This window comes from Reticulibacter mediterranei (genome assembly GCF_016587455.1).
On record NZ_BNJK01000002.1, the window covers coordinates 115190 to 230532 of the forward strand.

Here is a 115343-nt window from a genome sequence, read left to right on the forward strand (position 1 = left end):
TGCCGGTCAAGGACGCGCTGGACCAGCTCGTACAGCAGCTTAACCCTATCCTGGCAGCGAATAAGTAAGTACTTGCTGGCCTGCTGCATGCACACTGGACTGTAAGGAGTAATCAGCAAATGCAACTGACTACAGAGAGACCAACAACTCCTGTGGAGAAGCGCAAGACTTCACAGCGACGATCGAGCATGCAGGCGAGGCGCGAAGAGCGGAGATTTTACCTGTTCATCCTGCCCTGGCTCCTGGGCTTCATTCTGTTTGGCGGAGGGCCGATCATCGCATCGGCTCTCCTCAGCTTCACCGATTGGTCGCTACTCTCCACCCCCCATTGGATCGGGCTGGATAACTACAAGCAACTGATCAGCGATCCGCTCTTCTATACCTCCCTCAAAAATACGCTCTACTACGGCCTGGGCAGCGTCCTCCTGGGGATCGTGACTTCGTTTTTGCTTGCCCTGTTGCTCAATCAGAAGGTGCGGGGCCTCTCGTTTTTCCGCACGATCTTCTATCTGCCCTCGGTTGTTTCCGGCATCGCAACCGCTCTGCTCTGGGTTAACATCTACCATCCCGACTTCGGGCTGATCAACTACGCGCTGAGCCTGTTCGGTATTCAGGGTCCGGGCTGGCTGACTTCGGAGAACTGGGTCATCCCCGCGCTGATCATTATGAGCGCATGGAGCGCGGGTAGCACAATGATTATCTACCTGGCCGGACTGCAAAACATCCCCAGCCACCTGTACGAAGCAGCATCCATCGATGGTGCCAACTGGTGGTTCAAATTCTGGCACGTGACGATCCCAATGATGTCGTCGGTGATCTTCTTCAATATGATTACTGGCTTCATCGCCTCGCTGCAAGCCTTTGTTTTGATTCTGGTGATGACCAATGTAAATGGCAGCAGCGGCGGCCCGAACAACGCCTCGCTTGTCTACGGCCTCTACATTTACCGGCAAGCCTTCCAATACTTCAGCATGGGCTATGCATCCGCGCTGGCCTGGGTGCTGTTCCTGGTGATTATGCTGATCACCTTCGTCCAACTGCGTCTCGCAAAGCATTGGGTGTATTACGAAGGCGAAACAAAGGGTAGATAGGATAAAACGATGAAAATGAGCATATCCAGCCGCTCAGCGCTGGCAGGCGAAGAGAAACAACCGATGCGCCTGTCCCAACTGCTCCATAAAATTCTGGTCTACGTGCTCCTGATCGGGGGCGCGATCATCTTTTTACTGCCGTTTCTGTGGATGCTGACGACCTCCCTGAAACCTGCAAAGGAGGTCTTCACCTTCCCGCCGCAATTCCTGCCAACCACGTTTGAGTGGCACAACTATCTCGATGGCTGGCTGGCGCTGCCATTCACCACGTTTCTGATCAATACGAGCATCATTACGATAGCAAACGTAGTAGGCAACCTGATCTCGTGTACATTGCCCGCCTACGCCTTTGCACGTCTTCAGGCGCGTGGGCGCAATTTCATGTTCGTTCTCATGCTGGCAACAATGATGATCCCAGCTGAGGTAACGCTGGTGCCGACGTTCCTGTTGTTTAGCAAGATTGGCTTCGTCAACACGTTCTGGCCGCTGATTCTCCCGGCCTGGCTCGGCTATCCCTTCTCGATCTTTCTGCTGCGCCAGTTCTTTATGGGCATTCCGCGTGAACTGGACGATGCGGCGCGTATCGAGGGCGCAACAGATCTGCAAATCCTGACCAGGATTATCCTGCCGCTCTCCAAGCCAGCGCTCGCCACAGTTGCGATTGTCGCTTTCGTTGGCAACTGGAACAACCTGCTGGCCCCGCTGATCTATCTGCGCTCGAACGACAAGCTGACGCTTGCGCTCGGCCTCAAGCTGTTCGACGGGCAATATATCACATTTTTCAACCAGCTCATGGCTGTCTCGATTCTGACAATTCTACCAATAGTTGTCACCTTCTTTTTCACACAAAAATACTTTATTCGTGGTGTTACGTTAACGGGGGCAGATCGTTAGAATCAAGGTATATACTGTAGCGACAACCCTTACGGTTGCCATTCCCTGTAGCGACAATCCCTTGTGTTGCCGGGGGTAATGCCTGTTATCCATATGTTACCTGCGACAACCGCAGGGGGATTGTCGCTACAGGGAGGAAAGGTCGCTTGTTCATCTAGTAGAGAGAGAGAAACCTGATGCGCCGCTATGGGCAAATCATCAAAGTGAGACCTGATCGTATTGAAGATTACGAACGCATTCATGCCGCTGTCTGGCCCGATGTACTCGCCACCATCCACGCCTGCAATATGCGCAATTACTCTATTTTTCGTTATGGCACCTGGCTCTTTGCCTATTTTGAATATATCGGCAACGACTTTGCGGCTGATATGAAAAAGATGGCAGCCGATCCGCAGACGCAGGAATGGTGGAAGCATACCGATCCTATGCAGGAACCAGTTGAGGATCGCGGCGAGGGCGAATGGTGGGCAACAATGAAAGAAGTGTTTCATACATATTGACCAATTGATGAACGCCCGTTTCATATTCGCACAATAATTGATTCCTCCCCACCCGTAGCGACAAGGGGAGGTTAGGGGGTCTTGGCGGGGGCCTTGCGCTTGTCGCCCTCGCCACGTGGGGAAGGCGACAAGCGCAAGGCCCCCACATCCGCTCCCCGTCACCCCTTGTCGCTACGGGTGGGGAGGAAGGTGACATAGTAATAGTAGAAAGGGATACATAAATACATGAAGCCTCTAGAAGCAAAAAATGCGATTCGGCAGGGGATAGCGACCGGACCCTTTGCGGCGAGCTGGGATTCGCTCAAAGGCTACACGGTTCCTGAGTGGTATCAGGATGCGAAGTTTGGCATCTTTATTCATTGGGGTGTCTATGCGGTTCCGGCCTTTGGCAACGAATGGTATCCGCGCAACATGTATGTGCAGGGCACGCCGGAATTTCAACATCATGTCGAAACATACGGGCCACATACGCAATTTGGCTATAAAGACTTTATTCCGCTCTTTACGGCTGAAAAGTTCGATCCCGATCACTGGGCCAACCTGTTCAGACGTGCAGGAGCAGAGTTTGTGGTTCCGGTGGCCGAGCATCACGATGGCTTTGCACTCTACGATTGCGGCTTTTCAGGGTGGAACGCGGTACAGAAGGGGCCGAAGCGCGATATCATCGGTGAGCTTGCCGAGGCGGTGAGACGACAGTGGCTGGTCTTCGGACTGTCCAGCCATCGCGCCGAACACTGGTGGTTCTTCAATGGCGGCATGGCCTATGACTCCGATGTACAGGATACACAGTATGCGGGCCTCTATGGTCCGGCACAGCCCGAGACGCTGCCCCCCAATGAAGAGTTTCTCGATGACTGGTTGGCGCGCACCTGCGAACTGGTGGACAAATATCAGCCGCAACTGATCTGGTTCGACTGGTGGATCGAGCAGCCCATCTTCCGCTCGTATTTGCAGCAATTCGCCGCCTATTACTATAACCAGGGCGCGCAGTGGCAGCGTGGCGTGGCGATCAACTATAAACACAATGCGTTTCCTGAAGAGGCGGCGGTATTCGATATCGAGCGTGGGCAGTTGTCCGATCTGCGTCCCCGCTTCTGGCAGACCGATACGGCGGTGGCGAAAAACTCATGGGGCTACACCAGTAATCAGGAGTATAAAACCGTGACCTCGATTATCGGCGATCTGGTGGATATCGTCAGCAAAAATGGGGCGCTGCTCCTCAACATCGGTCCTCGCCCCGACGGAACCATTCCCGAACAGGAAGAGGAGATGCTGCTGGAGATCGGGCGCTGGCTCAACGTCAATGGCGAGGCGATCTACGGTACGCGCCCCTGGAAAATCTTTGGTGAGGGACCAACGCGCATCGAGACCGGCAGCTTCACCGATACCAAACGCTCAGCCTTTACGGGACAGGATATCCGCTTCACCACGCGCAAGGAGACGCTCTATGCAACCGTGCTGGCATGGCCCGAAGATGGCAACGTCACGATCAAAGCGCTGGCATCTGACGGCAACCTGTTTGGGCGACAGATCGGGAAAGTTGAGTTGCTGGGGCATACGGAAGAGTTGCGCTGGCGACAGGAGAGCGCTGGGCTCGCCATCGAAATGCCTGCTCAAAGTCCATGTGAGCACGCTTTTGTCTTGAAAATTTCACCTGCAACGTGATATGATGCAACATTAACAGAAACAAAACGAACCTGATCCGTCGTAGTCGCGCGATTTATCGCGCAGTGGCGGGATTGCGCGATAAATCGCGCGACTACGACGGATCAAGGCAAATTACACCAAATGGGGAGGATTGGATGGACGCAATTATTCTGGAGGAGCCGGGTCAGCTACGGCGGGTCCAGAGAGAAAATATCGTTGCCCCACCCGGTCCGGGTGAGGCGCTCATCCGCATTCGGCAGGTGGGCGTATGCGGCACCGATTTTCATGCATTTCGCGGAGAGCAACCCTTTTTTAGCTATCCGCGCATACTTGGGCACGAGTTGGGCGTTGATATCGTGGCATTGGGAGCAGGGGTGCAGGATCTAGCGGTTGGCAATCACTGCGCCGTCGAGCCATATTTCAATTGTGGACACTGTCCAGCCTGTCGTCGTGGCAAGCCAAATTGCTGTCTCAACCTCAAGGTCTTTGGCGTGCATATCGATGGTGGCATGCGCGAATATGCCACAGTGCCAGCCGCCAAGCTGCACCCATCGGATAAGCTTACCAACGAGCAACTCGCGCTTGTCGAGCCGCTCTCGATTGGTGCGCACGCCGTCGCGAGGGCACAACTGGTGCAGGGTGAGCAGGTGCTCGTGCTGGGTGCCGGTCCCATCGGGCTGGCGGTTACTCAGTTCGCGCTGCTGGACGGAGCAAACGTTACCGTGATGGATATCAGTGAGCAACGGCTGGCCTTCTGTCAGCGCATGTACCCGACGATCACCTGCCTCAACAATAACGGCGATGGGCTGTCCGAGTTGCAGGCGCGAGTCGGCGACGATCTGCCCACAGCGGTCTTCGATGCAACGGGCAACCCACACTCAATGATGGCGGCCTTCAACTACGTCGCCTTTGGGGGACGGCTGATCTTCGTGGGCCTGTTCCAGGGCGATGTGACCTTTCATGATCCCGAATTTCACCGCCGCGAACTGACGCTTTTGAGCAGTCGCAACTCGACCGGGGCCGATTTCCGTCGCATCATCAATTATCTGGAAACCAACCAGATTCGCCTGACACCCTGGATCACGCATCGCACCACCGCCGACGCGCTCGTCGATGTCTTTCCATCGTGGCTGGAACGCGACAGCGGGGTCATTAAGGCGGTGATTTCGCTATAAATCGAGAAATCCGAGGAGAAAAGATGTTGGGCTACCCGTAGCGACAAGGAGCGGCTGGGGGTCTTGGCGGGGGCCTTGCGCTTGTCGCCCTCCCCAGGAGCGAGAGCGACAAGCGCAAGGCCCCCGCAACCTCTCCACACCTCCCCTTGTCGCTACGGGTGGACCCAACATGCTCTGCACCCACAGATGTTCCCCCCCTTCAATTGCCGGATGCACCCATGATCTCACACAAGTTGAAATGTTAAGATTCACTACTCAGACCCGATCCCTTCCATGCTTGTCTGCTGTGCATAGTTCGCGAGCTTTTGTGCATACTGGCTCACCGCAACACGTAATTCATGAGGGCGATGGATAACAAATGGTATGCCCAGACCGGCAAGTTTCTGCGCTACCCAGGACAAATCATCGACTTCGGCGCGTACGAGAACCCCACCGCTCTTCTCCTCAAAAAATACCCGTGCTAGACTCAGAGACCGTTGAGCCTCCGGGAGCGTTGTCTTCAACCATACTTCAGTTTGCCACTCATTGGGAATAGAGGTCAGCGCCCGCTTCACAGCTTCCCGTATATCAAAGTGGGCCGGGGGAGAAAACGTTTCATCTGCTATTTCGACCTTTACAATACGATCCAGGCGAAAGAGTCGCTGTCCCTGACGCAATTGACAGTAGCCAAGCGTATACCAGATCCCATTGCGTGAGACAACACCATACGGATCGAATCCGCGCTTGGTGACTTCACCATGCTGAGAGCGATAATGCAGTTGCACTCGCCGACCGGCCTGGAATGCCGAGCTAAGCGCTGTCACGGCAAACAATGATGGTGGGATGCGAAATGCATCATCATCAAAGAGAACTGTCTGCTCTACCGCCTGGACCTGGGTACGAGTGGCTTCAGGCAGTACCCGCATCACTTTCGCGAGGACACCCTCAAACGCTGCTGAAGCCTGCGCAAACCCCTGCGCTTTCGCTATCAACAGCGCGAGTGTGAGTGCAAGAGACTCGTCCTCAGTGAATATCAGCGGGGGAAGTTTGTAGCCAGGCCGCAGCCAATAGGCTCCATTGCGGCCTCGTTTTGCTTCGACTGGAATGCCCAGATCACCAAGCATCTCGATATAATCGCGCAGGGTGCGAATATTGACCTCAAGCCGTTGAGCCAGTTCCGCGCCCGTCATGCGTCCATGCGACTGCAAGAGTTCGAGGACGGTAAGCACGCGGGCAGTTGGGCGATATACCACTTTTCTTTCTCCTCCAGCAAATTCTTTTAATTGAGGGTCAATTTTACCATCTTTTGGGGAGTAAACTACACCTATCAAGACGTTGCACACAGATGCATTGAGAAGAAAAGGAAACTTGTATGAGTGTCACACCATTTACAATCAACATCACGCAGGACACGCTGACGGACTTGCAGGAACGTCTGGCTCGCACACGTTGGACAGACGAAGTAGCGGAAGCGGAATGGGAGTACGGAACGAATCTGGCCTACCTGAAGGAATTCATAGACTACTGGCAGCACCATTTTGACTGGCGAACGCAAGAGCGTGCCCTCAACGCGTTTTCCCATTTTCACGCGCAGGTGGATAGCTTCAAGCTCCATTTCATCCATGAGCGGGGGAAGGGCGACCATCCGTTGCCACTCGTCCTCCTGCATGGCTGGCCTTCGTCTTTCTGGCAAATGCTCCCGATCATTCCGCTCCTCACCGATCCAGCACGTTACGGAGGAGATGCGGCCGATTCCTTTGATGTGATCGTGCCTTCGCTACCCGGCTATGGCTTCTCAGATCGACCCAGCAAAAAGGGCATGGGCCTGGGGCGCATGGCAGACCTTCTGGCGAAACTGCTGACAGAGGAATTGGGCTACGAGCGCTTTGCCGTGCGGGCAAGCGACCTGGGTGCCGGTGTCGCACAACAACTCGCCTTGACGCATGCACAGCAGTTGCTCGGTCTTCATCAGAGCGGAGCCAATACCTTTATAGGACACATCCCCGACGACTTAACCCAGGCAGAGCAGGAGTTTGTGGCGAACGCTCAACGCTGGAACCAGCAGGAAATGGCGTATGCGATGCAGCACACCACGAAACCACAAACGCTGGCCTATGGCCTGAACGACTCTCCGGCAGGGCTGGCAGCATGGATTGTCGAGAAGTTCCGGGCGTGGAGCGACTGCGATGGCGATATCGAGAAGCGGTTCAGCAAGGATGACCTGCTGACCAATCTGACCATCTATTGGGCGACTCAGACCATTAATTCCTCGATCCGCCTCTATTGTGAGATTGTACGCAATCCGGGAAGCTGGGGGCGTGTCGAGGTGCCGACAGCCATGTTGATGACTCCCAAAGACAAGTTTCCAACGCCTCGCGAGTGGATGGAGCGGTCTTACAATGTGCAGCGCTGGACGGAGATTTCTTCCGGGGCACATTTCCTGGAGATAGAAGAGCCAGAGCGGGTCGCTGAGGATCTACGCGCCTTCTTCCGCCCCTTCCGACAGGCTCTTAAATAATGGTTTTGACAATTTCATTAAGGGATCTCACCAGTTGTCGTAATGGAGCGATTTGAGGTGGTATACTCAAGCAGAGATAGAATGCTGCCGAACTGCCACAGAAGCCTGCGCACAAGAATGAAAGGAAGCGAGAAAGGAACCATATGGAAAATACTTCCAGCATCGTCCTGCGAGAGGTACTGATGAGTGACCTTCCCATTTTCTTCGACCAGCAATTGGACCCGGAAGCCAACTGGATGGCCGCCTTCACGAGGAAAGATCCGGCAGATAGGGATGCTTTTCTAGCACACTGGACAAAGATTTTGGAGGACGAAACTACCACCAATCAGACCATTCTCTTCAATGGAAGTGTGGCTGGCTCAGTCTCAAGCTATGTTGATGAAGATGAGCACCTGGAGGTCACTTACTGGATTGGAAAGCCCTATTGGGGCAAAGGCATTGCGACCTGTGCACTCTCAGCCTTTCTAGAACACAGCAAGGTACGTCCTCTGTACGCCCGTGCCGCTAAAGACAACATCGGCTCTCTGCGCGTCCTGGAAAAATGCGGATTCACGAGAATCGGCGAAGACAGCGGATTTTCCGAGGCGCGTGGGGAGGAAGTGGAAGAATTCCTTCTGCGCCTGGATTAAAGGTAGGAAACGGCTTTTCCTGCTCTTCTACAAGGTTCCTATCAATTGAGCATCGACAGGAACCTTGTAGAGTGCGATAAAGCAGTGATTATCCTTTGAGGCCGCTTTGTTTGTAGCCTTCAACGATGTAGCGTTGCAGGATAAAGAAGATAATCACCAGTGGCAGGATTGCCAGGGCCGTACCAATGAATAGCTCGTGCAGATTGAGCACCTGAGCGTTGAGGAAGTTGGAAAGCACCACCTGAACCGTCCAGGCCGTCGCATCCTGACCAATGACCAGCGGCCAGAGGAAGGCGTTCCAGCTGGCGATAAAGGTGATGACGCTCAACGCCGAAATAATGCCCCACGAGTTCGGCACCACCACGCGCCAGAAGATGCCCCAGTAGCCCAGGCCATCCACGCGTCCCGCCTCCTCCAGTTCCCGGGGGAAGCTGAGGAAGAACTGACGGAACAGGAAGGTGGTAAAGCCACTGAACATGCCCGGCACCACCAGACCTTGCAGCGTACTCACCCAGCCCAGAAACGAGACGATCACGTAGACCGGCACGAAAATCACCGCGAAGGGGATCATCAGCGTGAGCAGAATGGCGAAAAACACCACATTGGACCAGCGATATGGGATGCGAGCCAGGCCATAGCCAGCCAGCGCCGAAATCAGAATTTGTCCCGCCGTCTGCAAGAGGGCGATAATAAACGAGTTTTCCAGACCGGAGAGGAACGGCACCTCAGAATCATTGAACAGTTCCGAGATATTCTCGAAATGGAGCGCGCTGGGGAAGAACGTCCAGTTGGGAGAAGTAATCTCCTGCTCGCTCGCCAGACCGTTTCTCAGGATCAGATAGAACGGAATGAGAAAAAGGATCGCTAGAAAGATCAGCAGTATGTAGCGCAGAACCTCTTTCACGATCTTGCCGGGAGAGATTTCGCTCCCCCTCGTTCTGGGCTGCTCAGCCCGTGCGCTTCGAGAAGCCAGTGTTTCCATAACATCAACCCTTTTTATCCGCAATTGCAGGTATGCAACTTGACAATCATAGCATTAATCAGCGCGACCAAAGCCCAGGAAGCGGCCCTGAATCAGCGTAAAGACCACGATAATGAGCGTCAGGATGATAGCTCCCGCGCTACCATAACCATAGTTCTGATCGGTCAACGCCACGTTAAACAGGTAGATCAGCGGCGTACGGGCCAGAATCTCGTTACCACCAGTCATAATGTTTTTAAATTCGTCAAATGCCTGGAACGCGGCAATAATGTTGAGCAGCAACACCGAGATGGAAGCGTTGCGAAGCAGCGGGAACGTGATGTTGCGGAAGGTCTGCCAGCCTTTTTTCGCGCCATCAACCATCGCAGCTTCATAGAGTTCGCGCGGGATATCTTGTAGGCCAGCGATAAAGATAATCATGTACGTGCCAAGCTGGAGCCAGAGGCGCACCGTAACCAGCACCACCCAGTACCAGGGAGGGTTGGGCGTCGAGATCCAGGCAATCGGATCGGCATGAAAAAGAGCATCGCGCAAGTTGTTTGCCAGACCGTACGATGAGCCGTTGAAGATGCTCATTTTCCAGATAATTGAGGCCAGCACATACGAACAGGCAGTCGGCAAAAAGAAGACTGAGCGGAAAAAGCCCTGCGCATATTTCGCGCTATTGACCAGCAGCGCCAGCCCTAGAGCAGCAGCAAAGGTTGTGGGCACAATAAACAGTGCGAAGAGGGTGAAGGTCAGCAGCGCCTTAATAAATCCTGTATCGGTCAGCATGGCCTTATAGTTATCAAAGCCAACAAAACCAGTAGGAATGACGACAGAACGCGCAGTGGAGAAACTGAGTATAACGCTCCAGATAATGGGAATATAGAAGAATACGATCAAGCCAAGAATCAATGGCCCGACAAATCCCCAAAAGACTAACGTTGTCTTCAACGCATGTTGTTGTTGTATTTGACGTGTACTCTTCTGTTTATCACGGCGCGAAGTCTGCAACTCGGCGGCGGAGGGAGTGCTTAAAGACTTCATAGGCGTTTGTGGCGCGTAATCCTCCTCGGTTCGGCAGGGGATGCGCCATCTCCTTTCTCAGCATGTTTGTTGGATAGATAGATAGATAATGAATTGTAACATTTTCGGGAGTCGCCCCTCATTTCGTAGTCGCGCGATTTATCGTGCTCGGCCCGCCTCTCGCCCATGTTGAGGGCCACCTGCGCGATAAATCGCGCGACTACGAAATGGGGAGAGCGGAAAAAGAACTGTCATAGTTTCCCTCTACGTAGCGCGAGTTGCCCGTTATTTCATTTGATACTTGCGACAATCACCAGGATGTGCCGCCATGCGCGGAGGAGAGGAATAGAGGGATAAGAGCGGTTGACGGAGCATTTGCTCTATCAACCGCGTCCTTACGTCAGATGATCTACAACGATTAGCTATGTAGTTTTTGTAGCTCAGCTGAACACTTTTCAGCAGCCGTATTCAAGATGGAAAGGGCATTGCCACCACTCTTGATGATGGTGCTGGCTGCATCTTTATAGGCAGTATTCATCGAGGCATCCCAGTAGGGTGGGATAGCGTGACCGTATTTGTTCAGGTAATCGACCGCCTTAGCAGCCTCGCCGCTCTTGAGTTTGTCAGTGGAGGCAGCGGTGCTGTTGCGTGGTGGGACGTGGAAGCCATAGCCGACGTTCCAGTCTTTCTGAACCTCTGCATTCGTCACCCAGAGAGACTTGACGTACTCTTTGGCGGCATCCTTGTTTTTGCTCTTGGCCGAGACCATCTCCGCCCAACCGCCGTTGACGGTAGCCGGAGTGCCCTTCGCGTCAAGAGCCGGGAAGGGGAAGATACCGAAGTCGTCGCCCAGCGCCTTTGTGATGCCAGGCATGGCCCAGAGGCCACAGAACTGCATGGCGGCCAGCCCTTGTGTGAAGGCGGAAGGGTCCCACCAGTAGGTCGGGGCATCGGGCAGCACGCCGCCAGAGGTGTTGAGTTCATGCAGTTTCATGAACGCCTGAGCCGTGCGGTCGTTGTTGAAGGTAACTTTGGTGTTATCCGAGCTGAGCAGATCGCTGCCGGCACTCCAGAGCGCGATGTAGCTGAGCGAATCTACGCCACCGTCAGTGCCAACATAAATGCCCTTCATTTTGCCGGTTGACAGCTTTTTGGCCGCCGCGATCAACTCATCAACGTTGGTTGGTATCTGCAAACCAGCTTTCTGGAACAGGCTCTTGCGGTAATACACGAAGGTCGGGTCGTTGAGCATCTTGATACCATAGGTCTTGCCATCAACGACGAACGCTGCGAGCGAGGCCGGGGTGAAATCGCTCTTGACATCGGCGAACAGATCGTCGAGCGGCTCAACCGCACCAGCTTTGATCAGGTCAACACCAATGCCGGATAATTCAAATACGTCGGGTGGATTGGAACCGAGCAAAGCTGCATGAACCTTGTTGCCGTAATCGTCGCCGGTTCCTGGCACCCAGCTCACTTTGACGTTGGCTTTGGTGTAATCTTTGGCGTATTTGAGAACGGCCTCATGCGTGCCTGTCTCACCGTACTGATGATACCACTGCTGAAGGGTTGGAAGATTGCTGTTGCCGCTGGTACTGCCGCCGCTGGTGCTGCTACCAGTCCCTGCGCAGGCTGCCAGGAAAGAACCGCCGAGTGCCATCGCCCCGGTAGATTGAAGGAAACGTCGTCGTGACAGTGGAGTTGGGAAGATATGGTCCTGAGCCATGTTCTATTCTCCTTGTTGTGTGGTACCTCTCAGTACCGTATTTGCTCTACCTGTTGTAGTAGAAGCTAAATCAGCGCGAAAAAGTGTCATAACCCTTTACTGGCAAAACACCCCTGGCAAGAGACAATGCAGTCATCCTCTTTACTTCATTGTATTGTCCGGTCCTGCTTCTCTTACCGTGAACTGCTGACAGAAACCCCTCGATGCACAATGAGATGTAACAACGCCATCCCCCTCATTCGTAGTCGCACGATAAATCGCGCCGGTGGCCCCTCTATATGCATTCAGGCCGAGCGCGATAAATCGCGCGACTACGACGTGAGAGGTTTTTCTCATCAAACATTCAATCTCAGGGTTGAGAGTAGAAAGTAATCGCTACCAGTCAAATCGGCAATACGCCTTACTCCACCACTCACCATATAGAAGATCGAAAATAGTTAATATAAAAATACCACCGCCAGATAGACCACCCGTTGGTGAGGGGTAAAAATTTCCTTACCGCGATGGTAAGGTTCTGTTGGTGTGCTTTTCCTCTCTACTTGTCAAACACAAGCATACCATGTATACTAACTATTGTCAATGATAAAAGTATGTTTGATGGAGCGGATCAGCGTTTTCTTTTTCGCTGTAATTTGTACGTTATTTGGAGCGCGAATCTCTCACTCTTTATTTGCTCGTTCATAAGTTGTCTTTATTTGCTTGCCCACTCGCCCGAAGAGAGGTAGTGCGCATACAGGTCATCGCTGCCAGTGACCAGTGCCGGCGCTCCTTAGCAGTGCCAAAGCTCCATCTTGTTGAGGATAACATGATGCGCCAGACTGTACAGCCAATGGACCGCAAGATGATGCGAGAACTGAATCAAAACATGCTGCTCAACTTGATTCGTTTGCACGCGCCAATCTCCCGCACGCAATTGAAAAAATTGTCCGGTTTAAGCCTCGGGACCATTGTTGGCATTACCTCGGCCTTAATTGAGCAAGAACTGGTGATTGAAACGGGAGTTGCCGAATCTACGGGGGGTCGTAAGCCGGGCCTGCTGGAGGTCTATCCCGAAGGTGGCTATGTGGTGGGGATCGATCTGCGCGAGCATGAGGTGCTGGGCGCAATACTCAATTTGCACGGAAACATCATCTACTGTGACTCCTGGCCTGCACAACTGCGCAACAACGCTGCACACGCCGTCAATATTCTGGCCCACGGGACCGATGCATTTATTGCGCGCTCACAAATTCCTCGCTCCAAATTACTTGGCCTCGGCTGCGGCATCTCCGGTCCCGTCAACGCTCAAACCGGGGTCAACGTCGATAGCTGGATCTTAAACTGGCATAACGTCGAGCTTGCCCGCCCTCTCAGCGAACACCTGCATATGCCAGTTTTCACCGATAATGCTGTCAACTGTCTGGCATGTTATAAAAAGCTCTATGGCAATGGTCAGAAATATCGCAATTTTCTGCTGGTGACGCTGGGGCGCGGCCTGGGACTGGCAACGGTGATTCGCGACGATCCTTTTCGCGGTGCGCAGGGGATTGGGGCCGAATTTGGACACATCCCTTTCTATTTTGAGGATGGCCGCCTCTGTGAATGTGGCAACTATGGTTGTCTCGAAGCATATGTCTCGGACCACGGCATTCTCGCCACCTACCGCTCTCTCGCCCCCGATGCACCAGAGCTGCCTATCCAGAATCTGGTCAAGCTGGCTCAGGAGGGGGATAAGGTGGCTCTGCAAGCGTTAGAGCGGACAGGAACCTATCTGGGCGCGGGGCTGGCTACGCTGGTCAACCTCTTCAATCCCGAATGTCTGATTATCGAAGGCAGCCGCGATTGGGGCGACCTCTTCTTGCACACGATGAAAAGCTCGCTGCAAGAACATATTTTTTCACAGATAGGCCGTGATCTGGAGCTAATCGTTGAGTCCAATGCCGATCTGTTTAACTGGGCGCGTGGTGCCGGATGTCTGGTGTTGCGCGATTTCTTTTCTTCGCCAATTCGCCTGAATAGCATGGGGCCACAGGAGACCGTACGCGCCCGTTCTTCTTGATTTAACACTGTTATGGCTTGTATCCACAGAATGTGACCGCGTGGGTCATGGCGCGAAACGTTTCAAAGTTCATCTCAAGCATGGTCTGTTGATACAGGGCGTCGGCCTCTTCCTGAGATATCAGACCCATTTTGATCAGAAACGCTTTGTTCAGATAGAAGCCGATCTCGTAGTTGCGGTAGAAATCCATCCAGACTTCGGTGCCAGACGAGAACTCAACGACGTGCGCTTTCAGTTGCACTTGCTGAAAACCAGCCTTGCGCATCAGGCCGGGCAACATATGGGTCAGGCCAAACGAACGCCCATCGATGGAGAAGCCATACCCGGCCCGTTTACAAGCCTGTAAGCCGAGCGAGGTCATACGCTCAAACGCCGGGCTATTGGTGATGCCCATATCGTGCGGCTCCGTCAGACGCAGAATGCCGCCGGGCCGCAGGATGCGCGCACATTCGACGATCAACGGCTCCCAGCGTGCGCCGGGGATGGCGACGGCGAGGGTGCGAGCGTTAACGAGATCGAACGAGGCGTCGTCAAAGTCGAGATCATCATTGATACTCATCACGCGAAAAGAGGCATTGAGCCGCTTCTGCGTGCGCGCCCTCGCTTTTGCATAATTGACCATGATCTTGCTAATATCGACGCCCATGACATCTACTTCAGGACGCTCAAAGGCGGCATCGAGAACCCAGCCACCGGGACCACAGGCCAGATCGAGTATATCGTGCAGGCCTGCGATATCCTGCTCCGACAGCCCGGCGAACACTCCACCCATCTCGCGCGTAGACATGCGATCCAGATCAATCAAGCGTGCCATCTCTTCGGGACTTTCGGGGTCGAGCGAATAGGTGTTTTTCCTTTGCGCGTCGTTTTCCATTGCTGATTTTTTCCCATCAATACCATCATTAAAATATCGGCAATACATGCATTTTTTATCTTGTTCTTACTATACGCTGAGAAATGATGGGATGCAAGCTAATAGCAGTAATTTCTTCGCGTTAACACATCTATTCGTGAGGAAACCTCTCTGAACATGTATCGGACACACGGGTTCTGACGTGTAAGAAGGGGAGATTTTTGTTATGGGCAGGACGCTATGTAGTCTTTTCAAGGGAGGCTATTGATGAAGTGCCAAGAGCGATTGGAGCAGTACCTAAGTGATAACCACGTCATGTATCAGGTTCAGCACCACCCGCAAGCCTCTACCGCCCAGAGCATTGCAGAGTGTGAGCACATTTCCGGCAACAAAGTCGCGAAAAGTGTGATTGTTCTTGCCGATAAGCGGCCCGTTATACTGGTTCTTCCGGCAAGCTATCGCGTAGATCTTGACAAAGTACGAACGTACCTCGGTACACAGGATGTGCGCCTGGCTCACGAGGAGGAGTTTCGCAATTCTTTCCCGGATTGTGAGGTCGGTGCCATGCCACCCTTTGGCAACCTGTACAAGCTGCCCCTCTATGTTGACCGTAGTCTGACAAAAGAGGAGACCATTGTGTTTCCGGCTGGAACGCATACAGAGACTATGAGCCTTAAATATGCAGACTTCGAGCGTGTGGCGCAGCCCTCTCTCGCTGACTTTGCGCTCCGGCCGACTCTTGCTTAGCGCTGGCGTGTATGGCGTCGTCGAGGATGTGCCTACAGGTGGCCCGCATCCACACCGGTGGGATCTGAAAGGGCAGGGGGGGTAGAAGGCTCTCCGCCACCCGTAGCGACAAGGAGGGGCAGGGTTGGGGATGTGGGGGCCTTGCGCTTGTCGCTGGTGGGGTCTCACGCGGGAACCGGGAAGCAGACCAACGATGTGGCGAGGGCGACAAGCGCAAGGCCCCCACATCCCCAACCCTGCCCCTCCTTGTCGCTACGAGAAACCCAACATCCTCTACACCCACAGCCATTCCCCCTTTCATTTGCTGGATACACCAGACTACCACGCCTCCATTTTTCTTTGTGTCTCTCAATGCCTCACCTAGCACATTTAAACGTTTATCTTGTCCAATAGGCAACCAGAGTTCGGAAAAACCTCCGGCTTGCGCCCATAGGACATCATCCAGGCTAAAATCGTTGGCAAGTCCGGCAATGCTGTCCTTCATATTTCTTGCTATTTCAATTGCAGAATCAATGGCTTGAAGAAAAGGTTTCTCCTGCCCCCTGTCGGCGCACACAGTCGAGAGATTCACATAGTAGATTCCTCGCGTTGCCCGCGATGATGATCTCATAAATACTTCTGCCCCAGGATAGATGGTGTTGGCGAATAGCCAGATGTCTGCTCCCTTTGAGTACAAAGGTCATTTCTCTTCAGCCTGGAAAATCAATTCGCCAATACCATCTAGCCTGGGCCTACCTCTAGAGCAAGTGGAAATGCCTATGCTCGCATACTTGCACCGCCATCGAGGTCGAACGTCATACCAGTCATGTACTTACCCTCCGGGGCTGCCAGGAACACGCACAGACTGCCACAATGCAATTCGGGATCACCTAAATCACCAAGTGGAATGGTATCCATGAGCTTCTGAGCGCTATCTGGGAATTGTTTCCGGTAGAGCCTGAATGTTTCCGTCCACATAGCAGGGTTCAATACATTGACGGTGATTCCGAAGGGACCCCATTCGTGAGCCGCGATACGGGTCAGACCGCGAATTGCCTCCTTATTCGAGCCATACGCCCCGGTTTTCACCAACCCCAGGATGCCAGCAGAAGAGGTCATGTTGATGACTGTGCCATGTGTCTGCTTCAGGTAAGGCAGGCATGCCGCCATACAGCGCCAGGTGGCGAAGACTCCAGATTGGTACGAGGCCTGGAAATCCTCTTCCGTGAGTTCTTCCAGAAGAATAAAGGCATCGTTTGTTTTCATGATCGCCTGCTCCTCATATTCAGGCATGGCATGAGTGAGCGGATGAAAACAGGAAGCAGAAACCAGGGAGGGAGCAATGAAATTGTCATTCAATTCATGGCATCCGCTTTCGTTGGAGTTGTGGAATGGTGGATCAAGAATAATATGCCTCATTCTCCCCAATATATGGCACAACATTTACAGGACATTTTTGAAGAACAGCAACTTTTCAGCCCAGAAATGGCGCAAGCTCAACGGCTCTCATATACGTACTCCCCTCGTGATCAAATATCGCCCCGCTAGTATCAGGCAATGTCGATGATCGCACACCCGTCCCTCAACTCATGAGGGACTGCTGCGCTGCACCGGCAAAACAAAAGCCAGGAGAGGAATCAGGATCGAGGCGAGGGCCAGAGGCAGAAAGGCAATGGCCGGGATATGCAAGCGGTCCCAGAGCCAGCCGCCGATAAAGGGGCCAATGAAAGAGATGGTATAGCCCAGGGCTAGCATTGTGCCGGTCCAGGCCGCGACCTGCTCCCGCTTCGCCAGTAGCGCGGGCAGAGCGATGCCCAGCGTGAAAGTGAGAATACTGGCACCTCCCAGCACGGCAGCCCAGAGCGGTTGCAGCGTGGGCGGCGTCCAGAGCAGGCCACCAAGCGCGATCAGACAGAAAAGGCCAGCAAACACAAACGGAACGCGCCGCCCGACCAGCCTGTCAGCAAAGACCGTGAGTACCAACGTCGTTGGGAGTTGGGCCGCGTTGAGAAAACCAAGCGCAATCGGCGTCATCACGGGAGCATGAATGGCCTGATTATAGGAAGGAATCCAGGTGTTTGTGCCAAAATAGATGAGCTGGGCGCAACCCGTTAACAATCCCAGCGCCCAGAGCGTAAGACGGGTCGATCCAGGCTTCTGCGTAGCAAGTGATGACTCTTGAGTGGGGCCGCTGGCGGCTGGTGTGCTACTCACAACAGCGCGGGAAGACGGCGCGAACCAGAGCCAGAGAACCAGGGTCAACACAGTGGGAACGCTCCAGAAGAGAAAGCTGCTGGGCCACGCTCCCTGGCCCAGCCAGGCGATCAACGGCAGGGTCAGGACCGCGCCCAACGTCTCGCCGATTACCAGCCCATCAGTGTAGAGGGCGGTGGCAAAACCGATGCGCTTCGGGAACCACCGGCGCGTGAGGGTTGGGATCGCCGTTTGTGAAAATGTGCTGCCCAGGCTCAACAGCGCCGTGAAGATGTATAGCGGCAAAATGGCGAGCCAGACCGCACGCAAGATGGTTCCCAGCGTCAACAACGCCAGACCACACGCTACCATGAAACGCTCCCCAAAGCGTTCGATCATCTTTCCGGCAGGAAAGGAAGCTACCGCCATCACCAGTGTTGGCAACGAGGTAATCAGGCCGGTTTCGGTGTAAGAAAGATGCAGGTCGCGGCTGAGCAAAGGGAGAATCGGCGGCACTCCCAACATCGCCGTGCGCAGGTTGATGCCGACAAGGAGAATCAGGCCCAATAACAGGATGCCAGATGTCGTTTTGCTTGTATTCTCTTTTTCTTGCAGATGCTCCATACATCTCCCTTTTCAATGCTTCAAGTGTGGATATCGTAAAAACAGGAAGTATCGATATTCACGACGAGCGCCTGAAAAGAGTTTCAGCTGAGCCGCTATTCCCCTATCTCGACCACTTCGTCGATGTTATATTCTATCACGCGCTCAGCCCCAGCGAAGGCGGCGCGATGCTTTTCATCCCAATGGATGCGCGCTTTTCCTGTGAGTTGAAGCGTGCCGCCACGCTCGAAATCCAGAAAGAGCAGTCCGGCGCGCGGGTTGACGCTGAGATTGCCGAGCGTCTGAAACATGCGATTGCCCGAATAATCGGGAAAGAGCAACCGCGTCTCATCTTCCACGCGCACAAAACCAGATGGACCACCGCGATGCGAGGCGTCCGCTCCCCCATCAACGTGATAACTGGCGATGAAAAACGTATCGGCAGACTCGATCCATCGTCGCTGTCCCTCCGTCAGCAGGCCTGCACGCTTCGCTTGAGCGATCCTTTGTTTGAATGGCTCATGCTCCGCGTGAATGTATTTATGGCAGTTGGAAAAGACCTGATCGGTATGCACGATGATACTCCCCTGCCCCATTTCCATAGATCCATTGATACGTATACGTCTACGCGTGGCAAACTCGACGGCGATCAGACCAATGGTTGCGCCTTCGTGGATATTTTCGGCTAGCGGGTCGCCTGGAGCGGGAGTTGCATGGATCTCAACGATCTGTTCATCCGGGACGGCGAGAAAACCGGGTTCGCCAGTAAGCAGCGAGGCCCAGACGTTCCCATCTGCATCAATTGTGCTTGCGATCACCATCTGTTGATTGCGCAGAAAGTTCTGCGCAATCGGTGGGATCGTGGGACGAAGCATTTTACTGATGCGGGAGGCTTCGATCTGCACGCCCGCCTGAGCCTGCACCGCCAACTCTCCTTCATGGTAGGATGTCATCATAACGCCCTCACGTCCTTTCCTGGTATAGAGATAATGAAATGTAACAACCAAAATCGGGAATGTCTTTCGTAGTGGAGCGATGTATCGCGTTGGGCCGCCTGTCGAGCCGTTCCACCAACGCGATACATCGCTCCACTACGAAAGACTACCAGACTTGTTCGTAAGAATTCATAATTTAAAAAAAGCCACAGGCGGACGCTCCAGGAGTGGGTGCGGCCTGTCCGCTCAGGCCAGTAGGTGTATAGATTTCGAGACGAATACCGTCCGGGTCTTCAAAGAAGATGCCACCCGATTCTGATCCCTCGCGGTGAGCCACTACACCATCATAGAGAAAGTGGACATCAAGCTGACGCAACCGCACCTCAAATGCGCGCACATCCTCGACGCTCTGCACCTGAAACGAGAGATGATGCAGGCCGGGCCGCCGTGTGTCGAAGCGGCCCTCGCTCTGCTCCCAGAGGGTCAACACAAGGCGCTCGCCATCGGCCAGATGAACAGAGCGGCGACCCGGCTCATAGGATTCGCGCGCCACCGAGAAGCCGAACAGCGCCCGATAAAACGCTGCCGACCGCTCGACATTGCTCACATTCAAGCCAATATGACCGGTCTGAACCGCCGGAGTTGTTACCGTAGACATTGGTGCATTCCTCCATATAATCATAGAATATCCATAGCTAAACATCATTTGCAGTGGATATTGGGAGTATACTCGAAAAAAATATCCTTGTCAAGATGCCAATAGTAGTGGATAATAGAGAAAATGAACACAATCGAACGATGGGGAGACAAGCTATGCAGGAAAGAGAACTGGAAAAGAAGCAGCAGGAGGACGAGCGCTTCCGCTTCAGAGGAGGCGTACTTGCGCTTGATCTTGTGAACACCGAAAAGCTCAAGCGAGGAAAGCCATTTGAGGCGCTGGTGACGCCGCAGGATGTTGCGCAATGGTGGCAGGCAGCTTGTGAGCATCATCCACAGTGGCAGCGAGAGGTACAGGGAAGCGACGAAGCAATCGATGCAAACGACACAAAATTGCTTGATGCGCTCAAAACCTTGCGGGCAGCGCTGCGCCGGATATTCACAGCGCTGGTGGAGAACACAGCGCCGCGCCAGGAAGATATCGATGTGCTGAATAACGTGCTACGTACGGGCCACTGGTTTACGCAGCTCAGTCCAGAGGGGGATTTGTTGCCAGTTTATCAGACGGAGGAGGCGCACAGCCGGATATTGCTCTCCTGCGCGCTCTCTGCCCTGCATCTGATCCGCGAGGGTGAGCACTCACGGCTACATCGCTGCGAAAGCGACCGCTGTATCCTGTTTTTCTACGACACCACAAGAAGCGCCACCCGCCGCTGGTGCAGTACAAGCTGTATGGATCGGGCGCGTTCGCTGCAACGCTATCGTCAAGCGAAACAGGCAGCACACGCCCATGATTAATAGCTTCATAAATGATGTCGTAACCGGGAGGATCACCTTCCTCAATTATGAAAATTTATATCGGTGCATCCAGCAAACTGAGGAGAAAGAAGGTTCCCTTCCATCCGTAGCGACAAGGGGTGGTGTCGGGGGTTGCGGGGGCCTTGCGCTTGTCGCCGTTGGGGTTACGCGGGAACCAGGAAACAGACCAACGACGTGGCGAGGGCGACAAGCGCAAGGCCCCCGCAACCCCCGACACCACCCCTTTGTCGCTACGGAAGACCCAACATCCTCCGTGCCCACAGCCGTTCTCCCCTCCATTTGCCGGATGCACCAATAATTGCGCAACCAACATATCATCTATTAAAATGGCGGATACAATGGCAATGGTGAAGAAAGGCTGTCTACATAAGCGCTCGCCTCGGACGCAGCGCGCAGATTGCCTCCTCGCGGTCCCAGAGAATCATGAAACATCTGCACGACCTGTGCCCTCGTTTCTTCTGCCCAATCGTCCCGAACAACCACGTTATGAACATCGTAAATCACATCTTGCACGACCCGCTCCCAGAGATAATAAGCAACGAGGCTCCAATCTATCACTGTATCTTTGTACCCTTGAAAAAATGCCTCTGCGTGCGGCTTTCTGAGAAAGATGAAATCGCGTTCCTTTGGGGCCAGCATCACTTCATCCCAGTCAATCACAAACACATGGCCGGAAGGGGCACGAATCAGATTTCTTGCATGCAGGTCGGCATGGCAGATGGCATAGGGAAAGGTTCGCGACTGCAATATCTTTGCCAGTTGTTCCAGTGTAGCCAGGCCATTGTGAATTGTTGGCTGATGTTCCAGCCAGGAGGAATGAAGAGCGCGCAGTGAGGCGCTTGCACTGCTCAGGTCAGGCAGACGTTGTACTTCAAAGATCTGTATCCATTGAGCATACTCGGTTGGATCAAAGCGTTCTTTTCGCAGGGACTCAAAGCCGAAGGTGGGCAGCCTGACCTGATGAATTCGCCGGAAGATGCTGCCTACCTCTTGCCACTGGGCAGCGGTCATCCCTGTTAAGCTGCTCTCTCCATTGATCCAGGGGTAAAGCAGCACCCTCCAATTTCCAATCTGCGTCCACAAAGCGCCGCTGCTCGTAGGAACGGGAGCCACGATGGAGGTGATCCCTTGATCTCGTAGATATGCCGGAACAAGATAACTCGGCTCGTAGAGCAAGCGCGATGTCACTTTGAGCAAATACTCACTGCCCTGTGTACTCCCCACACGATACACTCCGGCATCGTAATCATGCCCCAGAGGAAGAAACTCAAGAACAACAGGGATGAGATCATACTGATCCTGTAAACAGGCTCGCAGACGTTCCTCGTCGATGCCAGGTAGCTCACGCATCGCTCTCCTCCGATCACAAATATAGTTGACACGTTCTGCAAGGAGTATACCAGAAAAGCATTTCCCAATGACGTCCTTGACATTTTCGCCCATTGTAAGTATAGTTATGACAACGGTTGTAACAAAGTTTGTTACAGAGCAGATAGTCGAGAACATCTGCGGAAGCGAGAAGATCACGATGAGTGCCAATAGTCGTTTAACATTAGCCACACATGCGCTAACGTTGATGGCCTCGCCCAGGTATCGGGACAATTTCATCACGTCGGAGCGCATCGCCAATAGCGTGAACACCAATCCGGTCATTCTGCGTGGGCTACTGGGTTTGCTGGAGAAACAACATCTGGTCAGCGTCCAGCGCGGCAGCAACGCGGGCTGGAAGCTTGCGCGCAACCCGGAGGAGATCACGCTTCTGGATGTCTATCATGCGGTCAAGCCTGGCTCGCTCTTTGCGATGCATCACACACCGCCCAATCCCGAATGCAACATCGGCTGCGGCATCGGTTCCGCGCTTGAGGATGTCTATGCGAATATCCAGCACACGCTGGAACAGGAGCTTGCAGGCACAACAATTGCCGATATCTTGCGCGGCACTTATGCCGCCACAGCGGAACGGCGACAACAGACTTGCAAAGAACAACTCATCAATCAATAACCAGAGCAATGATGCTTATCGCACCTTCAAAAAGGAGTCGTATGGTCTTTTTATTTGTATATGGCTGTAACAAAAATTATTACAATGCTATATCTTACCCAAATAAAACAGGTTGTGCTCTTTTTTTATCACGGATGTAACAAAAATTATTACAGCGAAGGGACTATCATGACAGAAACGGAACAAACTCTTTCACCAACAAAGATCGATTCGCGGATTTTGTTGCTGGCATTGAGCATGTTTGCGCTGGGGACGGATGCATTTGTGGTGGCCGGGGTCTTGCCTGTAATCGCACATGAGATGGGAGTTACTGAAAGTCTGGCGGGGCAGTTGGTGACGGCCTTCTCGCTTACATATGGAATTGGCGCGCCGGTGCTGGCGGCAATGACGGGACGCTGGGCGCGCAATACGGTGTTGCTGGCTGCGCTCGGAGCCTTCTGTCTCTTCAATATAGGCTCAGCCATTGCGCCCGACTATCCAACGCTGCTTCTGACGCGCATACTGGTTGGCTGTTCGGCGGCGGTATTTGGTCCACTGGCCTATGTGGTTGGAGCATCGCTGGCACCAGCTGAGAAGCGGGGGCAGGCGCTCGCGCAGGTTGCCAGCGGGCTAACCATTGCTACGGTTCTTGGTTCGCCGCTGGGCACCTGGGTTGGTGAGCATTTCGGCTGGCGTCTCTCGTTCGGATTGGTAGCGCTGCTTGGCGGGATCGCATTTGTGATGCTTTTGCTCTTCAAGCTGCCAAAAGCTGCACCCACACCTGTACTCTCGTTGGGAACGCGTCTGGCTCCGATCAGAGAGCCGCGCCTGGTGCTGGCCTTCCTTCCGGCGCTCTTCTGGAACCTGGGCGTCTTTGTCGTCTATACCTACATCGCGCTGCTGCTGCGGCACAACCTGAACATTACCGATGTGAGCCTTTTCCTGCTCGTCTATGGCCTGGGGCCGATGCTGGGCAACTGGATCTGCGGCATTGTCATTGATCGTGTTGGCTCGACGCGACCGATCTTCTTCTTCCTTGCTGCCCTGCTGATCGTCGAACCGTTGCTGATGCTAACCACCAATTCTGTTCCGGGAGCATTTGCCACGCTCTTCATCTGGGGTCTGTGCATCCCGATGCTCTTTACGCCACAGCAACATCGCCTGCTGCAACTGGCACCGGAGCATGCGAACGTGATTCTGGCGCTCAATAACTCTACCTTCTATCTGGGCATAGCCGGTGGTGCTGCGCTGGGTGGTCTGACGCTACGAACCGTCGCCATCACGCAACTTGGTTGGATAGGAGCTGCCTGTATCCTGCTCGCGCTGGTTCTCTTCGCCTTCAGCGTCCGCCTGAGCAAGCGCACAGACCAGCAGGCAGAACCGATGCAAGAAAGCATGCAAAGGGAAGAGGTGATGATCGTTCCCGAATAAAATGATTAAACTCTGACATATGATAGTTTTTCACATTTTAAAATAGAAATCTCTCATGATATCGTAGTTGCGTGATTTATCGCGCTGGTGCCACTTTTGTATTGTGGACCGAGCGCGATAAATCACGCAACTACGACAACTTAGGGAACATCGCCATAAATTGTTAATATCTATCATAGCATGTATCTCGACATTTCCGCTGCCCTCTCTTGACTTCTTCCTCTCATTTCTGTAGAGTATAGGAAAATGAGGTGTCAGGAGATCAAAAGGCATGGCATCACCCACGAGTCGAGTAGGGCAACAATTCGGCAATTACCGCCTGGAGCGCCTGCTGGGGCGTGGTGGCTTTGCCGAGGTCTATCTGGGACGCCATCAGCGCCTTGCACGAGAAGCCGCGATCAAAGTGCTGCATACCTATCTCTCTGACAGAGAGGTCGAAGAATTTCAGCGGGAAGCGCAGATCATCGCAGCGCTCGACCATCCCCACATTGTACGCATCCTCGACTTTGACGTACAACAGGGTGTACCTTTCCTGGTTATGGATTATCTGCCCAACGGCACCTTGCGCCAGCGCCATCCCAAGGGAGAGCGCGTCCCCTTGCCCACCGTCGTCTCCTATGTTGCCCAGGTCGCCTCAGCGCTGCAATACGCCCATGAGCAGCGCCTCATCCACCGCGATATCAAACCGGAAAACATGTTAGTGGGACGGCGCAACGAGATCGTGCTGAGTGATTTCGGCATCGCCGCCATTGCTCACAGCACCTCCTCCATGACTGAGCAGGTGTCAGCAGGAACGGCCCCCTACATGGCCCCGGAGCAGATTCAGGCGCAGGCGCGAGCTGCCAGCGATCAATATGCTCTCGCTATCGTCGCCTATGAATGGCTCGGTGGAGAGCGTCCCTTTGAAGGCACCTCCATTGAGATTTTTGCCAAGCACCTGATGATCCCACCTCCCTCCTTACGCCAGAAGGCTCCCTCGCTTCCAGTCGAGGTGGAACAGGTAATTCTCACCGCTCTGGAGAAAGATCCTGGTCAGCGTTTTCGGCAGATTCAGGCGTTCGCCAGAGCATTGACAGATGCCAGCCAGAGGGGACAGCAACCCAACCATGTTCTTTTGCAGGCTTCACCCTCTCTTCCCGTTGCAGCTCCATTGCCGCCATCAGCGTCAAATACTCCTGTAGCACCCCCATCGCAAAAGACAGTAGCAGAGCAACCATTGCCACCTGCTGCCCCTGCCTCTCACGCCTCCGTCACTACGCCACAGACCGCCATCACAGCTTCAACTGATTTCTTACCGCCTCCCGCAAAAACGCCTGCGCGCCAGCTTTCCCGGCGAACCGTCCTCATCGGTCTTGGTGTAGGAACAGGAGGGCTAGCCGGTGCGGGTGTACTGTGGTGGATGAATAGACCCCGCAGTTCGGATACGACAGGCACAGCCAGTACGCCAGCACAACCCGCGCCACTCTATACGTATGGTGGGCATACTATAGACAGTATCAATATAGTAGCATGGTCCCCGGATGGTAAGCGCATCGCTTCAGGTGCCCCTGATTCCGATGACACCGTTCAGGTCTGGGATGCCTCCAACGGTGCCCATCCCTTCATCTATCATGGACATACTGGAGCAATCATTACAGTAGCATGGTCCCCAGACAGCAAGCGCATCGCCTCTGGCGGTGGTTTGTCTGATAGGACCGTCCACGTCTGGGATGCCGCCAATGCCGCTCATCCCTTCATCTATCGTGGACATGTTCAACAAATCAATGCGGTGGCATGGTCGCCTGATGGACAACACATCGCTTCGGCTGCTGGCACCGCTCTTGACAAACCTCCCGATAAGACCGTCCACGTCTGGGATGCCGCCAATGGTGGTCACGTCTTCACTTATCAGGGGCATACGAGCTATGTCAATACAGTAGCATGGTCCCCGGACGGTAAGCGCATCGCTTCAGGGGGTAGTGATAGCACCGTCCACGTCTGGGATGCCGCCAACGGTGGTCACGTCTTCATTTATCATGAACATACGAGCCATGTGATAAAAGTGGCGTGGTCCCCAGACGGTAAGCGCATCGCCTCGGCCAGTTGGGATAACACCATCCAGGTCTGGAACGCCGCCAATGGAGGCATTGTCCTCGTCTATACCAGACATACGGGCTATATCAACGCGATGGCATGGTCCCCTGATGGGAAATACATCGCATCTGGAGGCGACGATAATACAATTCATATCTGGAATGCCACCACTGGAACTCCTGTCCTCAGCTATCAGGGACATACTAGAAGAGTTCAGGGAATAGCGTGGTCGCCGGATAGCAAGCGCATCGTCTCGTGCGGCGATGATAAATGGGTGAAGGTGTGGGACGTATTTGGTGTGCTCCCAAATAGGGCAGGATGACGAATTTTTGTTGTTGGTTCATACAAATCGAATTCTCTTCTCTCTGGTCAGGTCTCATTCCTATAAAAGGGAGCGAGATCTATTTAATCGCTGTCGCCACAGAAACAGCACTGGCCGACCAAAGACCAGGAGGAACAGCGCGATCAAAACGAGCATAACAACGGGAATGAACAGAGAGAGAAGAATAGCAAGCACCACGAGGATATCTTCGCTCAGGCTCAGCACCATATTGAGCAGCCCGGCGGTGGTTATTGTAGAGACGAAGCGGGTTGCCGCTTTGGCCGCGTGACTCATAGCCGCCAGTATTCCTCCAAGCACAGCGATAATCAGCACGCCATAGCCCACAACCTGCACGTCAGCAAAGATAGAGCCGATCTGATGATAGGTGCTGACCGCGCTCATATGGATGGGGATGGTCACTGATCCGCTACTGGCAGCAGCAACCAGCGCACCAGCCAGAGGGCGTACAACAGTATGAGTCGCATCCCAGGCATGATCGACGCCGGGAATCTTATCCACGAGAAAATCGGCCAGAGTGAGGACAAGCAACGCAACGATGCACCAATCACTGGTGAGAAAGGCGAAAGACGCATTCACATGATACCAGTGCAGCCAGCGAGCGGCAACGGCAAAAGACAACAGCGGCAAATAGGCATTCAAGCCAGAGGCGAAGCCAAGACCAAGAGGCGTACCCAGCTCCATCGTATTCTCTCCGTGTCGATAGAGTAACATTTGTATATAATACGCCTCTTAGCCATTGCGAGGAGACAGTGGCCTATGCGTCATGCGGTGCGGGATAGCCCCAGACGACGCCTCCGGTTACTTGCAGCGGTATCTCTCCAGTCGGGTATGATTGCAGGAGCAGCTTCTTCGCCTCACGATCAAATTCGTCGGCGCGTTCCTGTCCCATCCGTTCGCGCGAGAAGCCGGAGCGCGAATGATACGATTCGATATAATCGTCAAGCGACTGGACAAGTGAAACGGGTGCCGTCCTGCGCTCGCCCACCTTACGAAACAGTCCGTGCCGCTCTAACTCTTCGAGCATATTATACTTGTAATCTTTGCTGTCTGTGCGGTAGCTTCTGAGTACGTCACTGAGCGACGACCAGGGATCAGGCTGAGCATCAACACTGACTACGGCGAGATAACCACCCGGCACGAGCAGTTCGCGGAAGCGCGGCATTACCACGTTCCAATCCATCCAATGCAGGCTCGCACCAGCCGTCACCAACGCATAGGGAGGATCGAGCGCAATATCCTCAACGCGACCATAGAGCCAGTGCAGGCCCGGATGCTGCCCGTTGGGCAGTTGCTTGCCCTGCTCGATCATGGCCTGCGAAAAATCGACCGCATCCACGCGCTCAACCAGTTCGACCAGGTGGCGTGCGACGTTGCCGGTTCCACTGCCGACATCGAGAACATGCTGCGACTCGCCCCGCATCAATTCCACCAGGATAGTAAAGGTTTCGGCAGGATAGGTCGGGCGCAAGTGATAACTTTTCGCAACACTCTGCTCTTTAAAAGCCTCTGCATTATGAACAGTAAAATACTCTGGTTTTTGCATTATTCGCGCTTTCTTCCCTGCATTAATGCTTCTGTATAATTGGAGCATCAGGCAAATGGAGCGTCAGCCGAAGATGGCAGGGGCGATGGCTTGTCCGCACGGGCGAGGACAAGCCATCGCCCCTGCCATCTTCGGAGGCCGTTCACCACTCCAATTGTAAGTGGTCACAATTCACAACACTGATCATAACACAGCCTCAACAGAAGCGCCAATGGAGAAGGCTGTACTATATAAAGAAGGGTACGAGTCCGCTCAACCCGTACCCTTTTGCAGCCCTCCACCAGAAACGCTAGGAGCGCGAAGAGGAACCTACAGGAACTTTCTGGCTTTCCTGTCGTATATGTTGTATTTCCTGATCGTAATTGAGCGGATAGACGGCACGCACATCAAAGCTCATCAGGTCCATATAAGGCTGAAGAAACGCCGTCAGTTCTTGCGGCGAATCGTACTCCACCATCAGGAAGCCGGAGCCGCCGCCCGCCAGATTATACCAGCCACGAATGCGCTCGGGATGATTGGCACCAGCTTCGTGCTGCTGGAAGACTCGTTTCGTCACATCCTCGCGAGTCGTGTTCGGAAACCAGGTAAAGGCACAATACCAGAGCATGTTCAATCCTCCTATCTCGTCACTTCAAATGCTGTTCTTCCATATTGTCAAAGCTTATCTCTCCGTGACACGCTCTCAATGATCTATTCGTGACACTACCCTTGCTCATGGGTTGAGCAATAAGCACGCATAAAAACATGCTATAATAGAGCATCCACTCCGTCACTAGCAACTGGCTGGGAGCTAACCGGTGTGACAGGCGAACAGATGCATGAAGAACAGGATATCATCGAGGAACACACAGAAGAAGTGCAAAAGCACCAGGGGTCTCCCCTCCTTGCATTGCTCAGCTTTTCCCTGGCCGTTCTACTTTTGCTCTATTTCTTCTCTCCCCAACTCGACAGTCTGGTCAAGATGCTGTTACTGTGCGGCGCGCTGGTTTTCGGCATGCTGGGCGTTCTTTTGCGCGAGAAACGTATCTTCGGCACGTCCGATCAAGCGCCAGAGAGCGAACTGGATGATGACCAGACTCTTGCGCTGACCGACTTCGAGCAGTTAGTGCGGGAAGCGCTCGACTCTATTCCCGCCGAGTTTCATGAGCAGATGGAGAATCTGATCGTCCAGGTTGAAAACGAACCTGATACTGCTCTCAAAGAAAAACTATATGAAAACGACACGGCAGAACATAGCTATTTGCTGGGATTGTATCAGGGCATTCCGCTCACCCAGCAGAGCTACGGTCAGGTACAACTCCCTGAGCGCATCACCATTTACCAACACAATATTGAGCGTTATTGTCAGGGCGACCCCGAACGCATCCGCGAGCAGGTGCGCAGCACCGTCCTGCATGAGGTCGCGCATCATTTCGGGATGGATCACCACGACATGCCTATCTGGGTGCGCTGAAAAGCTCTAGCCACTGCGATATTTCTGTTCAGGATAATCATCAGCGCGCTCCAACTCGGCCAGCAGACGCCGCCGAGCATATCGTTTGCGTGTGCCGCTGCTACAGCTATAGCAAGAGGGAACGCAATTTTCAGGTGTGGTGCCGCCACGAGGCAACGGAATAATATGGCTCATAACCTCAAAGGGCTTTTCCTGACAATAGGCGCATTGCCATTCAAAACGTTCTAAAATCTGCACCCAATCAACCACCGTCAGGGTCGCGTCAGCTGCCAGGGTCCGCGCGCGCTTCAATTGCGCCTTGACGCGATCAATCTCTTTCATGATAATCAGGTAGTTCTCTTCTGTTCCCGCGAGCTGTCGGATCATTTCCACTCGAAAATATCGGTGTTCGAGCGTCCACTGAGCGACATGAAATAAAACCTGCCTATCTTCTGGTGTCACGATTCCACTACTCTCATAACGAGAGAAGGTCCATCAGGACATCTCGTAGCGCCTCTGAACCGCTTTGAGAAGCTCTGATGGACCATTCTCCTATCCGTCATACACTGTTTGTTTGCTATCCGGCGCTATCCCTAATCTCCAGCGGCTGCGCTTTCTGCACTCTCTACAACTGTTTCATGCCCATCTAGCGAGACAAGCCCGGCATCGCCAACTGCCAGAGCATATTCTGGATACGCGCTGGCTCCATGCTCGTGCAGATCCAGTCCCTCAAGCTCGCCCTCTTTCGAGACGCGCAGCACACCAGCATATTTAAGAGCAAACATCAAAATCAGCGAGACAGCCAGGGTTGCCGCAACCGTCGAAGCTGAGCCAGCCAGTTGCTTCAAGAGCTGAGTGACGCCACCGCCATAGAAGAGACCGGTCACAACACTGCTCGTATCAGCACCGGTTGGGGTTGGCGCACCATATGCACCAGATGCGAACAGGCCCAGCGAGAGCGTTCCCCAGATACCGGCGACGAGGTGAACCGGAACCGCACCAATCGGATCATCGATGCGCAGATATTCCAACACATCTGCTGCCCAGATAACGACCAGGCCACCAACGATACCAATAAAGAACGCGCCAATCGGATCAACCCAGTAGCAAGGGCACGTGATGGCGACCAGACCACCTAAGAAGCCGTTGACCGTGAGGCCCAGATCCCACTTTTTCGTGCGAGCGTAGCCATAGAACAGAGCGGCCAGACCAGCCGAGCAAGCCGCCAGCGTGGTGTTGAACGAGACGCGACCAATACCCAGGGTATCCAGTGCGGAAAGCGTGCTACCAGGATTGAAGCCATACCAGCCAAACCACAGGATCAGACCACCAACAGCACCGATCACCAGATCGTGAGCGGGAGGAGGACCGCCGCCATCGCGCTTGAAGATTCGGCCCAGGCGAGGACCGAGTGCCAGCGCACCCGCCAGCGAGATCGCGCCGCCGATGCTATGTACAACCGTCGAACCTGCAAAATCATGGAAGCCCAGAGCGGCCAACCAGCCGTCCGGTCCCCAGCTCCAGTGGCCGATGATCGGATAAATGAAGCCAGTCACGCCGATACTGTAAAGGATGTCGCCCCAGAAGCCACAGCGCCCAATCATGGCACCAGACGTAATGGTCGAGGCGGTATCAGCGAAGGCATACTGGAAGAGCCAGAAGGCTAGCAGTGGAACGCCAGTACCTAAATATGTCGAGGGAAGGCCCATCAGGAAGAAGCCCTGCGTGCCGATAAACGGGGTGCCGGGTTCAAACATGAAGGCGAAGCCCCAGGCCCAGAACAGAATGCCGCAAATGCAGGTATCGGCAATACCCTCAACCAGAATGTTGACTGACTCGCGCGAACGTGCGAAGCCAGCTTCCAGCATCACAAATCCAACCTGCATACAAAATACGAGAAACGCCGCAATCAGGGTCCAGACCGTATTAATGGCGTTGATCTGCGGCATTTCAGCCGGAGTTGCCTTTGTGCCCGCATGTACTACTGTCGGGAGGATCACCCACATAATCGTGAGGACAAGCGCCAGTCCTAATAACTTCCCTCCCATGAAGAAGGCGACATTGCGCCGAATCAATGGATCGCGCATATTTGTGCGTATACGATCCCATGCGGCGCTAAGGAGCTTTAACATTAAGCAAATCCTTTCCAATGAAATATAAATCAGAACGGGTCTTTTTTGTTCGCAGGCGGATGAATAGCATAAACATGCTCAACAACGAGCAAGCGGAGGCGGCCGTGAAACGATCCATCCGATCACGATCAAGGAGGAATCTTCATTGATGCATTTCACTTATTTCTCTCTTGATGAAAAGTATAAAGCGTTATCTGGTATCATAGTAGGGGTAATCTATCACAATTTGCTTGCTTTTTTTTGTATGTTTTCACCAAAATTTATGGTTATCTTGAGCGCTTTTTGAGGAAAAATGTTTCTAATTGAGTCCTTTTTTACTCAAAAAATACTAAAATGCTCTTATTCTGTAGATTCTGTGGGCTATCTATTCGTTAAAACTGCATAAGGAAGTTCGTAGTTTCCCGATTTATCGGGAGGGGTGCCACTTTCCCCGCAGGCTGGCTGCACCTCTCCCGATAAATCGGGAAACTACGAAGCTTTTGAGCAGCTTACTGGCACTACCATCTTTCCCTCGCTGGTGGTAAATTCGATGCTGCCCTGGTAGGGACAGGAGTTCGTAATAAAGATCGATATTTGCTGTTGTTGGTAGGCCCAGAGTGAGCCACTGGTCGGGGTGATCGTGGCAGTGAGCGTCCGGCTGGCAGCGCTCCACGTCATCCTTCCAGGGGCAAGTCGCGAGGCGACGAGCACTGCTGTACAACGATAGCCGTTCGCGAACTGGCAATCTGAGCGAGCCGACAGTTGACCGGGCATCACCGCCATATGCGCCACAGCCGCCACACCTGCTGATGTGGTTGGCGTTGGATGGAGCGTTGGCGTCGCAGCAGGTGTGGACTGCGTTTGTTGTGATGTTTGCAAAAACGGAAAGCTGTGCCCTCTGGCGGAGGTAAAGGTGTACAACTCCATGAGCAAAAAACCCAGCAGCACAACGGCAACGGCGATCCCAGCAGCGCCTGCGATCCACCAGGGGAAATGTCTGCGCCTGCTCTTGCGTAGCGTTGTAGGAGCAGGAGAGAGGCCGGGGGCATGAGCAACCGTATCCTGTATATGGATATCGGGAGCGACCGGTTCCTGTGCTGGCAAGAGCACCTTTGGAGCCTCCGCGACAACCCCATTGGGCTGCACAGCCTTCGGGATCTGCTCTGTTTGTGCATTTTGCACATCATCCGAATATCCATTGTTGCCCTGTTCCATGCTAGTCTTCCTCCTGAACTCATGACAATGATTTACGGCAGCAACCTCTGTTGTAGTCAAGCGATTTATCGCGGGGAGTTTGTTGTACGATTCCTCCCGCGATAAATCGCTTGACTACAACAAGAGAGATTTTGTCAATAATCACCGTCAGGCACGCTATTACATATGTAATACGGCGCGCATTGAAGAATGGAAACAGTTGGTCCGCTCAGGAGGAAAACGCCCGTCTCTTCTGCATTTGCTGCAACTTTTCGGTGCGACCGAACGACTATATACATAGGAACGAGCGAGTATCTATCGCCACCACACGCACAAGAAAACATCCCCCGGGAAGGAACGACTTATGGACACAAGACAAAGGAAGTCCTCTCTCTTGCTCTGCTGCTTGCTACCTCTGTTGCTTCTGGCCGCCTGCGGCTCTACAGGTCAGGCCAGCACATCCGCAGCATCAACGCCATCGCCCACGATAGCTCAAACAACTCCGACGCCATCAGCTACCGAGGCCACGGGTTGCCCGACGAATGATCAGGGTCGCCCGGCATCGATGCCGGGCCTGGCTTTTTTCGCGCCCGGCAAGCCCCAGGCCGTCTATTTCACCAATTCAGGCTCTCCACAAGCGCCGACAAGCGCCACTCTGAAGCGCTACAATGTCCAGACAAAAGCGACCGAAACGATTATTAGCCTGCCCGCAACCTGGATCTATGATGCCCAACTCTCAAGGGATGGACTCTGGATTCTGCTTAATGCGAGCGTGCAGAATCGTTCCGCGCTGCAACTGGTACGCATCGACGGTCAGCATCTCCAGACGCTCTATTGCACTCCGGCAGGCGCAAACGTGCAGAGTCTCCCTTTTGCTGGCACAACCTCGACCCAGTGGTCGCCCGATCAGCAATACATCACGTTTGTTAGCGGTCTGGATCAGGGAACGCCGTCTGTTTTCCTCCTCACACTCAAAAGCGGCAGGCTCGATACACTGCTGCAAGGCAGCTCCTCAAGCGAGGTCGCCTATCTGCCGCGCACCTGGCAGGACGATACACATATTATCCTCACCAGCATGCATCCCCATAGTGATGCGCCGCCAGCCGACCTCTACCTGCTTGATATCAAAAATGGCACAGAGCAATCAGAGCAGAAATTGCAGCGCATTCTCACGACCAACGAGCTATGCTGGGACTTTGATAGCAGTTCTGACGCCAGCCAGTTGTTCGTCAACCACTGTCAGCAACAGGGCAGCGCTCCCGGCTCCGGGCGCATCGATCTGTTCTCTCCCATCGGCAGCAATCATCCGAAAACGATTTTCAGTAGCACACAGCTCGCCATTTCGCATATACGCACTATCACGTATGGAAAGACGGACGCCCTGCTCTTTTCAGCCTACAATACCATCGTTGGAGTCAGCACGGAGCATAGCCAGGACGGTTTGTGGCTCGTACGCACGGATGGGAGCCAGTTGCGCCGCCTCACTTCCTATCCCTACATCAACCTGAACGCCTTTGGGCAATATCCCTGGTCCAACGTATCGCGCGATGGGCAATACTACGCGGTCGCGCCCAATAGCAGTCCCGCCGGGCGCAGCGTCATGGTCGGCTCGCTCAATGGCGGTCCCCTGACGCAAGTTGCCATTCAGAGCAGCGATATTGCAGAGGTCTTTCTCGTAGGGTGGACCGCGATGTAGGAAAAAAGAAAAGATGCATATAACAGGCGCTATATGCATCTTTTTTGTTATTCAGGGGTTAGAACTGATAATCGGTATGGATGCGACCATCTTCACTCAGAAGCAAGAAGACTGTGCCGGTTCCCGCAACCTCGCCACCGCCAGCGGGGACCATCTCCCAATCCAGCTTGATGGCTCCATGATGTTCCTTCACCTCGCCAGCGCGTCTGAAGATGTAGCCTCCGGTTTTCACAAACTGCTTATGGGCGCCGGTGACTCTCTCTTCGAGTTCATCGTAGCCGCGATACTCGCGCGAAGAAAGCAATTGCACGCCAGCTTCCACCCAAAGCTGCTCGATCAATTCGCGCCGGGTCTCGTCATCTTCTTCGTTCCAGAGCGCCATGTAGCGCTCCACAATTTCGTTACTGCTCATCATGTCCTCTCTTTCAGCAGGAGCTATTTCTTCCGCAGGAGGCGTCCAGAGCATGTTGTTGGTTTGCAGAAACGACGAAGCACGCGTAGCCTCGTCGATCTGTGACTCTCCACTGCTCAACACCTCGCTTACACCCTCGAATATACTCCCTAAAGATGGTAAAACTGACCCTGATTGAGATGACCCTGAAACAGATGCGAGAAATTGCTCCTCTTCGGAGATGGGCCGCCAGCCTTTGAACATCATTATCACGCCAGCTACGCCGAAGAACAGGCCAAAGGCCAGAAAAGCGCCGACTATAATCCAGTTGCCCACTCCCACGGAATGATCCAGCACCGCCTCCGAAGGGCTGGCAGGATTATACCAGCACGGATAAGTGCCGTTCAGTTGGAAACGATCAAGGATAGCTTGCTCCCCGCCGCGACTCGACGAAGACATTTCAGAATATTGATAGTTGTATCCAGTATAGACGCGACCATTGGCGGCATGCACCTGATACGTAAAGGACGGCCTGTATACAGTTGTTGTAGAGCTTCGACCCTTGTTGTCGGTCTGGGTACTTAGCTCGCTCTCCATATGCTTTTCAGTAATAGTACATTGTCCCTGCACGTATTTCTGCAACTGGAAAAAGCCGCTGGTCAGGAAGAGAATGCCAGAAATCAATGTAAACAGCAGGCCAAAGCCAAAAAAGGCCGCACCTATCCACGAAAGAATAGTGAAACGTCTACCTTGAAAAAATCCCGTGCTCCAAAAAATCCTCAACATGTTTTTTTCTCTTTATATATCTATTCGTTATTGATTCACCATATTCTACGTAGCGACAATCCCTTGCGGTTGTCGCGGGAATTGCCTATTATTCTGAGCCGACCGCGACAACCGCAAGGGATTGTCGCTACGTGAGATGGGATAATTTTTGCAATACACTGTTTCATAACAATCAATATAGCCACATTATAACCAACCATCGTTACAGAAACGTTACCTGCTGCTCGCTCTTATTTCTCTGAGAGCAGCATCCTGGAAGGAAATCTTGTCCCTCCATCTCTCTTTTTTCGCCTTCTCCCAGGGCTATACTTTATCTGTTCATCCCTAGTTGTTTCCAGCCCGGCCTCCACACTCTGATTGCGAGCAGAAAGGAGTTGCTCATGTCTCCTCATCGTATTGAGGGCAATAGATCAGCAAGTCGTCGTGGGGATGAACGAAGCCCATCTCCAAACGGCAACTTTGAGAATGACGGAAGGCGGCCCAACACTCCCCCCGAACAACCCCAAAGCACCTTCGAGCCTCTGCGTCCTAACCAAAGACGAGACACCCCTCCAAATCACCCCTTCGATGCTACTTTCCTTAACGGTGAGTTAGGGCAAAACGGTGAGCTAAGACAAGGCACACCTCCAAATCACCCCTTCGATGCTACTTTCCTTAACGGTGAACTGGGGCAAGTTAACGGTGATGTTACGTTCTCTCACGATGCTCAGCAGGATGTTAGTCCTGGAGGTGTTGCTCAAGGACAGGAACGTTTAACGCAACGGAGGTCTTTTGATGATGGGATCTTATCTAATATAGAGTATTATGGACAGGTTCAAGGGCGGGAACGTTTAGTGCAACAGTGGTATTTTGATGATGAGGGGAGTGTAGAACGCATAATTGTGTTTAATAATCAGCTTCCCGGACCACCAGCTGCACACGAGTGGATTTTTCATGCTTATGAAGAGTTCCCAAATATACAGCTTCATGATAATGCTAACAATACATCGTATGATTATCGTACGGATAATCATGAGCGTGTTTATCAACTACACCAACTGGTTTTTAACGGAAACTTCGAGGCTTTAATAAGGCAATACTATCCACATATTCTCGCAGATGAGCAAGACGAATCCAATCGAGATCAGATAACGACGCAACTCCATTCACTGATAAGACTTGCTGTATTGCGGCAACATGAGCAAGGGGTTTTTGAGGGTCTGATTCGTGAGCATCCGATTTTTGAGCATTTATTGGAATATCGTGTTTATCAGGTTGATGAACAGTTGTTTCGTATCACTTCTCGTAATCGTTTTGGGATAGTATTGCGGTCGCATGCTTTTAGGCATAATGGGGATGAAGTAGAGCCGGGGGATGTTTCTTGAGCATCCTGTGCAATAGATCATGCCTTTTAGGGGGAGAGAGCAATGATGGCGACGCTGATACGCGATTTTTCCCTCCATCTCCCCTCTTTCGCCTTCTCTCAAAGGCTATACTTTCCCTGGTCGTTTCCGGCCTGACTACATCCGCTCTGATTGCGAACAGAAAGGATTTGCTTATGTCTTCTCGTCGTAGCAATGGACATCGTGGGGATGAACGACGAACTAACCGTCCGAACGACCACGTTGAGGGCCACAATCCTCCTCCTCCCGAAACACCCCAATATCTCTTCGATGCCACTTTCCTTAACGGTGGACCAGGGCAAGTTAACGGTGAGCTAAGACAAGTTAACGGCGAGCCAAGACAAGGCACTTCTCCAAATCACCCCTTCGATGCTACTTTCCTTAACGGTGAACTGAGGCAAGTTAACGGTGAGCATAGGGTCCGCCTGGACGCTGGCGAAAGATTGGCTACCACTTTAACATCTGAGTATCCATCTAGTTTTTCTATTGATCATGCTAATAGGAGTGTGCATATACGCATTCATGATGAGCAGGGACGGGTGTTGTATAGCCGTACACTTAGCAATGATGAGATATTACCAAATGAACGTTTTACTATTTTTGATAGTGATCGATCGCGTTATAATGTTATAGAGTATTATGGAGCTAATAATACTCATTTCTCTCAATTACATCAAACTATTTATGCAGGCGATATTGATACTATAATGAGGAATTACGATCAAGTCATGAACGGAGAGCTTAATGACGAGGCACGTGGGAGACAGCTTAACAGCTATTTATTAGAGCGCCATGTTTATAGGATTAGTATCAATTCGTTTCGTGTCACTTCTTATGATAGTGATGGGAATGAGGAGGAGCATATTTATCGTCTTGGTAGGTGATGCATTGCAATGGAATGTTTCTTGAGCATTCTGTGCAACATATCATGCCTTCCAGGGAGAGATAGCACTGACGGCGACGTTGATCGAGCCGGTGGTTGCTACTGTGTTTATTGGGCGTTGATAAGGGCGACGTTTGGCTTCGGCGAGGCGGTTATCAGCATGCCACTTTGGACGAACCGTTCCATTCTATATCGTATGTGGCAAACTCTAGAATGGAGATGCCACGCTTGCGGCTCTCATTCCAGTTATACCAGAACAGCAACGGTTGCAAGAGAAACGGCAACGGATCACTCCAATCAAACACGACATCGCACGCGTGCAGAAAGGCGCGCAACCATGCTCGCGCCTCTGCCCAGGAGCGCAGAGAGGGCAGGCCATAGACCAGCATGGCAATCGCAATCATCGCTCGATTGGTGAGCAGAGGCCGCAGCATTTGCTCGACAGGCTCGTCGGGGGCAAGCAAGGCGCGATGCAGCGGTTGGCCCTGCCGGAAGAGATGGAGGCCGCTGGTGGCGCGTGGATTGCACTCGATGGGATAGACCTTGCCATCAGGCGTGACGATCAAGTCGAAGGCGATCTGGCCCGAAAAGCGCTCATATTGCAGGAAGCGCGTAATCCAATCATCGATGGCGACATGCTCAACGGGCGCAAAATGAATACAACTGCCCAGACCGGCCCGATAATACACAGGATAGACAGCATGGGCAAGCAACTTTCCATCGGAAACGATACTATATGAACAGAACGCCTCTCCATCAATTCGCTGTTGTGCCACCCAGGGATACTCCTGCGTGATCGGCAATTGCTCAATCTGATCTGCCACAGTATCGGCGAAAACGACTTTCGAGGCAAAACGCGAAAAGACCGGTTTTAAAACAAAAGATTCTCCATGCTCTTGCAGGAATTGATGAAGATCAGCGTTTGAGGTGAAAAGGTACGTTTGGGGAACGAGGAGGCCGTAGCAAGCGGCGCTCTGGATGAACTCCCACTTGCTATGAAGACGCGCCAGTTGCTCAAATGGGGCGCACAGCACACGACAATAAGGGCGCAGGCGCTCCAAACCTTGCGCCACAAAGAAAACCTCTTCGCAAGTAGGGATCAGCACATCGATCTTTTCGCGCTGCACAATTGCGATCAGTGCATCAATAAACGCGTCGCCCTCCACATTCGGAGCAGGCACGCGGTAATGATTCGCCACACAGCGCGAATAGCGGCAGAGATGGACCGGCATGCTTTCGGCAACAATGATGCGATGCCCATGTCTTGCAAGGTGACGAGCCAACTCTAATGTGACAAACGCCCTTCCACCCGTCAACAGCACGTTTTGACGTTCCACACTCACTATCATTCCTCTCTAGTCCTGCGCCAACCGTTGCACGCGCCGCCGCTTCGTGCCCGCTGGCAGGGGCAACAACCCCTCTTCAATTTGCACAACAGCAGGACGACAATCATACTGCGCTAGCGTTTCGTCAACGCTCTTTCTCACAGCGCTTGCGACCTCATCAAAATTGGCATCAGGGGATACCGCAAGGTGAATGCGCAATTGTCCACAACGCTGTTGTACAGCCTGATAATCAGTGATGCGTGCATCGGCAAGCAGAATCATGCGCCGGATGGTGTCGGGGAAAAAGTGACGTTTGCCGCCTGTCCGTGCTGCAAAATAGCACAGATCGTCGTTGCGGCCCTCAATAGCTGCGATGACGCGAAACGATGAGCCACAGGTGCAGGGCGCGGGTGCCAGGCGCAGAATGTCATTGAGCCGATAGCGCACAATCGGCTGGGTTGTGCGCCAGAGGTCGGTGACAATCGGCGTGACACGCTCTTCCGGCCCGTTCGCGACCGGCTCAAACTGAAGCGCGACCAGATCTTCCTGAATATGCAGCGAACCGGCTGCACAACTGACGGCTAGCAACCCCTCGGTGCATTGATAGATCTGATGGACTGAGCAGGCAAAAACCGCTTGCAACCGCCGCTGATCCTGCTCCTCCAAAACTTCGGCAATCGAGATGAGCCGCTGGAGATGGATGCCCAGGTGTGCTTGCGCCTGCTCATCTGCTAGCAATCCCAGCAACGACGGTGGACCCAGCACGATATGAGGCTGAAAGCTGTTGAGACCCTGCACCGCGTCGTTCAGGGGAGTCATCAGGTCGAAATAGCGAAACTGGATCGGGCCGCCGCCGATTTCTTCATAGAGGTTGCTGTTCGAGCGCAGAAAAAAGGCCACCCGCACCCGTGACCTGGGCAGGCGATGCAGCACACGCGCCACTATCACGCCAGCCCACGCCGCCTGCTCCTGTGGACTGACCAGAAAGAGACCGCGATGCCCGGAGGTGCCAGAGGATAAGCCAACAGTCAGCCCGGCAATATTCGAGCTGAAATCGCGGCTGTGCTCCGCTTGCAACGCCACTTCCATTGCCTCCTCTTTGCTAATTCCACGAGTGTTGAAGGTAGCGAAATGCTCCATCATCGTCTGCTTCTCGATGGTTGGCAGGTGTCGCCAATTGTGCAGATCATGGCCCGCCCAGTGCTGACGATAGAAGGGGGAATGCTGCTCCACATAGGCGAGCAGCCGTTGCGCTCGTTGCTCCTGATAGCGCTCAAGGGCCGCGCCGTGCAGATGGTGCCAGCGCCAGTTCGCCCGCACATAATGGCTCACCACCTGCGCCGCGTTAGACAGTTTCATCAGCGCCCTCCACTTCCTGAGCGAACGTTGCAGGGCAATGGCTGGGGATAATCAGGATGTCGGGCTGCTGTTGTTGAAAAGCATGCAAGCGTTGGAGCGTTGTTTGTACGGCGCGCGCATCATCGATAAAAAGGCTCGTCAGGCGCGATGGCGAGCGTTGCTCATCAATCGAGCGCTTGAGCCAGGCACCATCGGCGGCAAAGAGGATGCGTCCACGCTGTGTATGTGCCAGCAAACCCATCTGCCCGCGCGCATGGCCCGGCAAGCTGAACAGCAGCAGGGAACCGTCGTGAAAAAGGTCGTGCGTGGCCCCCAGCGCTGGCAAGCTTGTTCCTGCAAAGTCCGACAACAAGGTTGCTCGTGCGGCAAAATCGGTGGGCAACAGGGCGGGAATGAAGGCTCGTCGCAGTGCCGCCAGCCCTCGACGATCCGCAACATCTGTATAGGCGCTCTGCGTAGCAATAAACTCGGCCTCTGGAAAGTCGCGCAACCCGGCGATATGATCGGCGTGGAAATGCGAGATGAGGACGCGCTTGATATCCTGTGGTCGCAGCTGCCAGCGCTCCAGTTGCGCCGCCACGCTGAGCCGTGCATCCAGATGAAGCGGCGTTGCACGACGATAGAGCGAGAAAGGCAAATCCTGCGTCACAGCAAGCATGCGGGGCGCATAGCCGGTATCCCACAGGAGCCAGCCGTGATCGGGATGATGCAGCAAGGCCACAAGCGAGTGGCAGGCAACGCGCCGCCGTTGTCCACCGGCGATGAGATGATGCTCCCAGGTCAGGCAATAGCCAGTATCGAGCAGATAACATTGCAGTTCTGGTGGCTTGCCGCTCATGCTTCCTGCTCCTTCAATGCCGCCAATGTATGCTCGATCCCTGTTGCAACGGAGGTGGATGGAGCATAGCCGAGATCACGTTTAGCAGCTGTGATATCGTATGTCTGGGTGCGAGCGAGAATAGTGGCCGAGTAGCACGTCAACAGCGGCTCAGTCCCGGTTAGCGCCGCCCTCGCCTCCATCATTGCCGCCGCCGTCAGCGCTACAGAGAGCGGTATCTGACGCAGTTGTGTTGATAGCAGTAGCTCTTGCAAAACCTTGCGAATAACTTCCCACAACAATATGTGCTCATCGTTGGTAATGGTGTAAGTTTTGCCAATAGCAGCAGCAGTGTTAAGGGCGAGCAGCAGCGCTCTGGCGACGTTCTCGACATAGGTGAGATCGACCAGATTGCGCCCATCGCCGATCTGTGGCAAACGCCGACGACGAGCGGCAGCGATCAATTGTGGGAGCAACGTGCGATCTCCGGGTCCAAAGATAGCTTTCGGGCGCACGATAACCGTTTCCAGCTCTGAAGCTGCCGCGTTGACCAGATCCTCTCCCAGTTTCTTTGTCAGCGAATAGACGGAGACGAAGCGCCGGGGATAGGGCAGAGCCTCCGTCACGTTCCGCTGATCGGCTCCCATAAAGACGACGCTGGGCGACGAAACATAGATCAGCCGTTTGACATTATGCTCACGACAGCCCTCCACAATGGCGCGCGTTCCTTCGACGTTGATCGCGAAGAAGTCCGCACGCTTGCCCCAGGCAGCCGAGAGCGCCCCCACATGATAGACCGCATCCTTATCACGGCACGCCTGCTTGACCGCGTTTTTATCCCGCAAGTCGCATATAATAGGAACGGCTTCTTTGCGCAAAGATGGCAAAACCTGGGAGAAATCGCGCCCCATCATACTTACGGTATGCCCTGCCATCAGCAATACCCGCGTCAGGTGTTGGCCGAGAAAGCCAGTGCCACCTGTGACCAGAATCTTCATATTGCTCCCAATTGATAAGCTTTCACACATTAACATCAAGCAAATGTCGTAGTCGCGCGATTTATCGCGCAATCCCGTGCATGCGCGATAAATCGCGCGACTACGACATTTGCCATTTTATCGAATTTTAAAAAATCAGAGCCAGCGCGCCCAGTGTCAGACCCGCAGCTGTGCCAACGAGCAGCACGCGATGTCCGCGCTGGATACGTCTATCATGCACAGCCTCGGCCAGCGCCAGGGGGATAGACGCGGAGACGCAGTTGCCCCGCACCGCCAGATTATCCACGATCTGATCGCTCGTAAAGCCCAGCTTTCGGGTGAGCAGGTCGAGCGCGTGACGGCTGGCATGGTGCGGGATCACAGCGTCGATCTGGTCGCGCTTCCAGGGCAGGCTGGCGAAGAAGCGCTCAAGAAATGGCTCAATGAGACGAGACCCCTGCTTGAAAATGGCTGGCCCCTGCATCTGGAACAGGTTCATGTCCGGGGTGGTTGCCGGATCATTGGGATGATGCAACGTACCACCGCCTCGTATCTGTGTGAGTTCGGCACCGCTACTGTAAGTCTCGAAGAGCGCATGATGCAGACAGCTCCGCTCGCCTTCAGCGCTGGGCGTGAGTACGACCGCCGCCGCTGCATCGCCGAAGAGGGCCACGCTTTCGCGCTCCGCCGGATTGAGCGAGCGCGAGGCCGGTTCGCTGCTGCACAACAGGACGCGGCGATAAGCTCCCGAAGCCACAAGATGCGCGACGGTATGCAGGGCCAGGGGAAAGCTCAGGCATGTGGCGTTGATATCGAAACACGTGCTGGCCCCATCGGGAGCCGCCAGTGCGCGCTGAATAAACGTTGCCGTACAGGGAATAGCCTGCTGCGGTGCGGAGGAGGCAAAGACAATCGCATCGAGATCGGCTGGTCGTATTCCCGCTTCGGCCAGCGCCATCTGAGCCGCTTCTGTCGCCATACTGACGCTCGTTTCGTTTGTCACATAGCGCCGCTCATGAACGCCGGTTGCCCGCGCGATCCAATCGGCAGCGATGCCAAGCCGCTCCTCAAGCTCGGCGTTGGTGACACGACGTTCGGGCAGATACCAGCCGGTGCCTGCAATTTTTACTGATAGCATTGGAGTCCTTCTCTGAAATTGACGATACTACATGATGTATGCGGTTGCCATGTCATTGTCAAATGACCAGTACTTGCATGCCTGGATACCCCATCCATATCCTATATACGTCGCGCTCTCTCCGTTTTAGACAGCATCCAATACGCCCTACCCCTTCGGGATCAAGCAGGTGAAAGATGAAGATGGAGAATTTCGAGCATTAATACACTGGATTCCAAAGGAATGTCGTTACTCATCTCAAGTATAGAAGCGACAAGAGCAAATGGGATGGGGCAAATGACCTATCTCCGCCTTTTTTCTAAATAAAGTTGAACCGGTGTAATAATGCGTCATAATTGGTAAATTTATTGTTTTTTCATAAAATGACAGGCCATCACAAAAAAAGTGCTGTTGCACTATCTATTCCTCTTTCAGCCTTCCCTTGTCTCTTCCCATTCAGTCTATTACAAAGAAATGATGAAAATTTTCCTTCAAAATCGGTAAAACCTTTCGTAGTGGAGCGATGTATCGCGCGGGTGGAACCGCCTGAGAAGCTGCTCCAACGCGATAATTGGTGCATCCGGCAAATGTTCCGGGGAGAAAGAGGTTCTCCCCCCATCCGTAGCGACAATGGGGGGAGTGGAGGGCTGTGGGGGCCTTGCGCTTGTCGCTCTCGCCTCCGAATGGTCCTCTCCCTCTGGCGGCGTGGCAAACGGCGATGAAACGGCCTGGGGAGAGCGACAAGCGCAAGGCCCCCACCAGGACCATCCAGCCACCCATTGTCGCTACGGCTGAACCCAACATTCTCTGCCCCCTCACTATTCCCCCCCAATTCCCGGATGCACCAATGATGAGATTCCCGGGTTTGAAAGGAAATTTTCATAATCGCTCCACTACGAACTACTGGAGATGAAGAGGGTTAATGGGTTGTCTCAGCAAAATATGTTATAGTGCAGTATATCATGTCTTTTAGGGGGAGTTAGCAATGACAGCGACGCTGATCGGGCTGGTGGTTGCTGTTGTATTTATCGGGGCACTGATGAGGGGAACATTTGGCTTCGGCGAAGCGGTCATCAGCATGCCGCTACTCACGCTCCTACCGATCAATCTACATACTGCAATCTCGCTGGTCGGGCTTATGGGCCTGACTGCGACGGGTCCGACGATTATTTCGGGCTGGCGTCACATCGATCATCGCACGCTGATCTGGCTTCTCGGCGCGGCGCTGCCTGGCATCCCGGTCGGACTGGCTCTTGTGACCTTCGCCCCGGCATCTCTCGTAACCAGAACGCTGGGTATCCTCCTGATACTCTACGGCGGCTACTCGCTGCTACGGCCCATGCTTGACCAGACGGCAGAGCGTGTTGGAATGACGCATCGTGGCTGGGCACTGCCATTTGGTTTCGCCTCCGGCATGCTTGGCAGCGCGTATAATATTGGTGGCATCCCCATCGTAGTGTATGGCACGTTGAGCCGCTGGAATCGGACCAGTTTCCATGGCACGCTCCAGGCGTACTTTCTGTTCGCAGACATCCTTATCGTGAGCGGACAGGGACTCGGCGGCCTGTGGACGGCCAATCTCTTCACCCTCTACGCCTTCTCCCTGCCAGCCATCATCGTCGCCACCCTGCTCGGCCTGTTCCTACACCGCCGCATCCCTACCGAAAGGTTTACACGCTATGTCTTTATAATCATTATCCTGTTCGGCCTGCTATCGCTCGTCACATCGGCTTGACGATGCTATGAATGTTGTTGAGTGACAACGCCGTCAGGAAAATGGTCGGCGACCAGGTTCAATTGAATTCCATGCTCAAGATACGCCTTAAGTCCCGAAAGCACAAACGTAAAGCCCTGAGTCGAATCAAGCGCCTGCTGAACCTGTGTATCTGCATCGCCGACAAAGCCAGCATTGGTGACACTGACAAACGTTGTGTTATCAGGACGTGCTGTAAAGGTCCATTCGACCATCGTAGGGTGATCGTAGCCAGACCATTCAACAACGATGCGCTTATTTTGCTCAACAGCTTTGACGTTCACCCGTGCCGAGGCATTGAACATTTCCCAATCCCACTGCACCTGCTTGCTCGGTTCAAGCCTGCCGCTGCCCCTGGTAAACCAGAATTTGGAGGTGATAGCGGGATCGATAAACGCCTCAAAGACTTCCGCAACGGGCCTGCGAATCAGCATCGCCGACTTCGCACATGGCCCCTTAGTGATCTGGAGATTGTTCATTGATCGTATATCCCTTTTACTTAGATAAATCAGTTGCAGCAAGCAAGCGCAACTGATTTATCCCCTGTTCACACATAAAGTGTTGCGATCTGGCCCCGCGTCTAGGATGGAGCCAGTCGCGCAATCAGCATAGCATGGGAACGGATCAAAAACTTCTCCAATCTTGCCGTCTCTGGAGATTCATATCCTAATATCGCCGAAACAGTCGGTAAAGAAAGATGATAATAGAGAATATAAAGCAGAGCGCGTCGGATCAAGCTTTCGGGCGTCTGGAGCATCTTTCCATTCTTCATTCGTGAAATTTGAAGGTGGAGAGGACGTTGGGTCTCCCGTAGCGACAAGGAGGGGTTGGGCTGGGGTAGTGGGGGCCTTGCGCTTGTCGCTCTCGCCATGCGCCCTCACGCCAGGAACCAGGAAACACGAAAACGGTGTGGCGAGAGCGACAAGCGCAAGGCCCCCACATCCACACCACGCCTCCCCTTGTCGCTACGTGGGGTAAGGAAAGACATATAGAGCAAATGGAGCCTATAAATTGCCCTCATCGTCAGGAGCACTGTGTGATGGAGCAGGAGCAGACTCTACCAACTCAGAAGCATCAACCCCAAGTGCATCAGCTAACCACCCAAATGTAATCGTTGTAATAGAGTAGAACGGATCACGATAGATGCTCCTGATGGTGTTATAAGGAACATCCGCAACCCTTGAGAGCTTCCCCATACTAAACCCTTTGTTTTTCGCTACTTCTTTGGGTACAATGAGCGTGAGTTGGACGTGGGTGAAGCCCTCATAGAGGAGAGGGAGTTACGCGAGGCCAGAATTGTTCTCCCTCCCCCTCTAGGGACGACAGAATCCAGTCAAGAAGCGCAAGAGCTACTCGCACACGCTGCTGAGTCTCTCCGCAAAAGAAGAGTTTGAGCTTTTCTTCGATATCAGCTGGCCCCTGTGACAAATCCTTCAGATGAGGCCAGATAGAGCCGTTAGGTGGAAGTGGTCTGTTATTGGCAGCCCATAACCCCTCGATAATCTGCCAGGAAACCGTTCCTGTGGCGAAGGCAGCTTTCAACAGATTGCCCTCTCTATCGGCCACACGTATTTTGAAACGAGCAGCTTCTAGCCAGGTAGCGATTTTCTCCCGCTCGGGTTCGGGGAGCAGGTAGGTTTCAAAGCGTCTTTGCGCGAGTTCTTTCAGATGTACAAGGACGCCCTGTGGATCAAAGAGGATGCGCCCATCCAGATAGGCATAGACCTCCATCGGGTTTGTTTCAAGCCTGGACTGAGCTAATGTTACATCAGCATACTCCTGTTCCACCAGAACCCCTTCGCGCAGACCTCGCTGAAACTCACGTTTAGCCCCTGGGGTGAGAATGAAACGAAGGTCGAGATCAGCTCCTGGCAAGGCATCACCCCTCGCAACGGAGCCGGTGAGCAGCACACCAATAATCTCCTCCTGCCTGGATGCCTCCTCAACAATCGCTTGCAAAAGAGCTTGATACAACACCTGATCATTTCCTTTCATCGATTTCTAGAGTAGCGACTCTTGAGGGAGCGAAACTTCCCACCATCCGTAACAACTCTTGAGGGAGTGAAGCCTCTCACCACCCGTAGCGACAAGGGGTGGTGAGGGGTTATGGTGGGGGCCTTGCGCTTGTCGCCGTTGGGAGCGATGATGGGTGCAAATAGGAAATACCGGGAAATTGGCCTGGCGAGGGCGACAAGCGCAAGGCCCCCACCATAACCCCTCAACCACCCCTTGTCGCTACGGGTGCCCCAACATCCTCTGTCCCTTATGATTCACTTTTCAATTGCCACAGCCCCAATGAATTATTTCAATCGCAAACGCGCCTCTTGCTCCTTTTCCACAGTAGGGGTGCCTCGCATGGCTCTACAGGCGACTCCGTGAGGTGGTTTGCGAGGCAGAGCACTATTTTGCCATTTTTGAAGGATTTTTCCCGCTTCTCCGTTGAGTATACCTGACTTTCTTTGCTCTTACAAGAGCCTGTAGAGCCATTTCAGCATTATAAAAGGGTTTATCGAGGCACAAAGTGGTGGTAACTCCAAGCACGTTGCCTCGATAAACCCTTCTATATTCCAGGTGGTCAACATTCCCTATTGCGCATGGAGCTTGATACACTCCCGCCAACAGCTTAGGATCAACAGACGTTACATAACGTTTTTGACGTATTCATATTTACTATGAGATAATAGTAATCCCAACGTTACATAACATAGAAACGTCTTCCATCCTCTCAGTTTCAATTGGTGGAGACTCCACAAAAACGGGTCCGGTTCACTTGGAAGAGATGCTTGTTTTGTATTAAGGAAAGGATTTTCAGATGCCAAAAAGACCTATAGAAGGAACCTCACAGCTTGAAAAAAGGAGAAAAGGGGAAGAACCTGAAACAGGATATCATAGTGACGCGACACGATTCGGCCGTCCGGCTAGCAGAGAAGGGCAAGGAAGTTCGGCAGAAAGATTTCATGATACGATTGCTCAGGAGGGGCATGAAAAAATTGTAAATTATGCCCAATATTTGGGATTAGAAGAGATTGGTCCTCATAGCACCGAAGAAGAGATACTTAAAGCGGTAAATGATTTAAGTGAAGAAAACGGTCGAGGGAAAATTAACGAGGAGGAACTTAGAAAAAAGGCAGAAAAACATAAGCTCACTCAAGAGTACGACTATCAACCCGAATCTTCCTCTGAAGGAGAACCATTTGATGATGATATCAATCATATCGTAACACTACATCTTCGTGAAATGAATGATGAGCAAAGAGCTATATATGCAGAAGGATATGAGATAGATGTAGATGAAGTGGAAGAACACTGGAATTCAAAGCATCAAAAAAGGGTAAATTATGCAGAGAGATATACAGATGATGTAACATTTGCAGATCCCCCATTAGAAGTGCTTGCTAAAGTAAATCAAAAAAGAATATGGGCATTAACAGACCTGGATGAGCTTGACGCGAAGGCAGCCGTATTCGATAGAGTAGGAGAGAGGAACTATCTTTCTGATGAGGATGACAGGGCCAGAGAGGATGCAATGCAGCAGATAATAAATAATCTTCCTCGAAGTGATACTCTTGCTCCTAGAAATAGCACTACCTGGCGGCAAGCACAAGAAGAATACAGGCGCCAGAGAGGAATGTAGCAAATAAGCGTTTCACTTGTCTTTAAGCTCTAAAATAATCCAGGCGGCCAACATTCCTTATTGCATATGGGTGCTGGATACACTCTCGCCGTTTGATCTTTTGGTCCGATACGTACGCAACAGGTGGAACACGAACCAGAGCACCCACGCGGTGATGCCTCCAAGCGCATCACCGCGAAAGGCGTTGAAGTCGGTGAAGGTTGGCGGTTGGCCGCGAAAAAATGCCTGGATCGTCTCCTGCACCAGCGCCGCCAGCACCAGACCCGGAATATACCAGCGCAACTTCCGCAACAGTGGCACAACACCAAGTAGCAACATACCCACGATGAAAAAGAAGATCGTGTGTCCGACGAAATGATCGCGTGCATTGTGAAATACCTGACGAAATGGCACGCCAAAAGCAGGCCACGCCTCGCTCAACCAGTCAAAAGGAAACCAGAGAATCCCCAGCAACACGAGAATAGGCCAGCCATAGCGCAGGCAGAGCAGAGCATAGCGCCGCCAGTTATCTTTGGCCCTCGTATCTTTCTTCATCGCTACTCCTCATAACCTCCCTCCCCAGTCGTTGGGGCGGGAATAACTTCCAATCATCATACAGATGTTCCTCTCTCAAGTCAACATAATGCGACAAATACAACTCGGGACGCTCCTTAACTACAAGTTACTCACAGTATCAGAAGCAAATAAGATTATCGAAGCACCGCTTTTCTGCCTAAATTTCCCATAAGTATTGTAATCCCTCATCACATCCTCTATACTTTCGACAGAAGGATCATCTGTGGCACAAAACCGGTTAAAGATACATCGAAAAGTAAAAAAATCAGGAGCATATTGTATGTATTGTCATAAATGCGGTGCAAGTCTCTCCACAGGCACACCCGTCTGTTCTCACTGTGGCAGCCCAACTATCGAACAAAATAGCGAGGAAGCATTGGAAAATATTGTGACTCTCCCTTCCACTCCCAGGCCCCATGATCCTTACCATTCTAAAGCTCATACCTTCTATGGAGAACAGACAACTCAAGAGAGTTCACAAAATGTCTATGCGCCGCCACCACCGCAACAACGCCGCCGTACTCCTTCCAGCTTCTTCAAAGGTCTTTTCGCCAGCATCATCGTGTTCCTCCTGCTCAGTGGCTCGTTTGGCACCTGGCTGTACCTCGCCCATAAAACAACAACCCCATCCGTACCCCCCCCCAGTAAACCAACGACAACCCCTCAACCAACCGCGCACCCCGCCTCCCAATTCCTCCCCGGCATGTGGACACAGTGCGCCGTAGAGAACGCCACCTGCTCTTTCACCGGCACTATGACCGTTGCCTTTGGCGCGAATGGTTCCTACAAGTACGCCACCAAAACCAACGGAACCGCCTGCACCAATGATATCTTTGGTGATCCTTCATACGGCGCGAGTAAATTTTGCTATATAGAAACGCCTCCATCAACGACGAATGTATGGGTCCAATGCGCCGCCGAAAACGCCACCTGCACATTTAGTGGTACTATGACCGTTGCCTTTGGTACGAATGGTTCCTACAAGTACGCCACCAAAACCAACGGAACCGCCTGCACCAATGATATCTTTGGTGATCCTTCATACGGAAACGCCAAATTCTGCTATCTGATTTCACCACCGACCCAGGTGGCAAGCTGGACCACATGTGCCACCGAAAACGCCACCTGCTCTTTCACAGGCAAGCACGAGGTCGCCTTTGGTACTGATGGAAAATACCTCTATGGCAGTTTTACCAACGGAACCGCCTGTACCAGCAACGTCTTTGGTAATCCAACAGACGGCGGCGCGAAGACCTGTTACTACCAATAGCGCACCTGTTATCAGCGGTTGCCGCTACATGCTGGTCACACGCAATTTCCCTCTGTATTTCTCTGCTGCACCAATTATAAGTTGCACATGCTCTTTTTTATTGAAAAGCCAGTATGTCCCTCTTCATTACAACATTGGTTTATATGTGGAGGGTTTTCGCTTATAATATCCCTGGATGCCAACGTTGGAAGAGAGATGCATATGCAAGAGACAACGATTTTACGCACAAGCGATCTGGCAAAAGAGCTGGGCGTTCACGTCAATACGATCCGGCTCTATGAGGCGTCCGGGTTCCTCTCGCCGGTTCCGCGTGGAAGCAATGGCTATCGATGCTATAGCCCGATCCATCTCGAACAGGCGCGGCTCACTCATCTTGTCCTGCGCTGGCCCTATGTTGGCGACAAGCAACCGCTCATTGCTCTGGTGCAGAGCGCGGCGAATGGCGATCCGGGAATGGCAATGGAGTTCGCCTATCAATATATGGCACAAATACGCGTTGAGCGCACCTACGCGGAATCGGCGCTCGAATTCCTCGAACGCTGGGCCGCTGGACACACAATGGATATATCGTCCCACCCTATGCGTATTCGGGAAGCCGCCGCACACCTCAATGTCTCCGTCGATATGCTGCGCAACTGGGAACGCAACGGCCTGCTGACGGTCCCACGCGATCCCGCCAATGAATACCGTCTCTATGGAAGCACCGAGTTTGGACGGTTGCGCGTTATCAGAATGCTCGTGCGGTGCGGCTTCAGCCTGATGGCGATCCTGCAAATGCTCCAACAAATCGATAGCGGCAACACCAACAATCTCCGCGATGCATTGAACGTCTCACATGACACCAAATTTGTCGCCGTCATCGCTGACCGCTGGCTGACAAGCTTGCTGGAACTGGAACAGCGCACGCAACAAATAATTGCACAGATCGGGCGCATGATCGAGATGTTTTATCAGCAATAATCCACTCTCCAAACCCTCCACATATACACCAATGTTCTACAATGCAGATGTGCGCACACAAAAAGGTTTGAGTTAGCGAGTTAAGAGAGGCAATGATGAAATTGAATCATGTCAATTTGACCGTAACCGATGTTCCTGCTGCCGTGAACTTTCTCGAAAAGTACTTCGGGTTGCGCAATCCGGGCGGGGGCAATAAAGGATTTAGCGCCCTTTTTGATGATGATGGGCTGGTCCTCACACTGATGAAGGCCGGTGAAGTCGCCTATCCCAAAACATTCCATATCGGCTTCGGTCAGGAAAGCGATGAGCGCGTCAACGAGATCTATCGACGCTTGAAAGAGGATGGATTCGATGTCAAACCGCCACAACGCAGCCACGCCTGGACCTTTTATGTGCAGGCACCCGGCGGATTCACGGTTGAGATAATGTCGTAGTCGAGCGATTTATCGCGCTGGCGGCCCTCAACGTAGGTATAAGGCAGGCCAGCATGATAATTGGCGCATCACAAACCCTCCCGGGGTGAGGTCGAAAATGGCAGGGGCGATGGCTGGTCCTCACCCAGTTCCCCACATACGATGGGGCCACAGCGGGCGAGGACCAGCCATCGCCCCTGCCATTTTCGTGTGGCCCTCACCGTTTTATTTCGCAGATGCATCAACAATCACACATATAACTTGTTGCATCAATCATTGTTACCCGTTAGGCAAGATCTGTGTTTTGACGCCTTTGCCCTGGCGTACAAGGTCGAGCGCGTGTGGGAAGGAGTCAAGGGGCAGCGCTTCGGTGAGCATCAGTTGCGTGTTGATCGCACCACCGCTGACCAGATCGACCGCTTGCTGATATGAGTGCAGCACCGCCATTGAGCCGACAATCGTGATCTCGTCGTTGTAGACGCGGAAGGGCGAGAGCGCAACCGTCGCCTCGTTGGGTGCCACGCCAAAGACCATAAACTTCCCGCCGCGCTTGACTGCCTTGAACGCGCCCTCAATCGCTTTGGGAACACCAGTCGCATCGATCACGCAATCGAAACCCAACGGCTCCTCGCCCAACAACTCATCAATGTTCGCCGATGTGCTGTTAGCTCCCAGCTTCTCGGCGAGGCTCAAGCGCTGCGTGTTCAGATCCAGCACCGCCACGCGCGAAGCTCCACCGCGCAGCACCAGTTGCAGCAGCAATAGCCCCATCGTGCCCGCGCCCACAATCAACATCGTATCACCCAGCCGAGGTGCCAGCCGATGCACGCCATGCACCGCACAGGAAACAGGCTCGATCAGCGCCGCCTCGCGCAACGAGACGTGATCGGGCAACAGATATGCGTTGGCAGCTGGCACCGAAACGTATTCGGCAAACGCACCATCGACTGTATCGCCAATCGCGTTCCAATTCTGACAAAGATTGCCCTGACCATTGCGACAAAATGTACAGCGACCACAGAAAATCGAGGGATCGACCGCAACCTGGCTACCAACGGCAAACTTGCGCGGACCGCTGCCCTGCTGCATCGCGCTCCCCACCGCCACAATCTCGCCCGCAAATTCGTGGCCCGGCACAATTGGATAGGGCGTTGGCGGGAACTCGCCCTGCGCGATATGCAGATCGGTCCCACAAATGCCGCACGCTCCCACCTTGAGGATCAGATCTTCGGGTCCGGGCGTCGGATCAGAGACGCTCCCGACGCGGATCTCTCCAGGTTTATCGATAATGACAGCACGCATAGCTTCACCTCTCCTCATATATCCCGTAGTGACAACCGCAAGGAATTGTCGCGATCAATAGATGTAAAATACACATTTACCGCGACAACCGCAAGGGATTGTCTGCGACAACCGCAAGGGATTGTCGCTACTTACGGTACAACCACCGGCTTAATGTTGGTTGGATCGTTTTTCGCGGCCTGGAGCGCGGCCTCGGTCTCTTCCAGCTTATAGGTGCTGGTAACAAGTGATTTGAGGTCGATGCGCCCGGAGGCCACCATCGCAATTGCATCCTGATAGGTATTAGCATAGCGGAAAATACCGGTCAGCACGATCTCGTTATTTTGCAGGAACGACAGCGGTATCGACGCCTCCTCGCCCGGTCCCATACCCACAACCACCGCACGACCAGCAGGACGGAGCGAGCGCAGGCCATCTTTCAACGCCTGATTGTTGCCGGAACACTCGATCAGCGCATCGGCATCCAGACCAAGCGAGGTCAGCGATTCCTTAGCCACATTCACTGTGCGTGTCGCCCCCTGCTTGCGCGCAATCTCCAGGCGCTCAGGGAATACATCGGTAACAATCACTTCAGCGGCCCCCAGCGCGATTGCTACCTTCAGAGAGACGATGCCAATCGGTCCCGCGCCCGTCACCAGTACTCGGTCGCCGCCACGCAGACCAGCTTTGCGACACGCCCATAGGCCAACCGATAGCGGCTCGATCAGTGCTCCCTCTTCAAACGACATGCTATCGGACAGCGCATACGCGAAATCGTCGGGGATCGTCACATAGTTTGTGAAAGCACCGTCAATCGGAGGAGTCCCGAAGAAGCGCACGTTCTGACAGAGATTGTAGTTCCCATGACGGCACTCGCGACAGACGCGACAGGGGATGCCCGGCTCGATGGTGACGCGCTGTCCGACGCGCCCCAGGCTGACTCCCTCGCCAACGGCCACGATCACTCCTGCCGACTCATGCCCAAGAATCAACGGCTGATTAACGATAAACGAGCCGATCCGTCCGTGCTCATAGTAGTGGACATCGGAGCCACACACGCCCACCGCTTTGATCTCAACCAGCACCTCTTTTGGCCCCGGCTGAGGCTGCGAGCGCTCCTCCAACCGTATGTCGTGAGGAGCATAGAGTACTGCTGCTTGATTGCTCATAGATCTATTTCCTTTCCCAGGTATCCATCTCTTTATCCCTTATTGGTACATCTTTCTCTACCACCCATAGCGACAAGGGGAGGTGTGGAGGGGTTGCGGGGGCCTTGCGCTTGTCGCGCTCCCCAGGCCAATCTCCCGCTCTCTCCCATTGCAAAGCCCCCAACGGCGACAAGCGCAAGGCCCCCGCCAAGACCCCTCAACCTCCCCTTGTCGCTACGAGAGATCCGACCTCCGTTTGCCGGATGCACCAATAATCATGCGATGACAGCCAAATTTCTTTATTTTACCGCACCCAGCGTCAGACCTTCCACCAGCCAGCGCCGCACCGCCAGGCCAATCACCACCATCGGGAGCGCAACGATAGCGCCAATCGCCGTCAATTGCCCCCAGTCAATGCCGGTCTGCGTAATCAATTGCGAGGCCGAAAGGGGCAAAGTCTGGCTTTCTGGACCTGAGAACGTCTGTGCGAACGAGTAATCGTTCCAGGCAAAGACGAGGCAGAGAATCGCGGTTGTAGCCGTTCCAGGTGCCACCAGCGGCAGGGCAATGCGCCAGAAAATCTGGAAGTCTGAGGCTCCATCAACTCTCGCCGCCTCCTCAAGACTTTCGGGCAGATCGGCAAAGAAGGCGTTCATAATCCAGATGGCAAACGGGAGATTGAAGGTGAGATAGGCAATCACCAGTCCCGAGAGCGAATTGACCAGATGCAGGTAGCGAAAACCGATGTAGAGCGGCAGAATCACCGCCGCAATCGGAGCCATACGTGTGCTAATAATCCAGAACGCCACATGCTGCTTCCCTGGGAAGTGCGTACGTGCCAGCCCATAACCGGCCAGACAGCCCAGCCCAACGGCGATGATCGTCGAAATGCCAGCTGCCAGGATGCTATTCACAATATAGCCGCTGAAGCCGTTGCCTCCAGTAAAGACATCGATATAGTGCTGCAATGTCGGCACAAACGCGAAGGTCGGCGTAGAGGAGAAGATGGCCTCGGTTGGCTTGAGAGACGAGAGCAGCATCCAGATGATTGGAACCAGTATCCAGAGCAATACCAGTGCCAGCAGCGCATACAGGATCACCTGTCTACCCGTCGTATTCAATGCTTTGGTGCTCATCGTACTCTATCCCTCCGCTTGAGAACGCCTAAGAAAAGATTGGCCGCAATAATCGAGAAGACCAGCATGCCCAGTCCAATCGCCGCTGCATAGCCAAGATGGAAGAAGCGGAACGCCTGGTCATAGAGGCGCAGCGGAATAATCTTGGTCGCATCTGCCGGGCCGCCAGCCGTCGCAAGCCAGATCACATCAAAGTAGCGGATGGCATCCATTGCGCGAATCAGCAGCGCAACGACGACCACGCCGCCGATCAGCGGAAAGACCATATTCCACAGCCGCATCCAGTAATTGGCCCCATCGACCTTTGCCGCCTCGATAATCTCATATGGCATCGAAACCAGCCCGGCCAGCGTAATCAGCGCAATCAACGGCGTCCACTCCCAGACATCCATCAACACAACCGCGACAAATGCCGAGACTGGCTCACCTAGAACCGGCTTTGTGAAGACGCCGCTAGTCCTGAGCGCCCATGAATAGAGGCCATACGTCGGATCGAGCATGAAGCGGCCAAGCAGCCCGACGATGACCGGAGCGATGAACATAGGAATGAGGATCAGGGAGAGGGCAATATTTTTGCCAGTTGTGATCTCGTGTAGCAATAGAGCAATCGCGATACCTAACACCATCTCTACACCAACGGTTGCCACAAAATAGAGGAGGCTAAGACCCCAACTACCTCTGACATCCGGGTCGGTAAACATCTGTGCCCAGTTGCTCAAGCCAACCCAGCTAAACGAGACGCCACCCAGAAGGGATACATCGTTGAAGCTCATCCAGATGATGTAGAAAAATGGAATGAGCGAGATGGCTGCCAGCACGATCAGTGCTGGCAGCATCATCACGATCCCAAATGGTAGCGTCCAACGCCTCGCTCCTCGTGGCTGCGAGGCTGGCGAATGAACCGCCGGTGCCACTTGTTTCACGTGTTGTTTCGTCTCCATCAGGATCAAACCTTATTTGCTTTGTCGATACCTGCCTTAATGTTTTTCATAGTAACATCGGGAGCTTGATTGGCAACGAGCATCTTCGAGAGTTCGGTGAAGATGATCGTGTCGCACTGGTTCCAGGTCGGGATTTTGGGGCGCATACCAACGTTTTCCGGTTTCCACGCCTCGTTGACAGCAGTAGCGGACAGGATGTTGGGCATTGGCGATGGGTTCTGCTTCATCGCCGCCTGCACCTCTGGTAGTTCATAGACCGAAGTGCGCGTTGGGGTGCCGCCGCCGACTTTACTCTTGAGGTCCATCACCTGGGTATCGGGCGATGTGGCCCAGACGACGAAGAGCCAGGCTGCCTTCTGCAACTGGTCGGAAGCGTTCTTGTTGATGCCAATGCCGGTACCGCCATAGATGTTCGCGCTGCGGGCCGGTCCCTTTGGCAGACGGGCATAGCCCCACTTACCGCCAAACTTGCCGCCCTCGACGCTGGCCGCATACTCGTGCCATTCGGGGGCCATCGCGATCTGTCCTTCTGCCAGCGCCTTACCAACGCCATCCCAGTCCCAGCTAGTGCTGCCCGGATGTGCGATCTTGAGCAACTTCTGATAGAAGGTCGCAGCCTGAATCGCAGCGGGTTGGTCAAGCATACAGGCTCCAGGCTTGTCGGTGCCGATAGTGCCAACCGTCTGCTCGTCCTTGAAGTACTGCCCACCATAGGCCCAGAGGACGTTGGAGAAATCACACATTAGCGAGTCGTACTGTTTGGCCTGATGACCAGTGCCATAGGGCACATCGGCCTTTGCATTCTTATTGAACCAATCGGCGATCTGATAATACTGCTCCCACGTGCTGTTATCGGAGGGCGTCGGATCGAAGCCTAGATCCTTCTGCATCTGGCTCCCATACTTATCAAAGAGATCTTTACGGTAAATCCAGATCATCGTGGGGCAGTCATAGGGCAGGGCATAGAGCGCTTTGGGGTCCATGAAGCGGCCTGCGCCTTCCAGTTGCGCGGGGATAAAATCGTTAATTCCTTTGGGAACCGCTGGCAGGCTGCCGTCGTTGATAAACTGGTTGAGATCGACTAGCCCTTTGCTGAAGGGTGCCAGCACCTGATAGGGGTCGGCATAAATGACGTGGTACTGCGCATTGCCGGAGCCAAAGTCGAGCGCCACTTTCTGCACCAGAGCGCCCAACTCCATCTGCTGAATGTTAACCTTAATGCCAGTCAGATCGGTAAATGGTTTGGAGTTGGCGGCGATGGCCGAGGAGGGCGAGGTGTTTTCTGAGATGAAGTTGAGGGTTGTGCCACTAAACTGCTTCCACTTATCAGCGGTGCTGCTGCTCGATGTCGCCGAGCTTGAGCTGCCGCCACAGGCTGCCAGGAGCGATCCTGCGGTCGATGCGAAGGCCAGCGAGCCTCCCAGTTTCAGTGCATTGCGGCGCGTGATGCTTCCACTAAAGCCTGCTCTCAAATACTTCTCAAATGGATCTTGCTGACTCATGAGCGATTTTTCCTTTCTTCCTGGCATCTCTCAACAGTAGAAATGCCATACCGCGACCTCGCGGCCAGAGTGAGCGCAAAAATGGAGCGACTGCTACGTAACATTTGGTGTGAGAAGATCACAGGGTCATTTGATGAGATGAATCAGTGGATCCAACACATCGTTGTTGCGCGATAAATCGCGCAATCTCGCACATGTGCGATAAATCGCGCAACAACGATGTGTTGGTAGCTTCTACAGAAAGAGAGATATCAGAATAAATACCACGTTGCCATACGAGAGAAACCACCGAAAAATCCACTACTGATCTTTCTATCCTTTTTGCCCTCTAAATTCTTCCGGGAAACTGTACGTAAGAGGCCAGGAGGTCAACACTGTATCGCGCAGATATCGACGTCATTCAGGACTAGACTGCGTGGACACCTGACCAACCCAACCATAATCTAACACCAGAGATGTTATAATAACAGTTATATAACACATATCAAAAAAATATACAAGGGTCTAAAGCCATAAATCTGAAAATTTTCAGGGAGCAGGCCGAGCTAGCAGAAAACGAGTTAATAGACGGAAGCCGATTGAGGAGCGGACAGACAACGTAGAGCAAGCAATATGACGGGCGGGATGGATAGCTATGCAAGTGGAGCAACTTCGATAGGGATGTGGCTTTCTTTCAGCGCTTTGAGCTTTTGCTCATCGATCCCGGCATCGGTGATAATATGGTCAAACTCTTGCAGCGCGGCGAGACGATGGAGTGCGACCTTCTCCAGTTTGGTGTGATCAATGAGGAGGACACGTTTTTCAGCCGAAGCCAGCATGATACGCTTCAATTTCACGAATTCCTCTTCTGGCTGAAAAATATAGTTGCCCGAGACGGCGGCAACCGACATAAACAGGACATTGGCACGCAGAGCGGCGAGCGCCTGTTCGCAGAGCAGGCCAACAAACGCATCATATTTGGGCAGATATTCGCCTCCAGCCGACATCAGATGAATACCGCGAACCTGCGTCAATTCACGAATGGCTGCCAGACCATAGGTAATGACGGTCAAAGGCGTGACCTGGGGCAGCAGGCGAACCAGGGCAAGAACGGTAGTCGAGTCATCGAGCATGACTGCCTGGCCCGGCTCTATATGCGCCAGGGCATGTTGAGCAATGGCCTCTTTTTCCTTGACGGCCAGGGTCAGGCGATAACGCGCATCGCTTTCAAAGAGGCTCGATGGTTGCGCGGTGGCTCCTCCACGCACTTTGCGCAAAATGCCCTGCGCCTCCAACTCGTCCAGATCGCGGTGAATGGTCATGGCGCTAACATTGAAGAGATCCGCCAGTGCCTTGACGCTCACGGACGACTGCTGCAAAACATAGCTGGAGATCTGCTCTTGACGCTGCATGCGACTGGTAGAGCTTTCGACTTGAATATCCATCATATCTCAACCCCCGAATGCCGGAAATATCTTGAGTGCTATCACAGCCGCTAGTATACCATAAACGACTTGTTATTTTCACAATAATTTTGTGATAACCTCGCTAACGGGGAGTGAGGATGAAGAGACGTTATGCCACCTATGCGCTTGAGCAGTAAGGTTCCCCGAAGTCTGGTGGAAATCCCACGCGATGCGCAACGAGGAACACGACATCTCGTTTATTGTTGAGTTGGCAAGTCAATATCATCCAACGAAATAAGCCCACTTTTGAGCGCATAGATGACTGCCTGAGTACGATGCGCCAGTTGGAGCTTTGTCAGGATATTGCCTACATGCCTTTTCACCGTTTCGTCACTGACAACCAGGGCCTGGGCGATTTCCTGGTTGGTATGGCCCAGCGCAAGCTGGTGTAAGACCTCCAACTCGCGCTGGGTGAGCCGCGAGCTGTGCTTCTCAGCTTGTGCCAGTTCACCAAGAATGACACGCGCAATCTCTGGGTCAAGCAGCGATTGTCCACGTGCGGCTGCGCGGATGGCCTCCACCAGGACTTCGGGATTGGCCTCTTTGCGCACGTAGCCAATCGCTCCCGCACGCAGGGCGGCCACGACGCGAGCATCATTGGCATAGCTGGTAAGCACAACAATTCTGGTTTGGGGTGCAAGGGCACGGATCTGGCGAATAGCTTCGATCCCATCCATGCCACCGGGCATGTGTAGATCCATAATGGCAACATCGGGGAGCCAACGCTCCAGATTTTGCAGCATCTCCTCTCCGCTGGCGGCATCGCCAATCACCTCCAGATCGTCAAAGGCCCCAAGAAAACTGATCAGGCCACGGCGTACAATACTATGGTCATCGACCAGCACAATACTGATTTTCTCGGTCATCTCACTCTCCTCGCCAGATGGAAACCAACGGCTCTTTCTGCTGTTCTCCTCCTAACGCCCGTCGTTGTCGCCAGAGCGCAGCTAAATCGCAGAGCAGTACATAACATCCAATCAGGAACCCCCCAATACACAGAAAAATAACCAGGTGAACGGTGCCGGCCGATGGATGACTTGAGGCAAATTGCCCCCCAAAAATCACCGCCGCAAACACAGCAGCAAACAGTATATTCCCATGCCTGACCACTTTACGGCGCTGGTCCTTTATTTCTCGTTGCAGTTCATCGCGTGCCATTGCACGATAGATGCGGCCCTGCCTGCGATAGCACCTCCACGAAACGAAAATCAGCAAAGGGATAAATAGTATGGAAAGGGCGCTAAGGAAGACAGTAACGTATGTCCCCTCCCATCCTTGCAGACTACCTTGAAAAGAAGGCCAGGCAGAATTCAATACAATTATCCAAAGAAATACCTGTTTCTCTTCCCTTTGCTGAAGTCTGAGTCCGTCTACGTGCTCTTTTCCCAGATGTGGTAGCAGGCGCACCTTCCATGTGTGACCTTGCCACATGCCATAGGCCGCGATGAACAGACATATGACGATAGCAACAATGGGAATCTGTACGAATAAATGGCTCCCATTGCAGCTCTCAAAGAAAAGCGCAATATACAGAGCTGTTCTTCCAAGCTGAAAACTGCCCGTCACTCGTTCCATTCCCTGCTTGAGTTCCCATTCGCTCCATATTTTATCTGCAACAGGTGATTGAGGCTGTAGGAACGGAACAGTGATGTGAATGTTTGTGCCCCGGCCCACAGCGCTTTGTACTTCTATGCTGCCACCCAGCGCTGCGACTCTTTCGCGCATATTCGTGAGTCCCATACCGGCACGAGCCATCTTGGTATCAAATCCTTGCCCATCGTCAGAAACAGCCAGATGCAACGCCCTTTCACTCTGCTGGAGCGTCACAGTGACTTCTGTGGCTCGTGCATGACGAGCGATATTGGCGAAGGCTTCCTGCACCAGGCGAAAAATAGTTTCTCGTGTCCCTTCTGGTAGCAATTCATCAGGTGGAAGGTCGCCAATCGTCAGGCTCATCTCAAGCCCACTTCGGTACTTGAGGGCCTCGGCTTGCGTTCGCAGTGCATCAGCCAGCTTCGTATTCTCAAGTAGTGTAGAACCGAGCTGTTGCAACAAGGCCTGCATCTCGACCTGAGCTTCTTTGACCACCTGCTGAATATCGACGATGGCTGCCTGCGCTTTAGGAAGATCTTTACTCCAATAAACCTGCGCGGTGGCGGCACTGACACTGATACTGAACAACTGCTGCTTGATCGTGTCGTGTAGATCACGTGCAATGCGCTGCCGCTCGGTGCGGGTCGCGCTTTCACTGGCCTGCTGTAAGTACTGACGCCGCATCTCTGCCGCAGCTTGCGCTTCCTGAATATGCTTTTGCACCCGTCGATCAAGAGCAGATAAACGCGTAAAGAGCGGTGTCAGGGGCCAGGAAAATGTCGGGCAGACAGTAGCATGCCCCCGATATATATCTGTTACGGTGCGTTCAACATGATGCAAGTCATGCAAGATGTTGGCTGTCAGTAAGAGACCCAGGGCTCCACTGAGTACAATTGCTCCTATGGTGCTTATCGATGAACTGCCTCCCAGATGTGGAAGCAGCCAAACGAGAGCCAGGGCGATTGCGCTTGTCATGCCATGCGTAAGAAAGAGCTGCAATAAGATACCTGTGCGGGTCGAGCTCTTTTCTGGAAAAAATTCATTGGTGTGCCTGGACTGGTCCTCTGACAATTCGTGCTGCATCTTCCTCTCCTTATGGATTCGCCTTTTCAAGCATACCATACCACTGTTACCGAAAGACATTCCCCTTTCGGGTTATATTGCACTGCCCCATTGAGGGTCAAACAAGATGGAAGCAACGGGGGATATCACCAACAATAAATTCAGGTAAAGTAACACAGTGCGCAGGAGCAACAAGAAGCGCGCAAAAAAGTTCAGTAAATTGAATTTTTGCAACGAAGGGAAGTAATATCAATCATGCAAAGAATGGAAATAAACAAGCAAAAAATACAAACAATGAATGCTTTTCAACAGAGTCTGCTATGGGGAGCGATACTAGGAATTTTTCGCCTGATCACACTTCTTATCGGTTCCCTCATTATTATGAACTCTTTTGGCAATTTCATTTTCAGCAGCATCACTTTTACCATTACTATGGTTTTCTATGTGTTCATTGGATTGCTCGCATCACAGGAAACCGGCAGAGCAGGAACAGGAGCAATGATTGGATTTCTCACCGGGATCTTTTCCTCAATCATTGCATCGATTGGAACAATTATCCTTGCATGGACAAATGCAACTGAGATGCACCAGAGAATGCAAGATCTAGCCAACCAGCTCCACCTTAGCGGCAACGCGGCAGTTCCCCTGCTGTCGCTCCTTCTGTTCGCTGTGGTAATCCTGGGAGGGTTTATCCTCTCACCGGGATTGGGAGCACTCGCCGGAGCGATTGGGGGAGCGATTGGCAAGCGCCAAGCCAAAAACGAAGAAATCGACGAAGGAATCCCTGAGTACTACAGCGGTGGACGGAAAGATTGAACTAGCACCCACTAAGCTCCTCTGCTAAAGATACCCTCCGCAAGGGCCACAGCCAGGGTCCGAGCAGATGCCAGGAGGCTCATGCCGCCAGCAGGTTTGCTGGCGGCATGAGCGAGATAGATGTGGCATTTTACGGGCGCAACACAATGCAGGTGGTGGTTGCGTGGGCGTAGAGTTTGCCGCTGGCGTCGGTCAGGCGAGCCTCGGCGGTGGCGATACGGCCTCCCATATGAATCACTTTTCCCTCACTATACAGGGTACCGCTTTTGCTGGTCACAGGACGCACATAGTTCACCTTCAATTCGAGCGTGGTATAGCTGGTTCCAGCCGGCAACAACGTTTGCACTGCACAGCCAAGCGAGGAATCTAGCAGCGTGCAGATGATGCCTCCATGCACAGTCCCAAGCGGGTTATAGTGATATTCCGCTGGCTCTGCGGTGAAAACCACACGTCCCTCATCCGCTTCGGTAATGCGCATATCGATCAGGGCGGCAACGGGAGGTGCTGGTAATTCGCCTGCTAGCACCGCTCGCAAATATTCCATGCCACTCATCGTTTTGCTCGCCTGCAAGATGGGTGCCGGATCTTCCCAGCTAAAAGTATGTGTGCGCGTCGTCGAGGCTGTACTCATGCTCTTCTCTTTCCTTCTCTAGTGCCAGAGTTTTTCAGACTGATCGGTCTCAAAATTGGCATAGAACAAATCCCGGTTGATTGTCAATGCTCTTCCACACATTTTGCTCCCCAATCCCGCTCTTCTGTCTTTCTTTTCGCCTGCTTCTACGTGTTCAATATAGGCGTGAAGCATACTCACATCTCGCGCTTTCTCGAATATCTGCAAAACAGCGCATAGCGGGTTGAGCTTCTCGCTTGATCATAAAAAGGGGGCAACATAGTACGATGCGTAGGAGTTTAAATTATCACCTCGCGGGAGTATATCTGCTGCTTACCCTGGCGATCAGCGCGTGCAGTCTAACGCAGTCTCCCTTTGTGCGGATGGTGGATGGTGCGGGAGGGACGTTTTCGGCAGCTGCAACGACGCTAGCCTATTTCCATCAAGGGAAGCTAACCAGAGCCTATACCATTTCCAGCTTTGCCGGCTATGAGAGCCAGCTTGACGGACTCGATCAACAGTTACCGGCACAGCAAGGGGCAGACGACCAGGCGACTGTCAAACGCTTGCTTGCCCTCTACAAACCGGCAATGCAGGTAGTACAACAGCCCTGCCTGGAAAGCTCGTGCGATTGGCGCGGCCAGGTAACGACGTTGGAGCGAGCAGGCAAGGCATTTGTGGAGGTGGGCGAGGCATGAAAAAATGGCTCTCCATTGCGCTTGGTATCGTCACAGCGATCGGCGGCTTTCTCGATGCAGGCACGATTGCAACCGCTGGTGAGGCTGGAGCAAAGTTTGGGCTGGGCCTGATCTGGGCCGTCCTGGTGGCAACGGTGGCGATCATTCTGCTAGTCGAAATGGTTGGTCGCTTCACCGCCGTCTCTAAGAAAACCTATGCCGACGCCATCCGCGAGAACTTTGGCTTCAAGTTCTTCCTGCTGCCCCTGACCTGCGAGATCATCGCCGATGGCCTGCTGCTCACCGCCGAACTGGGAGGAATGGCGATTGCGCTCTCGTTGCTGACCGGCATCTCGTGGCATCTCACGTTCCCGGTGGCGGCGCTGCTGGTCTTCGCGATTGTCTGGCGCGCACCCTTCGATTGGATCGAGAATGGTCCGGCTCTGCTCGGCTTAACGACGCTGGCAATGCTGGCCGCTATTTTCGCACTCGGCGGGCCACCGCATACACTGTTGCCAACGCTCTGGCAACCGCCAATCCAGCAAGGCGAACTTGGCAGTTATCTTTACCTGACCGCCGCAACGCTGGGAGCCACCATCAGTCCCTATCTGCTCTACTTCTACTCGTCGGGCGCACGTGAAGAAGACTGGTCAGGAGCCTCTCTGCTGCTCAACAAGGTAACGGCGATTGTCGGCATGGGCTTTGGTAGTCTAGGATCGATCGCGATTATCGTGCTGAGCGCGATAGTGTTGCTGCCACTCCATATGAATGCCAACACGCTTGGCGAGATCGGTCTGCCGATGGCAAAAGCATTCGGACCCATTGGCACGGTGCTGTTCGGTGTTATCCTGTTCTCTACCTGCTTTGGCGCGGCGATGGAGGTGCTACTTGGCGTCTCGTATCTCTTCGCGCAGGGCTTTGGCTGGGAATGGAGCGAGAACAAGAAGCCAGTCGAGGCGGCACGCTTTAACCTGGTAATTCTCCTGTTCTTACTGGTAGCTATCATTATCAGTCTGTTTGGTATGGACCCGCTGCAACTGGCGCTCCTGGCCTCGACCGTCACCGCACTCATCCTGCCCGTCTCGCTCTTGCCCTTTCTCGTGCTGATGAACGATCCACAATACTTGAAAGACAAGGTCAACAGCCGCTTCAGCAATATCGCAATCATCTGCATCCTGCTGATCGCCTTCATCGTGGCACTGATCTCTTTACCGCTGGAAATTCTGACCGGAGGAGGCTAACGATCAATGGCACTTGATAAAGAACATGCATTACGAGATGATATCTTCTCTATTCGCGATATTATCGATTCACAACTTGAAACATGTGATGATATAGAAATCGGGCGCGTGGCCGATATCGAGGCTGAATGGCGCGAGGATGGTTCTCTGGTGCTTACCTCGCTCGTGAGCGGACCACAGGCGCTCATGACCCGCGTCTCGTCGCGGCTGACGCCGTTTGCGCACTGGCTCTTTCGCAACAGGTTCGACCATCGCATCCTCATCAGCGATGTCGAGCGTTTCGGCCCCACGCTCCGTTTGTGTGGCCGCGCCGACGACTATCCGGTGGGGCGCTCTGAGCGCTGGATCGCGCAATATATTCTGCGCTGGATACCGGGGAGTGGTTACAGATGAACCGAAAAACGCTCAGGATTAGCGACCTCTTGAGTTGCAAGATCGTCACAGCGGATGGCAAAGTTGTTGGGCACGTGGCCGACGTGCAGCTGACGCCTGCCCCGGAGTATCGCGTCACAGCCCTACTGTTCGGTCCACGCGCCTGGCTCCTGCGCCTCCACATGCTCAACCCCTTCAATGGCCGTCCCTCTTCAAAAGCACCCAACCGCGTGCTATGGGAGACTATTGATCGCATCGAGCCTCCCATTATCACGCTCAAACCAGGATGCCAGCCCGAAAAGCAGGGCCAGGAAATTACTTGAACCGTTTCCAGAAGAGCAATAGTACTACGGTATTCATAGAGACGAATACAGAGCTAATTCAAAGTCCAAACTCTCGCCTGTGTATACATAACTTCGGTCGCATTCTTGAAATCGACAGCCGACAGCCCAATAGGCCCCATTGTGCCATTTCCATCCTGGGCCATTACAATTTGCTGACCGTTGACAAAAACTCTCAATATATTCTTTTTCGCATAGATAGCCAGCAGATTCGTTTGATTAAAGCCTTGCTTTATAGCAGCAGTGCCATCCCTCTCTACAAGATGAACCGTCTTCTTCCCCGTATTGTCTAGATATTTTATCAGTCGGCACCTACCATATGAGCAAATTTCAATATAGTAATACATATCAGAGGAAGGCGCGATACCAATGTTCACATTCCCGCAATCGCCCTGGATAATCGTCATCTGAACTTCCAAAGCGAAATTCGTGAATGACGAAAGAAAGCTGTAACATGCATAATTGCGATTTGCTTTCTCTTCACGAACGTGCAAAGCCCCATCTTTGAATTGACAGGAGCCGCCAAAATCACTATCCATACCCGACCGCCAATACTTCTCCTGTTGCAAAGGATCAGAAATAAGCACTGTGCCACTACCTGGCAAATAAGCAGGATAGGCATTGACGGCAGCTGTGGCGGTTGCCTGCCTTGCTTGAGTAACCTGATGAGATTGGAGTACGGTTTGTTGAGCAATGTTCAATTGCACAGTTATTTCTATAACACTGGTTATGATCAGTAAAAGCAGAGCAAACGCTGATCCCAGCACCAGTGCCATATTGATTGCGCGTTCCCGCTGCGAGTTGCCCATGAGAAATTTCATTAGAGTGTCCATATTTTTATATTCTGAAAACTTACTTCGGTCGGATTCTTATCAGAAGCTGCCACCAACTCGATACTCCCCGCAGCATAGCTCCCATCCTGCACCATAGCCACCTGTTGCTGATTCACAAACAACGTAATCTGATTGCCTTGCGCTACCACTGCCATCATGTTTGTCTCGTTCGCGCCACGCTTGATAGCAATATGCTTTTGCACCGGAACCAATTGCTGAGCATTTTTCCCTATGCGATCAACATACTTGAAGAGAGAAAAGGAACCATCCAGACAGAACTGGAATTTGTAGTATTTCCTGTTGATCCTGTCGCTCCGAAAGAGGACACCACTGCAATCACCCTGGATAATCGTCGCCTCGACCTCAAAGGCAAAGTTGCTGAAAGAGAAAGCTCCAGCACAGGAATTGAATGTCATCGCCGCTGCCTCTCGAACATGATAGGCTCCGCTGATAAATTGGCAGCTACCAGATTCATACGTCTCGCTCGCCCAGAAACCAGGCTGATGCAGAGCATCGAACAATATAGGTGTCCCCTGACCCGGCAAATAGGACGGATATGCTTCTGCTCTTGCCGTCGCGGTGACAGCCTGATTGGCAACGCGCGTGGCCCGCTGCCGCGCACTGGCTGTCAGAGTTGGTGCTGCCTGGAGCGTGTTGAGCCTTATATTATCCTGGTAAGCTCCCGTACCCACAACGAAACTTAGAAGGAGCGAAAGGAGAGCTGCAACACCAAGCACGATACGTATCAGCCGTTGTTTGCTCGGAGGTGGCAATGGTTTATCCCCGGCAGGTCTATAATCAGGTGGTGGAGGTGGAATCGGCGTCGGGGAGTTCCCAGACCAGCCTGGATGCACTTTTACGCCCGGTGTGGGAACCAGCGTTTCGTCGAGAGGTGGAGGCGAGATGCGTTCTATACCTCCACTATTCGAGTTGTTGGCAGGAACAACAGGCGGCTTGTTTTCCCTCTCTCCCTGCTGCACCTGCACCGTTCGCATCATCTTCTCTTCGTCAGACAGCGGCTTATTTGCCTGTTGCACCGTCACTGTGAGCAGCACATTCCCTCTCTGCCCGCTCACAGGCTTCCTCTCGCCCTCACCCGCGAGCAAAATGAGGTGTCTATCCTGCACACCGGGCGGAATCGTCACGGTCAAGGTACGACCAGCTGGCAGCGTAATCGTGCGCGTGGAACCATGCGCGGCCTCTTCCGGGGTAATTGCCAGGCTCGCCTGCAAATCTCCAGTTGGAACGTCGAACGCTCGCTGCAATGCTTCGGCGAAAGCCAGAATAGAAGGAAATCGCTCCTGCGGCTGCTTGCTAAGGGCACGCAACAGAACAGCATCGACCTCCTGGGACAAACGGGGATTGACCTGGGAAGGCGACACCGGCTGCTCCATTAAATGCTGATACATCATCTGATGAGGCGAACCCTGAAAGGGGGGACGACCACTCAGCAACTCATAGGCCATGATTCCCAGAGCATACTGGTCGGTTGCAAAGACTGGCCGACCTTGCCATTGCTCTGGAGCCATATACGTTGGAGTGCCCCGCACCGACTGGCTCGCATCCGAAGTGGCACTACTGAGCCGCGCTATGCTGAAATCGGTCAGCAGGAGATCGGGCCGCGTCGGCGTCTCCTTGCGTTCGCGCAGCAGGAAATTCGAAGGTTTGACATCCTGATGAATAATCTGACGCTCATGAGCGTGCTGCAAAGCCTCAGCGGCTTGCTGGATCATATGGGCAACATCTTGCGGAGCCAGCAACCCCTGTTGTGATCGACTCCGCAACCACCGGGCCAACGATCCTTCGGGGCGATAGGGCATCACAAGATAGACAATTTTCATATCGCCGATCAACTGCTCGCCATAATCGAATAGCGACAAAATATGTGGGTGATCAAGCGAAACAATAGCTCTGACCTCGCGCTCGAACAGACGTGTCGCTTCGTTCAGAGCATCGCGGCTCAAGCCCTCTTCTATGCGGATAACTTTGATCGCGACCTGTCGTCTTATATACGGATCTTGTGCAAGATAGACATCCCCCATGCCTCCGCTACCAATCGGGCGCACAATATGATACCGATCTAATTGCTGCCCTGCAAGTATCATACACAACCTCACCAGATGGAAAAATACCAGAGGAAAATCGCTTCCTTATCTTACTTATAATATATAACACATTTCTCCCTCTGCACAGTTATATACTTCACAGCATGCAGCATCAAGAAGCCCTGAATATTGATGGTAGAAAGGAATAAAACCTTTCTTGTGCGGATTATGGATATTGGGGGCGTTATTTATGGGAGGGCATCGATCGCATCGAGCCTCCCATTATCACGCTCAAGTCCGGCTGCCAGCCCGAAAAACATGATCGAGAAGTACTCGAACCGTTTCCTCATGATACAGAGGTCAATAGAGAACGGATGGCAGCCATAGCTCATCAGGCTGCTCATATGGTCCCAGCGCCATCAGATTCATCACCTTGATCGTCCGGCAACCCGCATTCAGTGCCTTACGATACAGGCTGGCTTCGCTGAGAGGGCAGAGAAAGAGCGTAGGCGCTGGCAGGAGGCGACGAGCTGCTTCACCTACAAGCATAAGGATATCCTCTTCCGTTTCAGCTACCCCATGACCGAAAAAGCCAGGGATAATGTACCCGGTAATACGTCCCTCCCGCTCTCTCAATGAAGGGGTAAATCCAAAGCGAATGGCTGATGCAACCTCATTCCTACGAGTACTCTTATAGATACGAGTGGAGAGTTGCTCGATTGCAGGCAGATCAGCCTCGCTGACCGTCCTCACACTCTCTTCGGCCCTCTCCGCTGGCACAGCTTGCATCACAACTATTGCATCTTTCACCTCAAAACCCAGAGATGCATAGAGTGAGAGCGACCGCGTATTGTATGCCTCCTGCAAAAGCCGCACTCGCTCTATATGATAGCGGCGCGCATATTCGATGACATCAAGCATAAGCGCTCTTCCAATACCTCTTCCCTGAAACGCAGGGTCTACAGTAATTGGACCTACTCCAGCCACTGGGTCCATCAAAGAGAGGTGATTTGAGCCAACAACTTCTCCATCTATCAGAGCAGCCACGCTATAAAAGTCTTCACGTTGCACCAGCATGCTAGTGACCTGCCTGGCAACGACAATACTTGGAAAATCTAATGTGATACGATGCTTATCCTGTATATCCTTGAACGCCTCAAAACAAATCCTGCCCAGTTCGCTTACCTGATGCTGTTCCGCTGGCATCAAGCGCGGGGTCATCGTTTGGGTAACCATCGTTTGCTCTCCTTTCTACCATCCTTTACGAGGGTCACAAATTCATAGATTACCTTTCTTCTCCGTTAAAATGCCCTTGACTTTTCCTTCCTTCGGCTGTACTATTCTGAATAGATAATGATATGACTAAATAAGACGAAATAGTCATTTGATTGAGAGGAGAGGAAAGTTGGCAAGGCAAAGTCGGGGGGCAGGCACACGACAGGAGCGCGCACATCGCATTCTGGATGCCGCCTCAGCGTTGATTCAGCGCTGGGGCTATAACAAAACCACCATCGATGACATCGCCAGACAAGCAGGAGTTGCGAAAGGCACCATCTACCTGCACTGGAAAACCCGCGAGGAGCTTTTCTCGGCCCTGCTCACACGCGAAAAGCTGGAAATGGGCATGGAGATCAGGCGGAGCATCGAAGATGATCCCGAAGGTGCCACCTTGCGCGGCATGATAAAGCACATGGCGCTCATACTGATGAAACGGCCCCTGCTGAAAGCGATCTTCTTGCACGATATGGAGATGCTGGGCAAGCTGGCTCATGAACGCTATAGCACCGAGGCCCATCAGCAGCGGCTCAGAGGCTTTAACGCCTATCTCGAATTGTTGCGCGAACATAATCTCGTGCGTAAAGATCTCAGCTTGCAGGCTCAGGTGTATATCTTCAGCGCCATTTTTACCGGTTTCTTTTTAGCACAGCCGTTCATGGCCGAAGACTACCCCCTGTCCGATGAGGAGATAGCCGACCTGATGGCTGAAACGGTACACATGACGCTTGAACCAGATCACGAAATTTCGCCAGATTCATTGCAGGCTGCTTCAGATATGTTTCGTCGGTATCTGGATCATAGTATGGAGGCTGCACAGGAGCAATTTCAACAGGAAATAGATGGATAACGTTTCGGGTAAGGAGAACTCGCAATGAGTAAGGAACTGGATCATCCCCTTGTCATCGCCCTCGCCGATACCTCCGCCACATTGGAAGAGGTGGGAGGTAAGGGAGCATCGCTGGCGCGGCTGGCGACAGCTGGCTTGCCAGTGCCGGCAGGCTTTCACATCACCACAGACGCCTATCGTCGTTTTGTCGCCGAAAACGGGCTGCAAGAGCGCATTCTCGCCGCTGTCTCGACCGTCAACGCCGATCAGCCTGCGCAACTAGAGGCGGCAGCACAACAGATAGAGCAGCTTTTCGCCCAGGGCACTATGCCAACAGAGATAGCGGGCATGATCCGCCAGGGCTACGCAGAGCTTGGTGGAGGCGATCTGCCAGTTGCGGTCCGCTCCTCAGCAACGGCTGAGGATCTACCGGAGATGTCGTTTGCCGGTCAACAGGAGACCTACCTCAATATGCGTGGAGAGGCGATGGTCCTTGATGCCGTGAAACGCTGCTGGGCCTCGCTGTGGACCGCACGCGCGATTGGCTATCGCATGCGCCACAACATCGCGCCTGCTGACGTGAGCCTCGCTGTGGTAGTGCAGAAATTGATCCCGGCTGATGCTTCTGGTATCCTTTTTACGGCCAACCCGCTGAACGGTAATCAACACGAGGTGATGATTAATGCAGCGTGGGGGCTGGGTGAAGCGATTGTCGGCGGACAAGTCACACCTGATACGCTCGTGGTCGAGAAGGACAGCGGCTCTATCGCCAGCCAGGAGATCGCCGAGAAGAGCGTCATGACGGTCCGCACTCCCGAAGGCACGCACGAAGAGCCGGTCCCGCCTGAGAAACGCACTCAACCAGCGCTCACGACTCAACAGGCGGCAGAGCTGGCCCGGGTCGGAACGCGTATCGAGCAACTCTATGAGTGCCCGATGGATATCGAATGGGCCATCGAGGATGGACAGATCTTTGTGGTGCAGGCTCGCCCGATCACTGCACTTCCCGAACCGACCGTGCCCGCAAAAAAAGAGCTGGAGTGGAAGTTGCCGCAACCCAAAGGGCGCTACATGCGAGCAAGCGTGATGGAACTGCTGCCCGATCCGCTCTCGCCGCTCTTCGCCACGCTGGGACTTCCCGCATGGTCCAGAATCACATCAAAAGTCCTTAATGACTTCAAAGTCCCATATATTGATGATCCGCTGGTCATTATCAACGGCTACGGCTACTACGATATCACCTATACACCCGCGCTGACGATCAAGCTGCTCCTGGCCATACCACGCATCTTCGCTGGTGAACTGCCACGCCTGATGAAGAGTGCGCGGGAACGCTGGCAAAAAGAGCATGGCACATATCGCGAGATCGTCCAGCGCTGGCAAGCCGAAGATCTGGTCGCCACTTCAGCACATGATCTGCTCGTTGGCATGCGTGAGATCACCGACGAAGCCTCCCGCTATTACCTCACCATCCAGAGCGGCCTGCTGCCAGCGGCTTACATGAGCGAGTTATTCTTCACCATCGCCTATAACAAACTCATCAAGCGGCACGATGATCCATCGGCTATCACCTTCTTGCTGGGATACGATAGCACGCCGATACATGCCGAGAAAGCGCTCTACGATCTGGCTCAATGGGTACGCGAACGGCCCGAACTGGCGGCGGCACTTGAGAAAATGACAGGCAGTGAGTTTACGGCCGCCTATCAGAAAGGACAGGTGGCCGGTGTCGATGCGGAGACGTGGGAGCAGTTCAAAGAGCGGTTCGCGGCACATCTGGCAAAATACGGTCACGCCATCTATGATCTCGATTTCGCCAAAGCCGTTCCAGCAGAAGATCCTGGATCATTCCTGGAAACGCTCAAATTCTTCCTGAGCGGGCAGGCACCCAATCCCTATACGCGTCAGCAAACGACGGCTCAGGCACGCGAGCAGGCTGTGCAGAAGATCCTTGCGCAAGTGCATGGAGTGCGCTTCTCGATCTTCCGACGCCAGTTGAAGTGGGCGCAGGAGATGGCCCCGTTGCGCGAAGATGGACTCGCCGATGTGGGTCTGGGCTGGCCGATATTGCGCAAGATGGCGCGTGAAATCGGGCGGCGTCTCACCGAGGCCGATACCATTGCAAACCCGGACGATGTATTCTGGCTGACCCTGGACGAATTGCAGAACGCCACCGCCGCGTTAGATGCAGGAGAGCAACTGGAGCATCATCAGGCGGTTGTTGCCGAGCGCCATACCACCTGGAAGCGCGAACACGCCGTCACACCACCCGTCGCACTGCCACCAAAGGAGGGCGCTCGCTTCCTGGGAATCGACTTTAGCGGGGTGATGCCAGCGCGCGCCGATCAACCGGTTGGCGATGTTATCAAGGGAACCCCTGGCAGCGCAGGACGCGTGACCGGACCCGCGCGAGTGATACACGGCCCCGCCGAGTTTGAGCAGATGCGCCAGGGCGATATTCTGGTGGCACGCATCACGACTCCCGCCTGGACACCGCTGTTCGCGCTGGCTGCTGGCGTCGTTACCGATGTAGGCGGTCCCCTCAGCCATAGCTCGATTGTGGCCCGCGAATATCACATCCCTGCTGTCCTGGGAACCGGCGTGGCAACGGAACGGCTTCACAACGATCAACGCATCACGGTTGATGGCGATGCGGGATCTGTCACGGTCTTGTAATAACGTTAACCTAGTCGTTTTCGCGCGATTATTGATGCATCCGAATGGAAGGGGAGAGAGCGTTCTCCCCCATCCGTAGCGACAAGGGGCGGCGGGGAGAGGACGCGGGGGCCTTGCGCTTGTCGCCCTCGCCACATCGTTTCTCTGTTGCCCGGTTCCCGCGTGCCCCCAACAGCGACAAGCGCAAGGCCCCCACAGCCCCACCACGCCACCCCTTGTCGCTACGGATGACCCAACATCTTCTGTTCTCTCACCATTCTCCTTCCATTGCCCGATATACTCATTCTGGTGATCTCCAACCTGTTGAAGCCTTGACATTTAGCGCCAAACTGATTACTATTGACTATAGGTTTGGCGCTAAACTTATGGTATTTAAGAATTTACAGTGGTGTAAAGCGTCTACGTTGCTTTCCTAACAAGGATGAATAGGAGAACACAGTGGCAACCAGAGCAGTACGCATCCCCATCATTTTTCTCATGTCCCTCCTCACGTTGTTGATCAGCATCCAACCCGCTCCCGCACAGGCCGCCTCTACCCTTTCGATGTTAGGTGCTGATGTCTCGTCGCTTCAACATGCAGAGGATCTTGGCGCGAAATATTATTATGCCAACGGTACGGCTGGCGATCCGCTTCAGATCCTCAAGGACAACGGCGTCAACTATATCCGCCTGCGTATCTGGGTCAATCCCGCCAATGGTTACAACAACAAAACGAAGGTGCTGGCGTTTGCAAAAACTGTTAAGGCAAAGGGATTGAAGTTGATGATCGATTTCCACTACTCGGACACCTGGGCCGATCCGGGACATCAAACCAAGCCTGCGGCCTGGGCCAGCCACACGATCAGCCAGCTTCAGACTGATGTTTACAACTACACTTACGATGTCTGCAACTCGCTCAAATCGCAGGGCACAACGCCGGATAGCGTTCAGATCGGCAACGAGATCAATGTAGGCATGCTCTGGCCCGAAGGCGAGGTCGTCAACAACAACTTCACCAATCTCGCTCTGTTGTTGAAATCGGGTTATAACGCAACAAAGGCATGCAACAGCGGCACACAGGTCATCATCCATACGGCCGATGCTGATAGCGACGCCAACGCGCGCTGGTTCTATGATGGCATCAAGGCGCAGGGCGTCAGTTGGGATATCACGGGCCTGTCGTATTATTGCTACTGGCACGGCTCAATGTCCAATATGTCAAGCGTCGTTGCAGATATGAAGTCGCGCTATGGCAAGTCCGTTATCATCGCCGAAACCGCTTATCCATTCACGGCAGACAACGCCGATAGCGAGGCCAACAGCATTAGCTCTTCGACGCCCTGCTCTGGCTATTCCGCAACCTGGACAGGACAATACAACAACTTCCGCGACGTGCTGGCGGCGGCACGAACGGGTGGAGCAATCGGCGTCTTCTACTGGGAGCCAACCTGGATCGCCACCCCCGGCAACGGTTGGGACCCTACCAATCCCAGTTCCGGCGATGGTTGGGACAATCAAGCGCTCTTCAACTGGAGCGGACTCGCAAATCCCGCTATAGCGCTGTTTAAGCCGTGAAAGGCACGTTATCGTACCTGGACGCCAATGCGCTCAAGAAAGCGTCGGCACATGTCGGCACGATACTTGATAGGCATGCGACCAGGAGGGCCATGCGAATCTGAGCCAGCCGTGAAGAGCAAATCGTGCTGCTGCACATAGCTCAAATACATTTCAACCATTTCAGGTGTGTGTGCAGGATAATAGACCTCAATGCCATCCAATGGCACTTCTGCCCGCACCTGATCAAGTAATTCTGGGGTGTAATAGGTGAACTCCTGCGGCTCTTGCAGGCCACGACCAGGATGCGCAATCAGCGCAACTCCTCCGCTTCGATGTGCTGCCTCAACAGTTTCGTGCATGTCCGCCTTCATTTCACGATACCCAGCATCAGTTATCAACGCCAATGCACGCGGCCAATCCTCGACGTAACCATGTTTGAGCAGCAATTTGCCGCAATCACCTGCCACGCGCAAATCTTGAGGATGCGGAAAGTGGTAGCCCCGGCGCTGTAGCTCTTCGTACACCAGCTCTGCATTGTTTTGCTGACGCTGCCGAACATCGTCTGCAATGGCTCTTAATGCCTGATCGTGAGGATCAAAGCCAAAGCAGAGGACATCCGCCATCTTTCCATGCCATTCCGCGCTGATCTCCACTGCGGGAATGACCACCACACGCTTTTGAGCGCCTAGCAACTGGATGCGGGCCACAGTATCAACGCGGTCGTGGTCAGTGACCGCAACCAGACCGAAGCCTTCTTGCGCTAAATAGTCGAAAAGTTGTTCCGCTGACCAGCGCCCATCACTATACGTGGTATGCAATTGTAGATCAATAGCCGTATCTGGTTGTATATGCAAATGAAGCTCCTTTTCTGAATAGATTGTGATTCTCCTCGCTCACAAGCTTTCTCTTCAACACAATCATATCTCCCCCTCTCACCATTTTAAAGCGAGTGGAGTTGACATCACTCATCACACCTGTTATTATTAATTTAGTCGGCATAATAATAGGTGAGGTCTATGCAAAAACCAATCACAACGTATCTGGAAGAGAATTTGAGTTTGTCCCTGGTACGGCTCTGTAAAGTTTTTCGCCAGCAGGGGGAAGTCTGGTATCAGGAGATTGGCCTCCACGCGGGTCAAGAGCTAGTCATTTTCCGCCTATTGGAGGAGGATGGCCTCTCGCAGTCTCAGCTCGCAGCTCGGCTTGGCGTCGAGATTGGCACGGTCGCCAAAACGGTCCAGCGCATGGAAAAAGAGGGACTGCTGATCCGCCGTCAGGATACTGAGGATGCTCGGATCTCGCGGGTATATCTGACGGAAAAAGGACGGCATCTAGGCGAACCGGCTTTGCACATCTGGAAAGATCTCGATGCGTGCCTCGTACAGGGGATGAGTCAAGCAGAACAGCTCCTCTTTCGGCGCTTGCTCGTCCAGGCGGCGTCCAATTTCTCGCGCAGCTCGTTTTCTCCGACAGATGAACACCCATAGCAGCTTTTTTTCTTGCATTATTATGCCGGCATAATATTGAGCATGAGGCCATTTTTGCACAAGCACTATCTGAAACAAGGCGAAATGGCTCAAAAACGAAAGGAAAGAGAGACATGAGTTCCATACGTGCGATTGTCGTTGATCCCGATGTTCCAGGGCGGTTTGCCATCAAAGAGGTCGAAGCGCCCCAGCCTCGTCCGTCAGAAACACTGGTTCAGGTTGAGGCCATTTCTTTGAACCGAGGAGAAGTGATGTACACCAAAGCGGGCAGGCGACCAGGCTGGGATCTGGCCGGAACCGTCATTAAGCAGGCAGCCAATGGGACGGGACCACAGGTCGGGAGCAGAGTGGTGGGCATGCCGCCTGATGCAGGTGCATGGGCTGAGCAGGTAGCAGTTCCTACGAACATGCTGGCCGCAATTCCTGATGAGGTGACGTTTGCTCAGGCAGCCACTTTACCGACTGCTGGCCTCACCGCGCTCCATGCACTTGAGAAAGGAGGATTTCTCCTGCACAGGCGCGTGTTGATTACCGGTTCTACAGGTGGGGTGGGACTCTTCGCGCTTCAGCTTGCCAGGCGAAGCTCGGCCTATGTCGTCGGCACGGCTCGCCAGGCTCGCAACGAGGCGTTAGTCCGCGAGGCGGGAGCTGATCAGGTGATCGTGGGGGACGACCTTGAGCCTGCGCGCGCCTATGGCCCCTACGATTTGATTATCGAGTCGCTCGGTGGGAAGGCTCTGGCGAGCGCACTCTCACAGATCTCACCGGGGGGAACCTGCGTCACGCTGGGCTGGTCGGTATCGCCATCGGTCACCATTGATCTCAGCAATTTCAACGCTACCGGGGGAGTGACCCTCTATGGGCTGAGAATGTCCACAGAATTACAGCGTCGTGCGGCATCTGAAGATCTGACCCGGCTCGCACAAATGGTAGCCGAGCAGAAATTACGCCCACCAATCGAAGTTGAAGCTTCCTGGCACGAAATTGGCGATATCGCGCAGCGCTTGCTAGAAAGACAATTCACCGGCAAAGCGGTTCTGCATCTGGCGTAGAGGATACGAAAGCTACTTATAATCGGTGCATCCGCCAAATACTCCAGGGAGAGAAGGTTTTCCTCGCCCGTAGCGACAATGGGAGGTGTGGAGGGGTTGCGGGGGCCTTGCGCTTGTCGCTGTTGGGGGTTACGCGGGAATCGGAAAACAGACACACGATGTGGCGAGGGCGACAAGCGCAAGGCCCCCGCCAAGACCCCCAGCCTCCCCTTGTCGCTACGGGTGGACCCAACACCTCTACACCCTCCCAACCATCGCCTCCTCACTTCCTGGATGCTCCAGGAGGGTGACATGTCTGTTCTCTCTCCCCGCCCGTAGCGACAATGGGAGGTGTGGAGGGGTTGCGGGGGCCTTGCGCTTGTCGCCCTCGCCAGGCCGATTCATCGTTGGGGGAACAGCGACAAGCGCAAGGCCCCCGCCAAGACCCCAGCCTCCCCTTGTCGCTACGGGTGGACCCAACACCTCTACACCCTCCCAACCATCGCCTCTCTACCCCACATGCGATAGCAAAAGCGTCCTGTGTGCTGTAGCGCTTTTGGCGATAGTACGAGATAACTTTTCCCATATGAGGCAGATTATACATACCCAGTAAGAAATTTCCATAACAAGACCACCAATATTGTATCATTAGTGCCTACCTCTCTTTCTCTATCTATAATGCTTTCTATCATACATCTTTTTATTCTCTATAACATGACAAATCTTTCATATTCTCTCTACATACTCTTGTGAGTCACAAAAGTAGTTCATTTCTTTTCTATCGCCCTTAAAGTACCATACTTCATGAGCCTTGTTCCCAGGCGTTGCGCGCGGAACGTAGCAAGGCTTTCGGGCGATGGTTTCGTCCACTATCCCCGCCATCGCTCATAGGACGGCACAGCCAGACGTCGCGCCTCTCTTCTGTCCCGCTCGTCGTCTGGCTGGCTTTTTATCGACGTTCACAGAAGTTTCTCATCATCCACCAATAGTCGGCTGCTCACAGGTCAGGATGGGTGAGCACCAGCGGTCGCCCGCTGGCCCCCTGCAAAAATATGACGGACACCCGGGGCTGGATGGCCAGGTAGCCTTGATGGTTGTTCTCTAACATGCTATATTTGTTCTCTAACTTTTCGTCAATACCACCAGGAAGGGAACGGAGAGATGCATCCAGCAGGCACGAAGGGCGTTGTTCGCGATGGCATCCTGAGCTATGCATGTAACGAAGAAACGGTGACGGTGCCGGTCGATTCGGCTTCGTGGCAAGGCTGGCTCGAAACAGCGCTGGCCTTCCGCTTTCGGGATGAGGCAGGGAGCTTTACGGCGCAAAAGAAGCAAGCAAGTAATCGACGCGGCGGCTGGTACTGGTATGCCTATCGTCGGCGCAACGGGCACCTTGAGAGCCTCTATCTTGGTATCTCTTCCCGGCTCACGCTGGACCATTTGCGCCACGCCGCCCGACAACTGGCAGAACGCAGCACAACGTCCTCTCAGCAGCCTTCAAAGCAGGCGTCAGAGAATGACCAATGCTCATTTCTGGCCACGAAACTACGCATTCCGCACCTGCCCACTCAGCATGTCGCCCGCCCGCGCCTGCTGCAAGCGCTCGATCAGGGATTACAGTATCGGTTAACGCTGATCTCGGCCCCGGCTGGCTCAGGCAAAACAACATTGCTAGCGGCATGGGCGCGGGCGTGTGTGGTCCCGGTTGCGTGGCTCTCGCTAGAGGCTGCTGATGACGATCCGTTGCGCTTCCTGGCCTATGTGGTTGCCGCCCTTGAGCGCCTTGACGCCCGAATAAGCGAACACGATTTTGCCATCTACTGGCGCACCGAAGAACCTTCATGGGAACGATTGCTGACGCGCCTCGCCAACGATCTTGCTCAACTGTTCACCAACGATATTGTGCTGTTGCTGGACGATTATCATCATATCACCAGCGAACCGATCCATGCCGCGCTTCGCTTTCTCATCGACCACGCGCCGCAGCAGCTTCATCTCATGATCGGCACGCGCAACGATCCTCCGCTGCCCCTGGCTCGTCTGCGTGGACAGGGCCACCTGCAAACGCTTGGAGCCGAGACGTTGCGCTTCTCCCGGGACGAATTGCAGGCATTACTCCAGAACCTCGCGCTCGATCTTCCTCTCGAAGCTCAACGGCTTGTCGAGCAACAGACGCAGGGCTGGGTCGTGGGCGTGCAGTTGCTCTCGCTAGCCTTGCGTGGACAAAGCAACCCGGTCGCTTTTCTCCAGACACATCCAGGGACACACCGCTTCTTGCTGGATTATGTGAGCGAAGAAATTCTATCACATCAATCGCCCGAAACACGTGAATTTCTACTTCTGACCAGTGTGCTGGAACGTTTGACAGGTTCGCTCTGTATCGCCGTGACAGGGCAGCAGAACGGTGCGGAGAAGCTGCACGAGCTGTATCGCTCTACGCTGCTATTGCACGAGCTGGACGAGGGCGGGATCTGGTATGGCTATCATCCCTTATTTGCCGAGAGCCTGCGCGCTCACCTGTTCAAACAGCGGCCCGAACTGGTTGCAGAGCTGTATCGACGGGCAAGCGGATGGTATGAACAACAACCCTGGAAGGAGGAGGCCAGCGAGATAGCCGTCGAATATGCGCTCCTGGCTGGTGACGCTCCACGAGCGGCTGCGCTGCTCACAGATCTGGTCCCATATCTGATTGCTGAGGGGAAATTCACACGTTTACAGCGCTGGCTTGCTCAGCTTGCGCCTTCGCTGATCGCAGCCTCGCCGCAACTGTGGCTCGCCTCGATATGGACACAGTGCTATGAGGGCAATATGGAGAGGATTATCAAACAGCTTGAGGAGCAGACCGCGCTGCATGCTGCGGATACAGATTCGCACTGGGCCAACCTGCAAGGGGAGTTGACGCTGTTCAAAGGCTGGCTGGCCCTGGGAGAGCAGGATTTTCCGCGCACCATCTCGCTCGTCCACGATACCCTCTATGCGCGACCTAGCCCCGAAGGAGCCTTGAGCCGCCTGATTGCGGTACGACAGAGCATGATGCTCAGCACGGCATATCGAGCAGGCGGCGATCTGGAAGCGGCGGAGCGGGTGCTGCTGGAAGCGTTGCGCGCGCATACAGGCGGCGCGGATTGTTTGCTCAATCCGCTGGCAAAGGTGAATCTGGCCGCACTTTATGAGACACGCGGTCGCCTGAACAAAGCGGGGCAACTCTATCTTGAGATAGTGCGCGTCCTCGATCGGCGCAACAGTCCGTCGTTCTCATTTCTCGCGCTGGTGCAGGCTCATTACGCCACCCTCCTGTATGAGTGGAATCAACTGGCGGAGGCGGAGGCAGCCGCGCAGCAGGCAAGCGAACTGGCACAACGCCTGGATATACCCACCGCTCGCTTGCAATTGTATTGTCTCTGGCTGCAAACACGAATTGCGCTAGCCTGTTCAAATCGGGAATCTCCCGTTGTAGTCGAGCGATTTATCGCGGGGTGGCCTCTCATCGGTTCCCCCCGCGATAAATCGCTCGACTACAACGGGGGATCACCGGGTTTGAAAGGAAAGATTCATGATGCCTGCCATCTGTCCGAGCAGGCCGATGCACTGGCCCGGCTTCAGAGCAAGGAGCAGGCACTTCTCCACTGGGAAACGCTGCCAGGGCTGGCCGTTTCCGCACGTCTGGGGCTGGCAATCGGTGATGTCGAGCAGGCCGAGCAGTGGGCGATACCGCGCGGCCTTCGTTTTGACGAGCCACTGAGCCTTCAGGTTGTCAGCAGGGACTATTTCGACTATGTGACGCTCGCTCGTCTCCTGCTCACACGTGGCCGCGACGATGCATCCACATTGAGCGAGGCGTTGAGGCTGCTCGATCATCTGCGGCTCGCCCTCGTTGGGACCGGCTATACGGGCTGGTCGATTGAGATTGAGATGCTCACCGCGCTGACATTGCAGGCGATGGGCAAGACAAAACGAGCACTTGATACGCTGGGGCCGGTCCTGATGCAAGCTGAACCCGCAGGATATATTCGCCTGTTTGCTGACGAGGGCGAACCGATGGCGCGACTGCTCGCACAGGTCGCGCCCTATACCACCGCCTCGTCAAGCTATCTGCACCGGCTGCGGGCAGCTCTTCCCTCATCATCGCTCTCCCCGAGCACGCACCAGCCCTTGAGCAAACGCGAGGGCGAAGTGCTTCATTTATTGGCGGCAGGTTACTCAAACCAGCAGATCGCGCAAGAACTGATTATCAGCCTGCACACCGTCAAACGCCACGTCAAGCACATCTTCACGCGCCTCACCGTGACCAATCGCACCCAGGCGGTGATACGCGCTCGCGAACTGCATTTGGTTTAATCCCCACTGTCGTTGCGTCTCCTCGTGTATGGCAGGGGCGATGGCTTGTCCTCGCCCTGGAATCCATCGTGGCGCATGAGAAGCCGGGCGAGGACAAGCCATCGCCCCTGCCATACACGAGGAGCTTATGTTCATAACCAGATCACAATACCACCTCAAATACTCCCTTAGAGGGAAGAGGCACCCCCAGGCGCAGTTCTATACTGCTGTTAGCGTCATCGACGCGATCAACACAGTATGGAAAGAGGATCATTTATGGATAAGATTATTCTTGTGACGGGTGCGACTGGACAACAGGGAGGCGCAACCGCTCGCCAACTATTGGAGCAGGGCTGGCAGGTGAGAGCGTTTGTGCGCAATCCCGATGCAGATGCGGCCCAGGCGTTGCGGCAGATAGGTGCGGAACTTGTGCAAGGCGATCAGGACGATCCAGCTTCGTTGGAGGCGGCTATGCAGGGCGTCTATGGCGTCTTCAGCGTGCAGGCTCACACCAGCTACGAGACGCGCCATGGCAAAAACGTTGCTGATGCCGTGAAACGCGCTGGTGTACCACATCTCGTCTATAGCTCGGTCGGAGGAGCACCTGAGCTATTCAAGCGCAACGTCAACGTACCTAAATGGCAGATCGAGCAGTATATTCGCCAACTTGATCTGCCAGCAACCATCCTACGCCCGGTCGGATTTATGGACTCGCTTGCCAGCCCGCTGTATGGTGTCGCGGGAGACACGCTCGCCATTCCATTCAAGCCTGATACAACGTATCCATTGATTGCGGTATCTGATATCGGGACTTTTGCGGTACTTGCATTTACCAATCCAGCTACGTATCTAGGGCAGACCATCGAACTGGCTGGAGATGCGCCCACACCACCACAGATCGCCGATGCCATCAGTCGCGTAACCGGGCGCGTCATTACCTATGTCGAGATTTCGCTGGATACGGTGCGCCAGCAGATTCAGGGATTTGCCCATGATCCCGCATTTATGGAGGAGCTTGCCCGTGCCTCGGAGTATATCAACGAACGGAAATTTACGATAGATTTTGCGACCTTGCGCAAGCTACATCCTGATCTCATGGACTTCGAGACCTGGCTGATCCGCGAGGGCAAGGCGAAATTCTCGGCGTTGACAACACAGGGTTAAGCAATTAAGCGAAAAGCACCTGCTACCTGTGCAGAATGTACCAATTGTTCGCAATATTGATTTTTTTGTCTGTATACTGCTTACAAAATCCACAAGAATATGCTAAAATAGACAGTGTCTAAACAACAGTAGTTGATACTGTCTATTCGAGAAGTCCCACTCTGGCGAATAATGAGTTTAAGGTGTGTCGTAGTCGCGCGATTTATCGCGCTCGGCCCACTTCCCATCTACGTTGAGGCTACCAGCGCGATAAATCGCGCGACTACGACACACCTTAAACTCATTATTCGCCAGAGATATTAATGTAGGCATGCTGCCGCTTTGCCCTTTGATCCGATGGGACAAAGCGGCTCAGGATCTTGGAGGAATTTGTGAGCGATCAATTCGACCAGAAACCGCCGATAACGACAACCGACGCGGGTATTCCTGCACCTAGCGATGATCATTCGCTCACCGTTGGTGCCAATGGACCTATCCTGCTGCAAGATCATTACCTCATCCAGAAAATGGCACAATTTAACCGTGAGCGCGTCCCCGAGCGCGTGGTTCACGCCAAAGGAACCGGCGCATTTGGTTATTTCGAGGTAACACGATCTGCCAGCGAGTGGACAAAGGCGGCATTTCTCAATACCGTTGGCAAACGTACCCCAACGCTGCTGCGCTTCTCAACCGTCGCCGGGGAGCTTGGTTCGGCAGACACCGTACGCGATCCGCGCGGTTTTGCCCTCAAGTTCTACACCGAAGAAGGCAACTACGATCTGGTGGGCAACAACACGCCGATCTTCTTTGTGCGCGACCCCATCAAATTCTCGGATTTCATCCACTCACAGAAACGCATGCCGGACAACGACATGCGCAGCCATAATGCCATGTGGGATTTCTGGTCGCTTTCGCCAGAGGCCATGCATCAGGTCACTTTCTTGATGAGCGATCGTGGCACACCCCGCACGCTACGCCATATGAACGGCTACGGAAGCCATACTTTCCTCTGGGTCAACGCAAAGGACGAGAAGTTCTGGGTGAAATATCACTTCAAAACCGAGCAGGGCATCGAGAACTTCACGGATGCAGAGGCGACAGCTATGACGGCGGAAGATCCCGATTTCCATCGCCGCGACCTGTTCGAATCGATCCAGAAAAAGGACTTCCCCGTCTGGCGTCTGGAAGTGCAGATCATGCCCTTCAAGGACGCGGAGACCTATCGCTTCAATCCCTTTGACCTGACCAAAGTCTGGCCGCATAGCGACTATCCACCGATCACCATCGGGCGACTCGTGCTTGATCGCAACCCGGAGAACTTCTTCGCCCAGATCGAACAGTCATCGTTTGAGCCAGCAAATATGGTCCCCGGCATCGGTCCCAGCCCGGACAAGATGCTGCTCGGGCGTCTCTTCAGCTATCCCGACGCGCACCGCTATCGCATCGGCACCAACTACCTGCAACTGCCGGTCAACCAGCCTGTCGCCGAGGTGCATAGCTACAACAAAGATGGTGCGATGCGCTACCGTCACAACGGCAATCAGCCCGTTTATGCTCCCAACAGCTACAATGGACCGCGTGCCGACACCGAGCGCTATCAAGATCCGCTCTGGTTTAGCAGCGGCGAACTCGTCCGCACAGCCTACACGCTGCGTGCCGAGGACGACGACTACGGCCAGGCCGGGACGCTCTACCGCAAAGTTCTCTCAGCAACCGACAGGGATCATCTGGCCAGCAACATCGTTGGTCATATGAGCAACAACGTCGAGCGTGCCGTACAGGAGCGCGCGCTTGCCCACTGGTATAAAGTGGACAACGAGCTTGGCTCCCGCATTGCGCAGGGGCTTGGCATTGCGCCCAAAAGCGAGCTAACCGCATCAGCCGACTAACCGACCTGACAACAAGCAAGGGTCTGGAAAAGGGATAATACTTCCCTTTCCAGACCTTTTTTATTTATGTTCTGCCAGGACTCCTTCCGACGTTCAACCCATCACATAGCATGAAACTTCGAATATATCAGGTAGTAACAAAATTGCGCTTAATAGGAAATATGTATGCAACTAAAGATTTATCTGTTCCATACACTGGAAAAGTTGCTTACGTTATGATATACTTTTCTTGAATTACCGCTTGTTTCCATTGATCTCAGACGAGATGTGCCGATTGGAACACGTAATAAAAATTTCCATTTAAAAATGGGAATGGAGGTTATCGTCTCGCGATTATGAGTTTGAACAATTTATTCTGTGATTTACGGTGAAAATTCATCATTGGTGCATCCAGCAAGCGAAGAGGCGCTGAGGATGGTGGGTTTACCCGTAGCGACAAGGGGAAACTGGGGGTTCCTGGTGGGGGCCTTGCGCTTGTCGCCCTCGCCATCGGTTGATTCCTTTCCTCGCGTGGTATGACAGGGAAGAGCGACAAGCGCAAGGCTCTCCACAACACCTCCGTACCTCCCTTTGTCGCTACGAGTAGGAGGAACCTTCTCTCTCCCCGGCGCAATCGCCGGATGCACCAATTATTGCGTTAGTGGAACCGCACCATAGGCTGCCCCAACGCGATAATGAGTTTTTACCACCAAACCTGGTAATCTCATTCGTAGTTTCCCGATTTATCGGGAGGTGTGCCACTTCCGTCCAAACTGGTGACGCTCCTCCCGATAAATCGGGAAACTACAAATGAGGTTGCCGCTTTTGCAAGGAATTTTTCATAATCGCTCCACTACGACCTCCATTATCGAGCTTGTTCTGCGCCTGACGTGAGCTTTGCACACAACTAAAGGAGGTACACTTATGCCAGAGGGCTACTATTATCATCATGGAGGAAGCAGTCATCACCGAGGCAGTGGAGAAGGAAGTGACAGGAGAGGTGGAGGTGATAGAAAACAGTCATCGAAACTGGACCTCTTCCGCCCCGAAAAAAGAGAAAAGCGAGAGCTGGAAGAGATACGAGCAAGACAAGAAGGACTACATACATGGTTTCAGGGGCGCTTTACAGATCTAGAAACGAAATATAACAGCGAAGTGAAGAAGATAGATAATTTTACTTCTCGCATCTCCGAGAGGGTCGTTGAGAGGACCGAAATAGCACTTGATCAGAAAGCGCGACTTGGGGCACTCTATGGAGAGCTTTATCAGACTCTTGATACGGATTCCAGCGCTTTCGCGAATGATATGGCACAATTTGGTCAGTGGGCGGAGAACACTACGAGATTTGAGTACTTCACCGGGCTAAATACACGTCCTCTGAGAAAGTCAATCGAAGATTGGGAGAAGAAAAAAGCAACAATGCTCTCATCGCAAACGACAAGATGGAATGAGATCACAGACGCACTACGCGATGAGCGACGACCGGAAAGGGTGGAAGCGATAAACATAAGCATAGGCAAACTAAGGACAGACCTCACTAATCTAAAAGGCTGGGGAGATCACTATGCGGGAATCGAACACGGTAAGATAGACGATTGGATTAGAAGCGGCTCCGGTAGAGCTGCAGCGGCAAGAGAGCTACGTGGGCTTGTTAGGGAGTTACAGGACGATTATGATCAAACCTCTCGGTTTGAGAGTAAATCGACGAAACTTAGAGAAAAAGATTATACTAACGAAGAATGGAGGAAACAGATAGATTTAAAAGCATTTGAAGATTTTATCGACTATTGGAGGACAACTGCAGATGGTCTAGCAGGCAGTCGAGACGCACAATGGAGAAATTTAGGAGCAGATCTAGGGCGGGGGCGACAAGAATTTGAGCAGCAACAACGAGCAGCAGCAGAAGCCGAGCAACGGCGGCAGTACCAGGCACAATATGGGGGGTATCAAAATTATGAATATTACGATGATACAAACTATTAATAGGGTTCCAGGGAAAACTGTGTTCATGTCGCGTAAGCCCTCCAGGATGGAGATAAGCGCGTGAATATGGTTGCGTGAGCGATTGTGGCATGTGCAAGGCTTTGGATGAATGGGAACGATGATCTATAGCGTCCCCATTCATCACCCGATTCTCTTCTCTCTGTTCTACAATGACAATCAGCGCTTCTCTCGTCTTGCGTGCCTGCTGTCGCGGCCCATCGAAACCGACAAAGGGGTCGCGTAGTGAGTTTGCGACCGCCTCAGGGCTTTCCAATTCTCCCATCTTGCGGGAGTGCAGAGGGCGGCAGCCCTTTGCCGGGGTGCGGGGTGTCCCCGCAAAAACCTTTTTTCTTCTCTTTTGCGCGCCGCCTGCGGCGGCGCGCGAAGGAGGGAAGGAAACTGGGGACGCCCCAGGCCCCGGCAGGGAGACCCCTGCACCCCTTTGAGCGGAGAACTGGAAAGCCCTGGCGACCGCCTCAGGCTTCTAGCCAAACCACCTCCCACCTGCTATACTGTTGCAAACATAGTCTATTGTGTTCACTTGCGGCACGAGTCTCTCAAGCACATCCTGAATCGTGAGGATGTTCCCCAGAGCCAGATCTGAGGCTCTCGACAGGCTTGCCAGGCCACGTTGCCCGGTTTGGCTTTCACGAAGCGCAGGTGCAACCTACACAGATCATAAAGATCTAAACATCCGAGAGTAGCTTATGGCCAAACGTTTTCTTGAAAAACTAACACCAAAGAAGCAAGAAGAACAAATACAACCCAGACCTTCTACGGAGCAAGGAAGCGACCAAAGAAGAGACGGTAGCGACGATAAGAAAAAATCTGGTAGTCAAGGACAGAGTTCCGACTTCTACAAACTTGGACATAGAGAAAGTAAGAAGAAGCAGGAAAGACAGGAGAAACGAGCGCAGCTAGAGCAAAAACACAAACCTCTAAAAGAAGAGACAGATAGCAATTCCGCATTAGAAATACAGAAAATAAACGAGTGGGAACAAACCGGCCCTCGCACCCATGCGAAGAGTATGGAAGCAGACGCTCTGAGGAGTCGTGTTTCTGCGGTATACAAGGAGCGGAGCCAGGCTAATGCTTCCTTCGAGGAAAATCTAAGAGAGCTTGATCAGCTAGCTGAGCGTGATGACCAAAAGTCTTTATCCAAAACATTAAAAAAGCCATTTTCAGAAGAAATGAGTTATGACGAGCGATTCAGCAGCGCAGAGGCTATACTAGAAGCCACTCAAGCAGCCAATACAGCAAGTTGGAAAAATTTAGCAAAAGAAATGGCATGGAAGCGAGAACGACATGATAGGACAAGTCAGATAGAAAAAAGAGCAAACTTAGTAAACACAATCCTCACTGATCTGGGTCGCCGGGCAACTGAATCTAGCAGATCCGCACTGGGCAATATAGACGCTTGGAAACAAATCGACCCTCGCGGCGATCTAGCAGAAATCTTGAGAGGTGAGGTAAAGGCGTTATATGACCGTTATAATCGAGCCTCTCAGTTTCAGGCTCAGCAGCACGAGCTTGGTAAAAGACATTTTAGTGCTGAGGACATGCGTGCCAATCGCGATCTCACAGTACGTGAAGGTTCACTCACAGAGTGGGAGGGCCGCTTACATACTCTAGAAACTGGCTACGAACGAGAATGGAACGCATTACACCAGCGTCTACGAAAACCTGTGCAAAAGGCGCTAGAAACAAAACAAACCGCACTAAGGGAAAGACTCGACGATCTAACTGACTCGATAAATGATTATCGCGAAACCAAATTGGAGAAAATAACCGCAAGGGAACTCACCCACCTCGGCGAACCTGATACTCCTTCTTTAGTAAAGCGTCAGAGAGAAAGAGTTCAAGCATTACTTAATACTCAAAATCGAGATGTTCAAGCTAATAATGCTCGTTTCGAGCAAGTGTTGCAAAAGTTTGATAATATACCCTTTACCCCTGAGGACATGCGTACCAATCGCGATCTTTCAGCATCTAGAGATTTATTCAACATGTGGGAGAACCATATAGCTGCTCTAGAGGGCATTCACGCGCAAGAGCGAGAGTATTTAAGCGCTTCACTGGCCCTGGAGCGAGGCGAACCCGTAGTTCCTTCCACAAACGCAGGAGGAGAAAGCGTACATAACACGGAGACGCGAGAGCAAAGGGTACAGGCGATAGTAACACAACGATCTCAGCTCAGTGAGCAGCTCACTTCTCTCAGGAACAATGTACGTGCTTATTACCAGCGTGAACGGGAGCAACACGACTCCCCGCGAGAAAGCGTTCAAGCTTTATATGATATTCAGATTCAAGATGTTCAAGCTACTACGGAGCGTTTCGAGCGAGCGCTGCGAACGCTTGATGAGAGACGTTTTAGGGCTGAGGACAGGAGTGCGAATCGCGATCTCATCGCATCTGAAAACTTACTCCGCACATGGAAGGCGTATATAGCTGCTCTAGAGAGCCTTCACGCGCAAGAGCGAGAGTATTTAAACGCTTCGCTAGCCCAGGAGCAAAACCAAACCATAGAGACACGACAGCAAAGGGTACAGGCGATAGTAACACAACGATCTCAGCTCAGTGAGCAACTCACTTCTCTCAGGAACAGCGTACGTGCCTATTACCAGCATGAACGGGAGCAACACGACTCCCCGAGAGCAAGAGTTCGCTCGTTACATGCTATTCACACTCGAGATATTCGAGATGATAGCGCTAGTTTTAAGCAAGCGCTGCAAACGTTTGATAAGACAAGTTTTAGTGCTGAGGATATGCGTGCCAATCGCGATCTCATTGCATCTGAAAACTTACTCCGCACATGGAAGGCACATACAGATAAACTAGCAGCCATTCAACAGGCAAGAAGGGAATATGTAAGCAATTCCCTGGCCCTGGAGCAAGACCCATCCAGAGTCTCTTCCACAAACGCAGGAGAAAACGAACAAACCAGAGAAGCACGAGATCAAAGAATAGCGGCGCTCAGACAACGGTTCATTGCTCTCACGAGTGAGCTACGTGCCTACTCTCGTGAACAGGCATCCCCTGACGGCAGCCCGATAGAAAGGGTTGTGGCGTTACATGGTCTTCAACGTCAAGATGTTCGAGCTGATAACGCTAGTTTCGAGCAAGCGCTGCAAACGCTTCGTGATCGTCCCTTGACCAATGAAACAACATATAACGATATACTCAACACGTGGGAGAACCATATAGCTGTTCTAGAGAGCCTTCACCAGCAAGAGCGAGGGTATTTAAGCGCTTCACTGGCTCTGGAGCGAAGCTAATCTATAGAGTTCCTCGTACACACGACGCCTCTCACTATCCGGGCCTACCACAACAACTCACCCTCTTCATCACTTGAACGGTGAAAGAAAGCAACCTACCACACAACAGAAGACAGCAAGCTTGCCACTTGAACCGACAACAGCAATGACGCTGCTTCCAGACACAGCGCGAGGTTGTTCTCACCGACCTTCATCAAGAATCTCCCCAGCTAGATCTCCCAGTGTATGTAACAAATACGCCTCTCTCGCGTCTGCTCCTGGAGAAGGATGTTTATCATCAGGAGTGTTTCCATGCAGTTCGCAGATCTTTGGCAGCTGCTAAGTGCAGTTGCAATCTGCACCGGGCGTGAGCATTGAACACAAAGGAGGTACTTATGCCACGACGTAATAGGGAAAGTTCCCGTCCTCAAGAAGGAGAAAGCAGTCAACGAGAAGGAGTTAGGGAGAATCAGAATCAAACGCGACTAGTACAAATAGATGGTGTGCTGTTTGTCCCACATCTCGCAACGGAAGGTTCATCTCAACCAGGAGGCACTCCAGTAAGCGATTTTCCAAGACATTTAGAACTGTCTCTGCGGGGAGGTGGAGATGATAAGAAGCTCTCCAACAGGCTTGGTGACATCGCCAAGACGACATTCAAGGGCATCACAGAGAAGAGTATCGATAAGAAGACCCGCAAGAGGATGGATCAGATACAGACAAGACTAGACTTACTACTCAGAAAGTTCGAGGATCTAGTTACAGCCTCAAAGTCCCATTACGATGTTGCCGAGAGGGAGATAAATGATTTCTACGCTTCCTACCCCTGTGTCCCTCTACGAAACAAGCAGATAAAGAGAATTAAGGAATTACATGATGGTATAGCAAGCAAGCAGTTCAGAAAGGAGTGGGAGGAAATTACTGGTAGACAAAATAAGGAGAAGAAGCTTAAGGATTCGGTGCTGGGGAATTATCTAACTGAGCGAGAAAATTCGCTCAACCGGTGGGAGCTGTGGGTAGCTAATCTGGAAGCCAGAAACGATGGAGGCTGGACAGGGCTAGTAATATGGTGGCAAAATTTAAGAGCCGAACTAGCCGATGCGAGACCACTAGAGTACAAGCAATACCAGCAGGAACAACAGCGGGTGCAAGATAGACTAGACTGGCAATATGCGCAAGAAACAGGAGGGGTAGCAGTACCTCACGGGTATCGATACGAGGACTACTACAACGCAGGAACCCTGGGGCAAGGCCCATCAACAGTAATTCCCGCATACGTAAGAGGGTCAGCGGATTATCCCGCATCAGCAGAAGAAGAAGTTCTTCCCGATTACGATGACCTTGGTGACATCTACGGCGCATGACCAGATTCCAGCTACAAGAGAACAGAGGGGAAACGGGGAGCAACGCGTCTCCCCGTTGCTCGTTTATGTCTCATGCTATGCCAGGTTTTGTGTTTGCGCGAGGCATTGATCGCAGCGACCACGAAAGATGATCTGCGTCTCTTCCACCGTTCCAGGCACCCAATCGGGCAACAGGCAAGGTTTCTCGCCTTTGACGCAGGGAATATCGATAATGATTCCGCAATCGATGCAGACGAAATGGTGATGCCAGTTGAGGGCAACTTCGTAGAGGGCCGGGCCTGGTCCCGCATCTGCCAGCATGACCAGTCCACGATTGACCAGTATAGAAATAACGTTATAGACGGAGGCACGAGGCAGAGGGGTTCCACGCGCTTTCAATCCCCGGATCAACTCATCAATGGAGCGATGGCCGCCAAGTTCCTGTAAAAGACCCAGGACGAGTAAGCGAGGCCGCGTGACCTTCAATCCGGCCTGCCGTAGCCAGTCGTCCAGCGATTGTGTCTGTTTCGTTTGCATGATTTTTATTGGTGGAATGAATTACTCTCCGTCATGATATATCGACTCAATTATATTGTAACACAGGGCAACTAAAAAGCTCAACCCGGCGACATATTTGCTCAAATGGTGCTTGACTCTCAGGTTACATAAGAGTGTATGCTCTCCTCAGAGGAGAAGAACCATATGTCTTTTATCATACAACCATCAGCGCAGGAGCGGCTTCGCACCGATGAAGTGATCTGGCTCACCACCGTTCGTCGCGATGGGCGACCACATAGCGTCCCTGTCTGGTTTCTCTGGGAAGGTGAAACATTTGTCATATTTAGCAAACCGGACAATCAGAAGATACGCAACCTTTGCCATAACCCGCATGTCGTTCTCGCACTCGACGGCGCGAAAAGGGGCGTGGTGATACTTGAAGGCACTGCCCAATTGCTAGAACGGGGCGAGGCCAATGTGATACTACCTGCATATGACGAAAAATATCGTGCGGGATTACAAAACCTGGGCCTCACAGCCGCATTGTTCACACGCTTATATTCACAGCCAATTCGTATTACGCCCGTTCGTACGCTGGCTGGAGGCTAATGCACGTTCACGTTTCCATCTGGGAAGACACGACGGGCGCAATGATTGGTGCATCCATAAAATCCTCAGAGGTCGGATCGGATATGGCAGGGGCGATGGCTTGTCCTCGCCCGGCTCCCCAGGCCGCATGATGGGGTCAAGGGCGAGGACAAGCCATCGCCCCTGCCATCCGGGTAACGTTGACCGCTCTATTTGCCAGATGCGCCACTCATTGCGCCCGCCGTGCCTCCTTATGCTCACCACCATCGCCCCCTCACTACTTCTCACTATACAATTACAAGGAACTGTCCTTTTGTACATTTCGGGATAGATAGGGAAAGTGTATAGTATTATTGTGCTGAAAAACAGAAAAACACAGCTAATACGTGCAGAGAGGTAAAAATGAGTAAATTTACAGAAGCAGAGTTGGAGTATATACAGTCTCAGCGGTTAGGTAGGCTGGCGACGGTAAATAAAAACGGCGATCCACAGGTTGCAGCCGTCACCTTTCGGTATAATCCAGAGCTGGATACCATCGACATCGGCGGCTACGATAATGGCAACACACAGAAGTTTCGCAACGTCGCCCTGAATGGGAAGGCATCTTTTTTGATAGACGATGTGCTGCCACCCTGGAAGCCGCGTACTCTTGAAATACGAGGACACGCCGAAGCGCTTTCAGAGGGAGGAGAAACGGTTAGGTCTGGCTTCAGTCCTCATCTGATTCGCATCACACCCAGGCGTATTATTTTCGCAGATACAACCGTTGATCCTCCACAGCATTCAAAGCGCAACGTGTGACATTGCGAGAGGTCAGTTGCTATGCTCAAGACTTCCCAGTTATTGAGCGCTGACCTCTCGTAAAGCCTTTGCCATTCCATGTGAACGTATCGGTCACGCGCTGGCTGAAGCAACAATTCGCGTCTTTGGCCGCATAGCCATACGACACAACAGTTATTTTGGCACCCGAGATGCTGATCGATTGTGAAAGCCCGACATCCTTTCCCATCCTGAGTCCACGCTTATCTGTGCCATCTTGATAGCCTAAAAGCGTGGTCATGAGGCGAGGTGCGGTCGCGCTTGAGGCTCCATCGAAAACTTCAAGACGATCCGGCCAGCTGGAGGTCTGAGCAGTACAGGCAACCGCGACAAACGCCTCAGCCTTCCCATCTCCGGTAACATCCGCAAACTGTTTTTCATCCACTGTGACACTCGGCTGGTCGCCAATACAACCAAGTGTGGTGGGCGTAATCACCTTGCTCCAATCCACATTCCCCAACGGGTTGTCCTGCCCCTGAGTTGCTTGAGAGGGGGCAGATTGGCAAGCACTTATCAATAGAGCAAAACAGAGCGCCAGTACAGCATACATTACTTTTATTTTCATCATGTGACATTTTCGCCTTTTCATCGTTATTATATATAAACAACATGTAAACAGCGATGTTTGGAGAATTGAAGCCCCGAACGAATTATAGCTGAGATGAGGGGAAAATGTTTCCTGCTCATTCTGAAGAGCATTCTTCTCCAACAAACTCAATACGTTTGAAGAAGCGTTATATGCTTCCCTCCATCGACATGGGCTTCATTATAAATCGCTCCCTCGCCAAAAAACTTGTAGAAACTTGCGGTATTTGCTCATTGTGGCATCTAGCCAGGAAGGAGGCATTGTGAGACATTTCATAGGATGTGCTGCTCGCTTGTCGTAAGATCGTAACAGTATTGTAACAATTACGATATACGACTGCGACATTTAGAGCTTATGCTTACCAGTAATAACATATATGCTTTAAAGAAATCCCTATGAAAGAGCAAGAACTGTGATGCAAAAAGTACTGGAAAAAATTGCACTCTCGCCAAAAGAAGACGATGAGGTACAATCATCGCTTGATCGACAGGGCCGCGCAAGGTCGTGGCTGCGTCAGCGTCGTATCTCCATCGCTGCCAATATTAGCTCTATGTTGTTACTGCGTATCGCCAGTCGGATTAGCTTTATGCTGATGAGCTTCTATCTGGGCGAGCGCTTTGCTTCTACCACAGCCGTTGTTTGCGTATTGGAAGCCTTTTATATCAGCGAATTTCTTCTAGCTCCCATCGTTGGCAGCCTCTCGGACCGCCTGGGGCGCAAGCTTTTTCTGCTGTTGGCTCCCGTGACGGGCGCGGTGGCGGCAGCCTTTCTGATGTCCGGGGCGCTCTCCAGTTCCCACACCGTCACGCACCACTTCAACCTCCATCTGCTTGGCATCTTAGTGCTGATTCTAGTCGGTCGATTAATCGAGGGCGCGACGACAGCAATCAATGCTCCCGCCTCGCTGGGCTATATTACCGACCTTACCGTTGGCTCAGAGCAATTGCGTACCCGCGTGATGACCATCTTTGAAATCGCGACGGTGGGTGGCCTCGCCATCGCCATTCCACTGGGCGGCAAGGTGAGCAGCATGCTTGGTCTGTGGGGCTTCATTGTGGTCATGGCACTGCACGCGCTCAACTTCCTGCTGGTCGCATTCGGCGTCAAAGAGAGCGTTCAGCGCGTGACGAGAACACACAGGCATGGAGCGATGCGCGAGAGCCTGCATCTGTTACGCGACAAACACATCTTCACCTTCTTACCTGCCTGGCTTGCAATCAATACGCTGGTGGGAGCCTGGATCACGCTGTTTACGCTCGTGTTGACCTATCCCGCGCCAGCTGCCGACCTGCGCTTTCCGGGACAACTGCTCTATGGTGGCTGGAGCAAGGAGACGGCCTCATATATGCTGGGAGGGTTAAGCTTGCTCTTGCTGCTGGGCATGGGTGTGTGGACAGTGATTATCCCGCGTATTCGTCGCACCAGCGCAATGCTGATTGCCCTGGCTGGTCTGGCGCTCTGCATCATCTCGCTCTCCATCATCAATGGTCTAGCTGATAATCTCGCGCATCTCTCAGGGAATGGGTTGCTGATCGCGTATGGGTTGGTGCCACTCGTGATGCTGGGCGTCTTCCTGCTCAGCGGCTTTCCCCCGGCTGCGCTCAACCAGATGGCGGCGATTGCCGACGCACGCGCGGGCCAGCGTGGAGCTGTGATGGGCCTGTATTCGGTCGTGCTGGGCATTGGACAGTTCATGGGTGGCTTTGCTGGTGGCGTGGCAATAGACCTGGGCGGCTTCTACGGGCTGATGATCTTCTCCGCCCTGCTCAGCCTGCTCTCCCTCGCCAGCGTCCTCTATATGCGCATCCATAAACACGATATGATTTATAACAAGGATTAACAGGCAATTCGTAGTGGAGCGATAATTGGTGCATCCAGCAATTGGAGCCGCGAACTACACTCGAATATGGCAGGGGCGATGGCTGGTCCTCGCCCGCCTGGGTGCTCATCGCGCCGCCTGGGGAGGCGGGCGAGGACCAGCCATCGCCCCTGCCATATCCGATCACACCCAGAGCATTCGGCGGATGCACCAATTATCGCGGGGGATTACACGACAACCAGCTTCCCCGCGATAATTGGTGCCCGGCAATTGTTACGGGAGAGAGAAGGTTCTCCCCCATCCGTAGCGACAAGGGGAGGTGTAGAGGGGCAGTGGGGGCCTTGCGCTTGTCGCCCTCGCCACCGAATGGTTCCTTCCCCTCTCGCGTCGTGCCAACAGCGATGAAACAGCCTGGTGAGGGCGACAAGCGCAAGGCCCCCGCCAAGACCCCCAGCTACGGATGAACCCAACACCCTCTTTGCCCATAACCATTCTCTCTTTCCGGCACACTATTGTCGATAAAGAATCATAGAAGACATGTCTTTCATCGATCAGTTGTTTAAAATTTGTATGAGGAGTGTGATTGATGACGGATACCGCACTGAAAAAATCAGTGACAGCACAGGAGTATGCTCGAAATATCGTCTTCGAGTTTATGCAAAACCTCCACATCGGTTATCTTTTTGGCGTACCCGGCACAAACGAGATTCCCATCATCGATGGCACCAACGTTCCGAGCCATCATGTTAAGTATATCCCCTGTCTACACGAGAACATCGCGATGGGGGCAGCTATGGGCTATGCACAAATGTCGGGTCGCCCCGGCGTCGTTATGGTCCACGTCACACCAGGCATCGGACATTCTCTAGGCAATCTGTTTGATGCTCACAAAGCACATATTCCGGTCGTTATTTTGTGCGCACAACAGCACAGCCAGCTCGTATTGCAGGAGCCGTTGCTCTCTTCGGAGACGGTTCGCGTGGCGGAACAATACACCAAATGGGCTTACGAAGTACGCACGCCCGAAGAGCTTCCCCTCGTCCTGCAACGCGCCTTCAAGCTGGCAAAGACGGCCCCGGCTGGTCCCGTATTTCTCTCCATTCCCTGGGATTACACCATCCAGAAGGTGACGTTGCCAGAGCTACAGGATTGTCGCGTTACCGATATCTCTATGCGGGTCATGGGCGATCCACAAAAGGTGCAGGAGGCTGCGGAGGTTCTCGCCAAAGCGCAGAATCCATTGATCGTCGTTGGCGATGGAGTAGGAGCGGCCAATGCCTGGAAACCGATGCAGGAGTTCGCGAATATGCTTGGTGCCTGCGTCTATAGCGAGGGCATCTCCACGATGATGAACTTCCCCAACAACGACTTCCACTGGCGCAACGAACTGCCCGGCTCGCAGGAAGACATGCAAAAGATCTTCAAAGATGTCGATGTGGCCTTCCTGTGCGGCTTCAATGCTCAGGCGCAGGTCGTCACCTTCAACTACGAGAAGGGGCCGCTGATCCCTAAGACCGTCAAACAGGTCTATCTGCATAACGACGCGTGGGAGATCGGCAAAAACCACTTCGGCGAGGTTGCCATCTTCGGCGACATCCAGGTCACGCTGCCCGCGCTGACGCAAGCCATCAAGCAGAACCCCAACTATAAAGTTCAAAATGTGGACCAGCGCAATCAGCGGATCAAAGAGGGCTATAACAACCTGCTCGGCCAGATCGTCGGCTATATGCGGGAAATCGAAGAGATCGTCAAAACGCTCAGCGCATCGCCAGCGAACCAGAACGGCATCAGCACAATTAAGGGCGCGGAAGTTGCGCAGACGCTGGGAAAGATTCAGCAGCCCACGCCCAATGAGAAGCCGCTACCCCTGGTGCTGGTGAACGAGGCCATCTCGGACACGCTCTTCTACAAAAAGTGGCTGCACTACCAAGACCCGATCAGCTATTTCTGTGGCGTCGGCGGCTCGCTGGGCTTCTCCATGCCTGCTAGCCTCGGCTTCCAGCTGGCAATCGAGCAGCTACAGGAAGAGGCAAAGGCGTGCAATACGAGCGTTGAGCGACGTATCGTGGTCAACGTTGTTGGCGACGGCTCGGCCCTCTTCTATCCGCAAACATGGTGGACGACGGCGAAGACCCGCTTCATCAAGGGGATCGAGAAGCCGCTGCCGATTCTGTATATCATCGCCAACAACCGCGAATACAAGACGCTGGTGAAGGGCGTTGAAGATTTGCTGCAAACAAACGGCTTTACGCCATCGGGCGAGTCCTGGTATCTTCATCTGAAAGAGCCACAGGCCAGCTTTGTAGGCATCGCGCAACAGTTCGGTATCCCGCAAGAATGTACCGCGCTGGTGCAGAAGCGAGAGGAGCTGGAAGGAGCATTACGTAAGGGTCTGGAGGCTGTTCAGAAGGGCCAGCCGTATGTGATTGAAGTCTTGACGAACCCACAGCTCGATCAAAAATCGAAAAAGGCCAGCGATATACTTGATACGCTCGACAGTTATACAGCCCAGGAGGCGTTGCTATGACCAGTTCTAATGGAAAAACACCTGATATCAATACTGTCCTCGATTGCGCTATTATTGGCGGCGGCGTTTCTGGCCTCTATGCTGGTTGGCGGCTGCGCAGACATGGCGGTGACAGATACCTTAACGTGGCTGTGTTCGAGATGAGCGACCGCGTTGGCGGTCGTCTGCTCAGCTGGCTTCCGTTTGGGCGCGGCTCCGGGCTGCGAGCGGAACTGGGCGGCATGCGCTTCTGCGAGGATCACAAGGTTGTCTGGAACGTGATAGATCATCTCGACAAGGCCGAGGGGCGCGATCTTGAAAAGGTGCCATTCTACACCAGCGATCCCCACACCATCTGGCTTCTGCGCGGTCAGCGTATGCGCGAGGGCGACTTCGGTATGGCTCAGACCCGCTACAAATTGCAGAACTTTGAACAGGCCACGCCCGACGAGATCATCAAGCGAGTCATCGACAGGGTGTTGCAGGAAAATAAAGAGGTGATCGAGGAGAAGTTGCCGGAGAAGCCGCACTGGTTAGAGGACAAGTGGGGCAGGCGCGAATGGGATATCATCAAGCCTGAGCTGATCTATCAGGGCCATCTGCTCAAGGACTGGGGCTTCTGGAACCTGCTCAGTACGATCCTCTCACCCGAGGGCTATCAGTATCTCAGCGACTCCCTCGGCTACTACTGCCTGACCAGCAACAGCAACGCGGCAGAGGCAATAGAGTTTATCGCGCTCGACTTTACGGTGCTACCAGATTTCAAGACGCTGAAAGAGGGCTTCGGCCACTTCCCGGTGCAGTTGGGTGCGGCCTTCAACGATGCTGGCGGCAAAATCTACCTGAAGAGCCAATTGCTCCGCTTTGATCGCAATGAGGAAGGCACGTTTACGCTGACCATTCGCCGCTCATTAGGTGAGGCGGCTCCGTTCCTGGGCATCGATACGGAGATCTTCGAGGTCAAGGCCAGACAGGTCATCCTCGCCATGCCACGTGGAGCTATGGAACTATTGGAGCCATCGCGCATCTTCAACCTGACGACGAACCAGCCTCTCAAACGTCTGCTTCGTTCGGTCAAGGGCGTTCCAGCCTTCAAGTTCTTCCTGCTGTACGACAATCGCTGGTGGGAAAAAGAGGATGGTGGTGGCTTCGAGTATCAGGGAACCCGCAGCATTCCACATGGTCACTCGGTCTGCGATCTGCCGATCCGACAAACCTACTACTTCCGGCCCGACAGTTGCGAAACCCGACGTGTGACGACGGGAGAAGGCTCCGTCTATGAGAAGTGGGGTTTGATGATGGTTTCCTATGATGACGCGCATGCGGTGGAATACTGGCAGGAGATGGGTCAGCAGCTTGAGGAGGAGAAGCAGAGCCGGGCAGCGATGGGCGATGCACTCAAAAAGCTTGATATGATGCTGCCATCCTTTATGCACCCGCTTTTCAGCGGAGTACAGGGTATCGAGGGGTTGAACGGTCAAGAGCAGGCCGCCTATACCCCACCGCCGAACCTGCATATTGCGCCAGAGATCATGATTCAGCGTGCCATAGAACAGGTTGAGCTATTGCACGGCCAGATCCCTGGATCGACGCCGAGGCCGATCATCGGAGCCTATGCCAACTGGAGCCTTGATCCCTATGGCGGCGGTTGGAACTTCTGGAACGCGCGTGTGGACGTGCGGAACGTGATGGAGAAGCTCAGCGGGCCGCTTCAAGACGAGCAGGGCAACCAGATGCAGGTCTACATCGTTGGCGAAGCCTATTCTGGCATGCAGGGCTGGGTCGAGGGCGCGCTTAGCACAACTGAGGTGGTTTTGGAAAAGAACTTCGGCCTTGAGCGTCCCGACTGGCTCAAAGATTGCTACCTGGGCTATGGCGAGATACCAATGGCCGCCCGGCAAGGGCAGGCGAGGACCAGCGAGCGAGAGCTTGCAGCCACCTATTAGCAATCTCTGAAAGCGAGAGAGCGCCCTTCACCGCTCTCTCGCCACTGCCAAATGTCGTAGTGGAGCGATTATTGGTACATCCGGGACATGAAGGGGGAATAGCTCTGGGTAGAGAGGATGTTGGGTTCACCTGTAGCGACAAGGGGCGGCAGGGGGTCTTGGTGGGGGCCTTGCGCTTGTCGCCCTCGCTACATCGTTTGTCTGTTTCCCGGTTCCCGCGTGACCCCCAACAGCGACAAGCGCAAGGCCCCCACAACCCTTCCCCATTCCCCCCTGGTCGTTTGGGTTGGGAGAGCCGTCTCTCTTCCCAGAACATTTGCCGGATACACCAATCATTACAGGGTTTGTTCGTAAAAAATCATAATCGCTCCACTACGATGGAAGATATCAGTCAATCGTAGTATTCAGGCGATTTCTTGAGCGTTTTCCACTGCGCTCCATCATGGCCGAAGACGACCAGCTCCACATGTTCGCGCTCCACCAAATCGAGCAGTTTAAGCGTGCTGGCCCGGAGTTGCTCTGCGTTGTCGTCTGTCGGCCAGGGCACCCGATCCGGGGTAAACAGGAATTGCATCACAACCGCATCAACCGCCAGCAGAACCGGCCCGGTATGCGGCAGCGTCACCAGCACCGATTGATGTCCCAGAGCGTGGCCGCTCGTCTCAAGCAGGGTCAGGCCGGGCAAGAGTTCATAATCGCCATCGATCAGCCGATAATGCAGGTCTGGATGATCCCAGTGTGTACGCGCTCCTGCATAGCGTGGATGACCACCACGCGCCTGTTCGTAATGAGTGCGCTGTACAATAAGTTCCGCTTTCGTAAAGGCGTCATGATATCCGGCATGGTCGACATCGAAGTGAGTGCAAACAAGGATATCGATATCGCCGGGGTGCAGGCCGAGCGCGGCGAGATGCTCAAGCACGTTCTTCTCGTTCTTGACGGGCGGCGCTCCCGCTGCCAGCTGAAAATCGCTGGATAAGCCGCTATCGATCAGGATATGCTTGCCATCATTGGTCTCGACCAGATAGCAACCGGACGACATCTCCAGCGTGCGCGTCGGCGTAGGGACGCTTGCCGTCGATAACTGAAATAAATAGAGCCTGCGTGGTGTAACAGCATTTACGGTCATGCGTTTGTCCTTTCGTGCAGTATCCGCATTTTTGTATCATATGCGATCTTGTGATGTAGTATACAGGAAATTAACCGCAAAAACTGTAAACATGATTACTGACAGGAAACGCGTTTTGTGCTATGGTTACGCCAGAAGGATAGTCTATTGAGATGTGTCCCCCAGCCCACGAACACACACCACTATCGTATCGCAACCTCAGCCTGGCTGATGCAAGCATGCTCTTCTTCCGTTAAGCTCCAGCCGAGTGCTCCAGCATTCTCGCTGGCCTGCCGTCTATTTTTGGCACCAGGAATGGGAATAATGTGCTCATCTTTCATCAGGAGCCAGTTGAGCGCTACCTGCGCAATCGTTTTCGCGTGGGCATGGGCAATTTCCTCCAGCACCACGAATAACGGCTCCAGGCGCTCACGCTGGAGGACACGAGGCGTCGAAAGCAAGCGCTGCAAGGCTGGTACTGACCCTCTGGTATCCCCGAATGGATCGAGCCTGTGGAAGATATTCAACTGCCTGGGTGCCGGCGTCCCTTTGCCGCGATACTTGCCAGTCAGGATGCCCTTCTCCAGAGGGCTGTACGCAATCAGCGCGACATGCAACTCTCGACAGGCATCCAGCACACCATTCGTTTCGGGATAACGATGCAACAGGTTATAACGGACCTGGTTGGAAGCGAGCGGAATACCGTAACGCGCCAACCGCGCATGTGCTTGCCGCATCAATGGAGCGCTGTAATTGCTGACGCCAACCGCGCGTACCTTCCCGGCATGTACCGCTTCTGCCAGCGCATCCATGAGTTCGTCTATCTTGAGACGAGGTGAGGGCCAGTGGATTTGATAGAGATCGATGGACTCGACGCTCAGACGCTCCAGACTCTGGTCCAAGGCTTCTAACAAGGAGCGCTTCCGCGAAAAACGGGTGAGCGGTGGGGCAAATTTGCTAGCAATGAGGATGGGACGACCATCGACCTTCCGGCATTCGCCCAGCAGACGCTCTGATGCCTCATAGGGTTCAGCGGTATCAAAGAAGTTGAGTCCACTATCCAGGCAAAGGCGGTAGGTCTGGAGGATATCCTCGCGAGTGTGTGATGTACCATAGCCGGTTTGCTTGTCGCCCCAACCCGCGACGCCAGTCCCCAGGGCCGGGATGACAAATTCTGATACGCACCCGTTTCGTATCGCGCGCCAGGGCTGCCGTACTCGTCCAGCACTCAAAAGTAACCTCTTGCGACGGCTAAGGAACCGTATGAAAGTGATCCACCAGCCAGACCGACTCATAGCCGCACTCATCAGCAGTCTGAGCAACGCGGGTCATTGTTTCATAGGCCTGGACGGGATCGTTGATTCCTACCAGATCCATCGTCCAGCCTTGTGGAAGGGAAATACCATATTTGAGAGACATAACAATCACTTCTTTCTTTTCAGGCAGAGGCTCCTCTGCTCAAACCAAATGTCAAGCACCATAAGCGTGAGGCTATCTCTGCCCGGTTGATGCGAATAGGCTCTTCTCTGGTCATTGCCTCGTTGACGCTGAGAGTATAAACTATAAAGTATACTTTATAGTCAAGTGCTTTTTTTGAGGAGGTATCTATGCTCATCAGTGAACTGGAGAAAAAGACTGGTTTGCCGCGTCACACTATTCGCTTTTATGAGCAAGAAGGATTGCTTGAGAAACACTCTATACGACGTGGAGAAAATAACTATCGGGACTATTCCGATCAAAGGGAGATTAGGCGAATATCAGTATCAGGCTGAAAGGTCAATACAGGCTCGAATCTGACAAAGTCGTTCCGCTGTTGCCATACTGCTGTCACTCTCACAGGTTATACTTCCACCATAACAGAAAGAAAATCGTGAGCCACCGCTTGAGAGGCGGCTCTGTGAGTTACAAGAAGGGAGTTAACCACTATGGCAAAGAATTTCGATGTGAGCGGTCCCGCATTCGTCGGCCTGCCGGTTCGCAATCCTGCTGCATCGGCAGAGTTCTATGAAAAGATACTTGGCTTCAGGCGCGACCCTGAGGTGTTCGTAAATGGAGCGGTGGCGTTCCTGACCTACCCCGTCCCGTTCGCTGTCACAACTCCCCCTCCCGGAGTTGATCTGGAGAGCATTCCGCGCCCGCTGCTCGCTCCAGCCATCTGGTTTAAGACAAACGATAGCCAGGCGGTCCACGACGCGCTAGTCGAAGCCGGGATCACCATTCTGCGACCCATCACCATCGGACGCTTCGGTCGTCAATTCACCTTTGTCGATCTCGATGGCTATACCATCACCATCTATGATCGCGATTAGACATTTCATACACTTTAACAAAAATATGGTGATTTCCCTACATTATGTGGGGAAATCACCAGTTCATCCATTAGACATGAGCTGTGTAAGCCGCTCTCTTATGCATGGTCGTGAGCAATGCGTGCGAATGTACCAGGATAGACTTTTACTGTCGTCCGTAATACCACCTGTATGCACGTTATGCTTATTATCTTGCGCATTGTGGTAGCTTATCCGTACTCAGGGTTATCTAGTACAGATGAACTGCACCTATTAACGTATATTGATGCCTATCACGGTCACACGACCGTTTGGGAAACCGCGGCACCCATCCGGTCCTGGTGCGTTAGCTCCGCTAACGAAAAACGTACCACTAGTGGTGTAGACGTCAGCATCATTATTACCAGGACACGCAGCAACGACATCAGGAATAGTTACTGGCGCATACCCTCCATTGGTAAAACACCAATCACCGTTCAAGGAATGGAATATAAAAATGGGGGTTGAGGCAGGCGGGGTATCCAAAGGACAGCCCGCAGAGTTGATGTTAGGTGATGCGGCAGTAGTTGTCGTGAGCATTGAGGCGTGCGCGGAAGGGGCGTTCACCCCTCCAAACACCGCTCCCAGAGCAAACAGGAGGGCGAAGGTCACGACAATGCGAATAACAAGCTTCTTCACGGTACTATTCTCCTTTGTGTTTGTGTGGCGTTTCTCCATAATGAGTTTTAACAACCAAGATCGGCAACCTCTTCCGTAGTGGAGCGATGCATCACGTTAGGACAACCGCTCTATAGGCCGCCCCAACGCGATACATCGCTCCACTACGAAATACTTTACCAGGTTTGTTGTAAAAATTCATTATGGAGCTTCAAGTCTCAAGCTAAAGAGTTAGGTGAGAAAGGAGATGAGCATCTTTACATGGTATATCCGGTGAAAGTGAACAGGTCTTACGTACACCCGGACGACGATTCGAATGGAGTTACTTTTGACCGAATGACGCCGTTAAATTGTTCGGTCCCACTCCATCATGAAAGCTATGCTTTCATGCATCTCAAACCGCTTTCATAATTGGACGTGCAGACAACGAATCGTCAGCACATACATGTTGTATTCATTGCCCACATTTCTTCTCAAAACCTGTTTCACCATTCTTCCAGTTACCACTTCTACAATGCCTATATTTGCTAGATCGCCAGTCCAACCCTTTCTCAGTTACTACTTACCTTTTAACGGTAATGTTTTAATAGTAACAATTAACTCAAGGAAAATATACAAGAAACGTTTCTGCCTGTCAACTTACAAAATAGCAGTAGCTTGTTTTGAGCTTGAAAGCAAGAAAAAGTAATATATCGTCACAGTACTTATGGTATATTATCTTAACCCAAAGCGTTTCATTATGATTACACAGAATAGTGTTCCGACCTCGTCTATGTCGCAGATAGCCAGATGTGCTATACTCAAAACTACTTCAATTGTTAGCAAAGAAGAGGGTTTAGAGTGAAACAGGAAACATTCTCCCCAAGCTCATTGGGGTTTGTGCGTGTGGCTGCCGTCGCACCTGCATTGCAGGTTGCCGATATTCATTACAATACTCAAATCATTCTCGATGCCTTACAGCAGGCTGCTGCTCGCGGATGTCAGTTAGCCCTGTTTCCCGAATTGTGCATCACCGGCTATACCAGCGCCGATCTATTCTACCAGGAATTGCTCCAACAACAGGCCAGCGATGCGCTTCTCACCATCGCTCAAGCCACCGCAGATTACCAGATCGCAACGGTGGTCGGCCTGCCCATGCAGATCGGCAGCAAGCTGTACAATTGTGCCGCCTTCATCAGCGATAATACGATACATGGCATTGTGCCGAAAACCTACCTGCCAAGCACGAACGAATATTACGAAGAGCGCTGGTTTAGCTCATCCAGAGATTGCCCCGTGAACATGACACATCTCGCCGGAAAAGCGATCCCCTTTGGCCCTGATCTGCTTTTTGCTGCAAGCAACATGCCTGGATGTGTGCTGGGCATAGAGATCTGCGAGGATCTATGGGCCGTGCAGCCGCCAAGCGGCAGCATGGCGCTGGCAGGAGCGACGGTCATTTTGAATCCTTCGGCGAGCGATGAGATATTGGGCAAAGCGGGATATCGGCGCTCGCTTGTGGAGATGCAGGCAGCTCGCTGTCTGGCCGCCTATCTTTACGCCGGTGCCGGACCGGGCGAATCCACAACAGATGTTGTGTTCTCCGGCCACGCTTTTATCAATGAAAACGGACATATGCTAGCAGAAACGGAGCGTTTCCACTTTTCCACACAGATAGCAGTTGCCGATATCGACGTGCAGCGTATGAATCACGAGCGTTTGCGCAACAGCAGTTTCTCCTCCGGTCTGCCCGATATCTCCTATCGCACCATTCAATTCGCCCTTCCAGTGGGAGCAATTGCGGACCGCCAGCACACCGTTCTGCGCACCGACCTTGCCCCAACGCCCTTTGTGCCCGCCAATTACGCGGAACGAGCCAGGCATTGCCAGGAAATCTTCCATTTGCAGTCTGTGGGACTGGCAAAACGGCTCAAGCATACTGGCCTGACACACATTACGCTTGCAGTATCCGGTGGCCTCGATTCCACGCTGGCTCTGCTGGTGGTGCAACAGGCGTTCGAGATGCTCTCGCTCAAACCAGAGGGTATTGTGGCAATTACGATGCCCGGCTTCGGCACCTCGAACCGCACCCTGACCAACGCTACGCAACTGGCCGAGTCGCTTCATATCCCTTTGCGTCATATCCCTATCCGCGACGCCGTTACACTGCATTTCCGCGATATCGGGCATGATCCCAACAAACATGACGTTACCTATGAGAATGCGCAGGCGAGGGAGAGAACGCAAATTATAATGGATGTAGCGAATCAGGTGGGTGGCCTGGCCGTTGGAACCGGCGACCTCTCAGAGTCGGCCCTGGGCTGGTGTACGTACAATGGAGATCAGATGTCCATGTACCACGTCAACGTCGGAGTGCCCAAAACGTTGGTGCGCTACCTCATCGAATGGTGCGCCGATAGCGTTTATAGCGGCAAAACCGCCGAGGTGCTACGCGACATCATCGCCACGCCGATCAGCCCCGAACTGCTGCCGCTAGGAGAGAACGAGGTGCTGGTGCAGGAGACGGAGACGACCATCGGGCCGTATGTGCTGCACGATTTCTTCCTCTTTTACGCGGTCCGCCACGCCTTTTTGCCACGAAAAATCTTCTGGCTGGCCTGTCAGGTCTTCAAGGGCCATTACACGCCACCCGAGATCCTACGCTGGCTGCGAACGTTCTATCAGCGCTTCTTTGCCGCTCAATTCAAGCGTTCGGCGATGCCCGATGGCCCGAAAGTGGGATCGGTCGCGCTCTCACCCAGAGGAGACTGGCGTATGCCCAGCGATGCCAGCAGCGCCCTCTGGCTCCAGGATCTTGAGGCCGTCACACATGATCTGTGAGCATAGCGGGCGACCATAAAGGTCGCACCCTCCCATACACGGATCACACGCGCTCCGGGCCTCTATGGGAGGGTGCGACCTTTATGGTCGCCCGCTGCTCCGCGCTCGCCATAGGACACACGCGGAATGCGTGCGGTCTCCATGACCTGTGATGCCGTGAGTTTACCGCTGGCATCTCGCCACTCGTAATCCATCAGGGAGAGCAGCGCCTCCACCAGCGAGCCATAGCGCTGCACTTCATATTTTACGCTATTCTGTTGCCTGGACCTGATCGCGGCGTCCTCCAGGCTGGCGGCGACGCTTCGCACGACAAAGCGCCTTGCCGGATCATCGTTCTGGATACGAATATAGGAGCGCCAGGCGTCATCAATCATCAATGTTTCACCACGTTCCAGGCGCGTCATAATCTCATCAATTTGCATACCGATTACCTCCCTCATTCTGGCACTTTTTCCCAATTATACATGAGATAACAATAAAGTAGCAATCAGGAATGATCCTGACCGCTTGCAGATGTATACTAAGAGAAACGACAGAGACTCGCAGCAATAGCGCCCAATAGTGCTTTACATGCACATGTAGCCAGCATCCTGAGGAGGAAGCTATGACAAAAGAACAGCTCTTACAACAATTCGCCGATGCCTATGAACAACTCATTGCAACGGCATCGCGTGCGGCTCAGGCCGGTGTAACCAGACAGGCAGATCGGTGGGGTCCACGCGAGATCGTGGCGCATATGGCAGGCTGGGAAATTATGGCTAACGTTCGCATCCCCAGCATTGTTGCAGGCATGCCACCTGCCGAGTTTGCCGATGAAACCCAGCAAACGGTGATGGATAACGCCATCAATGCCGCGTTTGTCACGCTTATTGGAGAGCAACCGCTTGATACATTGTCCGCTTTATTGCGTCAGGCTTACCAGCGCACCCTCGAACTGCTCAAACCATTGGATGACGCGCACTTTCAGCCCGGCGAATACGTCTACGAGCGCACACAAGGCGTGGTCGAGCATTGCCAGGAACATATGGAGATGCTCGACATTCCTCGCTCTTATCAATAATGACCCCTGTCGTAGTCGAGCGATTTATCGCGGGGTGTTTGCCATGTGGTATTCCCCGCGATAAATCGCTCGACTACGAAAGTTTTATAATTAAAAACTCATCGTCTCAATAAACGCGTTGTATGTGCGCCAGATACTCCTTTCGATTCAGCGGATTATAATCCATGCGCTCCCTTGTGGGGAACGATCCCTCCATTTTGAGAAAACCGGCTGGTTGCACTACAAAAACGCCTTCACCCTCCGTAAATGATGGCAGCTCTCGCCTGAACGCCTCCGCTGTAGAGGCAGGCAGCACGCCCTTTAAGGTGAACGTGTCGCTATACAGGATGGGCTGCTCATAGACCGCGCGCAGGGACGACAGCTTGAACATGGCGGTGCTGATCGCGTCGATAGGGGCGCTCAGTTCAAACTGATTGATCGGCTCGTAGACATCTGTGCCTGCTTGAGCAAGCGCCTTCATGACGACCAGCGGAGTGAGATTGCGGAAGTCGCTGGCCGTCGTTACGGGGCTGGAATAGGCGGTCTGGTACAGGGTGATGGCAATATCGGTCACTTCCCAACCATACAAGCCCTGAGCGAGCGTCGCACGCGCCACCTCCTCTATTGCACGATAGAAGGCCAGCGGCAAAGCGCCCGGAGTGTATGTATATGTCACCCCGCTTCCCGGCGGCCCTGGCTCGATCACAAAACCAACGGTTCCCACAAATGGATTGTCGGGTGCACCCATAAACTCGATTGCCTGACCCCTTGCGGCGGGCTTTTCGATGCAGACGATACCAGTCTCGGAGAAACGTACGTCCAGACCATAGTGTTCCTTGAGCAGGCTTTCGACCACCTCTTTCTGTACCTCCCCAAAAAGGCGCAGATAGATGGTCTGATGCACATCGTCCTTGACAACCGAGATCAGCGGGTCTTCCTCAGCCAGTTCGAGCAGCGCTTGATAGAGCCGGCGATTCTGCTCACGACGCGTGGCTTCGATCCGCGTCTCCAGCTGAGGGGCAGCCAGATGAACACTTCTGATTCGGTCGGACCACTCGCCGACCACATCACCGATCTTCGCTTCCTTCCAACCCCACACCTTACAAAACTCTCCCGCTCCGACCATTTGCGCCTGCACCGTTTTTCCCTCTAAAAACAGGTGCAGCTTTTTTACTTTGTTGGTGTAGATACCGGTAATACCATCGCGATTGCTCCTTTGCAGTTTTATATATGTTCTGACACGCATATAACCTGAAAACACTCTGACATAAGCCACTTTTTCGCCAGTCGCCTCCCTTTCCAGTTTGAAAACGACCCCCGATAACGGGGCATCATCCATACAGGAACTATTAGTGGGAAACATGCTGGCAAGGGTGGTCAGTAGTTCGGTGACGCCAACGCCAGTGATAGCAGAGCCAAAGACGACCGGAAAGAGTTGTGCCTGCCGAACCTGCCGCACAAGCACCGCCTGGACCAGCTCAGGCGTAATCATCTCTCCCTCCACATATGATGCGAGCAAGCGCTCGTCGTGGAGGCTGAGCTGTTCGATACAGGTTTGCAGGAATACTGGATCATGCAGACTGTTTGCAACGATGGAAGCCTGTTTCGTCCCGATGTCACTGGTGCTATACAGCGGGATGATATGCTCCGTCAGCCTGTCTTTGATCCGCTTGAGAAGAGTGTCCGATTGCGCGCCGCTGCGGTCTATTTTGTTGATGTAGATGATTGTGGGGATGCGCAGCCTGTTCAGGGCCGAGAGCAGAATTTTTGTCTGCGCCTGAATGCCTTCTACAGCGGAGATCAGCAGGATCGCGCCATCGAGAACGCTGAAAGAGCGCTCAACTTCTGCGAGAAAGTCGGCGTGTCCGGGAGTATCGATGAGATTAATTTTCAGATCGTGAATGAAAAAAGAGACGACCGAGGCCTTGATTGTAATGCCTCTTCTCTTTTCGAGGTCCAGCGCATCGGTCTGGGTGGTGCCTTTGTCTACCCGACCAATTTCATCAATGACATGCGTTTCATACAATATCCTCTCGGTCAGGCTGGTCTTTCCAGCGTCCACATGCGCCACAATACCTATGTTGATCGTATTCAACTATTCTGTTCCTTTGCATTTCTTTCATGTGTTTCTCCTTTTGTGTTGAAAAAATGTTAAATTGCCGCATATTGTTCTCCTTTTTTATGTTTGATGAGTTTGCACAAACGAACCGGTGAATCTCCCTTTCGTAGTTTCCCGCTTTTGAAAGGAATTTTCCTGAATAGATACCTTGTACGGGCAGAGTATCGCCCGGGCAGAGGGGGTATCGAAGGCATAGCGTAGCATGGACGATTCCGGGTTGTCAACTCTATTGTTCGTTAGATGCAGGGCTTTCCAGTTCTCCGCTCAAAGGGGTGCAGGGGTCTCCCTGCCGGGGTCTGGGGTGTCCCCAGTTTCCTTCCCTCCTTCGCGCGCCGCCTGCGGCGGCGCGCAAAAGAGAAGAAAAAAGGTTTTTGCGGGGACACCCCGCACCCCGGCAAAGGGCTGCCGCCCTCTGCACTCCCGCTAGATGGGAGAATTGGAAAGCCCTGTCGTTAGATGTTCGGGACTTGATCGAATTGGTAGAAATAAGAATGTGGTCATTTATTGTAGAGTGACCACATTCTTGTTTTTTTACTAGCACTCTGTCAGGAAGCCTTCGAGCGCTTAGAACGTTTACAACAACGGTTAGTCTCTCAAGAAGAAGGGCATCTACTTGCTCTACGGTTAGAAGATATTCAATCTCTTGAGGCGGCGGTGCTGCTCTTTTCCATCTATCTCCATCTGGAAGTGCCGCCATCGGACCGGCGCACAACGGTTTTAGAAGGTCTTTGGAACATACAAGACCAGTTCTCTCATCTGCGACGGAACCGCTTCCATTTGAATTAGGTGATATTCGGAAAACTTCCGGTCGTCGTACTCAGTCAAGCTTCGCCCGGCAAGTTAAGATCCACGCTCATGTCCATACAATTCAGCAAGCACTATTTGTCGCAAATCATGCGTTGCGGCGGTAATATCGGGAGCGCTGACGACGGCACTGATAACGGCAATTCCTGTTGCGCCAGCCTGAATCACTTCACGCGTGTTTGCGATATTAATGCCACCAATGGCGATCAGGGGAAGAGCATGCCTGGAGGCAAGCTGACTCAAGAGTACTGTTCCCTGTGGCTGACCAGCATCGGCTTTGCTGGCGGTGGCATAGATGGGACCGACACCCAGATAATCGGCTCCGGCAATAACGGCCTCGGCAGCTTCCTCCAGATTGCCAGCGGAAACGCCCAGGATACGCTCCGGCCCCAGGAGTTGACGGGCCAGCGCTGCCGGCATATCATCCTGCCCAACGTGCGCGCCATCGGCATCAACAGCCAGCGCCACATCGATGCGATCATTCACGATCAGCAGCGCTCCCCGTTCACGCGTCAATGCACGCAAAGCCACAGCTTCTTCGATCAGCAGGCGCGTGCTCGCCGTTTTGTCGCGCAACTGAATCACCGTCGCGCCACCATCCAGAGCCGCCGCAGCCACTGTCAACATGTCGCGCCCAAGCGATAATGTACGATCCGTCAACACATGCAGGGCCAGTCGTTTCAGATCGTTATTCATGCAAAGTTCGCCTTCTGTCCCTGGTTCATCGCCGCTTCATCCAGGGCTGCGATGGCATCAAGCAGGTGTGAGCGAAATGTACCGGGGCCACCCGACCTGGGAGCTGCCATTTCTCCCGCCAGGCCCATCGCCACCAATCCTCCCACAGCCGCCTCCAACGGATCAGGAGCAACGGCCAGAAACGCTCCGATCAGGCTGGTCGCCATACACCCGCTGCCGGTAATCGTTGCCAGCAAGGGATGGCCGTTATCGACACGAGCGAGCCGCGTTGCATCGGCCACCAGATCGCGTACACCCGTGATGGCAACGACACTGCCCAATTCCCGCGCCGCATTACGCACGATGCTCTCAGGATCGCCACTGACCGAAATCGCCTCCACGCCACGCGTCTCGCCCGCCACGCCGATCAACGCGCCAATCTCGGAGGCGTTGCCGCGTACTACCGCAATCTGTAGCTCGGAGAGCAGGCGCAGGGCCGTCTCAGTGCGTAGCCGCGTCGCACCAGCACCAACAGGGTCCAGAATGATCGGTATCCCCTTCGCATTAGCCTGCTTGCCCGCCCGTAGCATCGCCTCGACCTGCGACGGAGAGAGCGTGCCGATATTGAGGACCAGCGCCCCCGCCAGGCCAACCATCTCCTCCACCTCCTCAATCGCGTGAGCCATAACCGGCAAGGCTCCGATAGCAAGCGTGATATTGGCGGTATCATTCATAACAACCATATTGGTTATATGATGTATTAAGGGTTTGCGCTCACGAATTGCTGTCAGCAAGTGTCCGGGAATATTAGTGGGTGTCTGTTCCATGAAGCTGCTCCTTTGCTCTATTAAACCAGGGAGACCAGTGCTGCTCCTGCGTGGGGAGAGGCGTTCCCTGCTCTGTATACATCCAGAAGTGTTCCACTGGCCCATGCCCATGTCCGATGCCGGGTGCGTGCTGGATCGCGCCAGTGATATACTGCTTGGCCCCTGCAATCGCCGTCCCAACCGGCCTGCCACGCGCGATCAGTGCTGCAATCGCCGCCGAGAATGTGCAGCCGGTTCCGTGCGTATGAGGAGTATCGATCCGCTCTGCACGCAACTCGACGATCTGCTCGCCGTCAAAATAGATATCGACTGGCTCCTCAACGCGATGCCCTCCCTTGATGACGACATGCTGCGGCCCCTGGGCGTGGATAACACGCGCAGCCTCCTTCATCTCGTCAAGCGTCTCGATGCGGCTCCCGGTCAACACTTCGGCCTCTGGCAGATTGGGTGTGATGACCTCGGCCAGCGGCAGCAGCCTGGTACGCAACGTCTCCACAGCTTCCTCAGCGAGCAACGGATCGCCCCCTTTCGCACGCATCACGGGATCAACAACCAGGCGCAATTGCCAGCGCTGCACACATTCTGCCACCGCTTCAATGACCGCCGAACTGGAAAGCATCCCTGTTTTAGCGGCATCTGCACCTATATCTTCCAGCACCGCGTCGATCTGAGCAGTAATCAGCGTCGAGGGCAATTCCAGCACGGCGCGCACTCCCTGCGTATTTTGCGCTGTAATCGCAGTCAGGGCAGAGAGACCATACACGCCCAGCGCAGCAAACGTCTTGAGATCGGCCTGAATGCCCGCACCGGCCCCCGAATCCGACCCGGCAATGGTCAGGGCACGATAGGTAGGGCTTGTTTGCTCCATGACTATTTCCTTTCGTACACAAAAAGAGCGCCGACGAAGAATGTCAGCGCTTCACAATGTACGTTCATGGTGTACATTTCTTTATAGAGGATGGAAGAAATCCCCACCATTGCACAAATAGAGAGGAGGAATCCCTCAAGAGGCGAGGAGTCGTTGCCTTCCTGCGCTGGCATTATCCAGATTCAGGTTCCATCGGTCGGCGGCGAACGGCGGCCACCCTCTCAGCCTGGCTTCCCCAAGCTCCCGCACATACATTACAGGAAATATAAATAGTCGCTTTTCCATAGGATAGCACAGGATCTTATGGAGGGTCAAGGCGACACACACCACCCCATCTGGTTCATTGGGTGGGCAAAGTAAAGGACTTGATGTATCATAACAGGGTATTTTTTTGGTACATTACGTGCAGGGGCAGGTGCTTTTCGACCCCGGGAGGTTCCATTTGAAACAGCAGGAACAACCGTTTTTGCTCGCTCGACCAGGAAAGCTGGTGAATCGCTGGCTACAAACCAGCGCATTCTCACCACGCATCATTCCTCGCCCACTCGCTCATCCCATCGCTGGCTATCTGATCGCCTGCTTCACCCAACTTTGCGCCCTGACCATCGTTGTCTGGCTGGTGCGGCTCTGGCCCGGACTCCACTTTCGCGAGGCACTGCCGCTGCTGACGATCATGCTGGTAGCACTGGGATGGGGAACCGGGCCAAGCATTGCAGCAACGCTCACCGGGACGCTGCTTCTGGCGCTCCTTCGACTCCCTTCCTTCCTGACGACACCGCTTGAGGACAGCGTCGGCATTGCCATCTATCTGGGCGTGGGCCTGATGGTTAGCGTTCTGACCAGCCAGGTGCAACAAGCGCGCTACCGGGCCGAGCGGCTCTCGGGCAACCTGTCGGCAATAGTAGATGCCATTCCCGACTCAGTGACCACCTACGACCCACACGGCAATGTGGCACGCATGAATCGGCAAGCACGCGAAAAAGTATCCATTACCCGTCACCTTTCGCTCAAAGGGATCGACCACGACCTGCATATCCGCACACTCAAAGGTGAGCCATTACCTCTGCAAGCGCTTCCTCTAGCACGAGCATTACAGGGCGAAACGATCAATGGTTTTGAAATGATATTTCAACAGCCAGAAACGCAACGGGATCGCTATATTGCAATTAGCGCAGCCCCCTGGCGCAACACA

The 115343-nt window shown here is 53.4% G+C and carries 107 protein-coding genes and 1 pseudogene (2 of these 108 running past the window's edge); 52 read left to right on the forward strand and 56 right to left on the reverse strand.

The genetic code is table 11. The annotated features are described in order from the left end of the window. The 6 genes from K3T83_RS38670 to K3T83_RS38695 form a co-directional block, all read left to right on the forward strand. Positions 1–68, forward strand: the 3' end of a protein-coding gene (locus K3T83_RS38670; RefSeq protein WP_220208476.1) for an ABC transporter substrate-binding protein. It extends 1405 nt beyond the left edge of the window; 68 of the gene's 1473 nt are visible here — the last part of the coding sequence; its start codon lies beyond the left edge, outside the window; it ends in the stop codon at positions 66–68. A gap of 51 nt (positions 69–119) precedes the next feature. Continuing rightward, positions 120–1091, forward strand: coding sequence for a carbohydrate ABC transporter permease (locus tag K3T83_RS38675; protein WP_220208477.1), 972 nt, complete (start codon positions 120–122; stop codon positions 1089–1091). Between the two features lie 9 nt (positions 1092–1100). Then, positions 1101–1985 (forward strand): carbohydrate ABC transporter permease, encoded by an 885-nt coding sequence (locus K3T83_RS38680; RefSeq protein ID WP_220208478.1) that lies wholly within the window; start codon positions 1101–1103, stop codon positions 1983–1985. 176 nt (positions 1986–2161) lie between these two features. After that, positions 2162–2485, forward strand: coding sequence for an L-rhamnose mutarotase (locus K3T83_RS38685; protein WP_220208479.1), 324 nt, complete (start codon positions 2162–2164; stop codon positions 2483–2485). Positions 2486–2710: 225 nt separating this feature from the next. Continuing rightward, positions 2711–4150, forward strand: coding sequence for an alpha-L-fucosidase (locus K3T83_RS38690; protein WP_220208480.1), 1440 nt, complete (start codon positions 2711–2713; stop codon positions 4148–4150). Positions 4151–4287: 137 nt separating this feature from the next. Then, positions 4288–5307 (forward strand): zinc-binding alcohol dehydrogenase family protein, encoded by a 1020-nt coding sequence (locus tag K3T83_RS38695; protein WP_220208481.1) that lies wholly within the window; start codon positions 4288–4290, stop codon positions 5305–5307. Positions 5308–5558: 251 nt separating this feature from the next. Here the strand turns inward: K3T83_RS38695 and K3T83_RS38700 are convergent, their stop codons facing one another. Continuing rightward, on the reverse strand, positions 5559–6539 hold the full coding sequence (locus tag K3T83_RS38700) for a helix-turn-helix transcriptional regulator (protein ID WP_220208482.1): 981 nt from the start codon (positions 6537–6539) through the stop codon (positions 5559–5561). A gap of 119 nt (positions 6540–6658) precedes the next feature. On the opposite strand from K3T83_RS38700, the gene K3T83_RS38705 reads away from it, so the two are divergent. Together K3T83_RS38705 and K3T83_RS38710 are read left to right on the forward strand one after the other, a co-directional pair. Further along, complete coding sequence (locus K3T83_RS38705) at positions 6659–7804, forward strand: epoxide hydrolase family protein (RefSeq protein ID WP_220208483.1); 1146 nt, start codon at positions 6659–6661, stop codon at positions 7802–7804. 143 nt (positions 7805–7947) lie between these two features. Then, the gene (locus K3T83_RS38710; protein ID WP_220208484.1) at positions 7948–8433 is read left to right on the forward strand and encodes a GNAT family N-acetyltransferase; all 486 of its coding nucleotides are present in this window, start codon (positions 7948–7950) and stop codon (positions 8431–8433) included. An 88-nt stretch (positions 8434–8521) separates the two neighbouring features. Here the strand turns inward: K3T83_RS38710 and K3T83_RS38715 are convergent, their stop codons facing one another. The 3 genes from K3T83_RS38715 to K3T83_RS38725 all read right to left on the reverse strand — a co-directional run bounded on the left by K3T83_RS38715 (position 8522) and on the right by K3T83_RS38725 (position 12149). Then, complete coding sequence (locus tag K3T83_RS38715; protein WP_220208485.1) at positions 8522–9415, reverse strand: carbohydrate ABC transporter permease; 894 nt, start codon at positions 9413–9415, stop codon at positions 8522–8524. A 54-nt stretch (positions 9416–9469) separates the two neighbouring features. Next, positions 9470–10444, reverse strand: a complete 975-nt coding sequence (locus K3T83_RS38720; RefSeq protein ID WP_220208486.1) for a carbohydrate ABC transporter permease — start codon at positions 10442–10444, stop codon at positions 9470–9472. Between the two features lie 397 nt (positions 10445–10841). Continuing rightward, complete coding sequence (locus K3T83_RS38725) at positions 10842–12149, reverse strand: ABC transporter substrate-binding protein (RefSeq protein ID WP_220208487.1); 1308 nt, start codon at positions 12147–12149, stop codon at positions 10842–10844. A gap of 724 nt (positions 12150–12873) precedes the next feature. Between K3T83_RS38725 and K3T83_RS38730 the strand changes: the two genes are divergently transcribed. Beyond that, positions 12874–14187: an ROK family protein gene (locus K3T83_RS38730; protein WP_220208488.1), complete on the forward strand. Its 1314-nt coding sequence runs from the start codon at positions 12874–12876 to the stop codon at positions 14185–14187. Positions 14188–14197: 10 nt separating this feature from the next. Here K3T83_RS38730 and K3T83_RS38735 read toward each other — a convergent pair whose 3' ends face one another. Continuing rightward, positions 14198–15061: a class I SAM-dependent methyltransferase gene (locus tag K3T83_RS38735; RefSeq protein WP_220208489.1), complete on the reverse strand. Its 864-nt coding sequence runs from the start codon at positions 15059–15061 to the stop codon at positions 14198–14200. A 246-nt stretch (positions 15062–15307) separates the two neighbouring features. Here K3T83_RS38735 and K3T83_RS38740 point away from each other — a divergent pair, with 246 nt between their 5' ends. After that, positions 15308–15787: an aminoacyl-tRNA deacylase gene (locus K3T83_RS38740; protein ID WP_220208490.1), complete on the forward strand. Its 480-nt coding sequence runs from the start codon at positions 15308–15310 to the stop codon at positions 15785–15787. 756 nt (positions 15788–16543) lie between these two features. Here the strand turns inward: K3T83_RS38740 and K3T83_RS38745 are convergent. After that, complete coding sequence (locus K3T83_RS38745; protein WP_220208491.1) at positions 16544–17032, reverse strand: SDR family NAD(P)-dependent oxidoreductase; 489 nt, start codon at positions 17030–17032, stop codon at positions 16544–16546. A gap of 42 nt (positions 17033–17074) precedes the next feature. Here K3T83_RS38745 and K3T83_RS58160 point away from each other — a divergent pair, with 42 nt between their 5' ends. Further along, positions 17075–17314 (forward strand): TetR-like C-terminal domain-containing protein, encoded by a 240-nt coding sequence (locus tag K3T83_RS58160; protein WP_373324653.1) that lies wholly within the window; start codon positions 17075–17077, stop codon positions 17312–17314. Positions 17315–17353: 39 nt separating this feature from the next. On the opposite strand, the gene K3T83_RS38755 is transcribed toward K3T83_RS58160, so the two are convergent. The 3 genes from K3T83_RS38755 to K3T83_RS38765 all read right to left on the reverse strand — a co-directional run bounded on the left by K3T83_RS38755 (position 17354) and on the right by K3T83_RS38765 (position 20155). Then, on the reverse strand, positions 17354–18583 hold the full coding sequence (locus K3T83_RS38755; protein ID WP_220208493.1) for an MFS transporter: 1230 nt from the start codon (positions 18581–18583) through the stop codon (positions 17354–17356). A gap of 95 nt (positions 18584–18678) precedes the next feature. Beyond that, positions 18679–19518, reverse strand: a complete 840-nt coding sequence (locus tag K3T83_RS38760) for a pyridoxamine 5'-phosphate oxidase family protein (protein ID WP_220208494.1) — start codon at positions 19516–19518, stop codon at positions 18679–18681. A gap of 175 nt (positions 19519–19693) precedes the next feature. Beyond that, positions 19694–20155, reverse strand: coding sequence for a VOC family protein (locus K3T83_RS38765; protein ID WP_220208495.1), 462 nt, complete (start codon positions 20153–20155; stop codon positions 19694–19696). A 155-nt stretch (positions 20156–20310) separates the two neighbouring features. On the opposite strand from K3T83_RS38765, the gene K3T83_RS38770 reads away from it, so the two are divergent. After that, positions 20311–20952 carry a CGNR zinc finger domain-containing protein gene (locus K3T83_RS38770; RefSeq protein WP_220208496.1) on the forward strand — a complete coding sequence of 214 codons (642 nt, stop codon included), beginning with the start codon at positions 20311–20313 and terminating at the stop codon, positions 20950–20952. 55 nt (positions 20953–21007) lie between these two features. Here K3T83_RS38770 and K3T83_RS38775 read toward each other — a convergent pair whose 3' ends face one another. Both K3T83_RS38775 and K3T83_RS38780 read right to left on the reverse strand, forming a co-directional pair. Next, positions 21008–21286, reverse strand: coding sequence for a hypothetical protein (locus tag K3T83_RS38775; protein WP_220208497.1), 279 nt, complete (start codon positions 21284–21286; stop codon positions 21008–21010). A gap of 8 nt (positions 21287–21294) precedes the next feature. Continuing rightward, complete coding sequence (locus K3T83_RS38780; protein WP_220208498.1) at positions 21295–22323, reverse strand: phosphotransferase enzyme family protein; 1029 nt, start codon at positions 22321–22323, stop codon at positions 21295–21297. Positions 22324–22501: 178 nt separating this feature from the next. Here K3T83_RS38780 and K3T83_RS38785 point away from each other — a divergent pair, with 178 nt between their 5' ends. The 3 genes from K3T83_RS38785 to K3T83_RS38795 all read left to right on the forward strand — a co-directional run bounded on the left by K3T83_RS38785 (position 22502) and on the right by K3T83_RS38795 (position 26780). Further along, on the forward strand, positions 22502–22975 hold the full coding sequence (locus K3T83_RS38785) for an Rrf2 family transcriptional regulator (protein ID WP_220208499.1): 474 nt from the start codon (positions 22502–22504) through the stop codon (positions 22973–22975). A 168-nt stretch (positions 22976–23143) separates the two neighbouring features. Next, complete coding sequence (locus K3T83_RS38790; RefSeq protein ID WP_220208500.1) at positions 23144–24385, forward strand: MFS transporter; 1242 nt, start codon at positions 23144–23146, stop codon at positions 24383–24385. Between the two features lie 271 nt (positions 24386–24656). Beyond that, a complete protein-coding gene (locus K3T83_RS38795; RefSeq protein ID WP_220208501.1) occupies positions 24657–26780 on the forward strand; it encodes a serine/threonine-protein kinase in 2124 nt (707 codons plus the stop codon). A 60-nt stretch (positions 26781–26840) separates the two neighbouring features. Here K3T83_RS38795 and K3T83_RS38800 read toward each other — a convergent pair whose 3' ends face one another. The 3 genes from K3T83_RS38800 to K3T83_RS38810 form a co-directional block, all read right to left on the reverse strand. Further along, on the reverse strand, positions 26841–27482 hold the full coding sequence (locus tag K3T83_RS38800; protein ID WP_220208502.1) for a DUF4126 domain-containing protein: 642 nt from the start codon (positions 27480–27482) through the stop codon (positions 26841–26843). A 73-nt stretch (positions 27483–27555) separates the two neighbouring features. After that, positions 27556–28344, reverse strand: coding sequence for a class I SAM-dependent methyltransferase (locus K3T83_RS38805; protein WP_220208503.1), 789 nt, complete (start codon positions 28342–28344; stop codon positions 27556–27558). A gap of 289 nt (positions 28345–28633) precedes the next feature. Next, on the reverse strand, positions 28634–28951 hold the full coding sequence (locus K3T83_RS38810; protein WP_220208504.1) for a DUF3303 domain-containing protein: 318 nt from the start codon (positions 28949–28951) through the stop codon (positions 28634–28636). 192 nt (positions 28952–29143) lie between these two features. Between K3T83_RS38810 and K3T83_RS38815 the strand changes: the two genes are divergently transcribed. Beyond that, positions 29144–29797: a metallopeptidase family protein gene (locus K3T83_RS38815; RefSeq protein ID WP_220208505.1), complete on the forward strand. Its 654-nt coding sequence runs from the start codon at positions 29144–29146 to the stop codon at positions 29795–29797. A 6-nt stretch (positions 29798–29803) separates the two neighbouring features. Here K3T83_RS38815 and K3T83_RS38820 read toward each other — a convergent pair whose 3' ends face one another. The 3 genes from K3T83_RS38820 to K3T83_RS38830 all read right to left on the reverse strand — a co-directional run bounded on the left by K3T83_RS38820 (position 29804) and on the right by K3T83_RS38830 (position 33102). Further along, entirely contained in the window at positions 29804–30238 is a 435-nt protein-coding gene (locus K3T83_RS38820; RefSeq protein WP_220208506.1) for an HNH endonuclease, read from the reverse strand. A gap of 131 nt (positions 30239–30369) precedes the next feature. Continuing rightward, positions 30370–31908 carry an ammonium transporter gene (locus K3T83_RS38825; RefSeq protein WP_220208507.1) on the reverse strand — a complete coding sequence of 513 codons (1539 nt, stop codon included), beginning with the start codon at positions 31906–31908 and terminating at the stop codon, positions 30370–30372. Between the two features lie 468 nt (positions 31909–32376). Further along, positions 32377–33102: a hypothetical protein gene (locus K3T83_RS38830; RefSeq protein WP_220208508.1), complete on the reverse strand. Its 726-nt coding sequence runs from the start codon at positions 33100–33102 to the stop codon at positions 32377–32379. A gap of 343 nt (positions 33103–33445) precedes the next feature. Between K3T83_RS38830 and K3T83_RS38835 the strand changes: the two genes are divergently transcribed. Beyond that, positions 33446–34777, forward strand: a complete 1332-nt coding sequence (locus tag K3T83_RS38835; RefSeq protein WP_220208509.1) for a TolB-like translocation protein — start codon at positions 33446–33448, stop codon at positions 34775–34777. A 58-nt stretch (positions 34778–34835) separates the two neighbouring features. Here K3T83_RS38835 and K3T83_RS38840 read toward each other — a convergent pair whose 3' ends face one another. Continuing rightward, complete coding sequence (locus K3T83_RS38840) at positions 34836–35954, reverse strand: DUF3592 domain-containing protein (protein WP_220208510.1); 1119 nt, start codon at positions 35952–35954, stop codon at positions 34836–34838. A 380-nt stretch (positions 35955–36334) separates the two neighbouring features. On the opposite strand from K3T83_RS38840, the gene K3T83_RS38845 reads away from it, so the two are divergent. Both K3T83_RS38845 and K3T83_RS38850 read left to right on the forward strand, forming a co-directional pair. Beyond that, entirely contained in the window at positions 36335–37318 is a 984-nt protein-coding gene (locus K3T83_RS38845; RefSeq protein WP_220208511.1) for a hypothetical protein, read from the forward strand. A gap of 173 nt (positions 37319–37491) precedes the next feature. Continuing rightward, the gene (locus K3T83_RS38850) at positions 37492–38220 is read left to right on the forward strand and encodes a hypothetical protein (RefSeq protein WP_220208512.1); all 729 of its coding nucleotides are present in this window, start codon (positions 37492–37494) and stop codon (positions 38218–38220) included. A gap of 154 nt (positions 38221–38374) precedes the next feature. Here the strand turns inward: K3T83_RS38850 and K3T83_RS38855 are convergent, their stop codons facing one another. From K3T83_RS38855 to K3T83_RS38880, 6 genes are all read right to left on the reverse strand, one after another. Continuing rightward, entirely contained in the window at positions 38375–39556 is a 1182-nt protein-coding gene (locus K3T83_RS38855; protein WP_220208513.1) for an ATP-grasp domain-containing protein, read from the reverse strand. A gap of 18 nt (positions 39557–39574) precedes the next feature. Then, positions 39575–40903 carry a F390 synthetase-related protein gene (locus tag K3T83_RS38860; RefSeq protein ID WP_220208514.1) on the reverse strand — a complete coding sequence of 443 codons (1329 nt, stop codon included), beginning with the start codon at positions 40901–40903 and terminating at the stop codon, positions 39575–39577. After that, the gene (locus tag K3T83_RS38865; protein WP_220208515.1) at positions 40890–41741 is read right to left on the reverse strand and encodes an MBL fold metallo-hydrolase; all 852 of its coding nucleotides are present in this window, start codon (positions 41739–41741) and stop codon (positions 40890–40892) included. Before K3T83_RS38865 ends, K3T83_RS38860 begins: the two co-directional genes overlap by 14 nt. Continuing rightward, complete coding sequence (locus K3T83_RS38870) at positions 41738–42718, reverse strand: NAD-dependent epimerase/dehydratase family protein (RefSeq protein WP_220208516.1); 981 nt, start codon at positions 42716–42718, stop codon at positions 41738–41740. The genes K3T83_RS38865 and K3T83_RS38870 overlap by 4 nt, the downstream gene beginning before the upstream one ends. Before the next feature lie 127 nt (positions 42719–42845). Beyond that, on the reverse strand, positions 42846–43835 hold the full coding sequence (locus K3T83_RS38875; protein ID WP_220208517.1) for a 3-oxoacyl-ACP synthase III family protein: 990 nt from the start codon (positions 43833–43835) through the stop codon (positions 42846–42848). A gap of 435 nt (positions 43836–44270) precedes the next feature. After that, a complete protein-coding gene (locus K3T83_RS38880) occupies positions 44271–44618 on the reverse strand; it encodes a hypothetical protein (RefSeq protein WP_220208518.1) in 348 nt (115 codons plus the stop codon). A 181-nt stretch (positions 44619–44799) separates the two neighbouring features. Between K3T83_RS38880 and K3T83_RS38885 the strand changes: the two genes are divergently transcribed. Beyond that, positions 44800–45549, forward strand: a complete 750-nt coding sequence (locus tag K3T83_RS38885) for a sulfite exporter TauE/SafE family protein (RefSeq protein WP_220208519.1) — start codon at positions 44800–44802, stop codon at positions 45547–45549. A gap of 5 nt (positions 45550–45554) precedes the next feature. Here K3T83_RS38885 and K3T83_RS38890 read toward each other — a convergent pair whose 3' ends face one another. From K3T83_RS38890 to K3T83_RS38905, 4 genes are all read right to left on the reverse strand, one after another. Then, on the reverse strand, positions 45555–46046 hold the full coding sequence (locus tag K3T83_RS38890; protein WP_220208520.1) for an SRPBCC family protein: 492 nt from the start codon (positions 46044–46046) through the stop codon (positions 45555–45557). A 101-nt stretch (positions 46047–46147) separates the two neighbouring features. Continuing rightward, positions 46148–46324: a hypothetical protein gene (locus K3T83_RS38895; RefSeq protein ID WP_220208521.1), complete on the reverse strand. Its 177-nt coding sequence runs from the start codon at positions 46322–46324 to the stop codon at positions 46148–46150. Between the two features lie 247 nt (positions 46325–46571). Next, positions 46572–46763: a hypothetical protein gene (locus K3T83_RS38900; protein WP_220208522.1), complete on the reverse strand. Its 192-nt coding sequence runs from the start codon at positions 46761–46763 to the stop codon at positions 46572–46574. A gap of 67 nt (positions 46764–46830) precedes the next feature. Next, entirely contained in the window at positions 46831–47544 is a 714-nt protein-coding gene (locus tag K3T83_RS38905) for a nucleotidyltransferase domain-containing protein (RefSeq protein ID WP_220208523.1), read from the reverse strand. Between the two features lie 835 nt (positions 47545–48379). On the opposite strand from K3T83_RS38905, the gene K3T83_RS38910 reads away from it, so the two are divergent. Beyond that, complete coding sequence (locus tag K3T83_RS38910; RefSeq protein WP_220208524.1) at positions 48380–49201, forward strand: hypothetical protein; 822 nt, start codon at positions 48380–48382, stop codon at positions 49199–49201. A 57-nt stretch (positions 49202–49258) separates the two neighbouring features. On the opposite strand, the gene K3T83_RS38915 is transcribed toward K3T83_RS38910, so the two are convergent. Continuing rightward, a complete protein-coding gene (locus K3T83_RS38915) occupies positions 49259–49735 on the reverse strand; it encodes a hypothetical protein (RefSeq protein WP_220208525.1) in 477 nt (158 codons plus the stop codon). Between the two features lie 301 nt (positions 49736–50036). On the opposite strand from K3T83_RS38915, the gene K3T83_RS38920 reads away from it, so the two are divergent. The 3 genes from K3T83_RS38920 (at position 50037) to K3T83_RS38930 (ending at position 52420) form a co-directional block, all read left to right on the forward strand. Further along, positions 50037–51026, forward strand: a complete 990-nt coding sequence (locus K3T83_RS38920; protein WP_220208526.1) for a hypothetical protein — start codon at positions 50037–50039, stop codon at positions 51024–51026. Between the two features lie 201 nt (positions 51027–51227). Then, the gene (locus K3T83_RS38925) at positions 51228–51986 is read left to right on the forward strand and encodes a MerR family transcriptional regulator (RefSeq protein WP_220208527.1); all 759 of its coding nucleotides are present in this window, start codon (positions 51228–51230) and stop codon (positions 51984–51986) included. Positions 51987–52081: 95 nt separating this feature from the next. Further along, the gene (locus K3T83_RS38930; RefSeq protein WP_220211054.1) at positions 52082–52420 is read left to right on the forward strand and encodes a VOC family protein; all 339 of its coding nucleotides are present in this window, start codon (positions 52082–52084) and stop codon (positions 52418–52420) included. A 258-nt stretch (positions 52421–52678) separates the two neighbouring features. Here the strand turns inward: K3T83_RS38930 and K3T83_RS38935 are convergent, their stop codons facing one another. From K3T83_RS38935 to K3T83_RS38970, 8 genes are all read right to left on the reverse strand, one after another. Beyond that, positions 52679–53701 carry a zinc-dependent alcohol dehydrogenase family protein gene (locus tag K3T83_RS38935; RefSeq protein ID WP_220208528.1) on the reverse strand — a complete coding sequence of 341 codons (1023 nt, stop codon included), beginning with the start codon at positions 53699–53701 and terminating at the stop codon, positions 52679–52681. A 131-nt stretch (positions 53702–53832) separates the two neighbouring features. Continuing rightward, a complete protein-coding gene (locus K3T83_RS38940) occupies positions 53833–54849 on the reverse strand; it encodes an NAD(P)-dependent alcohol dehydrogenase (protein WP_220208529.1) in 1017 nt (338 codons plus the stop codon). Positions 54850–55127: 278 nt separating this feature from the next. Next, positions 55128–55964, reverse strand: a complete 837-nt coding sequence (locus tag K3T83_RS38945; protein ID WP_220208530.1) for a carbohydrate ABC transporter permease — start codon at positions 55962–55964, stop codon at positions 55128–55130. Then, a complete protein-coding gene (locus K3T83_RS38950) occupies positions 55961–56905 on the reverse strand; it encodes a carbohydrate ABC transporter permease (RefSeq protein ID WP_220208531.1) in 945 nt (314 codons plus the stop codon). The genes K3T83_RS38945 and K3T83_RS38950 overlap by 4 nt, the downstream gene beginning before the upstream one ends. A 5-nt stretch (positions 56906–56910) precedes the next feature. Further along, entirely contained in the window at positions 56911–58407 is a 1497-nt protein-coding gene (locus K3T83_RS38955; RefSeq protein ID WP_220208532.1) for an extracellular solute-binding protein, read from the reverse strand. Between the two features lie 632 nt (positions 58408–59039). Continuing rightward, the gene (locus tag K3T83_RS38960; protein WP_220208533.1) at positions 59040–59834 is read right to left on the reverse strand and encodes a DeoR/GlpR family DNA-binding transcription regulator; all 795 of its coding nucleotides are present in this window, start codon (positions 59832–59834) and stop codon (positions 59040–59042) included. A 215-nt stretch (positions 59835–60049) separates the two neighbouring features. Beyond that, on the reverse strand, positions 60050–60718 hold the full coding sequence (locus tag K3T83_RS38965) for a response regulator (protein ID WP_220208534.1): 669 nt from the start codon (positions 60716–60718) through the stop codon (positions 60050–60052). A gap of 1 nt (position 60719) precedes the next feature. Beyond that, positions 60720–62528 carry a sensor histidine kinase gene (locus K3T83_RS38970; protein ID WP_220208535.1) on the reverse strand — a complete coding sequence of 603 codons (1809 nt, stop codon included), beginning with the start codon at positions 62526–62528 and terminating at the stop codon, positions 60720–60722. Between the two features lie 273 nt (positions 62529–62801). Between K3T83_RS38970 and K3T83_RS38975 the strand changes: the two genes are divergently transcribed. Beyond that, positions 62802–63323 (forward strand): hypothetical protein, encoded by a 522-nt coding sequence (locus K3T83_RS38975; RefSeq protein WP_220208536.1) that lies wholly within the window; start codon positions 62802–62804, stop codon positions 63321–63323. A gap of 130 nt (positions 63324–63453) precedes the next feature. Here K3T83_RS38975 and K3T83_RS38980 read toward each other — a convergent pair whose 3' ends face one another. Continuing rightward, positions 63454–63954, reverse strand: coding sequence for a PaaI family thioesterase (locus K3T83_RS38980; protein ID WP_220208537.1), 501 nt, complete (start codon positions 63952–63954; stop codon positions 63454–63456). 266 nt (positions 63955–64220) lie between these two features. Here K3T83_RS38980 and K3T83_RS38985 point away from each other — a divergent pair, with 266 nt between their 5' ends. Genes K3T83_RS38985 through K3T83_RS39000 form a run of 4 tightly spaced genes read left to right on the forward strand, consistent with a single transcriptional unit; the run spans position 64221 to position 66546 of the window. After that, a complete protein-coding gene (locus K3T83_RS38985; RefSeq protein ID WP_220208538.1) occupies positions 64221–64631 on the forward strand; it encodes a hypothetical protein in 411 nt (136 codons plus the stop codon). Next, complete coding sequence (locus tag K3T83_RS38990) at positions 64628–65851, forward strand: NRAMP family divalent metal transporter (RefSeq protein WP_220208539.1); 1224 nt, start codon at positions 64628–64630, stop codon at positions 65849–65851. The genes K3T83_RS38985 and K3T83_RS38990 overlap by 4 nt, the downstream gene beginning before the upstream one ends. Positions 65852–65857: 6 nt before the next feature. Beyond that, entirely contained in the window at positions 65858–66244 is a 387-nt protein-coding gene (locus K3T83_RS38995; RefSeq protein ID WP_220208540.1) for a hypothetical protein, read from the forward strand. After that, on the forward strand, positions 66241–66546 hold the full coding sequence (locus K3T83_RS39000) for a PRC-barrel domain-containing protein (protein ID WP_220208541.1): 306 nt from the start codon (positions 66241–66243) through the stop codon (positions 66544–66546). The genes K3T83_RS38995 and K3T83_RS39000 overlap by 4 nt, the downstream gene beginning before the upstream one ends. 53 nt (positions 66547–66599) lie before the next feature. On the opposite strand, the gene K3T83_RS39005 is transcribed toward K3T83_RS39000, so the two are convergent. From K3T83_RS39005 to K3T83_RS39015, 3 genes are all read right to left on the reverse strand, one after another. Continuing rightward, positions 66600–67373 carry a 3-keto-alpha-glucoside-1,2-lyase-like domain-containing protein gene (locus K3T83_RS39005; protein WP_220208542.1) on the reverse strand — a complete coding sequence of 258 codons (774 nt, stop codon included), beginning with the start codon at positions 67371–67373 and terminating at the stop codon, positions 66600–66602. Between the two features lie 11 nt (positions 67374–67384). After that, the gene (locus K3T83_RS39010) at positions 67385–69502 is read right to left on the reverse strand and encodes a protein kinase domain-containing protein (protein WP_220208543.1); all 2118 of its coding nucleotides are present in this window, start codon (positions 69500–69502) and stop codon (positions 67385–67387) included. 300 nt (positions 69503–69802) lie between these two features. After that, on the reverse strand, positions 69803–70678 hold the full coding sequence (locus K3T83_RS39015; protein WP_220208544.1) for a GNAT family N-acetyltransferase: 876 nt from the start codon (positions 70676–70678) through the stop codon (positions 69803–69805). A 169-nt stretch (positions 70679–70847) separates the two neighbouring features. Between K3T83_RS39015 and K3T83_RS39020 the strand changes: the two genes are divergently transcribed. The 3 genes from K3T83_RS39020 to K3T83_RS39030 all read left to right on the forward strand — a co-directional run bounded on the left by K3T83_RS39020 (position 70848) and on the right by K3T83_RS39030 (position 75776). Continuing rightward, entirely contained in the window at positions 70848–71567 is a 720-nt protein-coding gene (locus tag K3T83_RS39020; protein ID WP_220208545.1) for a TetR/AcrR family transcriptional regulator, read from the forward strand. Positions 71568–71591: 24 nt separating this feature from the next. After that, positions 71592–74222 carry a PEP/pyruvate-binding domain-containing protein gene (locus K3T83_RS39025; protein ID WP_220208546.1) on the forward strand — a complete coding sequence of 877 codons (2631 nt, stop codon included), beginning with the start codon at positions 71592–71594 and terminating at the stop codon, positions 74220–74222. A 477-nt stretch (positions 74223–74699) separates the two neighbouring features. Continuing rightward, a complete protein-coding gene (locus K3T83_RS39030; RefSeq protein ID WP_373324739.1) occupies positions 74700–75776 on the forward strand; it encodes a glycoside hydrolase family 53 protein in 1077 nt (358 codons plus the stop codon). 8 nt (positions 75777–75784) lie between these two features. Here the strand turns inward: K3T83_RS39030 and K3T83_RS39035 are convergent, their stop codons facing one another. After that, positions 75785–76612 (reverse strand): PHP domain-containing protein, encoded by an 828-nt coding sequence (locus K3T83_RS39035; RefSeq protein ID WP_220208548.1) that lies wholly within the window; start codon positions 76610–76612, stop codon positions 75785–75787. A gap of 162 nt (positions 76613–76774) precedes the next feature. Between K3T83_RS39035 and K3T83_RS39040 the strand changes: the two genes are divergently transcribed. Both K3T83_RS39040 and K3T83_RS39045 read left to right on the forward strand, forming a co-directional pair. Then, positions 76775–77245 (forward strand): MarR family winged helix-turn-helix transcriptional regulator, encoded by a 471-nt coding sequence (locus K3T83_RS39040; RefSeq protein ID WP_220208549.1) that lies wholly within the window; start codon positions 76775–76777, stop codon positions 77243–77245. 113 nt (positions 77246–77358) lie between these two features. Beyond that, complete coding sequence (locus tag K3T83_RS39045) at positions 77359–78297, forward strand: zinc-binding dehydrogenase (RefSeq protein ID WP_220208550.1); 939 nt, start codon at positions 77359–77361, stop codon at positions 78295–78297. A 237-nt stretch (positions 78298–78534) separates the two neighbouring features. On the opposite strand, the gene K3T83_RS39050 is transcribed toward K3T83_RS39045, so the two are convergent. Then, positions 78535–78759 (reverse strand): hypothetical protein, encoded by a 225-nt coding sequence (locus tag K3T83_RS39050; RefSeq protein ID WP_220208551.1) that lies wholly within the window; start codon positions 78757–78759, stop codon positions 78535–78537. A 373-nt stretch (positions 78760–79132) separates the two neighbouring features. On the opposite strand from K3T83_RS39050, the gene K3T83_RS39055 reads away from it, so the two are divergent. The 3 genes from K3T83_RS39055 (at position 79133) to K3T83_RS39065 (ending at position 83757) form a co-directional block, all read left to right on the forward strand. Then, positions 79133–79381 carry a type VI secretion system baseplate subunit TssK gene (locus K3T83_RS39055; protein WP_220208552.1) on the forward strand — a complete coding sequence of 83 codons (249 nt, stop codon included), beginning with the start codon at positions 79133–79135 and terminating at the stop codon, positions 79379–79381. A gap of 56 nt (positions 79382–79437) precedes the next feature. Continuing rightward, positions 79438–82614 (forward strand): winged helix-turn-helix domain-containing protein, encoded by a 3177-nt coding sequence (locus tag K3T83_RS39060; protein ID WP_220208553.1) that lies wholly within the window; start codon positions 79438–79440, stop codon positions 82612–82614. Positions 82615–82869: 255 nt separating this feature from the next. Beyond that, positions 82870–83757, forward strand: coding sequence for an NmrA/HSCARG family protein (locus K3T83_RS39065; protein WP_220208554.1), 888 nt, complete (start codon positions 82870–82872; stop codon positions 83755–83757). Between the two features lie 177 nt (positions 83758–83934). Here K3T83_RS39065 and K3T83_RS57415 read toward each other — a convergent pair whose 3' ends face one another. After that, on the reverse strand, positions 83935–84069 hold the full coding sequence (locus K3T83_RS57415) for a hypothetical protein (protein ID WP_268963543.1): 135 nt from the start codon (positions 84067–84069) through the stop codon (positions 83935–83937). A gap of 59 nt (positions 84070–84128) precedes the next feature. Between K3T83_RS57415 and K3T83_RS39070 the strand changes: the two genes are divergently transcribed. Beyond that, positions 84129–85625: a catalase gene (locus K3T83_RS39070; protein ID WP_220208555.1), complete on the forward strand. Its 1497-nt coding sequence runs from the start codon at positions 84129–84131 to the stop codon at positions 85623–85625. A gap of 362 nt (positions 85626–85987) precedes the next feature. Here K3T83_RS39070 and K3T83_RS39075 read toward each other — a convergent pair whose 3' ends face one another. Further along, on the reverse strand, positions 85988–86176 hold the full coding sequence (locus K3T83_RS39075; RefSeq protein ID WP_220208556.1) for a hypothetical protein: 189 nt from the start codon (positions 86174–86176) through the stop codon (positions 85988–85990). Between the two features lie 352 nt (positions 86177–86528). Between K3T83_RS39075 and K3T83_RS39080 the strand changes: the two genes are divergently transcribed. The 3 genes from K3T83_RS39080 to K3T83_RS39090 all read left to right on the forward strand — a co-directional run bounded on the left by K3T83_RS39080 (position 86529) and on the right by K3T83_RS39090 (position 92205). After that, the gene (locus tag K3T83_RS39080; protein ID WP_220208557.1) at positions 86529–87587 is read left to right on the forward strand and encodes a hypothetical protein; all 1059 of its coding nucleotides are present in this window, start codon (positions 86529–86531) and stop codon (positions 87585–87587) included. A gap of 707 nt (positions 87588–88294) precedes the next feature. Further along, a complete protein-coding gene (locus tag K3T83_RS39085) occupies positions 88295–90862 on the forward strand; it encodes a coiled-coil domain-containing protein (RefSeq protein WP_220208558.1) in 2568 nt (855 codons plus the stop codon). A 374-nt stretch (positions 90863–91236) separates the two neighbouring features. Beyond that, positions 91237–92205 (forward strand): hypothetical protein, encoded by a 969-nt coding sequence (locus tag K3T83_RS39090; RefSeq protein WP_220208559.1) that lies wholly within the window; start codon positions 91237–91239, stop codon positions 92203–92205. 75 nt (positions 92206–92280) lie between these two features. Here the strand turns inward: K3T83_RS39090 and K3T83_RS39095 are convergent, their stop codons facing one another. After that, positions 92281–92721 (reverse strand): Fur family transcriptional regulator, encoded by a 441-nt coding sequence (locus tag K3T83_RS39095; RefSeq protein WP_220208560.1) that lies wholly within the window; start codon positions 92719–92721, stop codon positions 92281–92283. Between the two features lie 165 nt (positions 92722–92886). Between K3T83_RS39095 and K3T83_RS39100 the strand changes: the two genes are divergently transcribed. Next, positions 92887–93291: a TIGR03667 family PPOX class F420-dependent oxidoreductase gene (locus K3T83_RS39100; protein ID WP_220208561.1), complete on the forward strand. Its 405-nt coding sequence runs from the start codon at positions 92887–92889 to the stop codon at positions 93289–93291. Positions 93292–93672: 381 nt separating this feature from the next. Next, positions 93673–94071 (forward strand): PPOX class F420-dependent oxidoreductase, encoded by a 399-nt coding sequence (locus K3T83_RS39105; RefSeq protein ID WP_220208562.1) that lies wholly within the window; start codon positions 93673–93675, stop codon positions 94069–94071. A gap of 25 nt (positions 94072–94096) precedes the next feature. Here K3T83_RS39105 and K3T83_RS39110 read toward each other — a convergent pair whose 3' ends face one another. Further along, positions 94097–94657, reverse strand: coding sequence for a hypothetical protein (locus tag K3T83_RS39110; protein ID WP_220208563.1), 561 nt, complete (start codon positions 94655–94657; stop codon positions 94097–94099). A 433-nt stretch (positions 94658–95090) separates the two neighbouring features. Here K3T83_RS39110 and K3T83_RS39115 point away from each other — a divergent pair, with 433 nt between their 5' ends. From K3T83_RS39115 to K3T83_RS39130, 4 genes are all read left to right on the forward strand, one after another. Then, positions 95091–96515 carry an MFS transporter gene (locus tag K3T83_RS39115; protein WP_236065310.1) on the forward strand — a complete coding sequence of 475 codons (1425 nt, stop codon included), beginning with the start codon at positions 95091–95093 and terminating at the stop codon, positions 96513–96515. Between the two features lie 41 nt (positions 96516–96556). Then, entirely contained in the window at positions 96557–96958 is a 402-nt protein-coding gene (locus K3T83_RS39120; protein ID WP_220208565.1) for a hypothetical protein, read from the forward strand. Between the two features lie 122 nt (positions 96959–97080). After that, positions 97081–99021 (forward strand): thiamine pyrophosphate-binding protein, encoded by a 1941-nt coding sequence (locus tag K3T83_RS39125; protein WP_220208566.1) that lies wholly within the window; start codon positions 97081–97083, stop codon positions 99019–99021. After that, on the forward strand, positions 99018–100946 hold the full coding sequence (locus K3T83_RS39130) for a flavin monoamine oxidase family protein (protein ID WP_220208567.1): 1929 nt from the start codon (positions 99018–99020) through the stop codon (positions 100944–100946). Before K3T83_RS39125 ends, K3T83_RS39130 begins: the two co-directional genes overlap by 4 nt. A 391-nt stretch (positions 100947–101337) precedes the next feature. Here K3T83_RS39130 and K3T83_RS39135 read toward each other — a convergent pair whose 3' ends face one another. The 3 genes and pseudogenes from K3T83_RS39135 to K3T83_RS39145 form a co-directional block, all read right to left on the reverse strand. Beyond that, positions 101338–102075: an N-acyl homoserine lactonase family protein gene (locus tag K3T83_RS39135; protein ID WP_220208568.1), complete on the reverse strand. Its 738-nt coding sequence runs from the start codon at positions 102073–102075 to the stop codon at positions 101338–101340. 182 nt (positions 102076–102257) lie between these two features. Then, positions 102258–103286, reverse strand: coding sequence for an aldo/keto reductase (locus tag K3T83_RS39140; RefSeq protein ID WP_236065165.1), 1029 nt, complete (start codon positions 103284–103286; stop codon positions 102258–102260). Next, positions 103231–103473: pseudogene (locus K3T83_RS39145) on the reverse strand (LLM class flavin-dependent oxidoreductase); the annotation flags it as partial. The gene K3T83_RS39140 and the pseudogene K3T83_RS39145, both read right to left, overlap by 56 nt. A 188-nt stretch (positions 103474–103661) precedes the next feature. Between K3T83_RS39145 and K3T83_RS58165 the strand changes: the two are divergent. After that, a complete protein-coding gene (locus K3T83_RS58165; RefSeq protein ID WP_220208571.1) occupies positions 103662–103826 on the forward strand; it encodes a MerR family DNA-binding transcriptional regulator in 165 nt (54 codons plus the stop codon). A 153-nt stretch (positions 103827–103979) separates the two neighbouring features. Further along, positions 103980–104363: a VOC family protein gene (locus K3T83_RS39155; RefSeq protein ID WP_220208572.1), complete on the forward strand. Its 384-nt coding sequence runs from the start codon at positions 103980–103982 to the stop codon at positions 104361–104363. Positions 104364–104615: 252 nt separating this feature from the next. Here K3T83_RS39155 and K3T83_RS39160 read toward each other — a convergent pair whose 3' ends face one another. Beyond that, positions 104616–105020: a beta/gamma crystallin domain-containing protein gene (locus K3T83_RS39160; protein WP_220208573.1), complete on the reverse strand. Its 405-nt coding sequence runs from the start codon at positions 105018–105020 to the stop codon at positions 104616–104618. Positions 105021–105839: 819 nt separating this feature from the next. Between K3T83_RS39160 and K3T83_RS39165 the strand changes: the two genes are divergently transcribed. Next, positions 105840–107819 carry an NAD(+) synthase gene (locus tag K3T83_RS39165; RefSeq protein ID WP_220208574.1) on the forward strand — a complete coding sequence of 660 codons (1980 nt, stop codon included), beginning with the start codon at positions 105840–105842 and terminating at the stop codon, positions 107817–107819. 62 nt (positions 107820–107881) lie between these two features. Here K3T83_RS39165 and K3T83_RS39170 read toward each other — a convergent pair whose 3' ends face one another. Further along, entirely contained in the window at positions 107882–108241 is a 360-nt protein-coding gene (locus K3T83_RS39170) for a hypothetical protein (protein WP_220208575.1), read from the reverse strand. Positions 108242–108423: 182 nt separating this feature from the next. Between K3T83_RS39170 and K3T83_RS39175 the strand changes: the two genes are divergently transcribed. Beyond that, entirely contained in the window at positions 108424–108879 is a 456-nt protein-coding gene (locus tag K3T83_RS39175) for a DinB family protein (protein ID WP_220208576.1), read from the forward strand. 106 nt (positions 108880–108985) lie between these two features. Here K3T83_RS39175 and K3T83_RS39180 read toward each other — a convergent pair whose 3' ends face one another. From K3T83_RS39180 to thiD, 4 genes are all read right to left on the reverse strand, one after another. Continuing rightward, the gene (locus K3T83_RS39180) at positions 108986–110953 is read right to left on the reverse strand and encodes an elongation factor G (RefSeq protein WP_220208577.1); all 1968 of its coding nucleotides are present in this window, start codon (positions 110951–110953) and stop codon (positions 108986–108988) included. A gap of 864 nt (positions 110954–111817) precedes the next feature. Next, complete coding sequence (gene thiE, locus K3T83_RS39185; RefSeq protein ID WP_220208578.1) at positions 111818–112477, reverse strand: thiamine phosphate synthase; 660 nt, start codon at positions 112475–112477, stop codon at positions 111818–111820. Beyond that, positions 112474–113283, reverse strand: coding sequence for a hydroxyethylthiazole kinase (thiM, locus tag K3T83_RS39190; RefSeq protein WP_220208579.1), 810 nt, complete (start codon positions 113281–113283; stop codon positions 112474–112476). The genes thiE and thiM overlap by 4 nt, the downstream gene beginning before the upstream one ends. Then, positions 113264–114151, reverse strand: coding sequence for a bifunctional hydroxymethylpyrimidine kinase/phosphomethylpyrimidine kinase (thiD, locus tag K3T83_RS39195; RefSeq protein ID WP_220208580.1), 888 nt, complete (start codon positions 114149–114151; stop codon positions 113264–113266). The genes thiM and thiD overlap by 20 nt, the downstream gene beginning before the upstream one ends. A 442-nt stretch (positions 114152–114593) precedes the next feature. Between thiD and K3T83_RS39200 the strand changes: the two genes are divergently transcribed. Then, positions 114594–115343, forward strand: the 5' portion of a protein-coding gene (locus tag K3T83_RS39200) for an ATP-binding protein (RefSeq protein WP_220208581.1). The gene runs 1815 nt beyond the window's last position; only the first 750 of its 2565 coding nucleotides appear in the window; its start codon is at positions 114594–114596; the stop codon falls past the right edge of the window.

Excerpts from the sequence above, each read along its gene's own strand:
- K3T83_RS38945 (WP_220208530.1), bottom strand. The coding sequence starts at position 55,964 with ATGAGCACCAAAGCATTGAATACGACGGGTAGACAGGTGATCCTGTAT.
- K3T83_RS38980 (WP_220208537.1), bottom strand. The coding sequence starts at position 63,954 with ATGAGTACAGCCTCGACGACGCGCACACATACTTTTAGCTGGGAAGAT.
- K3T83_RS39040 (WP_220208549.1), top strand. The coding sequence starts at position 76,775 with ATGCAAAAACCAATCACAACGTATCTGGAAGAGAATTTGAGTTTGTCC.
- K3T83_RS38790 (WP_220208500.1), top strand. The coding sequence starts at position 23,144 with ATGACAGAAACGGAACAAACTCTTTCACCAACAAAGATCGATTCGCGG.
- K3T83_RS38925 (WP_220208527.1), top strand. The coding sequence starts at position 51,228 with ATGCAAGAGACAACGATTTTACGCACAAGCGATCTGGCAAAAGAGCTG.
- K3T83_RS38935 (WP_220208528.1), bottom strand. The coding sequence starts at position 53,701 with ATGCGTGCTGTCATTATCGATAAACCTGGAGAGATCCGCGTCGGGAGC.
- K3T83_RS39055 (WP_220208552.1), top strand. The coding sequence starts at position 79,133 with ATGGTTTCGTCCACTATCCCCGCCATCGCTCATAGGACGGCACAGCCA.
- K3T83_RS38915 (WP_220208525.1), bottom strand. The coding sequence starts at position 49,735 with ATGAAGAAAGATACGAGGGCCAAAGATAACTGGCGGCGCTATGCTCTG.
- K3T83_RS39125 (WP_220208566.1), top strand. The coding sequence starts at position 97,081 with ATGACGGATACCGCACTGAAAAAATCAGTGACAGCACAGGAGTATGCT.
- K3T83_RS39090 (WP_220208559.1), top strand. The coding sequence starts at position 91,237 with ATGCCACGACGTAATAGGGAAAGTTCCCGTCCTCAAGAAGGAGAAAGC.
- K3T83_RS38870 (WP_220208516.1), bottom strand. The coding sequence starts at position 42,718 with ATGAAGATTCTGGTCACAGGTGGCACTGGCTTTCTCGGCCAACACCTG.
- K3T83_RS39065 (WP_220208554.1), top strand. The coding sequence starts at position 82,870 with ATGGATAAGATTATTCTTGTGACGGGTGCGACTGGACAACAGGGAGGC.
- K3T83_RS38985 (WP_220208538.1), top strand. The coding sequence starts at position 64,221 with ATGCGTAGGAGTTTAAATTATCACCTCGCGGGAGTATATCTGCTGCTT.
- K3T83_RS38675 (WP_220208477.1), top strand. The coding sequence starts at position 120 with ATGCAACTGACTACAGAGAGACCAACAACTCCTGTGGAGAAGCGCAAG.
- K3T83_RS39045 (WP_220208550.1), top strand. The coding sequence starts at position 77,359 with ATGAGTTCCATACGTGCGATTGTCGTTGATCCCGATGTTCCAGGGCGG.
- K3T83_RS38680 (WP_220208478.1), top strand. The coding sequence starts at position 1,101 with ATGAAAATGAGCATATCCAGCCGCTCAGCGCTGGCAGGCGAAGAGAAA.
- K3T83_RS38740 (WP_220208490.1), top strand. The coding sequence starts at position 15,308 with ATGAAGTGCCAAGAGCGATTGGAGCAGTACCTAAGTGATAACCACGTC.
- K3T83_RS38830 (WP_220208508.1), bottom strand. The coding sequence starts at position 33,102 with ATGGAACAGGGCAACAATGGATATTCGGATGATGTGCAAAATGCACAA.
- K3T83_RS38880 (WP_220208518.1), bottom strand. The coding sequence starts at position 44,618 with ATGTTGGGTTCAGCCGTAGCGACAATGGGTGGCTGGATGGTCCTGGTG.
- K3T83_RS38860 (WP_220208514.1), bottom strand. The coding sequence starts at position 40,903 with ATGAAACTGTCTAACGCGGCGCAGGTGGTGAGCCATTATGTGCGGGCG.
- K3T83_RS38710 (WP_220208484.1), top strand. The coding sequence starts at position 7,948 with ATGGAAAATACTTCCAGCATCGTCCTGCGAGAGGTACTGATGAGTGAC.
- K3T83_RS38770 (WP_220208496.1), top strand. The coding sequence starts at position 20,311 with ATGCAGGAAAGAGAACTGGAAAAGAAGCAGCAGGAGGACGAGCGCTTC.
- K3T83_RS39155 (WP_220208572.1), top strand. The coding sequence starts at position 103,980 with ATGGCAAAGAATTTCGATGTGAGCGGTCCCGCATTCGTCGGCCTGCCG.
- K3T83_RS38975 (WP_220208536.1), top strand. The coding sequence starts at position 62,802 with ATGAATGCTTTTCAACAGAGTCTGCTATGGGGAGCGATACTAGGAATT.
- K3T83_RS39085 (WP_220208558.1), top strand. The coding sequence starts at position 88,295 with ATGGCCAAACGTTTTCTTGAAAAACTAACACCAAAGAAGCAAGAAGAA.
- K3T83_RS38900 (WP_220208522.1), bottom strand. The coding sequence starts at position 46,763 with ATGGGGAAGCTCTCAAGGGTTGCGGATGTTCCTTATAACACCATCAGG.
- K3T83_RS38960 (WP_220208533.1), bottom strand. The coding sequence starts at position 59,834 with ATGATGGATATTCAAGTCGAAAGCTCTACCAGTCGCATGCAGCGTCAA.
- K3T83_RS38920 (WP_220208526.1), top strand. The coding sequence starts at position 50,037 with ATGTATTGTCATAAATGCGGTGCAAGTCTCTCCACAGGCACACCCGTC.
- K3T83_RS58165 (WP_220208571.1), top strand. The coding sequence starts at position 103,662 with ATGCTCATCAGTGAACTGGAGAAAAAGACTGGTTTGCCGCGTCACACT.
- K3T83_RS38990 (WP_220208539.1), top strand. The coding sequence starts at position 64,628 with ATGAAAAAATGGCTCTCCATTGCGCTTGGTATCGTCACAGCGATCGGC.
- K3T83_RS39170 (WP_220208575.1), bottom strand. The coding sequence starts at position 108,241 with ATGCAAATTGATGAGATTATGACGCGCCTGGAACGTGGTGAAACATTG.
- K3T83_RS39030 (WP_373324739.1), top strand. The coding sequence starts at position 74,700 with ATGTCCCTCCTCACGTTGTTGATCAGCATCCAACCCGCTCCCGCACAG.
- K3T83_RS39100 (WP_220208561.1), top strand. The coding sequence starts at position 92,887 with ATGTCTTTTATCATACAACCATCAGCGCAGGAGCGGCTTCGCACCGAT.
- K3T83_RS39005 (WP_220208542.1), bottom strand. The coding sequence starts at position 67,373 with ATGGGCAACTCGCAGCGGGAACGCGCAATCAATATGGCACTGGTGCTG.
- K3T83_RS39115 (WP_236065310.1), top strand. The coding sequence starts at position 95,091 with ATGCAAAAAGTACTGGAAAAAATTGCACTCTCGCCAAAAGAAGACGAT.
- K3T83_RS38885 (WP_220208519.1), top strand. The coding sequence starts at position 44,800 with ATGACAGCGACGCTGATCGGGCTGGTGGTTGCTGTTGTATTTATCGGG.
- K3T83_RS38695 (WP_220208481.1), top strand. The coding sequence starts at position 4,288 with ATGGACGCAATTATTCTGGAGGAGCCGGGTCAGCTACGGCGGGTCCAG.
- K3T83_RS38760 (WP_220208494.1), bottom strand. The coding sequence starts at position 19,518 with ATGATGACATCCTACCATGAAGGAGAGTTGGCGGTGCAGGCTCAGGCG.
- K3T83_RS38805 (WP_220208503.1), bottom strand. The coding sequence starts at position 28,344 with ATGCAAAAACCAGAGTATTTTACTGTTCATAATGCAGAGGCTTTTAAA.
- K3T83_RS39105 (WP_220208562.1), top strand. The coding sequence starts at position 93,673 with ATGAGTAAATTTACAGAAGCAGAGTTGGAGTATATACAGTCTCAGCGG.
- K3T83_RS38970 (WP_220208535.1), bottom strand. The coding sequence starts at position 62,528 with ATGCAGCACGAATTGTCAGAGGACCAGTCCAGGCACACCAATGAATTT.
- K3T83_RS58160 (WP_373324653.1), top strand. The coding sequence starts at position 17,075 with ATGAAAACAGGAAGCAGAAACCAGGGAGGGAGCAATGAAATTGTCATT.
- K3T83_RS38775 (WP_220208497.1), bottom strand. The coding sequence starts at position 21,286 with ATGTTGGTTGCGCAATTATTGGTGCATCCGGCAAATGGAGGGGAGAAC.
- K3T83_RS39080 (WP_220208557.1), top strand. The coding sequence starts at position 86,529 with ATGCCAGAGGGCTACTATTATCATCATGGAGGAAGCAGTCATCACCGA.
- K3T83_RS38780 (WP_220208498.1), bottom strand. The coding sequence starts at position 22,323 with ATGCGTGAGCTACCTGGCATCGACGAGGAACGTCTGCGAGCCTGTTTA.
- K3T83_RS38765 (WP_220208495.1), bottom strand. The coding sequence starts at position 20,155 with ATGTCTACGGTAACAACTCCGGCGGTTCAGACCGGTCATATTGGCTTG.
- K3T83_RS38705 (WP_220208483.1), top strand. The coding sequence starts at position 6,659 with ATGAGTGTCACACCATTTACAATCAACATCACGCAGGACACGCTGACG.
- K3T83_RS38715 (WP_220208485.1), bottom strand. The coding sequence starts at position 9,415 with ATGGAAACACTGGCTTCTCGAAGCGCACGGGCTGAGCAGCCCAGAACG.
- K3T83_RS38690 (WP_220208480.1), top strand. The coding sequence starts at position 2,711 with ATGAAGCCTCTAGAAGCAAAAAATGCGATTCGGCAGGGGATAGCGACC.
- K3T83_RS38895 (WP_220208521.1), bottom strand. The coding sequence starts at position 46,324 with ATGCTCCAGACGCCCGAAAGCTTGATCCGACGCGCTCTGCTTTATATT.
- K3T83_RS57415 (WP_268963543.1), bottom strand. The coding sequence starts at position 84,069 with ATGCCTACATTAATATCTCTGGCGAATAATGAGTTTAAGGTGTGTCGT.
- K3T83_RS38955 (WP_220208532.1), bottom strand. The coding sequence starts at position 58,407 with ATGAGTCAGCAAGATCCATTTGAGAAGTATTTGAGAGCAGGCTTTAGT.
- K3T83_RS38725 (WP_220208487.1), bottom strand. The coding sequence starts at position 12,149 with ATGGCTCAGGACCATATCTTCCCAACTCCACTGTCACGACGACGTTTC.
- K3T83_RS38785 (WP_220208499.1), top strand. The coding sequence starts at position 22,502 with ATGAGTGCCAATAGTCGTTTAACATTAGCCACACATGCGCTAACGTTG.
- thiD (WP_220208580.1), bottom strand. The coding sequence starts at position 114,151 with ATGGAGCAAACAAGCCCTACCTATCGTGCCCTGACCATTGCCGGGTCG.
- K3T83_RS38825 (WP_220208507.1), bottom strand. The coding sequence starts at position 31,908 with ATGTTAAAGCTCCTTAGCGCCGCATGGGATCGTATACGCACAAATATG.
- K3T83_RS39025 (WP_220208546.1), top strand. The coding sequence starts at position 71,592 with ATGAGTAAGGAACTGGATCATCCCCTTGTCATCGCCCTCGCCGATACC.
- K3T83_RS38720 (WP_220208486.1), bottom strand. The coding sequence starts at position 10,444 with ATGAAGTCTTTAAGCACTCCCTCCGCCGCCGAGTTGCAGACTTCGCGC.
- K3T83_RS38795 (WP_220208501.1), top strand. The coding sequence starts at position 24,657 with ATGGCATCACCCACGAGTCGAGTAGGGCAACAATTCGGCAATTACCGC.
- K3T83_RS38995 (WP_220208540.1), top strand. The coding sequence starts at position 65,858 with ATGGCACTTGATAAAGAACATGCATTACGAGATGATATCTTCTCTATT.
- K3T83_RS38800 (WP_220208502.1), bottom strand. The coding sequence starts at position 27,482 with ATGGAGCTGGGTACGCCTCTTGGTCTTGGCTTCGCCTCTGGCTTGAAT.
- K3T83_RS39015 (WP_220208544.1), bottom strand. The coding sequence starts at position 70,678 with ATGGTTACCCAAACGATGACCCCGCGCTTGATGCCAGCGGAACAGCAT.
- K3T83_RS39130 (WP_220208567.1), top strand. The coding sequence starts at position 99,018 with ATGACCAGTTCTAATGGAAAAACACCTGATATCAATACTGTCCTCGAT.
- K3T83_RS39095 (WP_220208560.1), bottom strand. The coding sequence starts at position 92,721 with ATGCAAACGAAACAGACACAATCGCTGGACGACTGGCTACGGCAGGCC.
- K3T83_RS38865 (WP_220208515.1), bottom strand. The coding sequence starts at position 41,741 with ATGAGCGGCAAGCCACCAGAACTGCAATGTTATCTGCTCGATACTGGC.
- K3T83_RS38810 (WP_220208504.1), bottom strand. The coding sequence starts at position 28,951 with ATGCTCTGGTATTGTGCCTTTACCTGGTTTCCGAACACGACTCGCGAG.
- K3T83_RS39060 (WP_220208553.1), top strand. The coding sequence starts at position 79,438 with ATGCATCCAGCAGGCACGAAGGGCGTTGTTCGCGATGGCATCCTGAGC.
- K3T83_RS38850 (WP_220208512.1), top strand. The coding sequence starts at position 37,492 with ATGTCTTCTCGTCGTAGCAATGGACATCGTGGGGATGAACGACGAACT.
- K3T83_RS38745 (WP_220208491.1), bottom strand. The coding sequence starts at position 17,032 with ATGAAAACAAACGATGCCTTTATTCTTCTGGAAGAACTCACGGAAGAG.
- K3T83_RS38835 (WP_220208509.1), top strand. The coding sequence starts at position 33,446 with ATGGACACAAGACAAAGGAAGTCCTCTCTCTTGCTCTGCTGCTTGCTA.
- K3T83_RS39135 (WP_220208568.1), bottom strand. The coding sequence starts at position 102,075 with ATGACCGTAAATGCTGTTACACCACGCAGGCTCTATTTATTTCAGTTA.
- K3T83_RS38940 (WP_220208529.1), bottom strand. The coding sequence starts at position 54,849 with ATGAGCAATCAAGCAGCAGTACTCTATGCTCCTCACGACATACGGTTG.
- K3T83_RS38840 (WP_220208510.1), bottom strand. The coding sequence starts at position 35,954 with ATGTTGAGGATTTTTTGGAGCACGGGATTTTTTCAAGGTAGACGTTTC.
- K3T83_RS38875 (WP_220208517.1), bottom strand. The coding sequence starts at position 43,835 with ATGCTATCAGTAAAAATTGCAGGCACCGGCTGGTATCTGCCCGAACGT.
- K3T83_RS38755 (WP_220208493.1), bottom strand. The coding sequence starts at position 18,583 with ATGGAGCATCTGCAAGAAAAAGAGAATACAAGCAAAACGACATCTGGC.
- K3T83_RS38950 (WP_220208531.1), bottom strand. The coding sequence starts at position 56,905 with ATGGAGACGAAACAACACGTGAAACAAGTGGCACCGGCGGTTCATTCG.
- K3T83_RS38735 (WP_220208489.1), bottom strand. The coding sequence starts at position 15,061 with ATGGAAAACGACGCGCAAAGGAAAAACACCTATTCGCTCGACCCCGAA.
- K3T83_RS39110 (WP_220208563.1), bottom strand. The coding sequence starts at position 94,657 with ATGATGAAAATAAAAGTAATGTATGCTGTACTGGCGCTCTGTTTTGCT.
- K3T83_RS39010 (WP_220208543.1), bottom strand. The coding sequence starts at position 69,502 with ATGATACTTGCAGGGCAGCAATTAGATCGGTATCATATTGTGCGCCCG.
- K3T83_RS38685 (WP_220208479.1), top strand. The coding sequence starts at position 2,162 with ATGCGCCGCTATGGGCAAATCATCAAAGTGAGACCTGATCGTATTGAA.
- K3T83_RS38965 (WP_220208534.1), bottom strand. The coding sequence starts at position 60,718 with ATGACCGAGAAAATCAGTATTGTGCTGGTCGATGACCATAGTATTGTA.
- K3T83_RS39000 (WP_220208541.1), top strand. The coding sequence starts at position 66,241 with ATGAACCGAAAAACGCTCAGGATTAGCGACCTCTTGAGTTGCAAGATC.
- K3T83_RS39175 (WP_220208576.1), top strand. The coding sequence starts at position 108,424 with ATGACAAAAGAACAGCTCTTACAACAATTCGCCGATGCCTATGAACAA.
- thiE (WP_220208578.1), bottom strand. The coding sequence starts at position 112,477 with ATGAATAACGATCTGAAACGACTGGCCCTGCATGTGTTGACGGATCGT.
- K3T83_RS38930 (WP_220211054.1), top strand. The coding sequence starts at position 52,082 with ATGAAATTGAATCATGTCAATTTGACCGTAACCGATGTTCCTGCTGCC.
- K3T83_RS38845 (WP_220208511.1), top strand. The coding sequence starts at position 36,335 with ATGTCTCCTCATCGTATTGAGGGCAATAGATCAGCAAGTCGTCGTGGG.
- K3T83_RS38890 (WP_220208520.1), bottom strand. The coding sequence starts at position 46,046 with ATGAACAATCTCCAGATCACTAAGGGGCCATGTGCGAAGTCGGCGATG.
- thiM (WP_220208579.1), bottom strand. The coding sequence starts at position 113,283 with ATGGAACAGACACCCACTAATATTCCCGGACACTTGCTGACAGCAATT.
- K3T83_RS38910 (WP_220208524.1), top strand. The coding sequence starts at position 48,380 with ATGCCAAAAAGACCTATAGAAGGAACCTCACAGCTTGAAAAAAGGAGA.